This window comes from Streptomyces sp. NPDC048171 (assembly GCF_043202655.1).
Classification (GTDB): Bacteria; Actinomycetota; Actinomycetes; order Streptomycetales; family Streptomycetaceae; genus Streptomyces.
This window is the reverse complement of the sequence record NZ_JBIDAU010000006.1, coordinates 1-111,807: the sequence shown is the minus strand read 5'-3', so window position 1 is coordinate 111,807 and position 111,807 is coordinate 1. Positions and strand designations below refer to the sequence as shown.

Genomic DNA, 111,807 nt, shown 5'->3' with positions numbered 1-111,807 from the left:
CAGCCGGTCCCGCTGCTGCGCGTACCGGAACCCGAAGCGCCCCTTGTCGCAGATCCACTCCTCGTTGACCTCGGGCTCGTTGGCCGCGAGGCGCCGCATGACCTTGCCGCGCCGGTGGTCGGTGCGGGTCGCGCAGCCGCCGGAGCAGTGCTCGCAGACCGACGGCGAGGAGATCAGGTCGAAGGGGCGGGAGCGGAACCGGTAGGCCGCCGAGGTGAGCGCGCCGACCGGGCAGATCTGGATGGTGTTGCCGGAGAAGTACGACTCGAAGGGGTCGCCCTCGCCGGTGCCGACCTGCTGGAGCGCGCCCCGCTCGATCAGCTCGATCATCGGGTCGCCGGCGATCTGGTTGGAGAACCGGGTGCAGCGGGCGCAGAGCACGCAGCGCTCCCGGTCGAGCAGCACCTGTGTGGAGATGGGCACGGGCTTCTCGTACGTCCGCTTCTTGCCCTCGAAGCGGGACTCGGACTGGCCGTGCGACATCGCCTGGTTCTGCAGCGGGCACTCGCCGCCCTTGTCGCAGACCGGGCAGTCCAGCGGGTGGTTGATGAGCAGCAGCTCCATCACCCCGTGCTGGGCCTTCTCGGCGACGGGCGAGGTGAGCTGCGTCTTGACCACCATGCCGTCGGTGCAGGTGATGGTGCAGGACGCCATGGGCTTGCGCTGCCCCTCGACCTCGACGATGCACTGCCGGCAGGCGCCGGCCGGGTCGAGGAGGGGGTGGTCGCAGAAGCGCGGGATCTCGATGCCGAGCTGTTCGGCGGCCCGGATGACCAGGGTGCCCTTGGGCACGCTGATCTCGGCGCCGTCGATCGTGAGCGACACGAGGTCCTCGGGCGGGACGGCGGCCTCTCCTCCGCCGGAGGGAGCGCTGGTGGTCACAGTCATGCGTTCACCTCCGTACGGTGGTCGGCCCAGGCCGTCGACCTGGCCGGGTCGAAGGGGCAGCCGCGGCCCGTGATGTGCTGCTCGTACTCCTCGCGGAAGTACTTGAGCGAGGAGAAGATCGGCGAGGCGGCGCCGTCGCCGAGGGCGCAGAACGACTTGCCGTTGATGTTGTCGGCGATGTCGTTCAGCTTGTCGAGGTCGGACATCACGCCCTTGCCGGCCTCGATGTCGCGCAGCAACTGCACGAGCCAGTACGTGCCCTCACGGCAGGGGGTGCACTTGCCGCAGGACTCGTGGGCGTAGAACTCGGTCCAGCGGGTGACGGCGCGCACGACGCAGGTCGTCTCGTCGAAGCACTGGAGCGCCTTGGTGCCGAGCATGGAACCCGCGGCGCCCACTCCCTCGTAGTCGAGGGGGACGTCGAGGTGCTCGTCGGTGAACATCGGCGTCGAGGAGCCGCCCGGTGTCCAGAACTTCAGCCGGTGGCCGGGCCGCATGCCGCCGCTCATGTCGAGGAGCTGGCGCAGCGTGATGCCGAGCGGGGCCTCGTACTGGCCGGGACCCGCCACGTGGCCGCTGAGCGAGTACAGCGTGAAGCCTGGGGACTTCTCGCTGCCCATCGACCTGAACCATTCCTTGCCCTTGTTCAGGATCGCGGGAACGGAAGCGATGGATTCGACGTTGTTCACCACAGTCGGGCACGCATAGAGGCCCGCGACGGCAGGGAAGGGGGGACGGAGCCGCGGTTGACCCCGGCGGCCTTCGAGCGAGTCGAGCAGTGCGGTCTCCTCACCGCAGATGTACGCGCCCGCGCCCGCGTGCACGGTGATGTCGAGGTCGAGTCCGCTGCCCAGGATGTTCTCGCCGAGGAAGCCGGCCGCGTAGGCCTCGCGCACGGCCTCGTGCAACCGCCGCAGTACGGGGACGACTTCACCCCGCAGGTAGATGAAGGCGTGCGACGACCTGATGGCGTAGCACGCGATGATCATGCCCTCGATGAGGCTGTGCGGGTTCGCGAAGAGGAGCGGGATGTCCTTGCAGGTCCCGGGCTCCGATTCGTCGGCGTTGACAACAAGATAGTGAGGCTTGCCGTCACCCTGGGGAATGAACTGCCACTTCATCCCCGTCGGGAAACCGGCGCCGCCGCGTCCCCGCAGACCGGACTCCTTGACGTACGCGATCAGGTCGTCCGGCGCCATCGCCAGGGCCTTGCGGAGCCCCTCGTACCCTTCGTGCCTCCGGTAGACGTCCAGAGTCCAGGACTCGTCCTCGTCCCAGAAGGCCGACAGCACGGGTGCGAGCAGCTTCTCCGGGCTGCTGCCCTTGATCTCGGCGGCCACGGTCATCACTCACCCTCCTCGGCGGTGGGCCCTGCCGGGTTGGCGGGGTCGGACGCCGACGTGTCCTGCGGCGCGTCGTGCGAGCTGAGGTGTTCCGTCGGTGACGGCTCGTGCACGTCCCGGTCCGGCGCGGCGTCGTGCGGCCCGCCGTCCCGCGGGTGCACCACGCGCGCGGAGGACGTCTCGCCCTTGGCCAGCTTCAGGCCGGCCAGGGAGGCGGGGCCCGCGCTGCCGCCGGCCGCGACGGCGCCGTCCCGCTCGTCGGGGAAGCCCGCCAGGATCCGGGCGGTCTCCTTGAAGGTGCACAGCGGCGCCCCGCGCGTGGGCGTCACCTGCCGTCCCGCGCGCAGGTCGTCGACGAGGGCACGGGCGCTCGCCGGGGTCTGGTCGTCGAAGAACTCCCAGTTGACCATCACGACCGGTGCGAAGTCGCAGGCCGCGTTGCACTCGATGTGCTCCAGGGTGACCTTGCCGTCCTCGGTGGTCTCGCCGTTGCCGACGCCGAGGTGCTCCTGGAGGGACTCGAAGATGGCGTCGCCGCCCATGACCGCGCACAGCGTGTTGGTGCAGACGCCGACCTGGTAGTCGCCGCTCGGCCGGCGCCGGTACATGGAGTAGAAGGTGGCGACCGCGGTGACCTCGGCGGTGGTGAGGCCCAGCACGTCCGCGCAGAACCGCATCCCGGTGCGCGTGACGTACCCCTCCTCCGCCTGCACGAGGTGCAGCAGCGGCAGGAGGGCGGACCGGGAGTCCGGGTAGCGCGCGACGACCTCGCGCGCGTCGGTCTCCAGCCGGGCCCGGACGTCGTCCGGGTAGGCGGGCGCGGGCAGCTCCGGCATGCCCAGGCTCACGCCCCGCTCCGAAGAAGAGGTGGTCACCGGTCGACGCCTCCCATCACGGGGTCGATGGAGGCCACCGCGACGATGACGTCGGCGACCTGGCCGCCCTCGCACATCGCCGCCATGGCCTGAAGGTTGGTGAAGGACGGGTCGCGGAAGTGGACCCGGAAGGGGCGGGTGCCGCCGTCGGAGACGACGTGCACCCCCAGCTCGCCCTTGGGCGACTCGACCGCCGCGTACGCCTGTCCCGGCGGCACCCGGAAACCCTCGGTGACCAGCTTGAAGTGGTGGATCAGGGCCTCCATGGAGGTGCCCATGATCTTCTTGATGTGGTCGAGGGAGTTGCCGAGTCCGTCCGGTCCCAGGGCGAGCTGGGCGGGCCAGGCGATCTTCTTGTCCGCGACCATGACCGGTCCCGGCTCCAGCCGGTCCAGGCACTGCTCGACGATCCTGAGCGACTGGCGCATCTCCTCCAGCCGGATCAGGAAGCGGCCGTAGGAGTCGCAGGTGTCGGCGGTCGGGACGTCGAAGTCGTACGTCTCGTAACCGCAGTAGGGCTGGCTCTTGCGCAGGTCGTGCGGCAGCCCGGTGGACCTGAGCACCGGACCGGTGGCGCCGAGGGCCATGCAGCCGGCCAGGTCGAGGTAGCCGACGTCCTGCATGCGGCCCTTGAAGATGGGGTTCCCGGTGGCGAGCTTGTCGTACTCCGGGAGGTTCTTCTTCATCTTCTTCACGAGCTCGCGCATCTGGTCCACCGCGCCGGGCGGCAGGTCCTGGGCGAGCCCGCCGGGACGGATGTACGCGTGGTTCATCCGGAGGCCGGTGATCAGCTCGAAGACGTCGAGAACCAGTTCACGATCGCGGAAGCCGTAGATCATGATCGTGGTGGCACCCAGCTCCATGCCGCCGGTGGCGATGCACACCAGGTGCGAGGAGAGCCGGTTCAGCTCCATCAGCAGGACGCGGATGATCGTGGCCCGGTCCGGGATCTGGTCCTCGATGCCGAGGAGCTTCTCGACGCCCAGGCAGTACGCCGTCTCGTTGAAGAACGGCGTCAGGTAGTCCATGCGCGTCACGAAGGTGGTGCCCTGCGTCCAGGTCCGGTACTCGAGGTTCTTCTCGATACCGGTGTGCAGGTAGCCGATGCCGCAGCGGGCCTCGCTGACCGTCTCGCCGTCGATCTCCAGGATCAGGCGGAGCACACCGTGCGTGGACGGGTGCTGCGGACCCATGTTGACGACGATGCGCTCGTCGTCGGCGCGGGCGGCGGACTGGACGACCTCGTCCCAGTCACCGCCGGTGACCGTGTAGACGGTGCCCTCGGTGGTCTCCCTGGGGGAGGCGTGTGAAGTGCTCACGAGTACGACCTCCGCTGGTCCGGAGCCGGGATCTGGGCGCCCTTGTACTCGACGGGGATGCCGCCGAGGGGATAGTCCTTGCGCTGCGGAAAGCCCTGCCAGTCGTCCGGCATCATGATCCGCGTCAGGGCCGGGTGATCGTCGAAGACGATGCCGAAGAAGTCGTAGGCCTCCCGCTCGTGCCAGTCGTTCGTCGGATAGACGGCGACCAGCGACGGAACGTGCGGGTCGGCGTCCGGGGCGCTGACTTCGAGGCGGATCAGCCGGTTGTGGGTGATCGAGCGCAGGTGGTAGACGGCGTGCAGCTCGCGGCCCTTGTCGTGCGGGTAGTGCACGCCGCTGACGCCGGTGCACAGCTCGAAGCGCAGGGCCGGGTCGTCGCGCAGGGTGCGGGCGACGCGGACCAGGTGCTCGCGCTCGATGTGGAAGGTCAGCTCGTCGCGGTCGACGACCGTCTTCTCGATGGCGTTGTCGGGCAGGAGTCCCTGCTCCTCCAGGGCGCCCTCGAGTTCGTCGGCGACCTCGTCGAACCAGCCGCCGTAGGGCCTGCTCGCCGGTCCGGGGAGGCGGACGGAGCGGACCAGGCCGCCGTAGCCGGAGGTGTCGCCGCCGTTGTTGGCGCCGAACATGCCGCGCTGGACGCGGATCTCCTCGCCGCCCTGGCCGCGCTGGCCCGGCAGGTTCTCCGCGGAGAGGTCCTTCTCGGGGTTCACCCCGTTCGCGTCACCCGGGGTGTCGTTGGCGTCGCTCACCGCAGCAGCCCCTTCATCTCGATCGTGGGCAGGGCCTTGAGCGCCGCTTCCTCCGCCTCGCGGGCCGCTTCCTCCGCGTTGACCCCGAGCTTGGAGCTCTGGATCTTCTGGTGGAGCTTGAGGATGGCGTCCATCAGCATCTCGGGCCGCGGCGGGCAGCCGGGGAGATAGATGTCGACCGGGACGATGTGGTCGACGCCCTGGACGATGGCGTAGTTGTTGAACATGCCGCCCGAGGAGGCGCAGACCCCCATGGAGATCACCCATTTCGGGTTCGGCATCTGGTCGTAGACCTGCCGCAGCACCGGCGCCATCTTCTGGCTGACCCGGCCCGCGACGATCATCAGGTCCGCCTGCCGCGGCGATCCGCGGAAGACCTCCATGCCGAAGCGCGCCAGGTCGTAGCGGCCGGCGCCGGTGGTCATCATCTCGATGGCACAGCAGGCGAGGCCGAACGTGGCGGGGAAGACGGACGACTTGCGCACCCAGCCCGCGGCCTGCTCGACGGTGGTCAGCAGGAAGCCGCTCGGCAGTTTTTCTTCGAGTCCCATGTCAAAGGCCCCTCAGTCCCATTCCAGGCCGCCGCGCCGCCATACGTACGCGTACGCGACGAAGACGGTGAGCACGAAGAGCAGCATCTCCACGAGCCCGAAAATCCCCAGGGCGTCGAAGGTGACGGCCCAGGGGTAGAGGAAGACGATCTCGATATCGAAGATGATGAAGAGCATCGCCGTCAGGTAGTACTTGATGGGGAAGCGCCCGCCGCCGGCCGGCGTGGGGGTCGGCTCGATGCCGCACTCGTAGGCCTCGAGCTTCGCCCGGTTGTACCGCTTCGGACCGATCAGCGTGGCCATGACCACGGAGAAGATCGCAAAGCCTGCCCCGAGGGCTCCCAGTACGAGGATGGGCGCATACGCGTTCACCGCTCCTCGCTCCTCTCAGTCGGCACTGACTGCTGGCGGTTGCACTGGACTCACAGCCGCCCCAACAGCCCCACGAGCCCCGCTCGTCCCGGCGAAGATCGCGAACATGTGAAGCAGGTCACAAGCCCAACTGCCTCGCATCCTATGCCCGCCGCTCTGTGATCTGCGACACGGGGTATTGCACAAGCTTTGTGATCTCCACCACCTGACGAACGATCATGAAGTCGGATGAGCGGTGATCTTCACACAAGAAGCGTTCAGCTGATCACCAGAGGTGACATTTTCGATCGTCGCCGCTGGCCAGAGGGGGTCACCGAAGGGCGTCTCAATATCAAGATGCTTCCCTTGCATGCAAATTGGCGTTGGCCGGAGTGGCTTGATAGAGGACGCGTTCACACGTCGGAGGGAGGGGCGGGGTGCGATGTGGACACGTGCACGCGTTCACGAGCACCCGGGCGCGCCGAGACGCAGGCACCGGGGTAACCGTTCCGTGACCTGCGCCACATTCATGAGAGGCCCGTGAGAACCGGGCTTGGCCAACTGAACCAACCAGTGGTAGGTGCGGGGCAATTCGGGCGTAATGATCAAAGACCGTGATCACAGGCCTGATATGGGCCGTCCGCAATGTCCGTTACGGCGTCAATAAAGAGCGACACGCCCGACGTTCGGGGGCTCGATTGAACAACTGTGGCGCAGCCCACGTTTCTTGAAGGTATGGAGGAGCTACTGATACCGGTTGTCCCTATGTCCCACACCGCTCACATACGCAGCCACCGGAAGCCCCGCCGCAGCGCGTCGAAAATCGCGATGCGGGCCGGAGTTGCCGGTGGCGTCCTCAGCACCCTGGCAGTCGCCGGTGCGTCGGGGTCGGCCAACGCGGCCGAACCGGTGACGCAGACCCTCGAACTGCCCACCCTGACGGCCGACCTGGCCGCTCAGGTCGCCCAGTCCGCCGACGTCACCCAGCAGGCGGCGTCGAGCTACGAGCTGCGTGCCGAGCGTGACGCGGCTGCCGCCAAGGCCGCCAAGCAGGCCAAGGCCGACCTCGCCGACGCCAAGAAGAAGGCCGCGGAGGCCAAGAAGAAGGCCGAGGAGGCCGAGCGCAAGGAGGCCGCCGAGCGCGCCGCCCGCAGCGCCGAGCGCACCACCCTCAGCGCCTCCGCGGACACCGGCAGCTCCAGCAGCTCGGACAGCGGCACCAGCACGTCCACCGCCACCGGTTCGGCCGCCGCGGTCGTCGCCTTCGCGCAGGCGCAGGTGGGCAAGGCGTACGTCTCCGGCGCCACCGGCCCGTCCGCCTACGACTGCTCCGGTCTCGTGCAGGCCGCCTTCAAGCAGGTCGGCGTCAGCCTCCCCCGGGTCTCCCAGGACCAGTCGACCGCCGGCACCCAGGTCGGCCTCGGCAACCTCCAGCCGGGCGACATCCTGTACTGGGGTGGCGCGGGCAGCGCGTACCACGTGGGCATCTACGTCGGCGACGGCATGTTCGTCGGCGCGCAGAACTCCTCCACGGGCGTCGTCAAGCAGACGCTCGACTACGACCCGCCGAGCGGCGCGGTCCGCGTGCTGTAGCACTCGGGCAGATCCGTACGAAGGGCCGCAGCCGCTCGGGGGCTGCGGCCCTTCGCCACGTCCCGGCGTCCTCACGCCCTCCTCGGCCCGCCGCCAGGTGCCGGCTCGCCACCGCCCCCACGGCTCCGCTCGGCGCCCGTCGCCTGCCCGCGACCCGCCCCCGGCGCTCCGTCGCCCCGTGGCGCCGCCTAGGCACCCCGTCGCTCTCCCTCGCCCCCGACGCCCCCGAAGCCCCCGGCCTCGCGCGATTCCCGGCCACTCTCGCCGCCCCGTGGCGCCTCACCGCCCCCTGGGTGCCCCGCCGCCCTCCCGCGCCCCGACGCCCCCGGCCGGCCCGCTCGCCCCGGCCACTCACGGCCCCCCTCCGCCCGCGCACGCTCGGCACTCCGCCCCCGTCGGATCACGCGCGGCCCCGCCGCGCCGCCTGGCATGCTCGGGCGCGGGCCGGCGCTCCCGTCGGTCCGTTCACGAGCCGGAGGAGAGAACGTCATGCCGAGTGTGTTCGTACAGGGGCGGCCCGCCGCCGCGTATCCGCCGCTCGCGCCCGAGGCCCGGCGCGGGTCGGCGCGGCGGGTGACCGAGGTCGGCGAGGAGGTGCTGCACAAGCCCTGCCGGGACGTCACCGAGTTCGGCCCCGACCTGGCCGCGCTCATCGACGACATGTTCCGCACGATGTACGTCGCCGAAGGGGCGGGGCTGGCGGCCAATCAGGTCGGGGTCGCACTGCGGCTGTTCGTCTACGACTGCCCGGACGACGACGGTGTCCGACATGTCGGGCACATCGTGAACCCGGTCCTGGAGCCCCTGGCCCCGGCCGACCGGCGGCTGCTGGACGAGGGCGAGGGGTGCCTGTCGGTGCCGGGCGCCGTCAGGGCCGTACCGCGGCCCGACCGGGCCGTCGTGCGGGGCCTCGACAAGGACGGGCAGCCGCTGCTCGTCGAGGGCACCGGCTACTTCGCGCGCTGCCTCGCCCACGAGACCGACCACGTGAACGGGCAGGTGTACCTGGACCGGCTCTCCGCGCGGGAGCGGAAGGCCGCGCTGCGGCAGTCGGCGGACCGGCGCGCGGAGGTCTTCGCGCGCCGGGACGCCAACGCCCGCGCCCTCGACGAGGGGCCCGAGGGCTGATCGGCCCGAGGGCTGATCACGCCTTGGGCGCGACCTTGCTCAGTCCGTTGATGATGCGGTCCATCGCGTCGCCGCCCGTCGGGTCCGTCAGGTTGGCGAGCATCTTGAGGGTGAACTTCATCAGGACGGGGTGGGTGAGGCCGCGCTGGGCCGCGATCTGCATGACCTTCGGGTTGCCGATGAGCTTCACGAAGGCGCGGCCCAGCGTGTAGTAGCCGCCGTAGGTGTCCTTGAGGACGCGCGGGTAGCGCTGGAGGGCGATCTCCCGCTGGGCCGGCGTGGCCCGCGCGTGCGCCTGGACGATGACGTCGGCGGCGATCTGGGCGGACTCCATGGCGTAGGCGATGCCCTCGCCGTTGAAGGGGTTCACCAGGCCGCCGGCGTCGCCGACCAGGAGCAGGCCCTTGGTGTAGTGGGGCTGGCGGTTGAAGGCCATGGGCAGGGCGGCGCCGCGGATCGGGCCGGTCATGTTGTCCGGGGTGTAGCCCCAGTCCTCGGGCATGGACGCGCACCAGGCCTTGAGGATCTCGCGCCAGTCGAGGTCCTTGAAGGAGGCGGAGGTGTTCAGGACGCCCAGGCCGACGTTGGAGGTGCCGTCGCCCATGCCGAAGATCCAGCCGTAGCCGGGCAGCAGGCGGTCCTGGGGGCCGCGGCGGTCCCACAGTTCCAGCCAGGACTCCAGGTAGTCGTCGTCGTGGCGGGGCGAGGTGAAGTACGTGCGGACCGCGACGCCCATCGGGCGGTCCTCGCGGCGGTGCAGGCCCATCGCCAGGGACAGCCGCGTCGAGTTGCCGTCGGCGGCCACGACCAGCGGCGCGTGGAAGGTGACCTCGCGCTTGTCCTCGCCCAGCTTGGCGTGGACGCCGGTGATGCGGCCGGTGCGGTCGTCGACGACGGGGGCGCCGACGTTGCAGCGCTCGTACAGCCGGGCGCCGGCCTTCTGGGCCTGCCGGGCGAGCTGCTCGTCGAAGTCGTCGCGCTTGCGGACGAGTCCGTAGTCCGGGAAGGAGGCAAGATCCGGCCAGTCCAGCTGGAGGCGGGAGCCGCCGCCGATGATGCGCAGGCCCTTGTTGCGCAGCCAGCCGGCCTCCTCGGAGATGTCGATGCCCATGGCGACGAGCTGCTTGACCGCGCGCGGGGTCAGGCCGTCGCCGCAGACCTTCTCCCGGGGGAAGGCGGTCTTCTCCAGCAGGAGGACGTCGAGCCCAGCCTTGGCCAGGTGGTACGCGGCCGTGGAGCCGGCTGGCCCCGCGCCCACGACGATCACATCGGCGGTGTTTTCGGAGAGGGGCTCGGTCACGGCGGGATCTCCCCAGAGTTCGAAATCTGCGTGCCGACGGGCACTGGACATGGGCAGTCTATTCAGCGTCACCGATCACCCGGCTGAAGGGCTGCCCAGTGAACCGAGCTGTGCCCGTTGTACGGTTGCGCGTCCCCACCGACGAGGACGCCGTCGCCTGGCACCGGATCTTCGCCGATCCGGACGTCATGGAGTTCCACGGCGGCCGGGCTGCGGAACTGTCCGTCTACGAGGAGCTGACCGCGCGCCAGCGCCGGCACGACGCCGAGCACGGCTTCTGCCTGTGGACCATGGTGGACGAGTCCGGGCAGGTCATCGGCTTCACCGGCGCCCAGCCGTGGCCGGGCGACTGGGGCCCGAAGGGCGAGATCGAGATCGGCTGGCGGCTCGGGCGGGCGCACTGGGGCAAGGGGTACGTCACGGAGGCGGCCCGGCAGACGCTGGAGCGGGTGCGCGGGGCGGGCGTGGCGGAGGTGGTCGCGATGGTCAACGCGCGCAACGCCCGGTCCATCGCGGTCACGGAACGCCTGGGCATGCGGCTCGCCGAGGTCTTCACCATCCCCGGCTCCGACCGGCAGGGCCACTGCTACCGCCTTCCCCTCCTCGGGGCGTGACGGAGTGTAATCGACTGTCACAGAAAGCCACTTGGTGCTTCCGGGCGGTGCACGGCGGAGCTACCCTGCCGGGTACCGCTGGGGGTGACGTCCGTGCGCCTGGTACCCGAGAAATCCGATGTCCACGTACCGCGCCTGGTCGGCCTGATGGCCGTGGACGCGCGGGAGACGGCACGCGCGCGGGGCCTGTCCCTGTACGCGTCGGACCGGCCCGATGTGCGACTCGCCGTCGTCGACCACGTCGTACGCCAGTTTCCGCAGCCCGGGGCGCGGGTGCCGCGGGAGTCGACGGTGTACGTGTGGTTCGACTTCGGGGAGGGCGAGGGCGGCGGGGGCATCCGCGAGCCGCGGGTGCCGCGACCGCCGCTGGGCGGGCTCCGGAGGGAGCTGGCCGAGCCGGACGGTGAGCCGGGCGAACCGGGCGGGGAACCGCCCGGCCCCGCGCCCTGCTGCGCGGCCCTCAGCTCGCCTTGAAGCCCCGGTGCAGCGCCACCACGCCGCCCGTCAGGTTCCGCCACGCCACCTTCGACCAGCCCGCCTCGCCCAGCCGCCGGGCGAGCGCCGGCTGGTCGGGCCAGGCGCGGATCGACTCGGCGAGATAGACGTACGCGTCCGGGTTGGACGACACCGCGCGGGCCACCGGCGGCAGGGCGCGCATCAGGTACTCGGTGTAGACGGTCCGGAACGGCGTCCACGTCGGGTGCGAGAACTCGCAGATGACGACCCGGCCGCCGGGCCGCGTCACCCGGTACATCTCGCGCAGCGCCGCGTCCGTGTCCTGTACGTTGCGCAGCCCGAAGGAGATGGTGACGGCGTCGAAGGCGTCGTCGGCGAACGGCAGCCGCGTCGCGTCGCCCGCGGTGAACGGCAGCCACGAGTGCCGCTCCTTGCCCACCTGGAGCATGCCGAGGGAGAAGTCGCAGGGGACGACGTACGCGCCGCTGCGGGCGAAGGGCAGCGACGAGGTCGCCGTACCGGCCGCGAGGTCCAGGACCTTCTGCGCGGGGCGGGCGTCGACGGCGTCGGCGACCTCCTTGCGCCACGCCCGGTCCTGGCCGAGCGACAGTACGGCGTTCGTCAGGTCGTACCGTCGCGCGACGTGGTCGAACATCGAGGCGACTTCGTGCGGCTGCTTGTTCAGGCTGGCTCGGGTCACCGGGCCATTGTCGCAGGCGGCTCCGGCAGGCTACGCGCGCCGGTACACCAGACGACCGCCCACGACGGTCGCCACGCACGTCGAGGCGCCCTCCCGCACGAGCGCGGCCCGGTCGGGCACGTCGAACACGGCGAACCGCGCGGGCTTCCCGGCGCCGAGGCCCGGCAGCAGCACGAGGGGCACCGGGGAGAAGGCGGCGGGCCCGGGCAGCGTGGCCGGCCGCCCCGCCAAGGCGAGTCCCGGCCTGCGCACCGCGTCCAGGGCCGCGCGGTCGCGCAGTTCACCGGCGACCGCGACCGTGCCGTGCGCCAGCATGCGCTGCACACCGCGGCGTGCGCTGGCGCCCCGCGCGGAGGGGGAGCTGTCGAGCAGGGCCCGCGCGCGCTCCCCGAACAGCGGCTCGGTGCCGAGCCGGTCCGCCTCGCGCGGGTCGGGGTGGTAGGCCTGCTCCAGCAGCTCCGGACCGTACGGGTTGAGCAGGCCGGGCGTCAGGATGCCGGGCCACCGCCGCAGCCGCGCGCCCGGGTGGGCGGCGGCCAGTTCCTCGTAGGGGCCGACGGCGGCGAGCTGCGCGCCGTCGACCAGGACGGCCGCCTCGGGCGAGGCCTCGGCGACGTGGATCGTCGTGGGCACGGTGACCTCAGTTGGGCGCGAGCAGCTTCAGTTCGGGGTGGGCGGTGCCGCCCTCGATGGCCGTGGACGAGATGTGGGAGACCACGCGCTCGTCGACGGGGTCGTCGGCCGGGTCGTCGTGCACGACGAGGTGCTCGTAGGTCGTGGCGCGCTGCGCGGGGACACGTCCGGCCTTGCGGATCAGGTCGATGATCTCCAACCGGTTGGAGCGGTGCTTGGCGCCGGCCGACGACACCACGTTCTCCTCCAGCATGATCGACCCGAGGTCGTCGGCGCCGTAGTGCAGGGAGAGCTGGCCGACCTCCTTGCCGGTGGTCAGCCACGAGCCCTGGATGTGGGCGACGTTGTCCATGAAGAGGCGGGCGATGGCGATCATCCGCAGGTACTCGAAGAGCGTGGCCTGGGTGCGGCCCTTCAGGTGGTTGTTCTCCGGCTGGTAGGTGTACGGGATGAAGGCGCGGAAGCCGCCGGTGCGGTCCTGGACGTCCCGGATCATGCGCAGGTGCTCGATGCGCTCGGCGTTGGTCTCGCCGGTGCCCATCAGCATCGTGGACGTCGACTCCACGCCGAGGCCGTGCGCGATCTCCATGATCTCCAGCCAGCGCTCGCCGGACTCCTTGAGCGGCGCGATCGCCTTGCGGGGGCGCTCGGGGAGCAGTTCGGCACCGGCGCCGGCGAACGAGTCGAGCCCGGCGGTGTGGATGCGCTGGATCGCCTCCTCCACGGAGACCTTCGAGATCCGCGCCATGTGCTCGACCTCGCTCGCCCCCAGGCTGTGGATGACGAGCTGCGGGAACTCCGCCTTGATGGCCGCGAAGTGCTTCTCGTAGTACTCCACGCCGTAATCGGGGTGGTGGCCGCCCTGGAACATGATCTGCGTGCCGCCCAGCTCGACGGTCTCCGCGCAGCGGCGCAGGATGTCGTCGAGGTCGCGGCTCCAGCCCTTCTTGGTGTCCTTGGGGGCCGCGTAGAAGGCGCAGAACTTGCACGCCGTGACGCACACGTTCGTGTAGTTGATGTTGCGCTCGATGATGTACGTGGCGATGTGCTCGGTACCGGCGTACCTGCGCCTGCGTACGGCGTCGGCGGCGGCGCCCAGCGCGTGCAGCGGGGCGTCGCGGTAGAGGTCGAGCGCCTCTTCGGGGGTGATCCGCCCACCGGCGGCGGCGCGGTCGAGGATGGGCTGAAGGTCGGCCTTCTCGGTCACCGGCGTCCCTTTCGCAAGGTTCGTAAGGGTTGTGGACAGACCTGACCAGCGTACGCCAGGGCCTTCGGGGGTCCGCGCTCAGGCCGCGTACGCCCCGGCCAGTACGCCGAGGAAGGCGCCCGCGATCAGGAACGGCCCGAACGGGATCGCCGTCTTGCGGCCCGCGCGGCGTGCGACGAGGAGGGCGCCGCCGTAGAACGCGCCGAGCAGGAACCCGGCGAAGGTGCCCAGCATCAGCGTGGGCCAGCCGTACCAGCCGAGGACGGCACCCGCGGTGAGGGCCAGCTTCACGTCGCCGAAGCCCATGCCGGCCGGGTTGATGAGGAACAGGACGAGGTAGCCGGCGCCGAGGGCGAGGGCGCCGAGCAGGGCGGTCGTCCACTCCCCCGCGTGCTCGGGCACGAGCGCGGTGAGGCCCAGGAGGGCGAGCGCGGCGACGGCCAGCGGCAGGGTGAGGGGGTCGGGCAGCCGCCGTACCTTCAGGTCGACGGCGGCGAGCAGGACGCCCACGGGCGCGAGCAGCAGCCAGACGGCCAGCTCGGGCCGGGTGCCGGTGGCGGCGGCGAGGGCGGCGCAGACGAGCGCGGTGACGAGGGCGAGGGGGGCGGCGCGGGGGCCGTAGACCGCCTGGCCGACCGCACGGGGGCCGGAGGACGGCTCGCCGGCCGCGCGGGAGCCGAGGGACGGCTCGCCGGCCGCACGGGAGCCGAGGGACGGCTCGTCGGCCGCACGGGAGCCGAGGGACGTCTCGTCGGCCGCGCACTGCGCGCACCGGGCCCGCCCCAGCCAGCCGCGCACCGGATGCTCCCGCGGGCACCGCTCGCGCCACGCCTCCCCCGACGGAGCGGAGAAGCGGTAGGCGGCCCGGGGCAGCAGCGCGCCCGTCGCCGCGCCCCAGAGCGCGGCGACGAGGACGACCAGGAGGTCGAGGTCCATACCGACGTCCATGCGGACCACGCCGGTCGCCCGGTTCAGCCCGCTGCCGCGACGCCGTCGCGCCAGGTCGGCAGCAGTTCGTCGAGCAGCGCCTCGGTGCGCGGCGGCAGACCGCGCGCCCCGCTGCGGCCGATGAGGTCGGCGGCGAGGGCACGCAGGCGGTCGGCGTCCTCGGTGGCGTGCGTGGCGCGGAGCAGCTCGTGCCACAGGCGCTCGTCGGCCGGGGCGGTGCGCAGCGCGGCGTTCAGCGCCTCGATGGCCTTCTCCGCGCGGCCGCGCTCCAGGTGGAACTCGGAGAGCGCGAGCCCGGTGTCCGCGACGAGCAGCGGCAGCTGGGCGTCGATGATCTCGTGGGTCAGCCAGCGGTAACGGCCCTCGGGACGGTCCGCGAGCAGCGGCCCGCGCACCAGCACCAGCGCGTCCGTGAGCAGCCGGCCGCGCACCTGGCGGCTGTCGACACCGCGGCCCTGCGTGGCCTCGTAGTAGAGGGAGCGCAGGACGTCGAGGTCGGAGACGACGGACTTGGCGAGGGTGAGCCGCCCGGTGGCGTCGGTGCCGAGCCTCGGCGTGCCGTCGGGGTCGGTGCCAAGCCAGGCCCGCAGCCGCTCGAGGAGCGCGTCGCGCACGTCCTCCGTCACACCGCGCGGCCAGAGCGCGGAGGCCAGCACGCGCGGGTGAACGCCCTCGCGGTGCAGCAGGAGGAGCGCGAGCGCCTCGTGGAGCTGTGCGCTGCGGTCGCCGTCGGGGGCGTCCAGGCCGATGATCTCGTACGACCCGACGAGGCGCGCGTACACCGCGGGCCGCCCCTGCTCGCTGATGTCGACGAGGAACGGCGGGGTGTTGGCCGGTCCGCCGGGCCCGCGCTCGGGGTCGGCGTCGGTGAACAGCTCGACCACGGCCCGCTGCTGCGCGACCGGCAGCAACTGCGCCTCCAGCTCGAGCCCGAGGAGCGGGGCGAGCAGCTTCCCGTCCCCGGTGATCTCCATCTCCCAGGCGGCGCCCGGCAGGTCGGTCCCGCCGGTGCCGACGAGGTAGCCGATGCCGAGGCGGCCCGCGTCGGCGGCGAGTTCGGCGAGGCGCAGGGCGTCCTCGTCGGACGGCTGCGCGGCGAGCAGGACGAGGTGCGGTGCCCAACGCGTGTGCTGGGCAGGCCCGGTACGGCCGGTGAGTACGGAGTCGTGCCCGGCGGCACCGAGCGCGCCGCGCCGCTGCCGGGTCTCGGCGGACATGGTCTCGAAGAGGTCCTCGAAGCCGTCGAGGTGCCGTATCCGGTTGGGCGCGAGCGGGGTGAGGTCGTCCCCGAACCCGACCAGGGTGATGGTCATACGGTCCGACCATCCGTTGGTGGCCAGTTCGGCGGCGACCGACGCGAACACGGCGGCCCGGTCTGCCTCGGCGCCGCTCAGCGAGACGAGGCCGGGCACGGCCTCCAGGTTGAGCAGCAGCCGGGAGTCGTCCATGGTGCCGAGGCTGACCAGCCCCGGGTACGGGGCCGCCGTCTCGGCGTCCTCGTACCGCTCGGCGTCGGCGCGGGCCAGCATCCAGAAGGTCTGGTCCTGCCCGACCTGCCAGGGCGTAGGCGGCTTCCCGGCCGGCTGGGCCAGTTGCAGGTGGAGGTCGCCGTTGCCACCCATCCAGGCCGCGTAGACGACGGGCAGGCCGCGCGACTCGGCGGCGAGCGAGGCGGCGAGCCCGCGCAGCGAACGGTCAAGCAGGCGTACGCCGTCGGGGTCGGCGCCGATCAGCAGCGCGTCCTGGGCGTCCTGGGCGTCGCCGGTCGGGGTGGGCGGCTCCATGCCGCGCCGTCCGCCGACGGCTCCGAGCGCCGAGTGCCACAGCGCCTGCCGGCGCCGGCGGCCGAGGGCGCCGAGCAGACCGGCGGCGAGCAGCGGGGCGGCGAGCAGGGCCTCGGGGAGCCCGAAGGAGCGCCCGGACTCCTCGGCGGCGGGGGTGGCGTGCTGCCCGCCGGTGGCGGGGCCGGGTGCCGGGGTCGCCGGAGTGACGGGCGTCGCGGGGGCGGGCGCGGGCCGCTGCTCGGGGAGCGAGACGTGGGCGTCCCCGCCTCCCTGGGCTCCGCCGCCTCCCTGGGCGTGGTCGCCGCCCGTTCGCGCGTAGTCGCTGATTTGCTGCTGCACCTGTTCCGAGACGTTCGGCGCCTCGTCGGGCATCTCGACCAGTTCGCCGCCGCGGGCGTCGCCGGGCATCTCCATGATCCAGCCGGGCCGGATGAGGGACGCCTCGGACAGCTTGGACCCGTCGGGCTGCACGCGGTCCTTGTTGAGCTCGAAGATCTCCTTGTACCGGCGTCCGTCGCCGAGGTGCCGGTCGGCGACCTCCCAGAGGGAGTCGTGGTGACGCCCCTCGGGCGGCTGGATCCGGTAGTACTTCGTGTCGCCGTGCGCGGCGGAGCCACCACCGTCGGCACGGGCCGCGTCCTGCCCCGCCTGTCCGGCCTGCTCGGCGAGGGCGTTGGCGGTGGAGGCGGCCTGCTCCTGCTGCTGGGCGAAGAGACCCGGCGTCTGCTGGGCGGCGGCGACGGACGGCTTCTGGTTGCCCTCCAGGCTCTGGCCGAGCTGCGACAGCCCCGGTGTGAGGCTCGCCGCGGTGGCGCCGACGAGGAGCAGGGCGGCGACGAGCTGCCGGGCCAGCAACTGGCTGGGCCCGGATCCCGGCACCCGCCCCGGCACCCCTACGCCGGACAGCGCGGCCTTGACCTCGACGAGCACGCAGGCGGTGAACTGGGCCCAGGCGAGCCAGACGATGACGGTGAGGATGTGCAGGAAGGTCTGCACGGTGATCTCGCGCTGGAGCCAGTCGAGGCCGGGCGCCCCGTTGGGCAGCGGCCAGCCGACCGTCACGGCCAGCGCGAGCGGCACGCCGGCGACCAGCGCGAGCAGCACCACGAACGCGAGGAACGCCTTGACGAAGTCCCCGAACGACCGCCGCCGCACGCGCACGGGCTGGGGCGTGCGGTTCCTCGGCGTCGCCGGCGCCGGGGCAGCCGAGGGAGCCGTCGAGCTGCTGGAGGAGCTTGAGGTGCGGCGTCGCGGCATGGGCGGAGTCCTGGGTCGTGGTCGTGGGCGGCGAGGCCCGCCGGGGCGTTGGTATGAGGGGTGTGCTGAGCCTACAGAGATCTTATGGACTGCCGCTGACAGCGTCGAAGCCCCTATGGAAGAGGGGGAACAACTTCCGCCCGCTCCGCTCCCTTTACCCCCTTTCGCCGCCCACCTCTTCACATCCCCCACACAACCCCCCGAAACCGGTCAGGCTCCCTGCACGGCCCACTGATAGCTTCGTTCCCTGTCGCAACGCCTTACCCAGGGGGAACACCGTGGCCCGCAGAGCCGTCACCATGACCACCGCCGCCGCCTTCACCGCGACGGCAGCCCTGCTCCTGACCGCCTGCGGCGGAGGCGACGAGTCCTCGCCGGAGGACATCAAGGGGGCGGGGGGCGGGAGTCCTTCGGCGTCGGCGTCCGCCTCGGGCGGCGCGGCAGACGTGAAGCGTCCGGACGTGAGCGTGCCCGGGGACCTGAAGCTGGTCTTCGACTTCGAGGAGCCGTCGGACAAGGACCAGGCCGGGGCACTTGAGGACGCCGCCAACTACATCCGCGCGTTGGACCACGGCATCGCGCAGCAGGACGCGAACGACCCGGCATACAAGTTCTATTCCACCGGCGGCGCAGAGAAGTACGCGAAGTCGCAGATCGAGGCATGGGTGAAGGACGGCTGGACGGTCACTGGCGAGGACCGTTACTTCAATGCCGATATCGAGTCCGTGGGCCAGGGCAAATCGACACTCGTCACCTTCTGCCGCAATCAGGCGAAGTTCTATAGCAAGAAGGTCAAGACCGGAAAGATCAACTACACCGAGGAGAACCTGGACAGCTATCAGAAGTTCAGCCTGTTGATGAGTCCGTCCGAGACCTCGGCAGCCGTGTGGCAGGCACGCCAGATCGAGGTACAGGGGCGAGTTGAGGAGTGCAAGGGATGACCGCGCCTCGCCGCGCCCTGCACTGGTCGTCCGCAGCGCTGACGATTGCCCTGGTCGGCGGCGTGGCCCCCGCGGCTCATGCCAATGGAACGCCTGGCAACACCACCAGCCCTCCGGCCGAAGAGAGCCCCGGCGGCGACCGGCAAGGCAGCACCTTGCTGGCCTCGGTCTCCCAGTCCCGGATTCAGGTCACCTACCCGGACGGCCGCACCGGCAGCGGCTCCATGGAGGACCTGACCTCCGTCGACCCCAACTGGGAGCCGCCGGTCTGCTGGTACGAACCGGTGTTCAGCCCGGAACAGCTGAAGTCGGCCGTCACGAACCTGAAGAAGAACGGCGGCCTGGGAGCCGTGAACGCCCACGAGTTCTGGACCTCGGGCATCTTCGTGGACCACTACGAAGAGGGCGAGGAGCAGGACAACTTCGACGTCAACTCGTCCAAGAACACCATGGCCAAGGGCTACAAGGACTACAACACCGGCAAGGACGGGATGTTCTGGCGCAGCGTGGTCCGCAAGGGCCACGAGCAGGACACCAAGGCATGGGACTGCGGCCGCGTCATGTTCTGGCAGGACGCCGGCACCATCCCGGACGACGAACACGCCCCCGACCCGGAGACGCTCGCCGCCTACGCGTACGACCAGATCGACGTGCCCAAGACCGAGGTCGAGCTGAAGCCCCAGACGAAGTCCACGGTGAACCTGCCCACGTGGGTGTGGCTGGACAAAGGCACCTTCAAGGACGTCAAGGTCCGCGCCGAACTGCCCAACACGGGCCTGTGGGCGGAGACGACCGCCAAGCCGGTCGCCCTCCACCTGGAGCCCGGCACGGCGGACGCCGAGACCTTCCCCGCCTCCGGCGACTGCGAGATCAACGCCGACGGCTCCATCGGTATGCCGTACGCCAAGGGCAAGGCCGACGAGACCCCGCCCTGCGGCATCCGCTACCTCCGCGCCTCGAACGGCGAGCCGTACCAGCTGAAGGCGTCAATCACCTGGGAAATCTCCTGGGAAGGCACCGGCGGCGCCACGGGCGACCTCCCCGACGGCACCTTCGAGACCACGCAGGACATGAACGTCCAGGAGATCCAGTCGATCAACCGCTGAACACGTCCTCGGCCCGCTCCACCGTCAGCGCACGCCGCGCCCAGACTTCGAGCTGGTCGAGGTCATAGCAGTCGAGTACACGCTCCCGCAGAGCGAAGCACACCGGAATCTCCCGCCATTCCAGAATCCGGAGCACCATCAGGGCACGCCCCTCGATCCGGCCCTCCACCCGGCCTTCCTCGCGTACTTGCAGAGCCACGGGGTTGTCGAAGAAGTAGCGAATCTCCCTGGGCATCAGGCCCGTCCTTCGCTGAACAGATCCTCCGCACGCGTGACGTGCACGGCCCGCTGCGACCAGACCTTGAGCTGCCTCAGGTCCGTGCAGGCGAGCACACGCTCCCGCACCGCGCCGGTCACCGGGATGCCCCGCCACTCCAGAATCTCCAGCGTGATCTCGGAACGGTCCTCGGCCCGCCCTTCCTCACGACCCTCCACCCGGCCTTCCTCACGGACCTTCTCGGCCACCGGGTTGTTGAAGAAGTAGCGGATCTCCGACATCAAGTCCCTCCAGAGGTCCTTGGCCCGGGGGTCGCCCAGGCACGATTCGATGAGCTGTCCGAACACCGCCGCGCTCTCGCCGTCGACGGTCCGCAGGGCGAAAGCCAACGGTTCCAGTATGGCGGCGGCCCGTGGCCCCCGCCCGTGCGTCATGGCCGACAGCACGGCAAGCGGGACGTCCCTTTCAGCCTCCCGCTCGCTCGCGATCACCGGGACGTTGTCCGGACCGATCACCAACGGCCGCACCGTCAGCGAGTCCCACCCCGGCAGCCCCCGCCGGATGGGCTGCGCCGCCCAGCGAGCGGTCGCGCTGCTCTGCGTGATCACGAGGAGGACGGGTTCGACGCGGTACTTCGCGTACAGGTACGAGAGGTAGTACGGCCAACTGCTCCGCTTCTCCTCGTCCTTCTTCCCCTGCGCCTCGACGACGAGGAGGTACGCCCCCTCGTCCGTTTCCACCCGCATCAGCGTGTCCACCCGCCGCTCGACGGGCTCGATCTCCGTGACGTCGGTGTTCAGCACCGCGAAGTCCCGCGGCTCGGGGAACGGAACACGCAGCACGTTCTGGAACGCTCGCGTCAGCAGCGCCGGGTCCTTCTGGAAGACCCAGTGCAACGCCTCGTGCGACGAGCTGACCATCAGCTCTCCTTCCTGTACACAGCGATCAACGCGCTACGCCGCGACAAGGTCACACCACACGTACTTGCCCCGGTTGCCGCCCCTGGCCAGCGGCTGCCACCCCCACAGGTCGGCGCACGCCCGCACGAGCGCGAGCCCGCGCCCCTCCTCCGCGTCCGCGAGCGCCTCGAAGGCTGTCGGCGGCTCGGGCGGTCCCGGGTCGGCGTCCCACGCCCCGATCCGCAGCACGCCGGCCACCCACCGCACGCGCAGCGCCGCGGGGCCCGTGGTGTGCCGTACGGCGTTGGAGACCAGCTCGGTGGCGAGCAGTTCGGCGGTGTCCACGAGGCGGATGAGGCCGTGCATGGTGAGGATCAGGCGGAGGGTGCGGCGGCAGACGGTGACGGCGCGTGGGTCGTTCGGGATGTACAGGGTGTACTCCCAGGGGGTGGCCGGGTCGATGGGATCCGTTTCGGGCATGCGTGAACTCCTACAGAGTTGGGGGTCGTCGGCCGGTGGCATCGCCGCTCGTCAGCGCAGGACGAAGCGGTGCACTTCCGGCGCTCGTCAACGTCACACGGTGTGCGCGACGTCACCGACGGTATTTCCTAGTTTTAGGAAGGTACAAGCCGCTGCCGTATTCTGCCCCTCGAACGAGCTACGCGGCTGGGACAGTTGAAGCCAGGAGGCGTCGGGTTGCCGCCGAAGAGACATCTCACGGCCCGCAGGGTGCGACTGGGCACTGAACTGCGCAAACTCCGCGAGGCCATGGGCATGAAGTCCCGAGAGGCCGCCGAGCTGCTCGGCGCCGACTCGGTCCAGATGAGTCAGATCGAGTCCGGGGTGGCCGGAGTGAGCGCGAAACGCGTACGTCGGCTCGCGGCCCATTACGCCTGCACGGACGAAGGCCTGATCGAGGCCCTTGAGGCCATGGCGACCGACCGCACCCGTGGTTGGTGGGAGGACTACCGGGGCGTGCTTCCCCCGGTGTTCCTGGACACGGCCGAGGTCGAACACCATGCGACGGCGCTGCGCGAGATTGTGATCACGCACGTACCCGGCCTGCTCCAGACCCCCGACTACGCCCGCGCGGTCTACACATACATGATGCCTGGCCTGCCCGACAGCGAGCTGCTCCCTCGCGTGGAGCACCGGATGCGGCGGCGCTCGGTGATCGAGGGCGACAAGCCGACTCCGTACGACACGATCGTTCACGAATTCGCACTCAGGGTCCGCGTGGCCGACCGTCAGGTGGCGCACGCTCAGCTTCGTCAAATCCTCGCGCAAATCGAAGACGGTCACGCGAACGTACGGGTCATTCCAGCCGATCAAGACGGCTTCGCCGGCGCCGAGGCGTCGATGATGCAGGCCTGCGGCCCCGTGCCCCAGCTGGATACCGCACTCCGCGACTCCCCCACCGGCACTGCCTTCATCGATGCGGAACCACAACTGAACCAGCTTCGAACGCTGTTCCGTAAGGTGGAGCAGGCGTCGCTGAGCCCCACGGCGTCGCGAGACTTCATCCACCGGCTGACGAAGGAACTATGAGGCGATCCACGACCGAGACTCCGCGTTGGCGAAAGTCGTCGTTCTCCGGTGGCGGCGACGGCAACACCTGCGTGGAGGTCGCCCCACTGCGCAGCCTCCACGTGGCGATACGCGACTCGAAGAACCCCGCCCACGGCACCCTGACCGTCCCGCTCGCATCCTTCACCGCACTCGTGCGGAGCCTCAAGACGCCCGTCAACTGACCCCCGACAGCACGTGCACCAGGTTCATACGCGCGTTCGGAACGCACCGCATCGCACGTGTACGGGGGAGAACACGGTGTCGCACAGACCCACTGACTGGCACGTACTCGACCTGGAAGAGCAAAGTAAGACAATGATCAGGACGGTCGGCTTCTTCCGCGAGCAGGCCTCCAGTTGGGGAATCGAGAGGGAGCACTCGATTCATGACCTGGTTCGTGCGACCGGCGAGGCGGATGAAGAAGCTGTCGTCCAATACCTGGTCAGCGGTGCGGACATCTTCAGCGAGATGGGCGCAGAACTGGACATCCTGTCCACTGACTCATTCCCCATCGCAGGCGGTGCATCCCTGAAGACCGACGGCACCTGGGTATGGCGCCTCGAGCTTCCTCACTACGTGGCCTCGTACCACGTGGCCCTGCCGGAGGATTTTCTCCAGACGATCAGGTCACGCGCGTACGTCGTACCGCAACTCGATGACGAAGCCCTGTTCGCCGTCCTGGAAGAGGTGACAGGAATGGACTACCGCCAGATCCATTCTCCAAATCGGCGGGCATGCGAGTGCGCGTCGAGATCATGACCGACGGCCGCTGGGTCTGGTCCCTCGCCTGGTCGGACCACGTCCGGCACGCAGTTTCGCTCCGTTTCTCGGCCCCGGAGGTCAGTGTCGAACAGGCGCTGGAGGTCGCGCGGGCCGAGGGGATCCCGATGCCCGTGCGCGTGGTTCCGTTCGACACCTACCGCTTCGCGGGTGTCAGCGCGGCCATGACGCAGTGGGCGGTCCACCCCCTCCTGCACGCCCAATCCCAACTGGAGCGCTTCCGAAGCCGCTTTCGTAAGGTTGGCCCAGCGCACTCGACCCCACCCGAACACGGAACTTCATCCACAAGGCGTCGAAGGAACTGTGAGGCACGGCACATGACCGGACCCATACGCTGGCGGAAGGCCTCCTACTCCGAGGGCGGCGACGGCAACACCTGCGTGGAGGTCGCCCCACTGCGCAGCCGCGTGTTGATACGGGATTCGAAGAACCGCGCCCACGGCACCTTGACCGTCCCGCTCGCATCCTTCACCGCGCTCGTGCGGAGCCTCAAGACACCGGCCACCTGACCCCCACAAACACGTGCGCTAAGTTCATACGCGCGTTCTGAACGCAACGCATCGCACGTGTACGGGGGAGAACACGGTGTCGCACAGGCCCACGGACTGGCACGTACTCGATCTGGAGAGCGACCCGACGCCGGGCGACCCGCAACGCATACGCAAACTCGCCGGCACCCTGCACGACTTCGCCGACGACGTGGGCGACGTACTGCGTGATCTCAAGGGCATCGCCAAGGAGGAGGAGATCCTCTCCTGGGCGGGCAAGACCGCGGCCGTCTTCGCGGAGGAGTTCGGGGACGCCCCGAAGAAGCTGCGCAAGCTGAAGAAGTCGTACAACCTGGCGGGCGACGCGCTGACGACGTTCTGGCCCGACCTCCAGGACGCCCAGGACAAGGCCGACAAGGCGCTGCGCGACGGCCGCAAGGCACGTGAGGAACTGACCACCGCCCAGACCACGCTGACCGGCGCCGACGACTGGGTCCGCAGGGCGACGGAGAAGACCGACTCGTACGACCCCGCCAAGAACGGCGGCAAGGACGTCCCCAAGCCCGACGAGGCCGACGTCCGCCGCGCCACCCGCGACGCCCAACACGCGAAGGCCCGCCAGGCGGCGGCCGAGCGGAACGTCGAGAGTGCCCAGAGCGCCCTCGACGCGGCCAAGAAGCTCGCCGGTCAGGCCAAGGGCCTGCGCGAGGAGGCCGCCCGGCGGACCGTGACCAAACTCCGGGAAGCCTCCGACGCCGGAATTCCGAACCGGCACTGGTGGGAGGAGATCGGCGACTGGGTCACCGACAACTGGGACGAGATCGTCACCATCTGCAAGTGGGTCGTGACGATCGTCGGCATCATCGTCATGATCGTCGGTGGACCGCTGGGGTGGCTGGTCTTCGCTGCGGCGCTTGTCGTGATGGCGGACACGATAAGAAAAGTCATCAAGGGCGAGGCCGGGTGGGGGGATCTCCTATGGGCAGCCCTGGACTGTATACCCGCCACAAAGGGCTTCACCAGCCTCGCCAAGCTCGGCAAGCTTTGGAAGGCGGGCGGGCTCAAGTCACTCGGCGCCGGATTCATGGGCGGGATCGGCGGCGGCCTCAAGAATTTGGCGGCCTCATTCCGGGGAATGCGCGATGGAGTCACGCGGCTGGTACAGGTCGAGCGTCTCCTGCAAACGGGAGGAGCCCTGCGTCGCGTACGTGGCGACGTGGACTTCGTCACCGACTGGGCGGACGAAGCATACGATGTAATCCGCGGTTCCGACGACATCGACAACGTGGCCAGGACTGCTGCCGATCACGGGTTCTCCCGATCCGAGGTCGAACAGATCAAGAATCATCTCTTTCACGAGGAGCATCTCCTCGACAGTTACGGCGACGCCTACACGGCGAGATTCGACGCCAATCCACGTATCGCAGAGGCTTGGCAGCGACTCGACAGCGGCAATCCGCACCCTGCCGACATCGATCTCCTACGGCACGAGCTACACGAGTCCAACCACATGCGGGACACCGGAAACCAGAGTTACAGCACCGCCCACAAAGCCACGATCGACGCTGGCTACACTTGGGATCAAGCAGCCGCAGCCCGTGACGGTCACGGGCGACCGGTCGGAGTAGGAGAATGACGATGGCTCACTCTTTCCAACTGAAGCTGACGTCAGATGGAACGTCTCCGCATCTCTACCGGGCGCTTGTCGACGGCACCACGGAAACCTTCATCATCCTGAACGAGGAATCTGCAACCGTGAACCTCGCAGATCCTGATGGAAATATCTCGGGTGGCATGCAGTTGTCGATTCCGGGCGGTCAATTCAAGCTCGCGGGCGAGAACCCGGCCGGATCCACTTCGCTCGCAGTGGAGGACTTCAAGTTGCTGGCGGCACACCTCGTCTCCCAGTGGAGGAAGCAAGGTAAGGCACCGGCTGAAATCCGGAAGTTCTTTTCCTGATCTATCACCGTTCCAGCAGAAGAGCAGCAATGACCTCAAAGCCAAGTCCGCCAGACGGATTCTCTCTTTCCGTTCCGGATACGTGGTGGGAGTTCGATATCCGCCCAGAGGGCCGCGAAGCGACCATTCGCAGACTCGTGGACGAGCGCTCACGGATGTTTCCCGAGCTAGCACCGTATCGGGCCGATCTGACCACGATGCTCCGCAAGATGGCCAACGACGCACACGAGTCAGGCGCTCAGTACATGGGGTGCATGGCGGAGAACTTCGAAGCCGTACCCCTGTCCGCGACCGTCACGGTGTCCATCGTCGGGGCCAAGAGCGACCATGGCGCCGCCCTCTCCACCGACCCCCGCGCCATCGCCGAAAGCCTGCGGACCATCACCCCCCGCCGCGAGGGCGATGCCTGGCGGAAGGTGACGACCGTCGACATTCCGGATGTCGGGCCGGTCGCCCGGACCTACGGTGTGGAGGACGTGCCCGTCGCGCAGGGCGACAGCCGTACCCTTCGTATGGTGCTGACGCAGACGTACATCCCGGTGCCGGGAACCACCGACCAGGTCGTCCTCGTCTCCGGGGCCAGCCCGGTGCTGGATCTCGCCGAGGCGTTCCACGACGTCTTCGATGCTGTGACCGGCACGTTCCGGTTCGTCTGACCCGACCGCAGAGAGGACTTCGCGCATGGCCAAGAGCGACCTCGCGATCCCGCTGACCGAGCTGGAGGACTACGGGCGCCAGTTGCGGTCTCTCAAGACCCGCCTCAACCACACCAAGAAGCTCTTCGAGTCCTACAAGGACGACATCGGCGACGGCAGCGTCAACGACGCCCTCGGCGACTTCGAGTCCAACTGGGAGGACGGGCGCGAGGACATCACCCAGCAGCTCGACGCGCTCGGCGACATGTCCGACGCCGTGGTCCGCGAGTTCAAGAAGCTCGACGACGAGCTGACCAAGCAGGTCAACAAAGCCGTGAAGACGGAGGACAAGCGGGGCGGGAAGGGCGGCGGCAGGTAAGCCGGACCGGGGGTCACAGGTGGAGCGTGCGGGCGATGGCGTCCACGACGGCCTCCAGCGGTTCGTCCAGCACCGGTTCCGTCCAGGACGCCAGCAGAGTGACGGCGGCGTCCGTCGTCGGCGGACGGACGCCGTAGAACAGGGTGCGGACCACGGGGCGCGGGCCGAGGAGGCGCTTCCTCTCCTCGATCAGGTTCTGCCGGATGCGGACCGCGTCGCCCAGCGGCAGCCGGAGTTCGCGGACGTCCGGCTCGCCGAAGTCGCGCGCCGACATGTGCTCCGTGAGCAACCCGAGGGTGACCTCGGGGAAGGTGCCGTCCGGATGGATCGCGTCGAGTTCGAGAACGGCGGCGACGGTGTGGTGCCCGCTGATGTACCAGCCGAACGCTCCCAGCGGCTCACGCGTACGGCTGTCCGCCGCGGCACGCCTCAGGTCGCGGGCCAGGAGCCGGGCGCTGCCCTTCTCCCCGTCGCGCTCGTACCGTTCGGCGAGGTCGGCCGCCTGGTGCTTCGCCCAGTAGTCCAGGTCCAGCGTCCCTGCGACGGGGAACGCCACCCAGTCCTCCGAGCACTCCAGGCCCAGGTTCGAGAGATCGTCAGTGGTCACGGCGGCGGTCACTCCGTCCAGGTCAGCGAGCCCGCGATCGCGTCGAAGAGGCCGGCCATGGCGTCGGCGATCGGTTCCAGGGGCGTGGAGAAGGTGAGCAGGAGGAACGCGGCCGTGCCGGGCACGGGCACGTGGTATTCCACGGAGACGGAGACGGATGCGTGCTCGGCGCTCGCGCCGCTGTCCGGCGAGGGCTGCTTCGTGCGTCTGCGCACGCGTACGGCGGCTCCGGCGGCCACTTCCTCGACGCTCACCTCCGGGGTCTCTCCCGGCTCGGCCTCCGCTGCCAGGGCTCGGGCCAGGTCCTCCGGCGGCAGCGGCTCGGCATGGCGCAGCGGCGCCAGAGTGACCAGCAGCGAGGCGGGCACGGTGAAGGGGCCCGCCTCCTGGAGACTGAGGTAGAGCTCGATGCCCCCGCTGCGGTAAGCCTTGGCGGCGCGGCGGCGCAGGTCCGTGCGCAACTCCTCCTTGAGATGCGGGGCGTTGTCGATTCCGTTGAACTGGCGCTCCACCAGCGCGTCGACCGACCTGTTCCGCACGTCGGGGTCGAGCAGGATCCGGAACCAGCCGTCGGGCAGCAGCAGACGGTAGTCGGCGGGGGCCGTGTCGTTCTCGATGGGTGTCATCCGGAAACCTCGCTGGACGTCCGCTGCGACCCGAGTGACCGGAGCGGCCTGTCGAGCCGGAAACGGCTGGTCAGTTGATGAACGGCGTACGGCGTCGCCTGCAGGACCAGGCCGAATGCCCCCATGAGCACCGCGGCCAGCGACGCCTCGGGGTGCTCATCGGAGATGCCCAGTCCCTGCACCACGGAGAAAACCGACGCGAAGGCCATGACGGCCGTCGACGACACTCCGGCGATGGTGCCGGGGAAGCGCGACACGCGACGGGCCGCACCGGCCGACTCCGGCAGCATCCGCAGGCCCAGGACAGGCCCCTTCGGCCAGAGCGTCTTCGGGCCCAGGCGGCGTTCGGACACCGTCAGCCCGGCGGCGCGGCGCAGCCGTGACCAGCCCTCGGCGCCCGACTCGCCGGCGAACCAGAGGTCCCACGGGAGCACGGCCCGCACCTGTTCCCCCGGGCCCCGCACCTCCACCCCGAGCGGAGCGCCGGTGTGGGCGTTCACCCGGGCAAGGCTCCGCACGGCGTGCGGCCCCTTCAGCGGGAACCAGTACTCCTGCCCGCCCAGGTCCCGCAGGACGAGATCCGCGTCCTGTACGCGCAGTTCCGTGTCCCGGCGGAACCTGACGGTCGCACCGCGCCCCGGTGCGGGCGCCGGGGCGACGCGCTCGCGGACGGCTGGAGCGTGCCGGTCACGGCGCAGCGCCGTCCAGACCCGAAGCGCGATCCGGGCGAGCGGGGCCGCGAACGCGGTGGACGCCAGGAGGAGTACGGCCCACGCCGGGGCGGTGTCGGAGAAGACGAGGAACGTGAACACGGCGAACCAGGTGATCCCGGCGGCGGCGCGGAGCGCCCAGTACCAGAACGGGAAATCGCCACCCGGCCCGAGCCGGACGCCTCCGCCGCCCGGCGCCACCAGCGGATCGTTTCTGTCCCGGACCACGTGCAGGGGAATGCTGGCGGCCTTGAGCAGCGGGGCCACCCCCGAGCGGCCGAGGAGGTGCTCGCCCTGAACGAATCGTTTGGGCAGCACCGGAGACTCGGGCAGCCACTGCTCCACGTCGAGCCGGGCGATCAGACCACCATCCCGGTCCTGCAGCTGGAGCTCGCCCCAGGAGCCGGGGATCGGGGGCCCCATACGCTCCATGTCCGCACCGGGAACGTCCACGAAGACCGCCCGCGCGATGCCCGCACCACCCACCGGAAGGCGGCGGGTACGGCGACGGGTGCGCAGCACCAGCGCGCCGTCCTCGGCGAAGAGCCGGGACACCCGGCAGCGCTCCAGTCCCGGACCGCGTGAGGCGGCCGGACGGAGCGCGGGCTCGGGGGGCAGCGCGGGATCGGGGGGCGGCGTCATCCCGTAGCCCCCTCGTACAGGGACGTGACCGCGCCGTAGGCGCCCTCGGAACCGGCGGCCACACCCGTGGCCGTGGCACCGGCCCACACATTGGTCTGGCCGGAGAAGTTGTTCAGGGCGCTGCTGACCGCCGGCATCTGCGTCGCGGCGGGTGCGATGCCGTCGAGGTCGGCGGCCGCCCTGGCCAGGTCGGGATCGAGGGTGCCCGCCGAACGGGGCGCGGCCATGCCCTGGACACCCTCGCGCCACCCCTGCCTGGAGAACGCGTTGCCGATGGACTTCACGCCGTCGACGCTATCGCGGTAGAGGGAGACGGGGCTGAACCCCTCCTTCAGGTTGCTCCAGGTGGGCAGCTTCCCCTTGGGCATGGCGGCCATCGCCCGTGCGGCGTCCTTGCCGCGGATGGCGCCCTGCGCGCCCCGGTTGGCGAGGTTCCACGCCTTGTTGGTCTTCATTCCGGAGGCCACGGCGTTCTTGTAGAGGTTGCTCCGCGCGAGCGCCTTGCTGCCGGCCGCGACGCCCTTGGCTCCCGCCATCGCCGCGCGTCCGAGGCCGAAGGTGGCGACGCCGACGGCGTCCAGGATCACCGACTTCCAGCTGCCCTCACCGCCGAGCGCCAGTACCAGGTCGGTCGCGAGGGCGACGACGCTGGCCAGCAGGGCGACGGCGTTGGCGACGACGGCGATGGCCTGGCCGATGACCGGGATCCAGCCCAGGGCGAGCGCCGCCACGCCTGCCCACAGCGCGATACGGCCCGCCCATTTGGAGATCTGGGTGAGCCAGCCGGCGTTCTCGTGGACCCAGTTCTTGAACTTGTCCGTCCAGCCGTCCTTGAGACCGTCGTTCTCGATGACGTCGTGGATGGCGTCCGCCGCCCGGCTCGCGGCGGCGTCGCGGACCTCCTTGGCGGCGCGCAGCGCCTCCTTGGCCGCGGACAGCGCCGACGAGGCGGTCTCCTGCTGCTCCTTGTACTTCTTGGTGTCGGGATCGTCCTTGGGTACGTCGTCGGGCTGCCCGTCCAGTGACCGCTGCGCGGCGCGGTCGTCCTCGTCGGCGGCCTCGGCGTCGTGCAACGCCTTGTCGGCCATCTGCTGTGCCCGGTGCAGCTCCGAGGCGTACTCCGTGCTGCACACCCCGTCCACGACGCGCGTACCGAGTGCGTCGGCGGCCTCGTCGTACCGCTTGAACGCCTTGCGGAGCTTGTCACCGGCGCCCTCGGCCGCTCCGCGGAACTCGGTGGCCGCCTTGCCCTTCCAGTTCTCGACGGAGGCCAGTTCCTTGATCTCCCGGGCCTCTTTCTCGATGGCCTCGGCGGTCTTGCGCAGCTGCCGGCCGAGCCGGGCCACCTCCTCGGGATCGCCGGGTATCGGGTCGGATGCCTCGTCGAGCACCGCCCAGCGGTGGGCTGCGGGGCGCGTCACCTGCCCGCCTCCTTCCTGCCGCCCTTCGCCTCCCGGTCCGCGCGGCGCAGCGCCTCCGCCAGCTCGTGGTCGATCTTGTCGTACGCGTCCGCCGCGCCCTTGGTGATCCCGTGCAGCTTCTCCAGCTCGTCCGTCAGCTGTCTGCGATGGATCTTCCAGTTGCTGCCGAACTTCTCGAAGGCGTCGAGGATCTTCTCCGACCCGATCTCGCCGACGCCGTACCCCTCCGCCGGATTGGCCCGTTCGGCGAACGTTCCCCGGATGCGGCTCAGAGCCCGGGCGCACTCCCGGATCCGGTCGATGTCGGCTTCCTGATCACCCATGCTCTCCTCCTCCGCGCAACGTCAGCGCCCGCCGGCCCCGGTTCCGGGGTCAGCCCACCTGGTTCTCCGCCACCGCCTGCCCATGCACGACCACGTCGCCGCCGTAGAACATGCCGGTGAAGACCGGGGAGTACGTGAGCTGGACCTCGACCTCGACCTGGGCCGCGTCGGCCGTGACGCAGTACGTCGCGGCGATGTCCGCGCCGGTCATGTCCATCTCCGCGGCGAAGGCCTTCACGCGGGCGTCGCAGTTCTCGTAGTTGATGGGGGCGGGGCCGCCCACGTCGTCGTAGAGGGCCTCGCGGTCGATGTCCTGGGCTGCGTAGCGGGCGGCCTGTTCGGCGATGTCCGCGGCGCGTTCGCGCTTCGAGATGGACATGCCGCCGTCGATGACGAAGGCGGAGAGGGAGAGGAAGACCAGGGCGAAGATGATGACCGCGCCGGCGCCCGAGCCGCGGTCGTCCAGGTGGGCGCGCCGGGCGGCGAGCCATTGCCGTACGGGAGATCTCACGCGGTCCTCCGGTACGGGTCCAGCGGGGAGCTGAAGGTCGCCGACAGGGTGGTCGGGACGTTCAGGCCGATCGAGGCCAGGCCGCGTACCTCGCAGCTCACCTCGACCGTGAAGAGGGTGTCCGGCTCGAAGCCCGCGCTCTTCTGGACGACCGAGACGGGGCCGGAGCAGACGTCCGTGAGGTTGGACTCCGCCGCCTTCCTCGCCTCCGCGATGGCCGTGCCGTGGTCCTTCTGGATCGAGCCCGCGCGGGCGGCGTCCCGCGCCGCGCCGTCGAGTGCGCCCCGGCCGTCGACCAACTGGCCGAAGGCCACCAGGACCAGGATGAAGAGGATCATCACCGGGGCGAGGATGACCACCTCGATGGTGGACAGGCCCTCGTCCGTCGCGGGCCGACGGCGGCTCTTCGTGATGCGGGAGAGGTTCATCTAGTTCTCCCCCTCCTGCACGAAGCGTTCCACCGGGCCCACCGACTGCGCGTGCACCGTCAGGTCCAGGCCCGGGAACACCGTCGGGATGCGCGCCGTGATCTCCACGCCGACCGTGTCCTGCTCCGGCTGGAGCAGCTTCACGTCCGGGGACAGGACCAGCTGCGGGCCGAGTTGACGGATGTAGCTGTCGACGACGTCCTGGGCCTCGCCGCGCCAGCCGCCGGGCTGGGCGTCAGCCGTGGCGCGGGCCTTGCGCGCGCCCGCCTGGGCCGCCGCCTGCGCCACGTGGTCGGCGAAGAAGTACAGCCCGAACTGCACCGTCGCGAAGATCATGAAGAACAGCACCGGCGTGAGCAGCACGAACTCGATCGCGGTCATGCCCGAGTCGTCGCCACGGGTGGCCGCGGCGTCCCGCGCGGTCTCCACTCTGCGGCGTACCCGTCTGCGTACGCCCCCCAAGGCGCCGCCGAGTACACCGCGTACGCCGAGCACGCCGCGCGCGGCACCCGGCATCCCCGTCCCCGTCCGTCCCGTCACATCGTCCCCGTCAGCGCCGTACGTCGGCCGGTCAGCAGGTCTTGCCCGCGTCCGCGCCCTTGATGCAGTCGCCGACCTTGTTGGCGCCGTCGCTGAGCGCGGCGTTGATGATGGCGGCCACCACGCCGACGATCGCGACGACGACCGCGGAGATGATGACCCACTCGACGGCGGACGCGCCGCGGTCCAGTTCGCCGGAGCGGGCGCGGTCCACGCGGGCCCGCAGGAAGGTGATCAGGAAGTCCACGGGCACGATGCCGGTGGTGCCGGTGCGGAGGTTGCGTCCGTTCATGGTGAGTCTGTCCTCTCGTGTCGGTTCTGGGAGCGATGCGGCCCGGAGTGGCCTGCGGCTGGCGTCACTGGCTTCGGCGGCGTCACACCTGGAACACCCGCATCGCCGCGGGATAGATCAGGAACACCAGGAACCCGGCGCACAGCAGGAGCTGCGCCACGAGCATCGACTGGGACTTCTCGCCTGCGCTGCCCTCGATCTCGGACAGTTCGCGGTGGCGCATGGTCTCGGCGCGGGAGGCCAGGGACTCCCGGACCTTCGCGCCGTCGTCCGCCACCAGGGCGAGCGAGGCGGAGAGGTCCTTGAGTTCCTCGACGCCCAGGTCCTCGCCGAGCTGGCCCAGCGCCTGCCACTGGCTGATGCCGGTGATGCGCGCGTCGGCCAGGGCGTTGCGGATGCGGTGGGTCGCCCAGCCGTCCGACACCTCCGCCGCCGCCATCAGGGCCTCGGGCAGACCGCGTCCGCCGGCCAGGCTCATGGAGACCAGGTCCAGGTACGCGCCGATGACGCGCCGCAGGTCACGGCGCTTCTCGGCGGCGTCCCTGCGGACCTCCAGGTCGGGCAGGAAGAAGAAGAGCGCCGCGCAGAGCAGGGCCAGCCAGACCGGGATGATCGGACTGTCGCCGAAGCCCAGCGTCCATACGATCGCGAAGAGGAACGGGCCGAAGAACAGACCGCCCGCCGCCAGCAGCGCCTTCGTCGCCAGGAACTTCTCCCAGCTGCGGTCCAGCACCGCCAGGTCCGCGCGCAGCGAGCGCTGCTCCCAGCCCTGCTGGAGGTACAACTCGGCGACGCGCGCGCCGACCTGGGCCCGCAGCGAGCCGAGGCGGCTGGTGTCCTGCGCCGCCCGCGACGACCCGTACGCCGCCCCGCGCGCTCGCATGGCGTCGATCCGGGCGACCTGCTGGATCGGGCTGCGTCTGCTCGGCATCAGTGCGCGGACCAGGGCGTAGATGCCCAGGCCGATGACGGCGCCGACCAGGACCGGCATGGTCAGGTTCATCGTCGTACCCCCTCGTCACCAGACGCCTGCGACGGCTGTGCCGGTTGCGGCAGTCGCTGCGCGGGCTGACCCGGCTGGCCCGGCAGGCCGGAGTTGCCCTGCTGACCCGGGGTGCGCGGGCGCACGAACTGCACATCCGAGCCGTCCCGGACCAGGAAGCGCTCCGGCGTCTCGATGGTCGACAGCTTGCGCAGCCACCAGAAGCCCAGCGCGAACAGCCCGCACACGCAGGCCAGCACGAGCTGGCCGACGGGCGAACCGTACGGCTCGACGAAGTCACGGTTGAAGACGGACAGGCCGAGGACGAACAGCACCGACACCGCGACGACGATCTGCACCGAACGGCGGGTCGACGCGCGCTGCGCCATCACGCGCTGGCGCATGTCGACCTCCTCGCGGGCCGACTTGGCGAGCGCGCCGAGGACCTGCCGCAGACCGGGGCCGCGCAGCCGGGCGTTGAGGATCAGCGCCGCGACGATGATGTCGGCGGACGCGTCGTTGATCTCGTCGGCCAGGTGCTGGAGCGCGTCCGGCAGCGGGGTGCGCGAGCGCAGCCGGTCGACCAGGGAGTCCAGGTGGGGGCGGAGTACGGGCGCGGCGGCGCGGGCCGAGGCAGGGATGGCCTGCTCCAGGCCGACCGCGCCGGCGATGGTGTCGCGCAGCGACTCGGTCCAGGAGGCGAGGGCCTCCACCCGCTTCATGGCGGCGCGTTCTTCGGCGGCGCCGCCGAAGAGGCGGTCCCAGAAGAAGACGAGGACGCCGGCCGCGATGCCCAGCACCGCCCAGCGGGTGAGCAGCAGGACGACCAGGCCGACGATGGCCGCGAGGGAGCCGCGCCGGCCCGCCCAGCGGATGAGTTCGTTGGCGCGCTCGCTCGCCTGCCGCTTCTCGTGCTCGGGCTTGACGGGCAGTCCGCGTACGGCGACGAGGAACAGGGCGAGGCCGCCGCCGACGGCGACTCCGCAGCCGATCGAGTAGAGGACGGTCGTGGAGAACAGGCCGCCCATGGAGCCGAGCGAGTCGAGGGCCGCGAGGGTGTTCATCTGCATCTCCGCGTCACCCCCACGTTCCGTTGGGCCGGTAGCCGTAGGCGATGAGTTCCTCCAGGCAGGCTATGGGGGCGTGCGGTACGACCTGGCCGTCGGGCGCCTCCGCGAACACCTCGCTGGACAGCACGCGGCCGTCGACGCCGTTCACCTCGCGGACCGAGGTGACCACGCGCTGGAGGCGGCCGCCGCTCTGGAAGTTGTTGCGCCGCTGGATGAAGACGACGAAGTTCACCGCGCCGGCCACCAGCATCTGGCTGGCCTCGATCGGCAGCCGCTCCGACGCCTGGAGGGCGTACGTGGAGATGCGGTTGAAGACCTCGTGCGAGCTGTTGGCGTGGATCGTGGAGAGCGAGCCGTCGTTGCCCTGCGACATCGCGTTCAGCATGGTCACGATCTCGTCGCCGAGCACCTCGCCGACGATGACGCGGGAGGGGTTCATACGGAGGCTGCGGCGGACCAGTTCCGCCATGCTGATGGTGCCCTGGCCCTCGGAGTTGGGCAGCCGTTCCTCGAACGCGACCACGTTGGGGTGCAGGTCGGGGAAGGTGTCGAGGCCGAGTTCCAGCGCGCGCTCGACCGTGATCAGCCGCTCGTGCGGCGGGATCTCGTTGGCGAGGGCGCGCAGCAGCGTCGTCTTTCCGGCGTTGGTCGCACCGGCGATCATGATGTTCTTGCGGGCGCGCACCGCGCAGGCCAGGAAGTGACCCAGCTCTGGGGCGAGGGTGCCGTTGCCGACCAGGTCGGAGATGAAGACCTTGCCCATGCGGGCGCGGCGGATGGAGAGCGCGGGGCGCCGGGCCACGTCCATGACCGCCGACAGTCGTGAACCGTCCGGCAGTCGCAGGTCGAGCTGCGGGTTGGCGGAGTCGAAGGGGCGGGACGACAGGCCCGAGTAGGCGCCGAGGATCTGGATCAGCTCGATGAGTTCCTCGTCGGTCTCGGCGACCGGCTCGCCGCGCGCCTCGCGTCCGTCGGAGTAGCCGACGAAGACGTGGTCGCAGCCGTTGATGTCGATGTTCTCGACCTCGGGGTCGTCGAGCAGCGGCTGGAGCCGCCCCACGCCGAACAGCGCGGCGTGCACCGCGGCGGCGTACGCCTCCTCCGTCTCCGCGTCCAGCGGCGTGCGCCCGGCGTTGATCTCGGCGCGGGCGTACTCCTCCAGGATCTGGGCTATGACCGCGCGGGCGTAGTGCCGCTCGTCCTCGGTGGACATCGGCGTGACGCCTGCGGCCTGGTCCTGGCGGCGCTGCTCGGCGATGCGGTCGCCGGCATCCTGCCGGAACCGCTTGACCAACGAGTGGTCGACAGCGGTCATCGGCCGGCCCCCGCGTGGCCGGGCATGCCGGTGCCGGCGGGTCCGTTGTGGCCGGCGGGGTTGTGGCCCGTGGGCCCGGTGGGTCCGGTGGGTCCGGTGGGCATCGACCAGGCGGCGCCGAACTGCTGGTACAGGTCCGACGTGACCTTGCGGGCCGAGCGGATGAGCAGCGACTTCTCCAGCCGCCCGCGCCTGCGCCCGGCCAGTTGGTCGGCTCCCGCCGGGTCGTCGGCGATCGTGCCGACCACGCGGGCGCCGGTCTGGGCGTGCACGAGCATGTCGTTGACCTGGCCGGACAGCTTGGCGGCGTTGTTCGTGTCGGCGACGAGGACGACACCGATCAGCGGCATACCGGCGTTGGCCGCACCGCGCGGGCCGCCGTGCAGCTTGTTGGACAGGGCGGCGGCGCGGTCGCGCACGCGGGCGATGGCCTCCGGCTCGGTACGGGAGACGAGGAGGACGAGCGCGGCGTGCTGGAACAGCTCCGTCGCCGGGCTGTCCCCGCTGATGCGGCCGCAGTCGGCGATGACGTCGGCGGGCGCGTTCGGTGAGTCGGCGAGGGAGGCGAAGGCCCGGCCGAGGGTGGGCCACAGGCCCGCGAGCCCGGCGGCCTGCTCCGAGATGCCGAGCCCGACGAGGACTTCGAGGCCGCCGCTGAGGGGCTGTACGTGGTCCCAGAGCTGGTCGGGTACGAGGCCGCGGCGCGCGGTGGCGGCGATCGACAGCATGCCGGTGTTCGGGTTCAGCGGGCCGCCGTGCGCGGCGGCGGACCGGTACACCAGGTCGCCGCCGGCCGGATCGGTCTCGGCGAGCAGGACACGACGCGGCCAGACCGCCGCGAGGGCGACGGCCGCGGTGGTGACGCCGGGGGAACCCTTGTCGGCGGCCAGTGCGATGAGGGCCATGGGATGGGGCCCCTTCTACTTGCCGGGGACGCGCACGACGGCGACCTCGCCGGCGGCGGCGGCCGAGGCGAGGGCCGCGGCGTCGGCCTCGTCGACCAGGAGGGTGAGGGACTTGCTTCCGGTACTCACGGTGGAGTCGCTGTCGTCGGACACGCCGTTCACACGGGCGTCCGGCACGATCGCTCCGCCGGAGGCGGATGACGACGCGTCACCGCCGGAGGCGTCGGAGTCGTTGCTGGAGCCGTTGCCGGAGCCGTTGGCGCCGACGCGGTAGGCGGCGACGATGTCACCCGACTTGATGCCGGCCGGGTACTGCCCCTCCTTCAGGGCGACACCGACGGAGGCCTTGCCCGCGGGAATCTGCTCCTGCTTTGCGAACATCTGGCCCATCACGACCGTGTCCTTGTAGATCGTGGACTTGGCCTTGAGGTCCTTGAGCGCTTCCAGCTGCGTCCACTGGATGTAGTTGATGCTGTCGTCGGCGGCCACCATCACGGACTCGACGTTGTTGCCGACGGATTCGCCGGCCTGGATGTCGGAGGTCACCCGGACGACCTCCACCCGGTCCCCGGCCCGCAGTACGAGCATCGTGGCTCCCAGCGCACCCACCAGAATCAGCAGCACAGCCAACGCCGCGAGCGCCGGTTTGCGCTCGCGAGGAGGGCTGGGAAGCCGGTCACCGACCGACGGCTGAGCCGGAGCCGCGGAACGCCCCGCGCCCGCCCCCGTACGCTCCTGGATCTTCACGCAACCGCTCCCCGTACGACCAAGAAATTGTCTGCCACGTTCACACCCGAGCCAGGACGACCCAAGTACGCAGAATCATCTGCAAATTCGGACAGTCCACCCGCGCCCACCCGACCGGTGACGCCCCCGGACATCCCCTCACACACCCGTCCTACCTGGGCGAATGACCAGCAGTGAGGCGGGTGTCAAGCCATCGCACCGTATCAGCCACACATAAGCCCCTCAAGGCGTCCCCGCCCCCCGTACCTCCGCCCTGCCCACCGTTACTCATCTGCAACTTCGCGCCCACGGAACCCCCTTGAGTACCGCGCGACAAACGCCCCTTCGACTGTGCGCGCGCGAATCCACACACGGCACCGCCGGGCACCGTCCGCGTGCTCTTCGTCACGGTGCGCCCATCAGGCCTGCACGATTCACTCACGAGGGAGCGGACCGGGCGTGCCATGATCTTCGCTCGGATCAGTGACGGGGCGAGCACGGAGAGATCACCGGGGGCTTTGATGGACCTTCTGCCAGTCAACGGCGCGGCGTTGGCCGCGGACCCGCGGGCCGCGGAGGCGATACGCGCCGTGAGCGCCCGGCACGAGGTCGACTACATGGACGACGGCGCGGTGAGCGCGTTGCTCGCGCAGCGGCGGCGGGCGATGGAAGGGGAGCGCCGGCACCCGTCCGCCTGGCTCGGGATCCTCGCCCTGACGGTGGGCCTGCTCCTGCCGGTCGTCGTCCCGACGATCCGCACGCTGAGCGAACACCGCCTGGTCGCGGTACTGGCCGCCTCGGGATGCCTCGTCGTGGTCGGCACCGCCCTGGTCGCCTACGCGTACACCCGCTGGAGGCGCGCGCTGAACCACCCCGCGCTGGCCGGCTACCGCGAGACCCTGGGCATCGCCCGCGCACACGGCATCCCACTGACGCACATCCCGCCGTGGCTGGAGGGCAAGACGTCGCCCGAGGGCGGGAAGGGGGCGGCGCCGGTGCCGTCGTATCCGGCCGTAGCACCGTTGGACGTCCGGCCCCCGGCGACGGATGTCCCCCCTCCCGAGGCGCCTTCCGCTCCCGTCGCCGTACCGCCGAAGCCCGCCGCCGTATCGGAGTACGAGTGGAGGGTCAACGAGGGCGGCTGGCACACCGAGGCGGGCTGTCTGCTGCTCCTGCTCGGCGGTGGCGGCGCGGCCTATGCCGCGACGTCGAGCGAGCCGGTCGGCTACGGCGCTCTCTCCCTCGTGCCCGTCGCCCTGTACGTCTGGCTGGTCGGCAGCCGCCAGGGCAGCGAGAAGGAGCGCCTACGACAGGAGGCGCTGGCCTACGTACGCGCCATCGCGGAAGCGCAGGCGGCCGGCGCCCGGGTGCCGGAACTCTCCTCCGAACTGCGGAAGCTGGTGGACGAGGCCTGACCGCCGACCGCCCGCCACCCACCCTCGCCTCTCCCTCTCTCTCCCCCCCACCAAGGAGCCCCTGATGCACCGCGCCGCGAAGGCCGCCCTCTCCACCCTGACCCTGCTGTCTCTCGCGACGCTGACGGCGTGCGGCGGGGACTCCGGTACGGACGCGGACTCGGCCGCCGGAAAGCCGGACACGACCGAGACCGCGGCCAAGCAGCCCTCACCGGCGGAGTATCTGGCGAAGACAATGGTCACGACATCCGAGGTCAAGGGACTCAAAGTGGACGAGATGGACGAGGAGTTCCTCTTCGCCAAGTCCCCGGACGAGCTGACGACGGACAAGCCCCTCTGCGCGCCGCTGGCGCTCGCCATGAACCAACTGCCCCTGGGCGACCCTCGGGCCGACCTGACCCGCTCGGTCTCGGGGCAGATCGAGTCGGAGCGCAAGACCGGCATCGGTTACACGTACATCACCCTGACCAGCTACGCGTCCGGGGGCGCGGCGTCGGCCCTGGCCGACGTGAAGAAGGCTGTGGAGGGGTGCGGCGGCGGCTTCACGGCCAAGTCGAAGGAGAGCGAGAGCCCCTACGACTCCGTCACGGCGGAGAAGGTCACACCCGCCGGGGACGAGGCGCTCGGCTTCAAGTCCACGCTGACCGTCCGCGACGTTCAGCACACCGTACACACGGAGGTCGTCCGCAGCGGCGACACCCTCGCCGTCTACTTCTCGGTCGACGGAATGGCGATCGCCAACGCCAGGCCGAGCGACGCGAAGCTCTCGCCGACCGTGGTGAAGGCGCAGAACGCGAAGCTGGCGTGACGGTGTGAGGCCAATTGGCCCTCACTACTGGTTGTTAGCCCCAGCCTCAGCTCTACCTACTGCTACCGGGCGCCGCGGCTCTTCCCCTTGCCCTTTTTCCGCAGTTTCCGCAAACGCCCCCGCTCCCGCGCACGGCGCTCCTCAACACGGGCGCGGCGCCATCGGTAGGAGAGCCAGCCCACTCCGCCCGCGACAACGACGTACGCGAGCACCGCCGGACCGGTCCCGGAGATGTACGCGCAACCGGGCTCGTACGACCGGCAGTTCCTGCCTCGGAGGCCGCTGATCAGAAAGATGACCGGCGCCAGCGCGGCGGCCCAGCACACACCACGGGCCACGACGCGCGCCGCGCGTGGCAACCTGCCGCCCGTACGGGCCGCGCCAGGGCTCTCGAACCGACTCGACATCGCGCCGACCCACCCGACCAGGCTGAACACCCCCAGAACGCCCCCGACCGCCCAGGAGCCACCGGGCAGGTCGTACAACACCGGCGCGATGTGACGCGAGAACCACCGCGTGCCCCCGATGCCCAGGACCAGCAGCGCCCCGCCCACCACGAGGTACAGCAACAGCCCGACCACGCCCCGCACCCGGATGCGACCGTCGCCCCTCTCGCCGACCGCCCCCCGGTCAGACCCCGTCATACTCCCGATCCCACCTGCTCTGCCGCACGCCACCCCAGGTACCCATCACGACCGCAGCCCCGAAGAGCACGGCGAGCAGCCCTCCGTTGTAGCTGATGTCCCTGTCCGTAGTCGGGCCGGCGATGCCTTCGGGGTCGTACCGCACCCGCATCTCGTCGCCCTTCTCCACCCAGTCCTCACAGCCGTCACCCTCCGAGAGCGAGGGGGATATCGCCTGTCCGTCGACGGAGCGCAGGTCGCAGTGGTTGGTGCTGCTGTCGTCCACGGCGACGACCACCGCGTCGGTCCACGCACCCCGGTCCGCCAGGGCGGCCTGACCGCCGGCTTCGGTCCCCAGGAAGCCCATGGCCATTCCGGCGGTCAGCGGCACGATGAGCTGCCACGCGAGCTTCCTCTTCTTGCGAGGCACCCGCCGCAATGTGAGCAACGGAATGAGCAGCGACGCGAGCGGAAGCACCAGGATGGCAAGCAGCGCCCCTGCGCCCCGCACCACAGACGGGAACGCCACAACAGGCCCCAGCCAGGAGAGCCCCAGCGAACCGCCCGCGCACACCACACTGAACAGCAGCCACCGGACCCAGTCCACGCGCCACCACACGGGCTCGCCGCCGGTGCGGGGTATGTCGTCTGTCAAGTTGTCCCAGACCCCTTCAGTCACACCCAAGTGTCCGGGGCCACCTTAGCGAGAGCGGCACCTCAGCAATCGTCACTGCCGACCACCACGAGGCCGCCCCCTGCACCTTCCGTTGATTCTGGCCAGGAATCGCGGCTCCCCCGGGAGAAACCGGATTCGTGCGCCGCCGCCCGCGACGTGACAATCAGGCCACACAAGCGCACCGCGTAGGCTTATAAATCCGGCATATCACTTGTTCTGGGTGAAGTTCGCTCTGGCGAAACCAGGAACCTCGCAGCTAGCGTCTGAGGTCCTGACAGCACATCTGTCTCACGGGGAGATCACTGTGAAGCGCCGTACTTTGCCCGTTGCTGCTGCGTTCGCCGCTGCCGCAGCTCTGCTTCTGACCGCCTGCGGTGGCGGGGACGACAAATCCCCGGACAACGAACAGATCGCCGGGGCCGACACCGGCCAGCCCGCAGAGGCGACTCCGTCCGCCAAGAGCCCGTCAGCGCCGTCCGATCGCCCCAGGATCACCCTTCCCAAGGATGTCGACAACAAGTTCGAGAACTGGGAGACCGGAGAGGTCGCCGAGGACGCAGTGCTGTCCGACGTGGCCCAGACAGTGAACGCGGTCGATGACGCCATCATCCGGGGCAATGCCGACTCTGCGACCGTTGCGTACTACCGCCAGGGCAATGCCCTCATGAGCGCCCAGAAATGGATCCAGGCCTGGCTGGACGAGGACCTCACCTGGACGGGCGTCACCCGCTACTTCAAACCCGACATCAAAGTCGCGGACGAAGACACGGCCGCAGTCGTGTACTGCGCTGACGAGAGCAAGGCATACAACAAGAACCGCAAGACCGGCAAAGTGGACAAGACTCCCTCCGACGAGAGTACGTACGTCACCTACAGCACTCAGCTGAAGAAGAATGACAAGGGCGTCTGGCAGACCACGGAAGTCCAGTCGAAGAGGGGAGACCAGACGTGCGCGCCCTGACTCGCGGTGCATCCGCAACGAGCGCCCTCGTCATCACTCTCGCCCTGGCCGCTGGAACAGCGCACGCGAAAGGGCCGGGCGCGTCCGAGTCCGAGATCGATGCCGAGGGCACCCAGTCCGGTGGCGATCTGGTTTCCAGAATTACGTACACCACCACTGGCCAGGGCAGGGGTGCGTCCGGCGGCAATGTCACCCCTGTCGGCGACTGGACCCCACCCGCCTGCTGGTACGAGCCCCGTTCCGCCAAGGAGTTCTCCAAGTACGTGGAGGACATGTACAGCGAGACCGTCAACACTCCGGGGCAGCACAGCTATGCCAAGACCTCGGTCGGCATGTTCCGGGACAAGTACAAGGACGGGAAGTACGAGAACTACAACCTGGACGAGGCCGACGCAGGTAACTGGTGGGTCGCCGTACAGGACGAGGACCGCTGGATGGAGCCCGAGGCGCAGCTCTGCGACGAGGAGCCCTTCTGGGTGGAGAACGGGGACGCCCCAGACGTCGAGAATGCGGTGACCCCGGAGATCCTCGCCGAACTCGCCTACAATCACGTCCGGTTGCCCACCACTAACGTGACCTTGGCTCCAGCCGGCGCTACCAAGGTCAATCTGCCGACCTGGGCCTGGCTGGACAAAGCAACGTTCAAAGAGGTCTCGGTTACCGCAGAACTCGATGTCGGCGGCCTGAACATACAAGCCACCACGACTGCCACTCCCGTCTCTCTCAAGCTGGAGCCGGGCACGCCCGACGCGGAAACCTACCCCGCCTCCGGCGAGTGCGTGATCAACGACGACGGTTCGATCGGCGAGCCCTACACCAAGGGCAAGGCCGACCAGACCCCGCCCTGCGGCATCAAGTACTTCCGCAGCTCCGGAGACGGCTCGTTCGACCTCCAGGCGACGGTCACGTGGGAGGTCGCCTGGACGGGCTCGGGAGGAGCGGGCGGCGACCTGCCCGACGGGACGTTCGGGAACGGCCAGGAGGTCGTCGTACAGGAGATCCAGGCGGTCAACCGTTGAAAACAGAACAGCGCGAACACACGCGAGGGGAGGGCCCACAGTGGGAGAACCGGATCTGACCGTCGACTACGACTTCCTCGCGGACTGTGAGCGCAAGCTCGGCCAGCTCAAGAAGACCTTCGAGGACATCGAGAACCGCCGCGACGACATGAAGGAGCACTGGGGCTCCGGTGACATCGCCGGGGCCATGGAGGACTTCGTCGACAACTGGGACGACTACCGCACCAAACTCGTCGAGTCCATCGAGTCGGTCGGCAAGCTCGTGGCCGGCAGTAAGAAGGCCTTCGAGGATCTCGACGAGCAATTGGCCAAGAAGGACAAGAAGAAGCAAAAGAAGTGACGCCGTGACACCGACATCCAAGCGCCGTCCGGTGGACTGGCAGCCGCTCTGCGAATCCGATCCCGTTCCCGGCGACCCCGAGGAGATCCGTGCCGAGGTCAAGCACATGGTCTCGGTGGCCAAGAAGCTCCGGGACCAGGCCAAGAACCTCAAGGCGATCAGCGACGACGAGACCCTCAAGGGCAAGTACGTCAAGGCTTTGCGCGACCAGTCCTCCACGCTGGAGAAACACATGCGGGAGGTGGCCGGCCGATATGAGCGTGTGCACGGTCACCTCACCAAATGGTCGAACGAACTGGAGGACTTCCAGTCCGACGCCGACAAAGTGCTGCACCAGGCCAAGCAGAAGCAGGACGAGATCGAGGCGGACAAGGCCAAGAAGTCCGGCTCCGGCGACAAGGACACTCCGCAGGCCTCACCCAGCGGCACCGGCCATTCCGACGACGACCCTCTCCATGCGTACCGCACCCGGCTGAGCACCATCACCGGAAATCGGGACACCCGCGCGAGCCATCATGCGGGCAAGATCCGCGACGAGATCGACGACGTCATCGAGGACTCGTGGTGGGACGATGTCAAGGGATGGGTGCACGACAACGCGGACTGGATCAAGAAAGTCCTGGACGGTCTCGGGTGGATCGCGACCATCGCCGGCATCGTCGCGATCTGGATTCCTGGGCTGAACCTCCTGGTCCTGGGAATCGCCGTACTGACCATTCTGACCAGATCCCTGCTGGTCGCCTCCGGTGACGCGTCCTGGACCGACCTCGCCTTCGACATCGGCGGCCTGCTTCTGATGGGCATCGGGCGAGGGGGCATCAACGCGCTCAAGGGTGCGAACAAGGCCGCCTCCACCGCCGCCCAGACCAGCAGGACTGCGGGTCTCAAGGCAGGTCTCCGCTCCCACAAGAGCATGCTGAACGACCTGAGCAGGGCCATGGCTGGCGCACAGGACGATGTGTCCCGGAAATTCTTCTCCGATCTTCGGCACTTCACACTGAAGAAGATCTCCCGAGAAGCCGGTCTGGTCACCAAGGGACCTGCCGAGGTCTCGGCGGCCTCCAAATGGATGCATCTGGGGGACGACGAGGCCGCCGGACTTTTCGGACAGCTGCGCGCGAACAAGGGCACCTTTCCCGGCGCGGTGTCGAGCGGCACCACGGCACTCGGAAACGTGGGCTACGGAGCAGCCCTGACCGCCGGGTACGGTGGCATGGCCGTCGACGTCATGGACAAGTCCTTGAGCAAGAGCGACTCGATGGGCTGGCTGGCCAAGCATGACCTGCTACCGGGCGACAAGCCCTACAACGAGGACTACAACACCTGGAAGGAAAGCGGCTGGATGCCGGCACCGGACACGCACTGGTGATCACTCGGACAAGAGCGCCGGTCAACCGTCCGGTGTGTTGAGCAGGGAGAGCGGGAGACATGGCTGGGTCGGTCAGAGAACAGTTGGGCACAGGAGCGAACTTCCGGGTCCGCGTGACCATCATCGGGGCTCTGGTATCGATCATCCCGTTGATCGGCATCGCACTCGTTTTGCCTGATTCCACACGTGACGCCGCCTTCTGGATCTACTGGATCATGCTGTCGGGCTGCCTGCTGCATCTCCTCTGGATCCTGGTCAGGAACCTCGTGCCCAGCGCCCGGCCGCCGTTGCTGACCCGCGACCTCGCGATGGGCTGGGCCCTGCTGCTGCCCAGCCTCTTCACCTCCTTCTGGCCGGGCATCGTCGGAGCCCCACTGTTCACCGTGCTGGTTGGTGCGACGTCAATCGCGGAAAGGATCCGGAACCGCAGTGCCGCCTCGTGAGAACGCCATGGACCACCTGGAGGACACTCCTTCCGGGCGCGTCCCCAGCGGCTTCAATCTCGTACCGCCGCCCGGCTGGGACACGATCCCGCTCCAGTCCGGCACGAAGGACGCGATTCAGCGGATCGTGAGGACCTCCGTGTCGCAGCTCCCAGCGGGTTTCCCGAAGGACGACATCCCCAAGGCCAGGATGCAGCTCGTCAAGGAGCTCAAGCAGGCCGCCCGGAAGGCGCGCGACTCCAACGGGCTGACGCTGTACCTCCCTGTCGAGCGCATGCACGGAATGCTCATTCCGGCTTCCTTCATCGCCTCCGAGCCGCTGGCCTCGCCAACGGGGGGAACGAAGCCCGAGTCGGTGCTCGTCGACCTCGCGCGGGGCGCCGAGGAGGCCTCGGCACGGGAGCTCGACGGTACGGCCGCCGTACGCACCCTGCGCAAGCTGCCTGCCGCACCGGATCGGGGGGTCGAGGCCCCGTCATGGCGGGTGCAGTACACCGTGCCGATCCCGCACAGCTCACCGGCCAAGTGGCTGACGTTCTCGTTCAGCACGCTGGTCGCACCGGACATGGACACCGAGTTCACCGAGACCCTGGTCGAACTGTTCGACGCCGTGATGACCACGTTCCGCTGGAGCCACACATGATGATTGTCGACACCGACGCCGACCCCGGACTCTGGTTTCACATGCCGCTGCGGCTCGGCAAGTCGGAGTTCGCCGAGTGGCTGGACCTGCAACTGCAGGCGACCGGGCTGCTCCATCAGCGCAAGCTCACCTGGCGCGAGAAGCGGCAGATGAAGAAGTTCCTTGAAGGGTCGGCGGCCATGCTGGGCCACCGCGTCGAGGCCGATCAGGCCTACCTATTCGGACCCATGCCGCCCCAGGCGGCGCCGCTGGTGTTCTTCGCCAAGCAGTTCGCCTGCGACGAGGAGCACAGCGAGCTGCACCTGAGCATGATGGCAGAGCCCGATCCGGGGACCGCCGAGGCCAGCGAGCGCGTGGAGACGACACCCTTCGACTCACCGCACTTCGGCACGGGCCTGCGCTGCCTGCGCAGTTGGACCGCCCCCGACGGCCACCTGATGCTCTCCGTCAGCTACGCGTGGAACGACCCGTCCCACAACATCGATCTGCTCCTCAAGGGCCACTACGACGACCCGGCCCTCCTGGAGGCGTCCTTCGACGCGATCGACGACTTCGCGAGGAGCGTGCGGCTGCGCGTGCCGGACTGAGGACTGCTCGGCAGTGCGGATCCGGCGGCGGACAGCCGTCCGGCTCGTACCCAGTGGCGGCACCGGCCCGTGATCGATACGGACAGTGAGCTTGCCCCCAACGCCAGACAGGGGCCGGGCTGCCGTATGAGTGACCTGCCTCTCGGCGGCACCATCTTCCAGTATCTGAGGGAGACGTTCGGCTCCATCAGCGAGCTGGACAAGGTCGGTGATATCGCACCTAACGAGCGCGTTGCTGGGCTAAATTCGGCAAGGGACGGCCGACGCGGCGACCGACTGAAGCGCACGCGGATCTGATCAAGGCGATCGGCGACATGCATAGCGACATCTGCCCTGAGATAGCCCCATCTCGTGACTGCCGTATCCAAGCACCCGTCGTGAGAATGTTCGTTTCCCCTGCCTCGGTGAGGGGTTTACCACGTCACTCCGGTGCCGGGGTGCAGGTACTGAAGTCTTAGGCGAGAGGGGCCGACGTGGCATCCAGGAGCGAGCAGCGCGCGGCAGCGGAGCGTCTCGGAGTGCACGCCGAGGCGAGTGAGTGGTGCACGATCGACAAGATCCCCCAACCCCCCGCGCACGTACTCCAGGCCGCCGGAAATCCCCCGCTCCGGCCGGGCAGGCTGCGCCCCCTGGGCATGGTCGGTGCGGCGCTCGCCGTGCTGTTCGCGCCGCTCGTCATGCTGTTGTCCCTTCTGTCGTATGCGGAGGAGGCGCTGAAGCGGGCCCTCGCCACGAAGGCCGAGAAGGAGCGACTGCGCGCCAAGGACGCGGACGACAAGCGCAGGGACGCCCTCATCGCCGAGCGCGGACTCGACGGGGTCTTCGACGGGAACTGGGGCGGCGACGCCGGCCGCTCCCTGCTGAGCTGGTACGGGCACTCCACACATCATGAGCGGCTCGTCCTCGCGATGGAGGACGGGATCGTCCTGGCGGCTCCGCCGACACGCGTGACCACGGGGAGCGAGAAGCACATGAAGATCGTCGCCCGCCTCTCCGCCTCCCAGGCGGTCCTCGTCGACCCCTTCAACGGCGAGTTCGACACCCGAATCGTGTTGCTCCGCTTCCGGGACCGCTCCTGGCTGCGCCTGGGGACGGTGGAGCCGCGCAATGCGCTGCGCAGGTACCTTCTCCGCCAGCCCCTCGCCGACGGCTGACCCGCCCGGCGTACCGGACGGGTCAGCCGTAAAGGGCGGGTCAGCCGTGTCGGGGCTACTTGCTCCGCGCCTGCTTCGCCAGTTCCTCGTCGATCTGCTCGAACTTGTCCGCGGCCGTGGTCAGGTAGTCGCCCATGCCGTCGAGGCCGTCGAGCGTGTCCTTCGCGCCCTTGGTGAACTCGTCGAAGTTGTCGTCGAAGGCCTTGGAGGAGGACTTCGTGACGTAGCCCCCCTCGACCAGGTTCGCGATGTACTTGCGGAGGCCGTCGAGCTTCTCCTGGAGCTTTTCCTTCTCCTTCACGACATGCTTGGCCGCATCCCGCATGTCCTGGTATGTGATGTCAAGGTCTTTGGCCATGAAGCCGCTTCCTCTCACAACGCCGCAGGGCCAACCCCCGTGGCTCCTTCTTTGCGGATCGAACCGGCGCACCGGTCAGACCGGTCGTATGTCACGACCGGTGTGATCGTCCGCTCTTGAGGCAGCAGCTTACGGGTGAGGCCGTTGGTGTCACATCCCTGCGTTGCCTTCGGGAACGTGCGGTCACCTCCCTGTTGCCGGACCGCGACACCCAGCGGATATCGTCGCCTGGACTGTGAGCCGTGGTGTGGAAGCGGCTCCAGGGGCTCGCCTGGGGAGGACAAGCGTGCGACTGACCCTGACCGTCGTCGACCCGTTCGGCGGTGGCACCGCCGACGTCGTGCTCGACGCCGATCCAGAGTCCACCGTGGGTGACATCGCCGAGGAGCTGGCCAAGCAGGTCGGCGTCGCGGGCGCGCAGGTCATCCCCATCGGGCAGCAGCGTCAGGCGCCGGCGGGCGGCGCGCCGCTCGTCTACGTCGACGGGTACGCCGTCGATCCGTCCGCCACCGTGGTCGGCTCGCCGCTGCGCGAGGGCGCCGTCGTCTCCCTCCAGGATCCGTCCGGGTGTCTGCCCGGGGAGCCCACCGGGCTGGTGGAGTTGCGGATCGTCGGCGGGCCGGGTGCCGGGTTCGTGCACCGGCTCGGCGTCGGGAAGTACGACATCGGCAGCGGAGCGGCGTCGTACGTCCGGATCGACGATCCCGAGGTCGACGCGCGCGCCCTCACCCTCTCCGTGTCCACCGACGGCACCTGCAAGGTCGCCGTGCACGGTGAGAAGGAAGGGGTCACCCTCGACGGGGAGTCCATGAAGGACCGGGACGGTGACGAGTGGCCGCTCGGCGCGCAGATAGCCGTCGGGAACTCGCTCGTCGAGCTGGCCCGGTACTCGCCGCCCAACGCCGCTCTGAAGTGGTCCGAGGACGGGGTCGGGCTGGACTACAACCGGCCGCCGCGGCTGCGTCCGCCGGATCGGCAGACGAACTTCCGGCTGCCCTCGCCGCCCCGCGAGTACGAGGCACGGCCGCTGCCCTGGCTGATGGCGCTGACCCCGCTCGTGGGTGCGGTGGTGGCCGTGGCGGTCTTCGGGCGCTGGTACTACCTGATCATGGCGGGGCTCAGCCCCATCCTGCTCTTCGCCAACTACTTCAACGACAAGAAGCACGGGCGCAAGTCCCACGCCAAGCAGGTCAAGGAGTACGAGGAGCAGAAGGCCCGGATCGAGAAGGACGCGCAGGACGCGCTGGTCACCGAGCGGACCGACCGGCGGCACGCCATTCCCGACCCGGCGGTCGTACTGTCCGTCGGGACGGGGCCGCGGACGCGGTTGTGGGAGCGACGGCGGACCGATCGGGATCACCTGCTGCTGCGGGTCGGCACGGGGCAACTGCCCTCCGAGGTCGTCCTCGACGACCCCGAGCAGGACGACCACCGCCGGCAGGTCACCTGGAAGATCGAGGACGCGCCCGTCGCACTCTCCCTGCGTTCCCTCGGCGTCATCGGCATCGCGGGCCCCGGGGACTCCGCCCGGTCGCTCGGACGCTGGGCGGTCGCGCAGACGGCCGCGCTGCACAGCCCCATGGACGTGCAGTTCTACGTGCTGAGTGAGAACTCGGCGCAGCCCGGGTGGGACTGGGTGCGCTGGCTGCCGCACTCCCGGCCCACCGGCGGTCAGGACGTCAACGTCCTCATCGGTACCGACGCCGAGACCGTCGGCGCCCGCATCGGCGAGCTGACGCAGATCCTCGACGCCCGCAAGAAGGCCGCCGAGCAGAAGGGCGGCGGGGGGCCCGGAGCGAGTTTCAGCGACCCGGACATCGTCGTCGTATGGGACGGGTCGCGTCGGCTGCGGTCCCTGCCGGGTGTCGTACGGCTGCTGCGTGAGGGGCCGGCGGTGTCCATGTTCGCCGTGTGCCTCGACTCCGAGGAGCGGTTCCTGCCGGGCGAGTGCCAGGCGTTCGTCGTCGCCGAGCCCAAGGCGGAGGACCCGGGGCGGCAGGAGAGCGGACAGCAGGCCGCCGCCCAGCAGACGCCCGGCGGATTCCCGTCGTTCCAGGCCTGGCACGGCCACGCGGCCGCCGAGCCCGAACAGCGGGCCCGCACCGAGAAGTTGCGGCTGCGTGTCGAGGAGGCCGGGGTCGAGCGGATCACGGACGTGCGGCCCGACTTCGTCACGCCCGCGTGGTGTCTGCGGCTGACGCGCTCGCTGTCCGCGCTCCGCGACATCAGCGGCGAGACCGAGGACTCCGCGCTGCCCGGCGCCAGCCGGCTGCTCGACGTGCTCCAGCTGGAGCCGCCGACGCCCGACGCGATCAGCGCGCGGTGGCGGATGGGCGGGCAGTCGACGATGGCCGTCATCGGTGAGTCGTACGACGGTCCCTTCGGCATCGACATGCGCAAGGACGGGCCGCACGGCCTGATCGCCGGTACGACCGGTTCCGGCAAGTCCGAGCTGCTGCAGACGATCGTGGCCGCGCTGGCCGTCGCGAACACGCCCGAGAACATGACCTTCGTCCTCGTCGACTACAAGGGCGGGTCCGCGTTCAAGGACTGCGTGAAGCTGCCGCACACCGTCGGCATGGTCACCGACCTCGACGCCCACCTCGTGGAGCGGGCCCTGGAGTCGCTGGGCGCCGAGCTGAAGCGGCGGGAGCACATCCTCGCCGCCGCCGACGCCAAGGACATCGAGGACTACCAGGATCTGGTGAGACGAGATCCCTCGCATGCGCCCGTGCCGCGGCTGCTCATCGTCATCGACGAGTTCGCGTCCATGGTGCGGGACCTGCCGGACTTCGTCACGGGACTGGTCAACATCGCCCAGCGAGGGCGTTCCCTCGGCATCCACCTGCTGCTCGCCACCCAGCGGCCCAGCGGTGTCGTCTCCCCCGAGATCCGCGCCAACACCAACCTCCGCATCGCGCTGCGCGTGACCGACGGCGGCGAGTCGAGCGACGTCATCGACTCCCCGGAGGCCGGGCACATCTCCAAGAACACCCCGGGCCGCGCCTACGTGCGCCTCGGTCACTCCTCCCTGGTCCCCTTCCAGTCGGGCCGCGTGGGTGGCCGCCGGCCGGGTGCCGCCGACCCCGCCGCGCTCGCTCCCTGGGTCGGGCCGCTCGGCTGGGAGGACCTGGGCCGGGCCGCGCTGACCAAGCCGAAGGCCGAGTCGCGCGAGGACGACGAGATCACCGACCTCAAGGTGCTGGTCGACGCGGTGCGCGACGCCAACCGGTCGATGGGCATCCCCGCCCAGCACAGCCCCTGGCTGCCGGCGCTGGACGAGACGCTGCTGCTGGACGCCATCGAGGTCCCGGCCCTCGCGGGCGCCGCCCCGGGCAAGCTGCCGCCCGCCCCGTACGGCATCGAGGACCTGCCCTCCGACCAGGCCCGCCGCCCGGTCGTCGTCGACTTCGCGACCTTCGGGCACCTGATGATCGGCGGCGCCCCGCGCAGCGGCCGCTCCCAGGTGCTGCGGACCATCGCGGGCTCGCTGGCCCGCACCCACTCCACCGCCGACGTCCACCTCTACGGCATCGACTGCGGCAACGGCGCCCTGAACGCGCTGACCCGGCTGCCGCACTGCGGCGCGGTCGTCAGCCGCAACCAGACCGAGCGGGTGGTCCGGCTCGTCAACCGGCTCAAGGGCGAGATGGACCGCCGCCAGAACCTGCTGGCCGACAAGGGCTTCGCCGACATCGGCGAGCAGCGGGCCGCGGTGACCGAGGACGAGCGGCTGCCGCACATCGTGGTGCTCCTCGACCGCTGGGAGGGCTGGGTGCCGACCCTCGGAGAGGTGGACCACGGTGCGCTGACCGACGAGTTGCAGACGATGATGCGCGAGGGCGCGAGCATCGGCATCCACCTGGTCCTGACCGGTGACCGCACCCTCCTCGTGGGCCGCATCGCGACGCTCACCGAGGACAAGTACGGCCTGCGCCTCGCCGACCGCAGCGACTTCGCCTCGCTCGGCATCCCGGCCCGCAAGGTCCCCGAGGAGATCCCGCCGGGCCGCGCGTTCCGCAACGAGGCCGGTACGGAGACGCAGTTCGCGCTGCTCTCCGAGGACACCACCGGGCAGGGCCAGGCGGCGGCGATCACCGCGATCGGCGAGGCCGCGGCGGCCCGCGACGCCGAAGTGCCGCGCGCCCGGCGCCCGTTCCGCGTCGACAGCCTGCCCAGCCGGATCACCTTCCCCGAGGCCTGGGAGCTGCGCGACCCGGAGGCGTCCCGCTCCAGGCTGTGGGCGCTGATCGGCATCGGCGGCGACGAGATCGTCGGCTTCGGCCCCGATCTCGCCGACGGCGTACCGTCGTTCGTCATCGCGGGGCCCGCCAAGTCCGGCCGCTCCACCGTCCTGATGAACGTCGCCCAGTCGCTCCTCGCCCAGGGCACCCGCCTGGTCGTCGCCGCGCCCCGCCAGTCGCCGATGCGGCAACTGGACGGCGCGGACGGCGTACTGAAGGTCTTCACCGGCGACGACATCGACGAGGACGAGTTCGAGGAGCTGATCGACCAGGCCAGCCCGGAGGAGCCGATCGCCGTCCTGATCGACGACGGCGAGATCCTGGAGGACTGCGACGCCGAGAGCCAGATGAAGAAGATCGTCTCCCGGGGTGCCGAACGCGGCCTCGCCCTCGTCATCGCCGGTGACGAGGAGGACGTGTGCAGCGGCTTCTCCGGCTGGCAGGTCGACGCCAAGAAGGCCCGCCGCGGCATCCTGCTCTCCCCGCAGGAGTCCTCCAGCGGCGACCTCATCGGCCTGCGCGTCTCCCGCGCCATGGTCGGCGGCCCGGTGGCGCCGGGCAAGGGCATGCTGCACCTCGGCGACGGGGAGCTGCGCACGGTGGTCGTGCCGGGGTGAGCACCGGCCGGCCGGGGAGCCGGGACGCGAGGGCGGGCGTGGTCACCGGACCTTCGACAACCGCGCCTTCGGCCGCCCGGAGTCCTCGCTGTCGGACGCGTACTGGAGGTCGTCGCCGACCGGGGTGAGGACGACGGTGTGGCGGGCCTGGTTGCAGACGTCGCGGTTGCCCTCGGCACCGACGGCGCTCGCGACGACCTGCTTCTGGGTCACCTTCTTCAGGGTCAGTACGTCGTCGCAGGTGCCGCCGAAGAGGTCGGTGTGGCGCAGGGTGCCCAGCTGGGCGCCGACCGCGGCCTCGCGGACGGTCAGGCGGAAGGTGCCGAGGGGCAGGTTGCCCTCGACCGCGACGGCCTGGCCCTCCCAGGTGCCCAGGTAGCGGCCGGGGACGGGGGCGGGCTCGGCGTCCCCGCCGGAACCGGGCTCCGACGGCGCGGTCGCCGACGGGCCGCGGCCGCCGTCGTCGGCGTTGTCGTCGCTGCCGCCGCCCGGCAGCAGGTCGAGGACGAGGACCGACCCGACCGTCACCGCGGCCATCGCCCCGGCCACCGCGAGGGCCACCGTGCAGCTGATCCGGCGGCCGCGCCGTCCCTCGCCCTCCCGGGTGGAGGTGGCCGCGACGGAGACGGACAGTTTGCCGGGAGCGGGAGACGGAGGGCGGTCAGCGTCGCGCGGACCCGGCACGTTCGCTGCCGGGCCCGAGGGCGCCACCGTCGGCGTGGGCATCACCGGCGCCGGCCCGAAGACGCCGGGGTCCGCCGCACCGCCGTTCGCGTCCGGCGCTCCGACCGACGGGCTGCTGAAGCCGACGGGCCCCGACACCGGCCCCGGCGACGACGCGTCCGCCGCCTCCAGGTTCAGCAGCTGTACGGCGCTCCGGCTGACCCGCTCCACCAGCGCCCCCGGCAGCCAGCCGCCGGTCACCAGGCGGGCCGCGCCCTCGGGGGCCAGGCGCCGGGCGACCTCGCCGGGGGCCGGGCGGGCGGCCGGGTCCTTGGCCAGGCAGGCCGCGACCAGGTCACGCAGGTCCCCGTCCAGGGCGTCGAGCCGGGGCTCCTCGTGGACGACCTTGTAGAGCAGCGCGGCCGAGGAGTCCCCCGGGAAGGGCGGCGTGCCCGTCGCCGCGAACGCGAGGACGGCACCCAGCGAGAACACGTCCGCCGCGCCCGTCACGCCCTTGCCGAGGATCTGCTCGGGCGACATGTAGCCGGGCGAGCCGACCGAGACGCCGGTGGACGTCAGGGAGGCGGTGCTGTCCGTGGCGCGGGCGATGCCGAAGTCGATCAGGAGGGGGCCGTCGAGGGTGAGCAGGACGTTGGAGGGCTTCACGTCCCGGTGGACGAGACCCAGCTCGTGCACCGCGGCCAGCGCCTCGCCCAGGCCCGCGCCGAGCGCCCGTACCGAGTGGACGGGCAGCGGGCCGCCGTCCGCGACGGCCGCCGTGAGGGACGGGCCGGCCGCGTAGGCCGTGGCGACCCACGGCACCCGGGCCTCGGGGTCCGCGTCCAGTACGGGCGCGGTCCAGGCGCCGCCCACCCTGCGCGCGGCGTCCACCTCGCGCCGGAACCGGGCCCGGAACTCCTCGTCCAGCGCGAAGTGCGGGTGCACGATCTTCACGGCGACCGTGCGGCCACCGGCGCTGCGGCCCAGGTAGACCCGGCCCATGCCGCCGGATCCCAGCCGGCCGAGCAGCCGGTAGGGACCCACGACGGTGGGCTCGTCGACTTCGAGCGGCCGCATGGCGTCCACCCCTCCCCCGTAGCAGGTACGCCAGTCCCTGGGAGCAGGGTAGTGGGCGGCCCCGCGCGGGGTCCGGCGCGGATCAGGGGCGCAGCAGCTCCACGTTCACGTCCGCCGGGAAGCCCGTGGTGGGGCCGACCCGGCGGGCGAACTCGGTGACCGCCTCCAGCTGCGGGGCGCCGAAGCGGAAGTCGAGGGTGGTGAAGTACTTCGCGAGGGTCTGCTCGTCGAAGGCCTCCCAGCGGGCCGCCTGCTCGGCGACCTTGTCGACCTCCTCCAGGGAGAGGTTGCGGGAGGCGAGGAACGCCTCGTGCACCTTGCGCGTGAGCACCGGCTCCCGCTCCGCGTACTCCCGGCGCGCCGCCCAGACCGCGAAGACGAACGGCAGGCCGGTCCACTCCTTCCACAGCGCGCCGAGGTCGTGCACGTCGAGGCCGTAGCGCGGGCCGTCGATCATGTTGGCGCGCAGGGCCGCGTCACCGATCAGGACGGCCGCGTCCGCCTCCTGCATCATCAGGCTCAGGTCCGGCGGGCACGTGTAGTAGTCGGGCTGGACGCCGAAGCGCTCGGCGAGCAGGAGCTGGGCGAGGCGTACGGAGGTGCGCGAGGTCGAGCCGAGGGCGACCCGGGCACCGTCCAGGCGGTCCAGCGGGACCTGCGAGACGATCACGCAGGACATCACCGGCCCGTCGCACCCGACGGCGATGTCGGGGAAGGCGACGAGGTCGTCGGCGTTCTTGAGGAATTCGACCAGGGTGACGGGACCGATGTCGAGATCACCGCGCACCAGCTGCTCGCTGAGCTTCTCCGGGGTGTCCTTCGTCAGCTCGAAGTCGAGGAGCGTGCCTGTTCTCGCGAGCCCCCAGTACAGGGGCAGGCAGTTCAGGAACTGGATGTGGCCGACGCGCGGCCGGGTGCGAGAATTGTCCACATCGCGAGGCTAGACCTCCCCCCGGATCCGTCCGCCGCCGCCCCCCGGCGTCAGCCGAACGGCGCAAGTGTTCAAACGTCCGGGTGAAGTGATCTTGACCTCTGTTGCGCCGGGGTGGCCGCGTGCTAGGCTCACAGCAAGTTGCAGTTTGGTTTCCCTTGCAGTACAGAGCCTGCGGAGCATGTGACCGCGGGCTCTCGTCGTTCTCAGACGTATGCAGTTGTGCGGAATTCCCGTCTTCACATTTGCTGGTTCTGGAGCAGGGCAACCCTTTGGGCCCAAGGAGGGCTTATGGCTACCGGAACCGTGAAGTGGTTCAACGCCGAAAAGGGCTTTGGTTTCATCGCCCAGGAAGGCGGCGGCCCGGACGTCTTCGTCCACTACTCCGCGATCAACGCTCAGGGATTCCGTTCCCTCGAGGAGAACCAGCAGGTGTCCTTCGACGTCACGCAGGGTCCGAAGGGCCCGCAGGCGGAGAACGTCACTCCTGTCTGATTGACAGCAGTACCCAAGGAGCCCCGCGCCGTTACGGCGACGGGGCTCCTGCCCTTTCCGGGCCGTCCGGGCCGGCTGTCGGTGCCCGCCGCTAGGGTCCCGCCATGACCGACGCCGCCTTCGTGACCACCACCCGGACGTTCTACGACGCCATCGCCGAGGACTACGCCGACCACCACCGCTCCACAGGGGCCGGCACCGCGCTCGACCGCGCCCTCATGGCCGCCTTCGCCGAGCTGGTGGGGCCGGACGGGGAGGTGGCCGACCTCGGCTGCGGGCCCGGTCGGGGCACCGCGCACCTCGCCTCGCTGGGCCTGCGGGTCTTCGGCCTGGACCTGTCCGCGTCCATGCTCGCGATCGCGCGCCGCGAGAACCCGGGGCTGCGGTTCGAGCAGGGTTCGATGCTGGAGCTGGACCTGCCCGACGGTGCCCTCGCGGGGGCCGTCTCCTGGTACTCGTCGATCCACACCCCGGCCGAGCGGCTGCCGGACCTCTTCGGGGAGATCCGGCGCGTGCTGGCCCCGGGCGGGCATCTGCTGCTCGGCTTCCAGGTCGGCGACGAGCCGAGCCTGCTCGACCGCCCGTTCGGCCACCCGGTCGCCCTGGAGTTCGAGCGGCGGAGGCCGGAGGCGATGGCCGGGCTGCTGGAGCGGGCCGGGTTCACCGTGCTGTCGCGGACGGTGCGCGTACAGGAGGCGGACACCTCCGCGAAGGTCCCGCAGGCCTGCCTGATCGCCCGCCGCCAGGGCCTGTCCGGCGGATCAGGTCGCAGGAACGGGGCGGCACCTGATCAGCGCAGGTGAGCGGGGCTGGTGCGTCCGGCTGCAAGGCGGAGGAGGGCGACAACGCGCTGGGGTCCCCCGCGCGAGCAAAGCCGGGCGTGGGGGAGTCGGCAACCGGCGACTACGCCGCGAATGGGCGTGCCAGACCCCGCCTCTGCGGCATGATCCGCCGGACAGGCCCTGGGGCGGATGCGCGGTCTACGTGTCGTACAGCCCCTCCACCGCGCCCGCGAAGTCCCGCATGATCACCTCTCGGCGCAGCTTCATCGAGGGGGTCAGGTGGCCCTCCCACTCCGTGAAGTCCCTCGGCAGGACGGCGAAGCGGCGGATGGACTCCGGGCGGGAGACCAGCTTGTTGGCCTCGTCGACCGCGCGCTGGAGGATCGCCAGCACCTCCTCGTCGTCGGTGAGCAGCTCCGGCGGCACCGGGTGCTTGCCGTTCATGCGGCGCCAGTGGGTGACGCCGTCGGGGTCGAGGGTGAACAGGGCGGAGACGTAGGGGCGGCGGTCGCCCAGGACGATGCACTGGGAGATGAGGGGGTGGGAGCGCAGCCAGTTCTCCAGCGGGGCCGGGGCCACGCTCTTGCCGCCCGCGGTGATCAGCAGTTCCTTCTTGCGGCCGGTGATCGTCAGGTAGCCCTCGTCGTCCAGGCTGCCGATGTCGCCGGTGGCGAACCAGCCGTCGGGGGCGGCCGGGACGACGCCGCCCGCCTGCGGCTCCCAGTAGCCGTGCAGGACCTGCTCGCCGGCGACGAGGATCTCGCCGTCGGCGGCGATGCGGATACGGGTGCCGGGCAGCGGCCAGCCGACCGTGCCGAGGCGCGGCTTGAGCGGGGGCGTGACCGTGGCCGCGGCCGTGGTCTCGGTGAGGCCGTACCCCTCGAAGATCTCGATGCCGGCGCCGGCGTAGAAGGCGGCGAGGCGGCGGCCGAGCGGGGAGCCGCCGCAGATGGCGTACTTGACCTGGCCGCCCATGGCGTTGCGGATCTTGCGGTAGACGAGGGGGTCGTAGAAGGCGCGGGCGGTCTTCAGGCCGCGGCCGGGACCGCCGCCCGTGCCGGTCTGGTGGGCCTCCCGGGCCTCGCCGTAGCGCACGGCCACCGAGGCGGCGCGGTCGAAGGCGGAGGCGCGGCCGCCGGACTCGGCCTTGGCGCGGGCGCTGTTGTAGATCTTCTCCAGCATGTACGGGATGGTCAGCAGGCAGGTCGGGCGGAAGGCGGCGAGGTCGGGGAGCAGGTCCTCCGGCTTCAGGCTCGGGGCGTGGCCGAGGCGGACCCGGGCGCGGACGCAGGCGACGGCGACCATGCGGCCGAAGACGTGGGACATCGGCAGGAAGAGCAGGATCGAGGGCTCCTCGCCGGTCTCCGCCTTGAAGACGGGGTAGAGCAGCTCGATCGCGTTGTCCACCTCGGCGAAGAAGTTGCCGTGGGTGAGCACACAGCCCTTGGGGCGGCCGGTGGTGCCGGAGGTGTAGATGAGGGTGGCGAGAGTGCTGGGACCCAGCATGCCGCGCCGCACCTCGACCTCCGCGTCCGGCACCTGCGCGCCCAGCTCCGCCAGCCGCTCCACGTGCCCCTTCTCCATGACCCACAGGTGCTGGAGATCGGGGAAGCGGTCCAGCTCGGGGCCGAGGGCGGCGGCCTGCGCGGTGGTCTCGGTGACGAGGGTGACCGCGCCGGAGTCCTGGAGGATCCAGCGGGTCTGGAAGAGGGAGGAGGTCGGGTAGACCGGGACGGTGACCAGGCCGGCAGCCCACGCGGCGAAGTCCAGCAGTGTCCACTCGTACGTCGTCCGCGCCATGATCGCGATGCGGTCGCCCGGCATCAGGCCCTCCGCGATCAGGCCCTTGGCCACGGCGTGTACCTGGTCGGCGAAGTCCGCCGCCGTCACGTCGGACCAGTCGCCGTCCGCCGAGCGGCGGCTGAGGACCACCTGGCCGGGGACGGCCGCCGCGTTGTCGAAGGGCAGGTCGGCGAGGGACCCGCGGCGCACCGGCGGGGCGAACGGCGGTACGTAGGCCTCCCGTACGGCGCCGTCCAGCCGCCGCGTCTCGGGCGCCACCAGGGTGGGGCCGGGCGAGTCGGCGTAGGCGGCGGATGCGGCGAAGGAGGGAAGCGGGGTGGACACGGGCGGCTCCTGGGACGTGCAGCGGCGACACCGCTCTGCGGTCGGTGCTCTGCTGCATGACGTACGTGCCTCGCGCGCCGAGGCGTTCATCGCCGGTACCGGGCAGGCGGGGTTACCGGCGGTCAGTCTCGGGATCGTACGGGGCTCGCGTGGGGAGTTGGTGCGCGTTCGGGGATGGTCCGGCGCCGGGGGTGTGCAGTCTCGGGGGTTACCTGAGGGTAGGTCACGTTCGTTCCAGAATGGCCGTCACACCCTGGCCGCCCGCCGCGCAGACCGAGATCAGTCCGCGCCCCGGGCCCTCCCGTTCGGCGAGCAGGGTGGCCAGGGTCGCCACGACTCGGGCGCCGGTCGCGGCGAAGGGGTGGCCGGTGGCGAGGGAGGAGCCGGCCGCGTTCAGCCGGGCCCGGTCGACCGGGGCGAGACCGCGCTTCTCCCAGGCCGCCAGCGTGGCCAGCACCTGGGACGCGAACGCCTCGTGGATCTCGACGAGGTCGAAGTCCTCGATGCCCAGCCCCGCGCGCTCCAGCATGCGCGGGACCGCGTACGCCGGGGCCATCAGCAGCCCGTCCTCGCCGCCGGCCGCGTCGCCGCCGACGAAGTCCACGGCCGCCGTCTCGTACGCCGTCAGATACGCCAGCGGTTCGAGGCCCCTGGCCTCGGCCCACTCCTCGCTCGCCAGCAGCACGGTGGCCGCGCCGTCGGTCAGGGGCGTGGAGTTGCCCGCCGTCATGGTCGGTTCGGCGCCGGAGAGCCCGAACACCGGCTTCAGCGCGGCCAGTTTCTCCACCGTCGAGCCCGGGCGCAGGTTCTGGTCGCGGGCCAGGCCGCGGAAGGGGACCACGAGGTCCTGGAACAGGCCGCGTTCGTAGGCCGCCGCAAGCCGCTGGTGGCTGGTCGCGGCCAGCTCGTCCTGGGCCTCGCGGGCGATGCCCCAGACCCGGGCGGTGACCGCGGCGTGCTCGCCCATCGAGAGGCCGGTGCGCGGCTCGGCGTTGCGCGGGATGTCGGGGACCAGGTGGCCGGGGCGGATCCTCGCCAGCGCCTTCGCCCGGCCGCCGAGGGACTTCGCGCGGCGGGCCTCCAACAGGATGCGGCGCAGTCGGTCGTTGACGCCGAGCGGGGCGTCGCTCGCCGTGTCCGCGCCGCCCGCGATCGCCGACTCGGTCTGCCCGAGGGCGATCTTGTTGGCGGCGGCGATCACGGCCTGGAGCCCGGTGCCGCAGGCCTGCTGGATGTCGTACGCCGGGGTGCGCGGGTCGAGCGCCGAGCCGAGGACCGTCTCGCGGGCGAGGTTGAAGTCGCGGCTGTGCTTGAGGACCGCGCCGGCCACGAACTCGCCGACGGCGCCGGGATCCTGGAGGCCGTAGCGGCCGGCCAGGCCGTCGAGGGCCGCGGTGAGCATCTCCTGGTTGGACGCGGTGGCGTAGGGCCCGTCGGAGCGGGCGAAGGGGACGCGGGCGCCGCCGATGACCGCGACGCGGCGCGCGGGCTGCGCTGCCAGAGGGCTCATCTCGACCTGCTCCTCACCCGTGACGTAGGCTTACCTCCGGTAACCTTACTCCAGAGTAAGCACATGTGGATATGTCCACGTGGGTATGACCAAGGGCTTGGGGAGACAGGACATGGCCGACCGCTATCTCAGCTTCACCGGCACCGCGCCCGGCCGCTTCCTCACCCGGCGACTGGGGCTGCCGCAACCCGCCCCGCTGGAACGCGGCGCCTTCTCCGGCGGCCTGCTGCACCTCACCGCCGGCAAGACCGTCCACGACCTCGCGCCCGTCCTCGCCCGCACCGGCCTCGGCCCGGACGACACCGGCCGCCCCGCCGCCGTCGTCCTCGACGCCACCGGAGTGCGGGACGTCGACGCGCTCGCCGAGGTGCACGCCGCGCTGCACCCCGTCGTACGGTCCGTCGCGACGAGCGGACGAGTGGTGGTGCTCGGCACCCCGCCCGACCCGGCCGACCACCACCAGGCCGCCGTCCAGCAGGCGTTGGAGGGCTTCACCCGCTCACTCGGCAAGGAGATCGGGCGCGGCAGGACGGTCAACCTCGTCCGGCTCGCCGACGCCGCCCACGCCGACGCCGCCGAGTCCACCCTCCGCTTCCTCCTCTCCCCCGCCTCCGCCTACGTCAGCGGGCAGGTCGTCGAGGTCGGCGAGCCGGGCGTCACCAGCACCCCGGACGACTGGGAACTCCCGCTGGCCGGACGCACCGCACTCGTCACCGGCGCCGCCCGCGGCATCGGCGCCGCCGTCGCCCGGACACTGGCCGGACAGGGCGCCCAGGTCGTCGTCCTCGACGTACCGCAGGCCGAGGACGAGGCACGCCGGGCCGCGGAACGCCTCGGCGGCACCGCCCTCCCGCTCGACATCACGGCCGGCGACGCGGGCGAGCGCATCGCCGCCGCCGTGCCCGGCGGCATCGACGTCCTCGTCCACAACGCCGGCATCACCCGCGACCGGCGCCTGGCCAACATGCCCGCCGAGCGCTGGAGTTCCGTCCTCGACGTCAACCTCGCGAGCGTGCTGCGCACCACGGACGCGCTGCTCGCCGCGGGCGCCGTCAACCGGGGCGGGCGGATCGTGGCGACGGCCTCCATCGCCGGGCTCGCGGGCAACGCGGGCCAGACCAACTACGGCGCGAGCAAGGCGGGGATCGCCGGCCTGGTCCGCTCGCTCGCGCCGCGCGCGCTGGCCGGGCACGGGGTGACGGTGAACGCGGTGGCGCCCGGGTTCATCGAGACGAGGATGACCGCGGCCGTCCCGCTCTTCATCCGCGAGGCGGGCCGGCGCATGAACTCCCTCGCCCAGGGCGGCCTGCCGGTCGACGTCGCCGAGACCACCGCCTGGCTCGCCCACCCGGCCTCCGGCGCGGTCAACGGCCAGGTCGTCCGGGTCTGCGGCCAGAGCCTGCTGGGGGCGTGATGACCACCGCGCAGCCCACGACCACGACCCTGACCGGGCCACCCGCCCTCGCGCCGCTGCTCGCCCGCGGTGCCCTGCTGTCACCCCTCAAGCGGCCCCGCCCGGACGCGGACCTCCCCCGCACCCGGCTGGTCCTGCCCGGCCAGCGCGTGGACCTGGCGCGGCTGGCGGCGTACGAGCGGGTGTGCGGCTTCCCCACCGGGGAGGACGCGCTTCCGGTGACGTACCCGCACGTCCTGGGCTTCCCGCTCGCCATGCGCCTGATGAGCGGCCGGGACTTCCCGCTCCCGCTGCTCGGGCTCGTCCACACGTCGATCGCCATCACCCGGTACGCCGTCATGCCCACGACCGCCGCGTACGAACTCACCACGTACGTCGAGGGCCTGGCCCCGCACCACCGCGGCACCGAGGCCACGGTGGCGACGGAGGTCCGGGCCGGCGGGGAGCCGGTGTGGGAGTCACGCAGCACCTACCTGGCCCGGCACGGGGATGCGAGGTCCTCCGGCCGGGAAAACGGGCCGCCCACCCCGGCCTCCGCCGGTCCCAGCAGCGCTCCCCACCGCGAGTGGCGCCTCGCCGGTGACGTCGGACGGCGCTACGGTGCCGCCTCCGGGGACCGCAACCCCATCCACCTGCACCCCCTCACCGCCCGCCTCTTCGGCTTCCCTCGGGCCATCGCGCACGGCATGTGGACCGTGGCCCGCTGTCTCGCCGAGCACGGGACACCGGACGCGACGACGGTGCGGGCGGAGTTCCGGGCGCCGGTACTGCTGCCGGGGACGGTGACGTACGGGGCCGAGGCCGGCCGCTTCGAGCTGCGCGGCGACTCCGGGCGACGGCTGCACCTGTCCGGCGAGGTGCGGCCCTACCCGGCGGCCTGAGCCAGCGGCTCCGGTCCGGCGTCCTCGGGCTCGGACCAGGGGCGGCCCGCCATCAGGTCGCCCAGGCCCGCCCAGGCGAAGTTCATCAGGGTCGCCGCCGCCTGCCTCGCGGTGACGCCCTCGGTGGCGCCCGCCCAGTCGGCGAGCGACTCGGCGGCACCGACCAGCGCCTCGGCGAGCCCGGCGACCTCGCCCTCGGGCAGATGCGGATCGCGGTGCGCGTCCCGCGCCGCCGCCGCGATGAGCTGCGTCACGAACGCGACGATCTCCTCGCGCATCGCCGCCACCTCGGCAGCGAACCGCTCACCATGGGTACGGGCGTGCAGGTGCAGCACCCGCCACGCGTCCGGAAACCGCGCGGTGTGCGTGAAGAACGCCCGCAGCCCCGACCACAGTTGCCCGTCGGCGGACAGCCCCGGCCGCACACCGGCCCGGACCGCCTCGGTGAGCGCGCGGGCCTCGCGCCTGATGCACGCGGTGAACAGGTCGTCCTTCGAGTTCAGGTACAGGTACACCAGCGGCTTGGAGACACCCGCCAGTTCGGCGATCTCGTCCATCGACGCCGCCATGTACCCGCGCTGTCCGAAGACGCGCACGGCGGCGTCCAGCATCTGCTGCTCACGCACCGCACGCGGCATCCGCTTGGTCTTCCCGGCACCCATGCGCATCAGCGTACGGTCCGCGCGGCGGTGATCAGGACGCCACCGCCGCGCACTCCGCGCCGTCGAGCCCGCGCGGCACGACGGAGGACGCCCCGCGCCGAGTGCCGGCGCGGGGCGTCCTGTGTCGGGTGGGCCAGTGCTCAGGCGGCGGCCGGGACCGGCTCCGGTGCCTGCTTCTCGCGCTCCGGTTCGTCGATCGGCGAGGTGTGCGCGTGGTCGTAGGCCTTGCGGTCGAGGATGCCCTCGCGGGCCGAGACGATGACCGGGACCAGCGCCTGTCCGGCGACGTTCGTCGCGGTGCGCATCATGTCCAGGATCGGGTCGATGGCCAGGAGCAGGCCGACGCCCTCCATGGGCAGGCCCAGGGTGGAGAGGGTCAGGGTCAGCATGACCGTGGCGCCGGTGAGGCCGGCCGTGGCAGCGGAGCCGACCACCGAGACGAAGGCGATCAGCAGGTAGTCGCCGATGCCGAGCTGGATGTCGAAGATCTGCGCGACGAAGATCGCGGCGATCGCCGGGTAGATCGCGGCGCAGCCGTCCATCTTGGTGGTCGCGCCGAACGGCACGGCGAAGGACGCGTACTCCTTCGGGACCCCGAGGCGCTCGGTGACCTTCTGGGTCAGCGGCATGGTGCCGACCGAGGAGCGGGAGACGAAGGCCAACTGGATCGCGGGCCAGGCGCCCTTGAAGAACTGGATCGGGCTGGCCTTGGCGACGGTGGCGAGCAGCACCGGGTAGACCACGAACATCACGATGGCGCAGCCGACGTAGATGTCGGCGGTGAAGGTGGCGTACTTGCCGATCAGGTCCCAGCCGTAGGTGGCGATGGCGTTGCCGATGAGGCCGACGGTGCCGAGCGGGGCGAGGCGGATGACCCACCACAGGGCCTTCTGGAGGAGTTCGAGGATCGACTCGCTCAGGTTGAGGATCGGCTGGGCCTTCTCGCCGAGCTGGAGGGCGGCGATGCCGGCGACGGCGGCCATGAAGACGATCTGGAGGACGTTCAGCTCGGTGAACGGGGTGATGACGTCCGTCGGCACGATGCCGGTCAGGAAGTCGATCCAGGACCCGGTGTTCTCGGGCTTGGCGCCGTCGGCCGGGGTGAGGCCGGTGCCGGCGCCGGGGTTGGTGACCAGGCCGATGACGAGGCCGATGGCCACCGCGATCAGTGAGGTGATCATGAACCAGAGGAGGGTGCGGGACGCGAGGCGGGCCGCGTTGTTGACCTTCCGCAGGTTGGTGATCGACACCAGGATCGCGAAGAAGACGAGCGGTGCGACGGCCAGCTTCAGCAGGCCGATGAAGGTGTCACCGACCTTCTCCAGGGTGGTGACCAGCCAGGATATGTCCTGGCTGCGGGCCAGCCAGCCCAGCAGGACGCCGAGCACGAGGCCGGCGAGTATCTGGGCCCAGAAGGGCACCTTGAAGTACTTCGTGACTGACGACACTGAAGACTCTGAAGTCTCTGAAGACACGGACATGCTCCGTAGGGGGACGGGACGCGGGGACGGACGCGCTGGACTGACGTGGAGAACGACGGATGGGGGAGAACGTCAGGGGCGACAGTTCGCGGACGCGCACCGACAGAGGTCCACGTGCAGGCGCGCCACGAGCCCGAGGCTCGGCGGTGTGGCGGGCGCGGCTGCTTGCTTCATGCACACGACTTTAACACCCATACTTTGGGACACTCAAAGCCTATCTTTGAGAGGCTGAAGTCCACTATCGCCCGCAAAACGCAAAGCGCCCCGGTTTCCTGTGAATCAGGAGACCGGGGCGTGCGCGTGGTGTTGCGCGTGGTGTGACGGACGTTACGAGGTCTGCTCCCGCGTCCGCGCCTGCGCCCGCGCGGAGTCGTCGGCGAGGTCCTCCTGGCCGCGGTTGGCCTCCAGGTTGGCCTTCATGCGGTCCACCCGGCCGACGACCTGGACGGAGGCCCGGTCCCGCTCCTTGCGCAGCGCGACGTAGCTGATGGGGGCCGAGATCAGCAGGGCGAGCAGGATGACCCACATGCCGTTGGAGTCACCGAGGCCGCGCGGGAGCGCGCCGGCGTAGACGAGGCCCCAGACGACCATGAGGCAGGCCACGAAGATCCCGAGCCGCATCAGCGTGTACCGGAGCATCTCAATCCACTCTTCCGTTTCTGGCACAAAGAGGCACTGCCCAGTGAAGCATGCCGGGGTACGCGTCCCGCAGGGGGGTGGAGTCAGGCCAGTGGCAGGAGGAGGAAGATGTCGTCGCGGTCGTCGCCCGGGGCCACCCGGATCGCGCCGGGCACCCGGCCGACCTCCTTGTAGCCGCAGGACTCGTAGAACCGCTCCAGGCCGAGGCCGCCGCGGCAGGTGAGGCGTATCGCCTCGATGCCGTCGACGGTGCGGGCCGCGTCCGCGGCGGCGGTCATCAGGTCCCGGCCGTAGCCCCGGCCCTGGTGGCGCGGGTGGACCATCACCGTGTAGAGCCACAGCCAGTGACCCATCAGCCGGTGCGTGTTCAGGGCGAGGAACGCGGTGGCGGCCACCTGCCCCTCGGCGTCGTGTCCGACGAGGAGGCGGGTGCGGCCCTCGGCCATGCCGGTCAGGTGCTTGAGCAGTTCGGGACGGATGTCCTCCCGCGTCACGGGCGGCACGAAGCCCACGGAACCGCCGGCGTTGGTGACGTCGGTCCACAGGTCGAGTACGCCGTCGCGGAGGTCGGGGGTGACGGGCGGATCGAAGGCGAAGGTAAGGGACACGGAGCCATGGTAACCATTACCTGAAAGTGCGGGCCGGATGTGGCTGGTAGCGCAGTTCCCCGCACCCCTGGCAGGGGCGCGGGGAACTGCGCGAGCAACCACCCACTCACCCGCACCCGAGAGACAACCGGAGACGTCACACCCGCATCGGCTGCGGCGACTCCCGACGTGCCGCGTCGGGCCCCTCGTACTCACGGAGGACTTCGTACCGCGTGTTCCGCTCCACCGGACGGAACCCCGCGTCGCGGATCAGGTCGAGCAGATCCTCCCGCGTCAGCTTGTTCGGCGTGCCGAAGTCGTCCGCGTCGTGGGTGATCTTGTACTCGACCACCGAGCCGTCCATGTCGTCCGCGCCGTGCTGGAGGGCCAGCTGAGCCGTCTGGACGCCGTGCATGACCCAGAAGACCTTGACGTGCGGGACGTTGTCGAAGAGGAGACGCGAGACGGCGAAGGTCTTGAGGGCCTCCGCGCCGGTCGCCATCTGCGTGCGCGCCTGGAGCCGGTTGCGGACCTTGCCGTCCTTCATGTCGACGAAGTCGTGCTGGTAGCGCAGCGGGATGAAGACCTGGAAGCCGCCGGTCTCGTCCTGGAGTTCGCGCAGGCGCAGCACGTGGTCCACGCGGTGGCGCGGTTCCTCGATGTGGCCGTAGAGCATGGTGCACGGGGTCTTCAGACCCTTCTCGTGCGCCAGACGGTGGATGCGCGACCAGTCCTCCCAGTGGGTGCGGTGGTCGACGATGTGCTGCCGCACCTCCCAGTCGAAGATCTCCGCGCCACCGCCGGTCAGGGACTCCAGACCGGCGTCGATCAGCTCGTCGAGGATGTCGGAGGCGGACATCCCGGAGATGGTCTCGAAGTGGTGGATCTCGGTGGCGGTGAACGCCTTGAGCGAGACGTCCGGCAGCGCGGCCTTCAACTCCCGCAGGGAGCGCGGGTAGTAGCGCCACGGCAGGTTCGGGTGCAGGCCGTTGACGATGTGCAGCTCGGTGAGGTTCTCGCCCTCCATCGCCTTGGCGAGCTTCACCGCCTCCTCGATGCGCATCGTGTACGCGTCCTTCTCCCCCGGCTTGCGCTGGAAGGAGCAGTACGCGCAGGAGGCGGTGCACACGTTGGTCATGTTGAGGTGGCGGTTGACGTTGAAGTGGACGACGTCGCCGTTCTTCCGCGTCCGCACCTCGTGCGCGAGGCCGCCGAGCCAGGCGAGATCGTCCGACGCGTACAGCGCGATGCCGTCCTCGCGGGTCAGCCGCTCCCCGGAGCGGACCTTCTGCTCCAGCTCCCGCTTGAGCCCGGCGTCCATGCGATACCTCTTTCTGAGACAGACTCGTAAACCGTACGCCCCCGGTGTCCGACCTGGTTGTCAGACCTCTTCGGGCAGCTCGCCCACCCGGTTCTCCCACTTCGTGGAGAGCACGATGGTGGTGCGGGTGCGGGAGACGCCCTTGGTGCCCGAGAGGCGGCGGATGATGCTCTCCAGGCCGTCCACGTCGGTGGCCCGCACCTTGAGCATGTATGAGTCGTCGCCGGCGATGAACCAGCAGTCCTCGATCTCGCTCAGGTCCTTCAGCCGCTGCGCCACGTCCTCGTGGTCGGCGGCGTCGGAGAGCGAGATGCCGATCAGGGCGATGACGCCGAGACCGAGCGAGGCGGAGTCCACGGTCGCCCGGTAGCCGGTGATGACGCCGGCCGCCTCCAGCCGGTTGATGCGGTCGGTGACGCTGGGTCCCGACAGTCCGACGAGGCGCCCCAGCTCCGCGTAGGAGGCCCGGCCGTTCTCCCTCAGGGCCTGGATGAGCTGCCTGTCCACCGCGTCCATGCGATCGAAGCCTTCCACTGAAGAGTTCTGAAGATGTGGGTAACCAACGTGTGGGGGGAGATGGTGCTCAGGTGGTGGGGCGCGCCCCGCCGAGGTCGCCGCGCCAGCGGCGGTAGAGATCGTGTCCGACCCCGGCCGCGTCGAGGACGCGTCCGGCGACGAAGTCCACCAGGTCCTGGATGTGCGTCGCGCCCGCGTAGAAGGCGGGCGAGGCCGGCACCACGCTCGCGCCCGCGTCGTCCAGGGCCACCAGGTGCCGCAGCGTCCGGCCGTCCAGCGGGGTCTCCCGCACGGCCACCACCAGCGGGCGGCGCTCCTTCAGGGTCACGCTCGCCGACCGTTGCAGCAGGTCCTTCGAGAGCCCGAGGGCGACGCCCGCGACGCAGGCCGTCGAGGCGGGCACGATCAGCATGCCCTTGACCGGGTACGACCCGGAGGACGGCCCGGCCGCGAGGTCGCCCGCGCTCCAGTGCCGTACGCCGGAGACGTCCACGTCGAAGGTGCCGGGCTTGCCGTCGGCTCCGCGGGCCAGCCATTCGCGCAGGTCGTGCCGCCAGTGGGCGTCGCGGAAGGAGATGCCGGTCTCGTCGAGCAGGGTGAGCCGCGAGGCCCGGCTGACCACCAGGTCGACGCTTTCGCCGGCGGCGAGCAGCGCGCGCAGCACGGCGGCGGCGTATGGGGTGCCGGAAGCTCCGGAGACCCCCACGATCCAAGGCGTACGCTGCACTTCTCCTGGGTTCACATCTTGAGCCTACCGGCGCGCGGAGCAGACCTCAGACGCGTCCGCCGCCGCGAGGGGCATCAGCCGCCATGTGACGTGTGCCACTCCGAGGTCTACTCCAGACCATATCGATTAGCCACCTGTCTTTCGGGTAGATGCTATGCGACGGCGTCTCTCCGCATACGGCCGAATGGCCCCCTCCAAGTGAAGGCGGCAGAAAGTACCCTCTAGGATGGGCAGGTTTCGGCACGCCAAGTGTCGGGGTGCCGCTGTCACCTAGTCGAAGGAGCGCCATGCCCACGGCCGTCGACCCCAGCCTCAACCGCCGCAAGTTGCGCCTCGCCCTCAAATCGGCCCGTGACAAGAGAGGGCTGACCCAGCGGGAGGCGGCGGACGCGCTCGAGTGGTCACTGTCGAAGGTGATCCGCATCGAGGCCGGTACTGTCAGCCTCTCCGTCACCGACTTGCGGGCCATGCTCCACGAGTACGGCGTCGAGGACCCCGAGGTCGTCGCCGATCTGGAAGAGGCGGCCCGAGGCAGCAAGGGCCAGTCGTGGTGGACGCCGTACAACGACGTCATCACCCCGCCGTTCAGCCAGTACCTGGGCTACGAGAGCGCGACGACCGATATCCGCGGCTACCACCCGAGCCTGATCCCCGGGCAGTTGCAGACCGCGGACTACATCAGCGCGCTCTTCGCGGTGGGCCGGACCCTCACCAAGGTCCAGCAGCGCGTCGACCTCCGCCTCGCCCGTCAGGAGCGGATCCTCCAGGACGACGGTCCGGCGGTGGAGATCATCCTCGACGAGGCGGCCCTGCGCCGCCAGGTGGGCGGACCGGCGGTCATGCGGCGCCAGTTGTCCTTCCTCAAGGACCTGATCACCCGGCGGAAGGCCGTGCTGCGGGCCCTGCCCCTCACCGCCGGCGCCCACGACAGCCTGGACAGCAGCTTCTTCCTGCTGGGCTTCAAGGACGACGAGGACGTGTTGTACGTGGCCGGGCCGGGCGGCGTGGCCACGATCCGTGACGACCGCGAAGCGGTCGCCCGTTACCAGGAGTGCTTCGAGGACCTGCGGACCAAGGCCCTCTCCGAGGAGGACACCGTGGCGCTGATCGACGATCTCATCGTCGGATACCACTCCACCTGACACCCGAATTCGTGCCGCCGGGGCCTGGGGGGACACTCAATGACAACGGACAAGGGGCGGAACAAGCGCCGCAAGCAGGAGGCGGGCCGCGCGGCGGCGAGCGTGGACCCCGCACGTCCTGTCACCGCCCCCGGGCCCCGTCGGCCACCGACGAGTCCATCCCTCGTCAGGCTGGTGCTCAGCAGCCGTGAGGCGTGCGGGCGCCTGCTCCGGTGGAAGAAGACCGAGGCCGACACCCGCATCCGGCGCCGCCGGGCCCATGTGAACGACGTGCTGCGCGTCGCCCGCAACGTGGCGGCGCTGGTGCTCTTCTTCTCGGGGGTGTCGGTCCTGGTGGCCTACGCCGGGATACGGATGGGGGTGCCGCCGGAGATCTGCTGGATCGGTTCCGTCACCGGCGGCCCGATGCTCGTCCGCACGTTTATCAAGCTCTTCGAGACCCTGCGTCCCGCGTTGCCGGACGCACCAGAAGATCCACCGTCCAGTGACGCGCTGTAGCCGGGGACCGCACCCACCACCAGCCCGCCGCGCCGGCCATCGCCACGAGGACGGTCAGCCAGAGGACCCCCCGTACCCACGCGTCCGCGCCCAGCAGGGAGACTCCGGCGCCGGTACCGGACGCGACCGCCCCGGTCACCAGGCAATAGCCGACGACGCCGGTGCCCCTGCCCGCCCCGTGGTCCCGCTGTTCGCTGCTCATAGCCCGTCCCGAGATGTGGTCCGAGTCCATCATGGCCGCGCCTCGTGCCGTCCCGTGCCGAGAGCCAGGAACAGGGCCAGCGCGGCCCGCCAGGCGTCGGGCGCGAACCTCAGCACCGAGGAGTGTGGCAACTTGGAATCCCGTACGCGTATCTCGTCCGGGAGAAGGGCGACCTCGCAGCAGTTCGGATCGTCGTCGTTGCTGTAGGTGCTCTTCCGCCAGTGAACCGCACCCCGGTCCTCGGTCAATGCCGCCCCCTCCCCGCACCGCACCGCACGAACCGGGCTGACGCTCCGCCGGCGCCCTGCCCGTCGGGACTCGACGCAGAACGCCACACGTCTGAAGAGTCTTACCCCCCGCCGTACCTCTTCAACAGTCGCCCTCCGGCCAGGAACGGGGCGCACCGCGGCGCACGGGAGCACTCAGACCGTGAGGCCCCGCACCAGCAGATCAAGCAGGGCGCACACGAACAGGGCGATGCCGATGAATCCGTTGACGCTGAAGAACGCCCTGTTGAGGCGGCTCAGGTCGGTGGGCCGGACGATGGTGTGCTCGTAGACGAAGGCGCCCGCGACGATCAGCAGGCCGAGCCAGAAGAGGACGCCGGCGTCGGTGGCGAGGGCGTACCAGACGAACAGCGCGGTGGTCACCGTGTGGCAGGCGCGGGCGCCCCAGATCGCCGCCGGGACGCCGAAGCGGGCCGGGACCGACTTCACGCCGACCTCGCGGTCCGTCTCGACGTCCTGGCAGGCGTAGATCAGGTCGAAGCCGCCGATCCAGATGCCGACCGCGAGGCCGAGGATCACCGCGTCCCAGGACCAGCTGCCGGTGACGGCGAGCCAGCCGCCGATCGGGCCCATCGCCTGGGCGAGGCCGAGGATCGCCTGCGGGAAGTTCGTGAACCGCTTGCCGTACGGGTAGACCACCATCGGCACGACCGCGATGGGGGCGAGGGCCAGACAGAGCGGGTTGAGCAGGGCCGCCGCGCCCAGGAAGACGGCCAGGGCGATCAGCGCGCCGGTCCAGGCGTGCCGGACCGACATCGCGCCGGTGACCAGCTCGCGGTGGGCGGTGCGCGGGTTGCGGGCGTCGATCTCGCGGTCGATGATCCGGTTGACCGCCATCGCGAAGGTGCGCAGGCCGACCATGGCGACGGTGACCAGGAGCAGCCGGCCCCAGTGGATGTTCTCGTCCCACTCGTACATCGCGGTCAGGGCGGCGATGTAGGCGAAGGGCAGGGCGAAGACCGAGTGCTCGATCATCACCAGGCGCAGGAACGCCTTGGTACGCCCCGGCTGATGCGGCAGCGCGGCGGATGCCGACGTCACAGTCCGTACTCCTTCCAGCGGCGGTCGACCTTCGCCGCCGTCTCCGGGTCGGACAGCACCATGTCCGGCCAGCCCCCGTCGCGCGTGTAGCCCTCCTCGGGCAGCTTCCGCGTCGCGTCGATGCCCGCCTTGCCGCCCCAGAACTGCTGGTAGGAGGCGTGGTCGAGGTGGTCGACCGGGCCCTCCACGACGGTCAGGTCGCGCCCGTAGTCGGTGTTGCCGAGCGCGCGCCAGGCGACCTCGTGCAGGTCGTGGACGTCGCAGTCGGAGTCCACGACCACGATCAGCTTGGTCAGGGACATCATGTGGGCGCCCCAGATGGCGTGCATGACCTTCTGGGCGTGCTTGGGATACTTCTTGTCGATCGAGACGATCGCGCAGTTGTGGAAGCCGCCGGCCTCGGGGAGGTGGTAGTCCACGATGTCCGGGACGATGATCTTGAGGAGCGGGAGGAAGAAGCGTTCCGTCGCCCGTCCCAGCGGGCCGTCCTCCGTCGGCGGGCGGCCGACCACGATCGACTGGAGGAGCGGGCGCTTCCGCATCGTCACGCAGTCGATCTTGAGGGCGGGGAACGGCTCCTGCGGGGTGTAGAAGCCGGTGTGGTCGCCGAAGGGCCCTTCGGGGAGCATCTCGCCGGGCTCCAGCCAGCCCTCGATGACGACCTCGGCCTGCGCGGGGACCTGGAGCGGGACCGTCTTGCAGTCGACCATCTCGACCCGCTTGCCCTGCAGGAAGCCGGCGAACAGGTACTCGTCGATGTCGCCGGGGAGCGGGGCGGTGGAGGCGTAGGTCACGGCGGGCGGGCAGCCGAAGGCGATGGCGACCGGCAGGCGCTCGCCGCGCCGGGCGGCGACCTGGTAGTGGTTCCGGCTGTCCTTGTGGATCTGCCAGTGCATGCCGATGGTGCGCTTGTCGTGGCGCTGGAGCCGGTACAGGCCCAGGTTCCGGATGCCCGTCTCCGGGTCCTTGGTGTGGGTGAGACCCAGGTTGAAGAAGGAGCCGCCGTCGTCCGGCCAGGTGAAGAGGGCGGGGAGCCGGTCGAGGTCGACGTCGTCGCCGGTGAGGACGGTCTCCTGGACGGGGGCGCTGCCCGGCTTCACCTTCTTCGGCGGCACGTGCGTCATCGTGCCGAGCTTCCCGAACGCCTCGCGCATCCCGACGAAGCCCTGCGGCAGCTCGGGACGGAGCAGGCCGCCGATCTTGTCGGAGATGTCGGAGTACGACTTGAGCCCGAGGGCCTTGAGCAGGCGGCGGTCGGTGCCGAAGACGTTCATCGCGAGGGGCATGTCGGAGCCCTTCACGTTCTCGAAGAGGAGGGCGGGGCCGCCGGCCTTGTTCACCCGGTCGACGATCTCCCCGACTTCCAGGTACGGGTCCACCTCGGCCTTGATGCGCTTGAGGTCGCCCTCGCGCTCCAGCGCCCTGAGCAGGGAGCGAAGATCGTCGTAAGCCATGCCGTCCAGTATCCCCGAGCCGCTACCCTGACCCTGTACCTGGGGGCCGTCACGCGTCCCCACCCCCGCTTCCGCTGGAGAGGCCCCATGCTCCGGGTGCTGATGTTCCTGATCCCCCTGGCGTTGAGCGTCTACGCGTTCATCGACTGCATCAGCACGAAGGACGAGGACGTGCGGTACATCCCCAAGCCCTTCTGGGCCATCCTCGTGCTGCTGTTCCCGCTGGTCGGGTCGGTCTCGTGGATCATCGCCGGCAAGAAGCGGCAGCCGGCGGGAGCGTCGCCCTGGGCGGGCGGCGGCCGGCGGCAGTGGGTCGCGCCGGACGACAACCCCGACTTCCTGAAGTCGCTGGGCAAGGAGCCGGACCACGGCCCGGCCGAGGACGACGCCCGCGACACGGACGGTGACGCGGACGGGGACGGCGGCAAGGACCGCGACGCCGACAAGGACGACCGCCCGGACGGCGGGCGCGGCGGGAAGTGACCCGTCACGCGCCGCGCCTCACCCCCGGGTCCAGCGCTGGAGCGCGGAGCCGTCGCAGGTCTGCATCATGAGCATGCCGCTCACCGTCGACTCCTCCATGCACCTGCCGGTGTTGGTGGCGACGACGGAGTCGCCCGGGCCCAGGCGCCACTCCTGACCGCTCTGTGAGCTGCAGACCCCGCTGTGGAGGGCGCCGTAGAAGCGGCGGGCGTTCCGTCGTAGGAGGCCCGGCCGGTCATGAAGGCGCCGGTGGCGGGGGCGGCGCCGGTGGCGTCGGTCTCCTGGACGCCGTTGACGTAGCGGCGGAGCTTGCGGGTCCGGCCGTCGCGGACTCCGGTCAGGTGGGTCCAGACGCCGTCGCCGGTCCAGCACAGGGGGCCGTCAGCGGGCGGAGTCGGCGAACTTCTCGACGGCCGCCGGGGTCACCGGGGTGAAGAGGTTGACCAGGTTGCCGTCGGGGTCACGGAACAGGAGAGCGCGGTTGCCCCAGGGCATCGTCGTGGGTTCCTTGACGAACTCCGTGACGAAGCCGCTCAGATCCCGGTGCATGGCGTCCACGTCGTCGACGAGGAACTCGATGATGACGCTCCGGTTGTCCGCCGGGTGGGCGGAGCCGGGGGCGAAGAGCGGGACGGTACGGGTGCTGCCGATCGCGAGCGTGCCGGAGGGGGTGCGCAGTTCGGCGAAGTCCTCGGTGGCCCGGTCCGCGCGCACGCCGGTGACGCGCTCGTAGAAGTCGACGAGGCGGGCGACGTCGTGCGTGATGACGCGGAGAGAGACGAGGTTCATGGGGGCCTCCTGGCCGATCGTTGCTTGCGGCCCGCTGCTTGCGGCCCGTTGCTCACGAATCGCTGCTCGCTGCTCGCTGCTTGCGTCCTCACGCTAGGAGCAATACCGGTCACAATCCGGCCGGTATCGGCGGCAGACTTGCGGGCATGTCCCGTCCCGTGTCGCGCGTACTCACCCTGCTCGAACTGCTCCAGGCCGGGGGCGTCCGGACCGTCGCCGACCTCGCCGGACGGCTGGGCGTCGCCGAGCGCACGGTGCGCCGGTACGTCGACCACCTCATCGACCTCGACGTCCCCGTGGAGTCGGTACGCGGCCGCTACGGCGGGTACCGGCTCGCCCCCGGCCACCGCATGCCGCCGCTCATGCTGACCGACGACGAGGCACTGGCCGTACTGCTGGGTCTGGTCTCCGGGCGGCGGACCGGGCTCACCGCGGCGGCGGACGCGGCGGGCGAGACGGCGGCGGCGAAGATCCGGCGGGTGCTGCCGGAGCGCCTGCGCCGCCGCCTGGACGCCGTACTGGACTCCGTCGCCTTCACGGCCCCGCCGGCCGAGTCGGCCGCCCCGGAGACCGCGGTCCTGCTCCCGGTCGCCGACGCGGTACGCCATCACCGGCCGGTGGCGATGCGGTACACCGGCGGTCGGGGCGGGGACGGCGAACGCACGCTGTACCCGTACGGGCTCGTCGCGCACGCCGGCCGCTGGTACGTGACCGGACGGGACCTCTCGGTCGGTGCCGACCGGACGTTCCGGCTGGACCGCGTCGCCGGGGTGCGGATCCTGCCCGGCTCCTTCGAACCGCCGGCCGGTCCCGACCCGGCGGAGCGGGTCCTGACGGCGCTGGCCACCGCCCCCTACCGGCACGCGGTGACGGTGTGGGTCCAGGGGACGGCCGAGGAGATCCGCACCCGGTTGCCGGGCAGCGTGGCGATCATGGGGGCGGAGGCGCCGGGACCCGGCGGGGTGAGCGGCGGGGCCGGTGCCGGGGCGGCCCGTTCGGCGCCGGAGCCGGAGACCTGGTCGCGGGTCGAGATGCGGGTCGAGCGACTGGACTGGCTGCCCGGTGTCCTCGCCTCGCTGGACCGCCCGTTCGCCGTCGAGCGGCCGGAGGAACTGCGGGATCTCGTCGCGGACTTCGCGGGCCGGCTGATGGACTCGGCCCGGCGCACCCCGCCTCACGGCTGAGGCGCCCCGCCCGCCGCGTCACAGCCAGGTCGTGGCGAGCCGGACGGTGACGGTCGCGGTGGCGAGCAGCGTGCGGTCGAGGGCGGCCTCGCGGTCCCCGAGCCGCAGGTGCGCCCCGGTCGCGCCGAGCTGGAGGACCACGAGGCCGACCGCCGCGGCCGGGCGAGCCAGGGCGCGACGCCGGTCAGTGGAGGGAGCACCGGTCCGGTCTCGCCGCCCTGGCACCGGGCTCTGCAGCCATCACAACGTGGTCGAACGCCGCTTCAACCGCGTCTACTTGGGGTCGCGGCTGAACTGTGCCGTCGACCAGCGGTAGCCGAGGAGCGTGAGGCCGAGGCACCAGGCCATGGCGATCCACCAGTTGTTGCCGATCTCGGTGCCCAGAAGGAGCCCGCGCAGCGTCTCGATGGCGGGCGTGAACGGCTGGTACTCGGCGATCGGCCGGAACCAGCCGGGCATGGTGTCGGCCGGGATGAAGGCGCTGGAGATGAGCGGCAGGAGGATCAGCGGCATGGCCATGTTGCCGGCCGCCTCGGGGTTCGGACTGGCCGCGCCCATCCCGACCGCGATCCAGGTGAGTGCCAGGGCGAACAGCGTGATCAGCCCGAACGCCGCGATCCACTCGAGTGCCGAGGCGTCCGTGGACCGGAAGCCCATCGCCACGCCGACGGCGCCGACGAGGACCACGCTCATCAAGCACTGCAGTACGCCGCCGACGACATGCCCGACGAGCAGAGAGCCCCGGTAGATCGCCATGGTGCGGAAGCGGGCGGTGAGGCCCTGGGTCATGTCCACGCAGACGGACACCGCGGCCCCGATCACGGTGCTGCCTACGGTCATCAGCAGCAGGCCGGGGACGATATAGGCGATGTAGTCGGAGCGGTCCGCGCCGCCACCACCGATTCCTACGCTCATCACGTCGCCGAAGATGTAGACGAAGAGCAGCAGCATCATGATCGGCGTGAGCAGCAGGTTCAGGGTCCCGGACGGGTAGCGCCACGCGTGCAGCAGGTTGCGCCGCAGCATGGTGTTCGAGTCGCGGACAACGTCGGAGAGGGAGCTCATCGGGCGGTCTCCATGAACTGGTCGGGGACGTTGGCGGGGCCGGTGAGGGCGAAGAACACGTCGTCCAGGTCGGGGGTGTGCACGGTCAGCTCGTCGGCCTCGATCCCGGCCGAGTCGAGCCGGTCGAGGACGGAGCGCAGCGCGCGCTGGCTGCCGTCGCTGGGCATCTGCAGCGACAGCGCCTCGTCGTTGCGGGTGACGTCGCGCAGTGCGACGACGGCGCTCCGGTACGCGGAGGGGTCGGCGAAGCGGAGTGTGACGTGGCCGCCGGGAATGAGCCGCTTGAGCTGCTCGGCGGTGCCCTCGGCGACGATCCTGCCGTCGTTCAGCACAGCGATGCGGTCCGCGAGTTCGTCTGCCTCCTCCAGGTACTGGGTGGTCAGGAAGACGGTGACGCCACCCGTGACCAGCTCGCGGATGATCTGCCACATGTTGTGGCGGCTGCGCGGGTCGAGGCCGGTGGTCGGCTCGTCGAGGAAGATGATCCGGGGGTCGCCGACCAGCGTCATGGCGATGTCGAGGCGCCGCCTCATGCCGCCGGAGTAGCTCTGGGCGGGCTTCTTGGCGGCCTCCACCAGGTCGAACCGCTCCAGCAGTTCGGCGGCGACCCGCCGTCCGTCGCGCTTGGACAGGTGGTGCAGGTCCGCCATGAGGAGCATGTTCTCCTCGCCGGTGATCAGCCCGTCCACGGCCGAGAACTGGCCGGTGACCCCGATTGCCGCCCGCACCCCGGCGGGTGCCTCGGCGAGGTCGTGGCCCGCGACCTGGGCCTGCCCGCCGTCGGCGGTGACGAGCGTGGACAGGATCTTCACGACGGTGGTCTTGCCGGCACCGTTCGGGCCGAGCAGCGCGAATACGGACCCGGCCGGGATGCGCAGATCGATCCCGTCGAGCACGACCTTGTCGCCGTACGACTTGCGCAGGCCGACGGCGGAGACAGCGGCGGGCGCGTGCAGTTCGCCGCCCGGAATGGATGTGGACATGACAGAAGAAGGCACGGGCCCTCCCGTTCGAAGGATGACTCGAGGAATGACTCGAAGAATGAAGGGGGGTGAAAACGACGGAGAGCTGGGTTGAGTGGAGCGAGAGCCCGTCAGGCGCCGACGGGCGGCACCCACTCCACGATCTGGATCACCACACCGTTGGGGTCGAGGAGTTGCAGCACCCATTCACCCCACGGCTCCTGGCGCAAGGGCATCAGGATCCGGGCGCCCTCCCGCCGCAGCCGCTCGTGTTCGGCTGCCAGGTCGGTGACCGCGAAGGACACCATCACTTCGGCGTGCGCTGCGGGCTCCCGCTCCGGATGCGGCTGCGTGTCGCATCGGTCGCGTCGCCGAACGACGAGGTCGGTGGCCGCGTCGTCGCGTGAGAGGTGGATGACGTCGTCGGCCACCAGCACCTCCCGGAACCCCAGATGGCTGGTGAAGAACCGGCTCGACGCCTCCGGGTGGCCGACGGTCAGCAGCACCGCCGACGCGATGATGTTCATCCGCTGGGTTCCTTCCGCGTTGCCCGCCGCCGTCACGGTCAAGCATCGACGCTGTCGACGGGCGCATCAACGACGTATCGTGCAACGTCGGTTAACACAGCGGTTCACGATCGGGGGCGGCGGGCGTGGAGCTGCGGGAGATACAGATCTTCCTGGCCTTGGCGGAGGAGCTGCATTTCGGCCGGACGGCGGACCGGTTGCACGTCACTCCCGCCCGCGTCAGCCAGGTCATCAAGAAGCAGGAACGTGCCATTGGCGCCGAACTGTTCAAGCGGACCAGCCGCAACGTCCAGCTGACACCCGTCGGGGAACAGCTGAGAGACGGCCTGGGCGCCGGCTATCGGCAGATCCAGGAAGCGCTGGCCGCCGCCGCCACCGCCGGCCGGGAGATCACCGGTGAAATCCGCGTCGGCTACTCCGCCGCGTGGTGCGGCAACCTCGTCGTGGCGGCGGCCGACATCTTCCGGGCCCGTCACCCCGAATGCGTGGTCCACATTCAGGACTCCCAGCTGCACGACCCGCTCGGGCCGTTGCGCGACGGCAGCCGCGACCTCCAGCTGATCGAGCTGCCCATCGACGAGCCGGACATCGTCAACGGCCCGGTGCTCTTCTCCGAGCGCCGCGCCCTCGTCGTCCCCGCCGGACACCCGTTCGCCGAGCGGGAGACCGTCTCCCTGGAGGACCTCGCCGAGGCCCCGCTGATCACCGTCACCGGACAGCCCGAGTACCTCCTCGACCTCCACTACCCCCACCGCACACCGAAGGGCCGGCCCATCCCGCGCGGTCCGTCGACCACCGCGTGGCAGGAAGTGCTCGCCCTGGTCGGCGCGGGCAAGGGAGTCTCCCCCACCTCCGCACGGGCGGCGCACTACTACTCCCGCCCGGACATCGCCTACGTCCCCTTCTCCGACGCCCCGCCGGTGGAGTACGGCCTCCTGTGGCCGGCCAGGGGGAACACCCCCAAGGTGCGCGCGTTCGTCAGCACCGTCGTCGAAACGGCCGCCCTGCAACGGGCGCGGACGGTTCCGGGCGAAGGGCCCTAGCTCCGCGTCCACTTCTGGGATGCCGCGCCGGACCCGCAGGTCTGGGTGTCGACGCCAGGGCCGAAGGCCAGGTCGAGGCAGCCCCCGCTGAAGACGCTCCGGAGCGTGGAGCCGGACCCGGCCCGCCACAGCAGCGCGGTGCTGTTGGTGGCGCAGTCACCGGTGAGGACGGCCTGGCCCTTCATGTTGGCGCTCAGGCAGGAGCCCGACTTGTTGACCACCTTGACCGCGCCGTTCCCGGCGCTCCGGAAGGTCCAGTGGGCGGCCATGTCCGTACAGAACCCGGTGTCGGCCCTGTTGAGGACCTGGATGAGGCACTTGCCCTCCTCACCGTTCTGGAGGCCGAAGTAGCCGGAGGCGGGCGGGTCCTGGTCCGTGTCACCGGACCCGGATCCGGCCGACCCGTTCGAGCCCGCCGAGCCACCGGAACCGCCGGAGCCGCCGGAACCACCCGCACTGCCGGAGCCACCCGAGCCGCTTGAGCCGTCCGTGTCGTCCGTGTCGTCCGTGTCGTCCGTGTCGTCCGCTTCGTCGGCGCCCTCCGCACCGCCGCCGCTGCCGGTACCGGCGGTCGCGCCGGAGCGGCCCTCTCCCGCCCCCGCTCCCCCTCCGTCGCGCCCCTGGCCCCCTGACGAGTCGGACGCCGACGGCGACGCCGACGTGCTGGGCGTCGGGCTCTCCTTCCCCGGCTTCGAAGAGGAGGCCGCGGGGTCGGCCGGCGCCGAGGCGGAGGCCGGGACGGAAGAGGCCGGGCCGGGGCCCGCCTCCGCGCCCGAGTCGGTGGCATGGGGCAGGAGTTGGATGGCGAGGGTGCTCGCGGCGCCGACCACGACCGGGATCACTGCGAACACGACGCGCGTACGGCGTCGGCGCTCGCGCCGCTCCGGCGCGGCGGCGACGGCGGGCGGCACGACGGGCACCGCGTCAGGCACCTCGGCGGGCACCTCGGCGGGAAGGTCCGCCGCGTCCGGGACCGTCTCGGCGAAGGCGGCGCGCCCGGCCAGGCGCCCGGTGACGGACTCCGGCCACAGCGGCGGTGTGAACGGGCCGTGCCGGTCGGCGATCCCCACCAGTTCGGCGGCGGTCGGCCGCCCCTCGTGGTCCTTGTCCAGGCAGGCGGCGACCACGTCGGCGAGGTCCGGATCCAGTTCGCGCACGGCGCCGAGGTCGGGTTCCTCGTGCACGATCCGGTACAGCACGGCGTGCCCGGACTCCTCGCCGAAGGGCGGCCGGCCGCTCGCGGCGTAGGCGAGGACGGAGCCGAGCGCGAACACGTCGACGGCACCGGACGAACTCCTGGCCCCCGACGCCTGTTCGGGCGACATGTAGGCGGGCGTGCCGACCACCATGCCGGTGCGGGTGAGCCGGCTCTGCTCGGCGGCGCGGGCCACCCCGAAGTCGATGAGGGTGAGGCCGTCGAGGGTGAGCATCACGTTGGACGGCTTGAGGTCCCGGTGCACCATGTCCATCGCGTGCACCGCGGCCAGCCCCGAGGCGGCCTCGCGGAGCAGCAGCCACAGCGCGTCGGCGGGCAGCGGGCCCCCGTGGACGTCGATCGCCTCGTTCAGGGTGAGCCCCGGGACGTAGGCGGTGGCGAACCACGGCGGACTGGCGGCGCGGTCACCCGCGAGGAGCGGCGCGGTCGCCTGTGCGGGTAAGCGCGCGAGGTTGTCCAGCTCGTGTCCGAAGCGGCGCAGGAAGTCCTTGTCCTCGGCGACGATCGAGGGCAGCAGTTGCTTGACGGCGGCGTACCGCCCCTCGTGGACGCCGAGGTAGACGCGGCCCATGCCGCCGGCGCCGAGGCGTCCGATCAGCGGGATCGGCCCGATCCGCCGCGGGTCCTCGTCCTCCAGTGGTTCGGCACCGCTGCCGTCCAGCTCCAACACGCCTGCCCCGTCTCCCCGTTGCCGTGACGACCGCGGACCCGCGGCCCGCCCGCTCCCCTCCTGGATCCGGGCGGACGCGCGCGTCCGACGTGGGACAGTCTGAGCCAGGAGGACGTAGAATTGGAAGTGCTTTCTAGAAAATGATTCTAGAAAGCATCGAGAACGAGCCCCGCCACGGACGACGAGAACGGCCTGACCATGAGCCCCAAGCAGCACCGCGGTGAGGTCACCTCCGACCGCCTCCTGGATGCCGCGCTGCGCCTCTACACGGAGTCGGGTGAACAGGGCGTCACCGTCACCGCCGTCACCCGGACCAGCGGCGTCAGCCTCGGCAGCCTGTACCACCACTTCGGCAGCCTGGACGGCCTGCTCACGGCCCTCACGGAACGCTGGACGGGCAGGCTGATGGGGCAGTTGGTCACCGCGCTGATCGCCGCGGAGGACGCACGGGCCGGGATCCGGGCGGTGGTGGAGGCGTACTTCGCCTTCGTCCGCGACCACCCCGGCGCGGCCCTGCTCCTCCACTCCCCCTACGCCGACGAGCGCATGATGCCGAGGGCCCGGGAGACGATGGAGGCGCAGGCGCCTGCGGTGTCGGCGTTCGCCGCGTGGGCCCAGCCGCACATCGCCTCCGGTGAACTGGCCCCGCTGCCCCAGCCCGTGCTGGAGTCCCTGGTCCTGGGCCCGGTCGTGGCCGTCGCCCGCCGCCACGTCGCCGGCATCAGGGACCTGGACCTGGAGGAGGCGGCGCGGGTGCTGCCGGACCGGATCTGGCGCTCGATCAGCGCGGGCGGGGAGTAGGGCGGGCGGGGAGCAGACGGGGCGGCCTGTCCCCCGGGGGAGCTACACGCAGGTGTCCACCGCAGGGTGACGATCGCGGACGGCCGCGTCCATAGAGTCTTCACCAGTCGCCGAGCACGACAGGCCGAACCGAGGCCGGCGGAGACCGCCGGAGGCCGACTGAAGCCGCCGGAGACCGCCGGAGACCGACAGGGGCCTTCGGAGAAAGCCCCCACTCACACGCCGCCCCACCTCACCCCACCATGCCTGCTGGAGGCCCCCATGTTTCGCACCCTCGCCAAGGCCACCGCCGCCATCGCCGTGGTCTGCACCGTCGCCGGTGCGGGACTCGTCCTCAACGAGGAGTACGCCAAGGCCACCACCGGCACCGCGTCCGAGGCCGCCTCGAAGGGAGCCACCTTCACCGGCACGAAGAAGCTCCGCGTCGACGGCCACACGGTCAACGTCTCCTGCTCCGGCAAGGCCGACGACCCGGACCAGCCCTTGGTGGTGCTGATGGCCGGCGGCGGCGAGGGCCTGGACAACATGGCCCCCCTCCAGAAGTCGATCAGCAAGACCTCCCGCGTCTGCTCCTACGACCGCCTCGGCGAGGGCGCCAGCGACAAGCCCGCCCCGGGCACCCTGCAGACCATGGACGACACCGGCAGGCTCCTCACCAAGGTCCTCGACCGCCTCGCCGGCGACCGCCCCGTCGTCCTGGCCGGCCACTCCCTCGGCGGCTACATCGCCGCCCGCTACACCCCTCACCACACCGACCGCGTCAAGGGCCTCGTCCTCCTCGACGCCACGATCCCCCACCTCACTCGCGACATGAACCGCACCATCCCCGCCGACGCCACCGGCATCCCCGCCCAGGTCCGCACCGGCGCCCTCGCCGTCAACGAGGGCCAGAACCCGGAGCAGTTCGTCATCGCCGACGGCCGGGTCCACTCCGCGGGGCGCATCCCCGTCGAGATCCTCAAGCACGAGTCCCAGTACGCCGAGGTCCCCCAGTACGGCCCCGCCCTGGAGCGCATGTGGACCAAGGGCCAGCGCGAATGGCGCGCCCTCTCCACCCACAGCCGCCTCACCACCGCCATGGGCGCCGGCCACTACATCCACACGGACCGCCCCGACCTCGCTCTCAAGGCCATCAACAAGGTCACCCGCCAGGCGACCCACCAGCGCTGACCCCTCCGGACCGACCCCGGACCGCGGCCTCCCCTGCCACGGCCCGGGGTCTTCGGCGTGGCGTGGTTCTGGCAGTTGAAGCGGCCCTCCGTTGCCTGCATCCGGCCTTGGCGTCGCGCCCCGGCCCCGACAAGCTGTCAGCGAGAACCGCCGAGCGGGGATCAGGTGAATCAGGGGGATCAGGGGGATCGAGATGAAGCACGTGCCCTTCTTCCGGTGGGTCGTCACACTGGGTCTGGTGCTGATCGGCTGCTCGGTGGGCGTCTATCTGACGACACCGGACTATCCCGAACGGGAACAGGTCGACCTGACCGTCCTGAAGGAGGCACCCGACGGGACGTGCACGGTCCGGTGGACCGATCCCTTCGAACGCGTCGAGCACACGGGGCCGTACCGGTGCGACCCGTACCGGCCCGCCACGTTCAAGGCCCCGGACTACGAACCGGGCACCGGTCTGGGCTGGGACGTCGGCTACGTCTTTGCCGAGGGCGCCCAGAGGGGCGAGCTCTACTCACTCGACGACGATGAGGACATCGAGGCGTCCATCGCCCTGTCCGACCAGTTGCTGGGGATCGGACTGCTGCCGACGATCATCGGTCTCGTCGGCGGCAACATCCGCTCGCTGGCCCGTCTGATCGGCGTACGCCCGGCGGTCGTCCGCAAGGGGGCACGGCTGCGCGAGAAGGCGGTTCAGACGGCACAGGACCACGCGCGGGCCGAGGAGGCGGTACGCACGGCGTGGGCGCCATTGCACGAGGACCTGGTGGAGAAGCGCCTGGACAGAACCCCGGTCGCGAGGCTCCGAGGGGCGACGCGCACGCGCCTGCCTGTCAGACGCTTGGAGAGGAACGGCATCCACAGCGTTCGGGACGTGCTCGATGCGGGAGCCTGGGAAGTGGCCCATGTCGGCGGACTGGGCCGGCAGGATGCCGAGAGGGTGTGGGCAGCCGCCCGGGTCATGGCCGACCGGGTGAGCCGGGACACGACGGTACGCCTCGACACGGACCGGCCCGACGCCCGAACCGCAGCCCTGCTCAACGCTCTTCAGGTACTGGTGGCGGCGGGGCCGCAGGCTCGGAACGCGGCGGAGTCCGCCGACCTACTGGCCGGGGAGCTGCACACGGCACTGGCCGGGGCGGCACCCGCTGCCGGTTGGCGGAAGATGCTCGGCGCGGGACGTGCGGAACGCCGGTACGCGCCGATGGCCGTGACCGAGCTGCGCAGGCTGCTGGCCGAGGCCGATCGGGACGGTGTGGCCGAGCAGTTCGCGCAGGCGTCGGTCGACCTCCTGAGAGGCGCCGACGGTGACCCGTCCGGCCTCTCCGCCAGGATCGACTTCGACTCCCGGCCCGCGGACTACTACGAGGCCCTGGCTCGGGTGGCGGACACACCCGAAGGGACGGCACCCATCCCGCCCGACTCCCGGCGCCGGGTCACTCGTCCTCGAAAACCGCCTCTGCGCTGGGTGCGGTGACGGCGCGGGCGAGCCAGTGGCGGAGGGTTTCGGGATCAGCGCACTCGGTGAGGCGGAGCCGGACCGGGTCTGGGACGTGTGTTTCGGTGAACGCGGCCCAGACGGAACGGCTGACGACCATGACGGGGCCGTCAGGGTTCTTGCTGTCGCGGACGGAGACGACCTCCATACAACCGGGGTCCACCTCGCCGCAGTTGCCGTCGTTCTCGCCGCTGTAGCTGCTCTTGATCCAGCCCATGCTGTTGTGGCGGTTCTGACGACCCGGCAGCCGCGTGCCGACGATCACCGCCAGGTCCGGGGCGAGGCGGAGTTCGGTTGCGTGCAGGGCGGGGTGACCGAGCCAGTGCAGGCGAGGGTGGTCGGGGGCGCCGTCGAAGAGGGGTGGCCAGGTGGTGGCCGGGGTGAAGTCGTCGACCACCAGCGTGCCGCCTGGGGTGAGGAGGCGGGTGGGGTCGGCCGTGCCGTCGCCCTTGGCCTGGCCGCCCCCGTCGAGCACGAGCAGGTCGTACGGGCCCTGTTCCTCGACGCGCCGCCAGTCGCCGTGCAGGATCTCGACCTGGGGGTGGTCCCGGAAGACGGACGCGGCAACAGCCGCCCGCTCCGGGTCGCGTTCGACGCTGAGCAGACGGACACCCGGACGGGCGCCCGAGGCGAGCCAGGCCAGCCCCACCCCGCAGCCCGTGCCCGTCTCCGCGATGCCCTGCGGAGCGCCCGCCGCCAGCAGGTGGAGGAGACGACCCTGTTCGGGCCGGCACGAGAAGGTGAAGCCGTGTGTCCGGGCCGCCGTCACGGCGCGGGCGACCAGTGCCGGCAGGGTGGGATCGTCATCCCGGTAGGCATTCGTCCCCTGAAGCGACATGTCCCGCATTATGGCCTCACCGGGGCGACCGTACCGCCGTTCGACAGGCCACCCGTTCCGTTGAACCGTGGCGACACGGCGCGTACACGGTCAGGTAGACGGCATTCCCTTGGTCGGGTCTGTTACATCTGCGAACGGAGACCCCTCGTGCGAATGACCGACATCCACCGCTGCGAGATCCGGCCCGGGCGCCTCGTCGAGTGGACGCTCAGTCCCAGGACGCTCGACATCGCGGCGTCGCTGCCCGAGGACGCGCGACCACCCGCCTATATCCAGGAGTCGCACATCCGCACGGCCCGATCGGTGCGCGAGGACGGGCTGTTCGTGCCGACCTGGCTCGGCGCGGCCTTCGACATCCCCGGCCCGGTCGACCTCGACGTGCTCCAGGAGGCGCTGCGCGCCTGGACCCTGCGGCACGAGACCCTGCGCAGCGGTTTCCGGTGGGGCGGCGAGGGCGGGGACACCATGCGCCGGTTCACGCTCGACGCGGACGCCGTGGACCTGCACCGCGAGGACGTCGGCGACTTCCCCGACGCGACCGTCCTCGCCCGCCACCTCCAGGACCGCTTCGACCGGGTCGCGGACGCGCTGCGCTGGCCCAACCTCATCTACACGGCGGTGGTCCGCGAGGACGGTGTCAGCGTCTACATGGCCTTCGACCACAGCAACGTCGACGCCTACTCGATCTACCGGATCCCCGCCGAGGTGGGCGAGTTGTACGCGGCCGGCGTCGCGGGCCGGACCGTGCCGCGGCCCCGCGTCGGCTCCTACGTCGACTTCTGCGAGGCCGAGCGGGCCGACGCGGACCGGATCGACGGCAGCCACGACATCGTCGCCCGCTGGCGGGAGTTCATCCGGCGCTGCGACGGACGGCTGCCGTCCTTCCCCGTCGACCTCGGGGTCGAGCCGGGCGGCACGCTGCCCGAACAGCACATGCTGCGCGAGCCGTTGGTGGACGCGGACGACGCCGCCGCCTTCGAGGCGTACTGCCGCCCGTACGGCGGCAGCCTGGTCGGTGTCCTCGCCGCGACCGCGCTGATCGTCCACGAGATCGGCGGCGAGCCCGTCTACCGCACCGTCGTCCCCTTCCACACCCGCTCCCGCTCCCAGTGGTCGGAGTCCGTGGGCTGGTACGTGGGCGGCGCCCCGATCGAGGTCCCGGTGGCGCGGGCGCACGACTTCCCGAGCGCCCTGCGCACCGTGCGCGCCGAACTCCAGGCCAACCGGCGGCTGTCCCGCATGCCGATCGACCGGGTGCTGCGCCTGCTCGGCACGGACTTCCGGCCGACCTCGCCCGACCTGTACTCGATCGTCTCGTACGTCGACGCCCGCGACGTCCCCGGCGCCGGCCACTGGCCGGACCAGTCGGCGTACGCCCTGCTCCGGGTCTCGTACGGCGACCAGGTGTGCGCGTGGGTCACCCGGCTCCCCGAGGGCCTCTGGTTCGCCAGCCGCTACCCGGACACCGACGTGGCGCACAAGAACCTGCGGCTGTACGTCGAGCGCCTGCGGGACGTCGTCAGGGGCGTGGCCCACTCCGGCCCGGTGCCGAGGGCCCCTAGCCGCTACTGAGGGCAACCCTCCCCGCGTGCAGGCGTCCGTCGCCGCCGTCGAAGTACACCCGGTCTCCGGCCACGGCCGCGTCGGGGTCGCCGGACGACAGACGCGTCTCGGCCCGGGACTCGCCGGTGCGTACGTCGGCGGCGTGCAGTGTGCCCGTGTCCTCGCTGAAGAGCACCGAGCCCTCCAGCGTGCCCTGCAGCTCCGGTTCGCCCTCGGTGTGCGCGGTCCAGAGCCGTCGGCCGGAGTCGGCGGCGACCGCGTGCACGTCCCCGGGGCCGCTGGATCCGGTGCCGTCGCCGGTGCCGCCGAGGACCACACCGTCGGCGACGACGATCGGTTCCAGCCACTCGACGGCCTGCAGGTCCGGTGCGTAGGTCCACCGCCGGGTGCCGCGCCGGGCATCGACGGCGTGCAGGTCGCCGCGGCTGTCGCCGGCGTAGACCGTGTCCCCCGACACCTTGATGGCCGTCACGTTGTTGCCGTACTCCTCCTGCACGCGGTAGCGCCAGCGCGGTTCCCCGGTGCCCGCGTCCAGGGCGTAGAGGTAGCTGCCCTCCCGGTCCCACATCCCGCCGTACAGCGTCCCGTCCGCCACCGCGAGCGCGTAGGAGAGGCCGTACTCGACCGGCCTGGTCCACTTCAGCCGCCCGGTGGCCGCGTCCAGCGCGGACACGGCGTACGCGGCGTAGTCGTCGGAACCCTCGGGCGGGTCGTACATGGTGTTCACGTAGACGGTCCCGTCGGCCACGACGACCCGCAGATACAGGTTCCACGTCGTGCCGGGCGGCGTGTGCGCGTCCGCGTCCACGCTCCAGACGCGCTTGCCGCTGTGCAGAGCGATGCCCTGGACCGTGCCGTTCTGTCTGCCGGAGGCCACCACAAGGCCGTCGTGCACGCCCTCGAAGTTCAACGCGTCCGGATCGTCGTACGTCCACACGGCGTCCCCGCTGTCGGCGTCCAGCGCGTGCAGCCGACCGTCCTGGCTGCCGCCGACCACCTTGTCGTCGGCGGCCACCGACTGCTCGAGGTCCTCGTCGGACGGCCACAGTTCACGCACCGACAGCTGCTTCGCAGCGACAGTCGGCCCGGCCTGACTCCCGGCGCCGTCGCCCCCGCCCGACGGACCGGAGAGGACACGGGGCATGAGCAGGCCGGCGGCGAGGGCCAGCACGACGAGCGTGCCCGCGCCGGCCAGCACGGCCGTACGCCGCCGCCGGACCACCCCGCGCAGCCTGGCGACGTACGAGGGCCGGGCGGGCGGCACGCCGAGCCGTGCCGTGGCGACGGCGGTCGGCGCCGCGCCCACCGTGACCGTCGGCAGCTCCGGGTCCGCCGTGCCCGTGGCGGGCTCCTCGACCGGCAGTGGACCCGTCCGCACCTCAGTGACCTCGGCGGCGACCGCGGGTGGCAGCCATGCGGCATCGGAGAACGTGCCCCGGGTTCCGTCGAGCGCCTCCCACCGGCCCAGTTCCGCGACGAGGTCCGGCACCTCGGGCCGCCGGCGCGGGTCCTTGTCCAGGCACCGGGCCACCACATCGGCGAGTCGGTCCGGCACGCCTACCAGTTCCGGGTCCTCGTGGACGACGCGGTAGTTGACGCTGAACGGGAGCCCCCCGCCGAACGGCCCGCTCCCCGTCGCCGCGTACACCAGCAGCGCGCCCAGCGCGAACACGTCACCCGCGGACCCCACCTCGCCGCCGACCAGTTGCTCGGGCGGGAGGTAGCCGGGGCTGCCGACCACGGCTCCGGTGGTGGTCAGCTTGGTGTCGTCGGCGGCCACCGAGATACCGAAGTCGATCACCCTGGGGCCGTCCGGCGCCAGCAGGACGTTCGACGGCTTCAGGTCGCGGTGCACCACGTCGGCGCGGTGGATCGCCGCCAGCGCCTCCGCGAGCCCGGCCCCCAGGGCCCGTACGGACGGCTCGGGCCAGGCGCCGTGCGCGGTGACCGCCACGCCCAGCGGGACGCCGGGCACGTAGGCGGTGGCGAGCCACGGCGGATCCCCGTCCGGGTCCGCGTCGACCACGGGCGCGGTGAAGGGGCCTCTCACCCGCCGTGCCGCCGCGACCTCCCGCCCGAAGCGCCGTCGGAAGGCGGGGTCGTCGGCCAGTTCCTCGTGCACCACCTTCACTGCGGTCGCCCGGCCGCCCGGGGACCTGGCCAGGTACACCCGGCCCATGCCGCCCGAGCCGAGCCGTGCCGCGATCCGGTACGGCCCGACCCCTTCGGGGTCCCCCGCCTCCAGCGGCGTGAACACGTGCACTCCGCCCCCTCCTCACTCGTCGCCGTCCAGGACCCGTGCGGTGCCGGTCAGGTCGTGGCCCGGTAGGCCGTCAACCGGCTGTCACGCTCGGCGTACACGGTGCTCCCGACGAGCCAGAGGTCTTCGCCCTCACCCACGATCAGCCGTTCCCGCCACCGGAGGTCTCCGCCGCGGGTGTCCAGCGCGCTCAGGTACCCGTCGGAGTCGTGGGTGAGGACGGTTCCGTCCACCACCGTCAGTGCCGTCACCTCGTCGGCGGTTCTCTTCTTCCGCCACAGTGGCCGGCCGGTGTCCGCGTCGAAGGCGGACACGTAGGCGTCGTTCTCGAAGTACACGGTCCCGTCGACCACTTCGGGCCGGCTCGCTCCCTCTCCGAGCCTGCCGTCCCACAGCTCCCCTTCGAAGGGGCGGCGCCACACCTCGTCGCCCGATGCCAGGTCGACGGCGTACAGGGCGCCGTCCACGGCACCGAAGTAGGCCTTGCCGTCCGCCACGGCGGGCAGCGTCTGCGTGTCGCTGTCGGCCTCGTGGGTCCACTTCCGCTTGCGCGTGCTGGTGTCGACGGCGATCAGCTTCCTCCCGTCGTGTACGAGGACCGTGCCACCGGACACGGTCAGACCCCGGGTCGTCCCACTGCCGAACGTGTGGTGCCACAGTGGCTTCCCCGTCCTGGTGTCGAGGACGTAGAAGACCCCGGGCAGGTGCGCGTAGGCCGCCCCGTCCTCCGCGACCGGGGCGGGGTGGAAGGAGTGGTCGTCGTACTTCCAGAGCGGATCGCCGTTGTCCGCGTCCAGGGCGTACAGGTAATTTCCGCTCCCGTAGTACAGCTGGCCCCCGGAGACCGCGGTGACCTCGACTCCGTCGCCCACGATGTCCTTGAGGTAGTCCTCGTCATCGGGGCGGATCTCCGTGAACGCCACCGGACCTCCCCAGCGCTCCGAGCCGTCGGCTCCGGACAGCGCCGTGATCTCGTGGCGGTCCTCGTTCTGGAGATAGACCGTCGCCTCCGTCGTCACGGCCGTCCGCTGGCCCTTCTCCAACGGGTGCGCCCAGAGTTCCCTGATCTTCGGAGGTTCGGCGGGCGGGGAGTCGTCCTCACCGGCGGCCACCTGCCACACCACGGTGCCCGTCACCGCGACGGCCACCGCGGTCGCCGCGGCGAGGAGCGTCCGCAGGCGGCGGCGCCGGGTGGGCGGCGGGGCGGGTGACCGCGGCACGGTGTCCCCGGCCACGGGCAGCGGCTCGGTGGGCACCTCGGCCCGCATCCGCGCGGCCGAGTCGGCGACCGGAACCGGCAGCCACCCGGCGCGCTCCGCGTGCCCCAGTTCGCCCAGCAGCCACGACAGTGCGGGCCGCTCCCGCGGTTCCTTCGCCAGGCACCTGCCCACCACGTCCGCGAGCGCCGGCGTCAGGCCCCTCAGGTCGGGGTCCTGGTGGACCACCCGGTAGTTGACCGCATGGGCCGCGCCGCCGCCGAACGGACCGACGCCCGCGGCCGCGTACGCCAGCACCGCCCCGAGGGCGAACACGTCTCCCGCCGGTCCGGTGCTCTCGTGGCGCAGTTGCTCGGGCGGGATGAAACCGGGGGTGCCGATCACCATGCCGGTCTCGGTGAGCGTGCTGTCACCGGCCGCCGCCGAGATACCGAAGTCGATCACCCTGGGGCCGTCCGGTGCCAGCAGGACGTTGGACGGCTTCAGGTCCCGGTGCACCAGGTCCGCGGCGTGCACGGCGGCCAGTGCCTCCGCCAAAGCGGCGCCGAGGCCGCGTACCGCCTTCTCCGGCCAGACCCCGTGCCGGGACACCGCGTCCTGGAGCGAGAGTCCGGGTACGTACTCCGTGGCCAGCCAGGCGGGATCGCCCTCCGGATCGGCGTCCACCACCGCGGCGGTGAAGAACCCCGTCACCCGCCGTGCCGCCGCCACCTCCCGCACGAAGCGGCGCCGGGACCCCTCGTCCCGCAGCAGTGCCTCGCGCACCACCTTCACCGCCACCGCCCGCCCGCCGGGCGACCGGGCGAGGTACACCCGGCCCATGCCCCCCTGGCCCAGTCTGGCCAGCAGCCGGTACCGCCCCACTCGTTCCGGATCCCCCGCCGTCAGTGGTAACGACGCCACCGCCCCGCCCTCCCCGCCCTCGCGACTCCGCGGCCCGCAATCCGGGCTGGCCGCCCTCTCTGCACCGGACTCCGGGTAACACCCCCACGGTTCCCGCTCGGCACACCGGCCACCCCCCCGTACGGCGGACTCTCCCCGGAAACCTCACGTCTCCGGACCGCCCGCGAAAGGCCGGTCCCGGTGACCTGGGTCACGGGAACCGGCCCTTCGCGGCGCCTTGGTCAGAAGCCGACGGACTGGAGGGCGCCCAGGCCCACGTCCGCGTACGAGTGCTTGCCGGAGACGAAGATGTTGACGCCGTAGTAGTTGAACAGCCAGCAGCCGAAGGCGATCAGGGCCAGGTAGGCGGCCTTGCGGCCCTTCCAGCCGGCGGTGGCGCGGGCGTGCAGGTAGCAGGCGTAGGCGACCCAGGTGATGAAGGACCAGGTCTCCTTGGGGTCCCAGCCCCAGTAGCGGCCCCAGGCGTCGCCCGCCCAGATCGCGCCCGCGATGATCGTGAACGTCCACAGCGGGAAGACGGCGGCGTTGACGCGGTAGGCGAACTTGTCGAGGGAGGCGGCGGAGGGCAGCCGGTCCAGGACCGAGTTGGCGAAGCGACCGGGCGTACCGCCGGAGGCGAGCTTGTTCTCGAACGAGTCCTTGAAGAGGTACAGGATCGTGGAGACCGCGCCCACGTAGAAGACCGCGCCGCAGAAGATCGCCGTGGAGACGTGGATGTACAGCCAGTACGAGTGCAGGGCCGGGACGAGCTGGTCGCTGGCGGTGTAGAGGACCGTGACGGCGAGGCCGAGGTCGAGCAGGACCGTGGTGATCAGGGGCAGGCCCAGCCAGCGGACGTTCTTCTTCAGGGCGAGCAGCGCCAGGTACACGCCGGTGGCGACCGTCGTGAACGTGATGTTGAACTCGTACATGTTGCCCCACGGCGCCCGCTGCACCGACAGCGCGCGGGTGAGGACGCCGCCCGCCTCGATCGCGAAGGCGAGGAGGGTGAGCGAGATGGCGATCCGCCCGTACAGGTCGCCCTGTTCGGTGCCGCCGTGCGCGCCGGGACCGTCGGGCACGTCACGGGAGCCGGAGGCGGCGCGGACGACGACCTCGGGGCGCTCGAGGACGGCGGTGCCGCCGGCCTTGTTCACCGTGACGGCCGGGCCGGACTTCGCCTTGGCCGCCTTGGTCCCGTCCGTGGCGGTGAGCGCGGCGGCGGTGCGGCCGACCTTGCTGCGGCTGCCGAAGAGCCACTCGGCGATGTACGCGAAGAAGGCCAGGGTGTAGACGGCCATCGACGAGTAGATCAGCGTGTTGCTGACGTTCGCGAGATTCTCGTTGGTCGCGGCGGCGAGATTCACTTCTCAGCCCCTTCGGCAGGTACGGCGCGGGTGTCGGTGGAGTCCGGGCTATCGGGGGTGTCGTCGTCGTTCTGCGGTGCGTCCGGCGCGTCCGGGGCCTGGTCGTACAGGGTTCCGGCCAGGTCGCCCAGTTCCTCGGGCACCTTCGCGGACTCGCTGCGGCCGAGGCCCGCCATCTCGACGACCGTGACGCCGTCGGCGCCGCGCACGGCCCGTACCCAGACGCGGCGGCGCTGGATGAACAGGGAGCCGGCCAGGCCGAGGATGGCGACGACGGCGCCGCCGAGCGCCCAGCCGCTGCCGGGCTGCTGCGTGACCTGGAAGCCGGCCCACTCGTGGATGCCGTTGAAGGTGACCGAGCCGGCGCCGTTCGGGAGGGTCATGGTCTCGCCGACCTTCAGCTGCTTCTTGAACAGCTTGCCGTCGGAGCCCTTGAACTCCTTCAGGTTGGTCTTGTCGAGCTGGTAGATGCTCTGCGGGAAGCCCGCGTCGACACCGAGGTCGCCGTGGTAGGCGGAGAGCGCGAGCATCGGGTTGATCAGCGCCGGGAAGGTGGAGAGCATCGTGCTGCCCTTGCCGCCGTACGTCGGCAGGAAGAACGCGTTGAAGCCGAGCTGCTCCTTGACGCCCTTCGCGTTGCGGTAGCCGTCCATGACCTTGATGGCGCCGGAGGACGTGACGTTGGAGTCCAGCGGCAGCAGGGCCACGGCCTGCTTGTCGGTGACGACGTTGCCCTTGGCGTCCTTGACGGTGACGACGGGGGCGTAGCCGTGGCTGACGAGGTAGACCTTGGAGCCCTCGATCTCCAGCGGCTTGTTGACCTTGATGGTCTTGGTCTTCTCGGCGCCGTCCGCGCCCTCGCTGTAGGTGACGTGGGCCTCGTAGATCCGCGGGGTGCCGCGGTTGGGGCCGGTCGGCTCGTAGGTGCCGCGGAAGTCCTTCAGGGAGAAGCTGAACGGGTCGAGCTGGTCCTGGTCGAAGAGGTTCCCGGACTTGAAGTCGTCGTACTGGGTGAGGGTGTTGGCGAAGCCGTCGCCCTCCAGGATCAGCTTGTTGCCCTCGTACTTGAACAGCTGGCCCCACGCGAAGGCGATCAGCATCACGATCAGCGCGATGTGGAAGGCGAGGTTGCCGACCTCCCGCAGGTAGCCCTTCTCGGCCGCGACGGCGTCGCCGACGGCGTGCGCGCGGAAGCGGCGCTTCTTCAGCAGCGTCAGCGCGGCCTCGCGGACCTCCTCGGGCTCGGCCCCGGTGCGCCAGCTGGTGTAGGCGGGCAGCCGGTCCAGGCGGCGCGGGGCGCCGGGCGGGCGGCCGCGGAGCTGGCCGACGAACTGCCAGGTGCGCGGGACGATGCAGCCGATGAGGGAGACGAACAGCAGGATGTAGATCGCGGAGAACCACACCGAGCTGTAGACGTGGAAGAGGCCGAGCTTGTCGTAGGCCGGCGCCAGGATGTCGTGGTTCTGGCGGAACTCCTCGACCTTCATCGCGTCGACGCCCTCCTGCGGGATCAGCGACCCCGGGATCGCGCCCAGGGACAGCAGCAGGAGCAGGAGCAGCGCGACGCGCATCGAGGTGAGCTGGCGCCAGAACCAGCGGGCCCAGCCGATCACGCCGAGCGAGGGGAGGTTCGGGGCCTCCTCCTTGGGGGCGGTGGAGAGCTGGGAGCCGGCGGCGCCGAGCTCCCCTTCCTCGGTGGCTGTCGGGGTCTCGCCCGTTGTCGTCTTGCTCATCGGTCAGATCCCCACAGTGAAGCCGTTGGACCAGGTCTGCATGTCCTGCACGATGGCGTCCCACGCGCCGGTGACCAGCAGCAGCCCGGTCGCGATCATCATGACGCCGCCCACGCGCATCACCCAGACATAGTGCCGCTTGATCCAGCCGAAGGCGCCGAGCGCCTTGCGGAAGGCGACCGCGGCGAGGACGAAGGGGACGCCGAGGCCGAGGCAGTAGGCGACGGTCAGTATCGCGCCGCGGCCGGCGGTGCCCTGGTCGGCGGAGAGCGCGAGTACGGAGGCGAGGGTCGGGCCGATGCAGGGGGTCCAGCCGATGCCGAACAGGGCGCCGAGTATCGGTGCGCCGACCAGGCCGTTCACGGGCTTCTTGTGGAAGCGGAACTCGCGCTGGGTGAGCCAGGGCATCAGCCCCATGAAGAAGACGCCCATGAGGATCATGAAGACGCCCAGCACCTTGCTCAGTACGCCCCGGTTCTCCTGGAGCGTGTCGCCGAAGTAGCCGAACAGCGCACCGCTGGAGACGAAGACGGCGGTGAAGCCGAGGACGAAGAGGGAGGCGCCGGCCACCATCCGGCCGCGCCGGGCCTCGCCGAGGTCGGTGCCGGTGACTCCGGTCACGTAGGAGAGGTAGCCGGGGACCAGGGGCAGGACGCAGGGCGAGAAGAAGGAGACGAGGCCGCCGAGCAGGGCGATGGGGAGGGCCACGAGGAGGGCGCCGTTGAGCACCGTGCCGTTGTAGCCCTCGGCGGCCAGCGTGGTCACTGCGGACACGTCACTTCTCCGACTTGCCGGAGCCGGCGGATCCGTCGGTGAGGAACGGGTCGAGCATCTTGCGCAGCTTCTCCTCGCTGAGCGCCTGGAGTGTGCGCGCGGCGACCTTGCCGTCCCGGTCGATGACGAGCGTCGAGGGGATGGCCTGCGGGTTGAGGGTGCCCTTCTCGAAGCGGAGCATCAGCTTGCCGGTCGGGTCGTACAGGCTCGGGTAGGTGATCCCGTAGTCCTTCTCGAAGGCGCGGGCCGGACCGGTGGAGGTGTCGCGGGTGTTGATGCCGACGAACTCGACGCCCTGGTCCTTGGTGTCCTTGTAGACCGTCTCCAGGTTCTTGGCCTCGGCGCGGCAGGGCCCGCACCAGGAGCCCCAGACATTGAGGACGACGATCTTGCCCTTGAAGTCGGCGACGTCGACCTGTCCGCCGTCGACGGTCTTCCCGGACAGCTCGGGGGCGTCGGCGCGCTCACCCTGCTTGGCGGTGGCGATGCCGTCCGAGCCGGTGATGAAGCCCGTCTGGCCGCCGCCGCCCGAGGTGCCGCCGGAGCTGCACGCGGACACGAGCAGCGCCGCGGCGGCGGCACCGACGGCGAGGACGGTGCGACCGCGGAGGCGGGCGGCGGTGCGGTTCGAGCGCAGGGGGGCGCGGCTGGCGGCACTCATGTGAAAAGTTTCGCATGTCCGTTCCGAGGATCTTGCGCACCCCCCTCACGGCCCGAAACCCGCATTTCAGGCGGCGTTCGAGGGCGCTCCCGAACCGGCCGGCGCGTCCCGCAGGAAGGCGTTCCAGCCGCCGGCGGGCCGCTGCCCCACCTCGACGGTGCGCAGCTTGGCCAGCACCTCCGGCTTCTGCACGTCCATCCAGTCGGTGAACTGGCGGAAGGAGACGAGCCGGATGTCCTCGCCCTTCTCCTTCTCCCGTGCGACGTGCTTGAGGACGTTCTCGACGGCGTCCATGTAGATGCCGCCGTTCCACTCCTCGAAGTGGTTGCCTATGAAGAAGGGTGCCCGGTTCGTCTCGTACGCCCGCTTGAAGCCGGATATGTACGCGTTCGTGGCCTGTTCGCGCCAGCCCGGGTAGTTGTGGGCGGGAGCCTTGGTCGAGTTCACGGACTGGTTGGCGAGGATGTTGTAGTCCATCGAGAGGACCTCGAAGGAGTGCCCGGGGAACGGTATCTGCTGCAGCGGGAAGTCCCAGACGCCGTCCTTCTTGGCCGGCCACACCTGCCGGCCGCCGGGTGAGGAGGCGTCGTAGCGCCAGCCCAGCTCGCGGGCGGTGGACAGCAGGTTGTCCTGGCCGAGCAGACAGGGCGTGCGGCCGCCGACGAGTTCCTTGTCGTAGTCGAAGGGCAGGGACGGCAGGTCGGTCCAGCCGCTGTTGGTCCGCCACTCCTTGACGAAGGACTTGGCCTGGTCGATCTCGCTGCGCCACTGCGCGGACGTCCAGTTGCCGACCGAGCCGCCGCCACCGCAGAAGTGGCCGTTGAAGTGGGTGCCTATCTCGTGGCCGTCCAGCCAGGCCCGGCGGACGTTCTTCAGCGTGTCCTTGATGTGGGCGTCGGTGAGGTAGCCGATGTCGGAGGCGCCGCGCGGGTTGTTCGGCGGGTCGTAGAGGCGCTTCTTGGACTCGGGCAGCAGGTACAGGCCCGAGAGGAAGAACGTCATGTGCGCGTCGTGCTCGCGCGCGAGGTCGAGGAAGCGCGGGAAGAGGCCGTTGCCGACCTCGCCGGCGCCGTCCCAGGAGAACACGACGAACTGCGGGGGCGTCTGGCCGGGCTCCAACGGCACCGGCGCGTCCGGCTGGTGGGGCTGCTTGCCGGTGTACGACGTGGAGCCGTCGCCGATCGGCTTCGCCGGGGCCTCGCTGCTGCCGGAGGGCGAGGGCTTCCCGGAGTCACCGGCCTGGTGCGAGCCGTCCGACGACTGGTGGGAACCGGTGCCGCAGCCCGCGAGCCCGACGGCCGCCGCGGCGCCGGCGCCGAGTCCGAGCATCCCCCTGCGGGTGAGAGTGCGGTTGGAAGTGCGCATCGCAACCTCGTTCGTCGCGTCCTTGGGTGGTCACCCTGTGAGAGGACGCGACGAACGGGTGGGTTCGCGAAAACGTGTGCGGATTCGGTAACGGGCGTCACACCGTCCCGGGGCGTACCGACGGGTCAGGCGCCGTACGCCTTGCCCTGCCCCTTCACCGGCTTGGCGCCCGCGAGGAGGTGGGCGGGGACGAGGTCGCGGGCGGGCTCGGTGTAGCCGACGGAGACGATCCGGTCGCCGCGGTACGTGAACGTCGTCAGGGACGCCAGCGTGCACTGCCGCTTGCGCGGGTCGTGCCACAGGCGACGCCGCTCGACGTACGAGCGCAGGATCCAGATCGGCAGCTGGTGGCTGACGATCACGGCCTCGTGGCCGCGGGCCTTGTCGCGGGCCGCGTCCAGCGCGCCCTTCATCCGGACGACCTGGTCGACGTACGGCTCGCCCCAGGACGGCCGGAACGGGTTGACGACGTGCTTCCAGTTGCCGGGCCGGCGCAGCGCGCCGTCGCCGATGCCGAAGGTCTTGCCCTGGAAGACGTTGCCGGCCTCGATGAGCCGCGTGTCGGTGTCGAGGTCGACCCCGTGCGACTTGGCGATCGGCGTCGCCGTCTCCTGCGCCCGCTCCAGCGGGGAGGCCACGACGTAGGTCACGTCGCGGGGGGCGAGGTGCTCGGCGACCCGGTCGGCCATGCGGCGGCCCAGCTCGGAGAGGTGGTAGCCGGGCAGGCGGCCGTAGAGGACGCCGGTGGGGTTCTCGACCTCGCCGTGCCGCATCACGTGGACGACGGTGAGGTCGTCGTCGCGCGTCTCGCTCGTCTCGCTCATGCCGTGGCCTCCGCGGCGGCTCGGGCCGCCGCCGGGAGGGCGTCGGCGATGCGCTGGACGGCGCGCTCGTCGTGGGCGGTGGAGACGAACCAGGACTCGAAGGAGGACGGCGGCAGGTAGACGCCGTTCGCGAGGAGCGAGTGGAAGAACGCGGTGAACCGGAAGGACTCCTGCGCCTTGGCGTCCTCGTAGTTGATGACCGGCCGGTCGGTGAAGAACACGGAGAACATGTTGGAGGCGTTCTGCAGCGTGTGCGTGACGCCCTCCTTGCTCAGCGCCTCGGTGACGAGCCCCTGGATCTGCCGCGACACGGCGTCGACCGTCTCGTACGCCGCCTCGTCGAGGAGCCGCAGCTGGGCGAGGCCGGCGGCGGTGGCGACGGGGTTTCCGGAGAGGGTGCCGGCCTGGTAGACGGGGCCGGCCGGGGCAAGGTGCGCCATGACGTCGGCGCGCCCGCCGAAGGCCGCGGCGGGGAACCCGCCGCCCATGACCTTCCCGAAGGTCATGAGGTCGGGGACGACCCCTTCCACGCCGTACCAGCCCGCGCGGCTGGTGCGGAACCCGGTCATGACCTCGTCGGAGACGAACAGCGCGCCGTTCGCGGCGCAGGCGTCCTTCAGCCCCTGGTTGAACCCGGGCAGCGGCGGCACGACGCCCATGTTGCCGGGGGACGCCTCGGTGATCACGCAGGCGATCTCGCCGGGGTGCGCGGCGAAGGCCGCGTGCACGGCCTCCAGGTCGTTGTACGGCAGCACGATCGTGTCGCTCGCCTGGGCACCGGTGACGCCGGGGGTGTCGGGGAGCGCGAAGGTGGCGACGCCGGAGCCGGCGGCGGCCAGCAGCGAGTCGACGTGACCGTGGTAGCACCCGGCGAACTTGATCACCTTGGTGCGGCGCGTGAACCCGCGGGCGAGCCGGATGGCCGACATGGTCGCCTCGGTCCCGCTGGAGACCAGCCGCACCTCCTCCAGCGGCGCGACCCGCTCGACCATCGCCTCGGCGAGGGCGACCTCACCCTCGGCGGGCGTGCCGAACGACGTCCCGCGCGCGACCGCCTCCTGCACGGCGGCGATCACCTCGGGGTGGGCGTGCCCGAGGATCATCGGGCCCCAGGAGCAGACGAGGTCGACGTACTCGCGCCCGTCCGCGTCGGTCAGGTACGGCCCGGTGCCTGACACCATGAACCGCGGCGTGCCGCCGACCGCGCGGAAGGCGCGCACCGGGGAGTTCACGCCGCCGGGTGTGACGGCCGCCGCGCGGTCGAACAGAGCCTGCGAGGCCGGTGCTTCGTATGGATATGCCAGTTCGCTCATGACCTGCGACTTCTCCGACCTTCTCGACCTTCTCCGACGTATCGGACTCTGCGTGGCCCCCGCCCGGGCCATGCGCGGACCCTGATCGGCCCCGGCCCGGCCTCTGGTTGCCCAGGGTGACCTTGACAAGGGTAGACAACCGCCCCGATCGCCGTGCCGTCTGCCAGACTGGAGCCCGTCCACGCAGCTCAATGAGGCGGCGCGGGCGTGGCTGCCGACCGTCCCGCGGACTCGTGACGGACAGATGTTTCACCGCACGTTTCGGCGAGCGGCCGTGGGGGAGGTCACTGACACGATGATCGGGTTGCGCGGCGGGGGCCACGCGTCCTAGAAAAGCAGTCGGGTGGAGATATGCATCGCGGTGGCGGACTGGGCGAGGGGACCGACGACCTGGGTCCTCGACGTGCCCGGCGGGGAAGGCACCGACGCGAGGCGGAGGAAGCGTCCGAAGCACGTCAGACACACGGCACACCGAGCGAGCCCGACCGGGACGCACGGCACGCCGGCCGGCCGGGGGCGGAGAGCAGGAATGGTGGTCGGGTGGGGGTGACCTACAAGTACTTCGGCGCGCCCGACGGCGCGACCGCGGCCCGCGTCCCGATCTCGATGCGCCCCGAGGAACTCGGCGGCGACGAGCTCGGGATGAACGGCATGTTCACCAAGATCAAGCCGGAGACCATGGCCGCCATGGTCCTCACCGGCATCGAGGGCGTGCCCCTGCACAAGGTCCCCCCGCTGGAACTGGTCGTCCTCCACCCCGACTACGCCGTGGTGAAACTCCCGATGACCGTCGTCGACCCCCTGCGCGGCATCGGCGAGGAAGCGGTCGGCGCGGCGGCCTTCATCTGGTCGACGGTCCCGGACCGGGGCGGGCCGCGGGACGCGTTCAACGTGTACCAGTTGCTGCACGAGTGGCAGGACTTCTCGCATCGGTTGCATGAGGCGGGGCACCAGCCGTACTGCCTGGTCTGGCCCTGAGCCGGGTTTTCGTGAGGGGCGGGCGAGGTCTTCGGGCCTCGCCCTTTTGGGTGCCGGGAAGGGGCCGTCAGGCGGCCAGGGCACATTTGGGGCACCTGGGTTGGGTGAGAGGCCCGGTCATGCACTGGTCGTCCTCGGGGGACACGCCTGGGCAGCGATCAGGCCACTGGGCCAGATCGCTGCCATACGGCTCACATGCGATCAGGGTGCCACCGCGTTGACAGCTGGGGTACGCAGCATCTTGCGCGCCGTTCCCAGTGCGGCACCCAGGGTCGCTGTCGCCGCGACCGCGACGAGGGCGATCAGGAGCCAGAGCGGAACGTCGGGCAGCCAGCGGTCGGCGCGGGCGACGCTGTAGGGGATCACGGTGACCGATCCGGCCAAGGCGCCCAGGACCGTACCCGCCGCCACGGTCAGCACGGATTCGATGCGGATCGCCTGCAGCACTTGGCGTGGTGTCGCGCCGGCGAGCCGCAACTGGCCGAACTCCTTGCGACGGGAGACGGTCGAGGCCACCAGGGTGTTGATCAGCATGATGCACGCGAACACGACGATCATGCCGATGACGACCAGGTTGAGCGTCTGGATGTTCTGCTGCTCGTTGGTGCGCAGGTAGCCGGACGAAGCGACGGCTCGGTTCTCGATGAGCTGCAAGTAAAGGATGCCGGTGCCGATGCCGGTGAACAGGATGATCGGCGACAGCGCGGCGGCGGCCTGGCCAGTGCGCCGACGCAGATACTGCACCGTCAGGTACCCGGCCACGCCGCGACCGCGCAGGAGACGCGCTGCCGCAGCGGTGGCGACGCGCACCAGGCCGGGGGCGAGGACGGCCAGCCCGATGGAGGTGAGGATGGACGCCTGTCCTGCGACGGGCATTGCGTCCGGGCCCTTGTCGGCGAACGCGGTCACGGTCAGCACGCCGAGGTAGACGCCGCCGGCCAGCAGCACGGTCGCCGGGACGATGCGCTTCCAGCTCATGCGACCGGAGTCAGCCTCCGCGAGGGACGCGGACACGCTCATTCTGGTGGCCTGCCGGGACGTCCACAGCGCAGCGAGCACTGCCGACAGTACGGTGACTGCGAACCCGATCAACAGCGCGATCGCTCCGAACGCGAAGGCGACACCGTCGGCGACTTGTCCGGTGTCCACCAGCAGGCCGAGCAGCGCGCGGCCCAGCAAGTAGGACGGAGCCACCGCGACAACAACGGCGGCGACCGAGACCAGCGCCGCTTCACTCACGATCATTCGCACGATCTGCGCCGGGGTGGCACCGGCGCTCTTGAGCAGGGCCGTCTCGGCCGCACGATGCCGAACCGACAGGCCCAGTGTGGAAAACACCGCGAACACGACGAGGCACATGCCCCAGCCGCCGACCACGCTTCCCATGGTCGTCAGCGTTTCTGAACTGGTCGCGTCGACGCCGACCCCGCGACCGGTGTCCAGCATCGAAGCGAACGACATCACCATCGTCGCGCCGAACATCAGTACCAGGAAACTGCCTGCGAAGGCCCCGCCGCGGCGCCGCAGCGAGGCGCGAGCCAACCAGAACAACGCCCTCACACCCTTTCGCTGACGCGGCGCACGGCCACCTGTTCGGTGAGCCGGGTCATCGTGTCGGCCACCACCGCGGCGGTCGGCTCGGCCAGTCGGCCGACAAGGCTGCCGTCGGCCAGGAACAGCACTTGGTCGGCGTGTGCCGCGGCCACCGGGTCGTGCGTCACCATCACCAGCGTCCGCCCGTCGATGCGCACGGCCTCCTGCAGAAGCGCCAGGACCTCCCGCGCACTGCGGGTGTCCAACGCTCCGGTGGGCTCGTCGGCGAACACCACGCGCGGGCGGGTGACCAGCGCACGGGCGATCGCCACCCGCTGCTGCTGGCCTCCCGACAACTGCGAGGGCAGATGGTCGAGCCGCTCCCCGAGCCCGACGCGATCCAACGTCGCGACGGCCTGAGCGTGATCGATACGTCTGCCTGCCAACCGCAGCGGCAGCGTGGTGTTCTGCAGCACCGTGAGCGTGGGCATCAGGTTGAAGTGCTGGAAGACGAACCCGATGCGCCCCCGGCGGAACTTGGTGAGCTGGGCCTCGGTACCGCCGCTCATCTCCACGCCGTCCACGAACACCCGGCCGGAGGTGGGACTGTCCAGCCCGGCGGCGCATTGCAACAGCGTGCTCTTGCCCGAGCCCGAAGGACCCATGACGGCGGTGAACGACCCTCTGTCCAGCGCGAGGGAGACACCGTCGAGGGCGTTCACCGACCCACCTGGTGACACGTAGTGCTTCGTGACCGTTTCGAGGCGCAGTACGGGATCGGAGCCGGACGTGCCGGCGGCCGGTTCTTCCAAGAGCATGCGAGGTCCTTCGCGTCGTAGAAGGGCCCGCCCGGCAGCCGTACCGGGCGCGCCGAGGACTGCCTTGCCAGGGGCGCGAGCCGGCGCCTCCTCGGCCTACTGTCGACCACAACGGCACGGCACGGGCCGTGCCGTTGCGGTCGCGGCCATCATGGAGGCCGGTCGACCGAAGTGTCAATACGGCACGTGCCGTGCTGCTACGGTGGCCGACATGACAGACCGCCGTGCCTCCCGCGCCGCCGACAGGACCGAAGCGATCATGCGCAGCACGCTGGAACTGGCCCAGGAGAGTGGCTTCGCCAAGCTCAGCATCGAAGCGGTCGCGGCCCGCGCCGGCGTCGGCAAGCACACCGTCTACCGCCGCTGGCCGTCCCGGGGACTGCTTTTCCTCGACTCGGTCCTCAGCTTGAACCCGGGCGGCTTGGACCACCCCGACACCGGCGATGTCGTCGCCGACCTGCGCGAGGTGATGACCAGGGCTGCCGACCTGCTCGGCCACCCACCCTGGGGCCCCTTGTACCAGGACCTCATCGGCGAGGCGCAACATGATCCAGCAATCGCCACCGCGCTCAAGCAGCGCTTCATCGAGCCCCAGACGACCAACACCTTGGCCCGCCTCCAAGCCGCCAAGGACCAGGGGCAGATCGCTCCGGACTTCGATCTGGATCTGGCGATGGAGATCCTTTCAGGCCCCCTGTACTTCAGACTCCTGATCACCCATGAGCCCATCACCCACGCCTACATCGATCGCATTCTCCGAGCAGTCTTCGCGGGCATGGGCCCCGTGGGGTAAGAGCCGGAAGGTGAGAGCACCTTCATGCCCCCGCCCGCGTCCAGGAGCACGGAGGCGTACGCGTGCCGGAGGGCGTGCATGCCGTCCTCCGGGGCCGCCTGAAGGTACCTCGCCCCGCGCTCGCGGGGAGGGACCACGCCCGCGGCCGGTTGCCCTTGGGCAGAGCGAGAACCGGCTTCGTGCCGACGAGCCGCACCTGGCGGTTGACGTGGGTCCGGCCGCCGTTGAAGTCGATGTCCTCCACGGCGAAGCCGAAGACCTCCCCCTGGCGCAGACCGCACCCGACGGCGAGCTTGCCGCCTGCCTGGAAGTTTTCGGTGGGCCGGCGTGGACGGCTCCGCGTGAGACGGAGTCGGTGTCACTGCCAGCCGAGGGGGGACGGCTCGGTGTGGTCGGCGGGGACGGGGGGCTCGTCGCCCGCCTCGTTGAAGGCGGCCAGGGCGTCGATCAGCGCCCGGCGCTGTTCCGCGCTCAGCCGCTCTACGACGGTGGCGATCCCCGCACGCCGCCGGGCCGTGACCTCCTCCACCGTGCGACGCCCCTCTTCCGTGAGCCGATGCACGTTCTCCCTGCGGTTGTGCGGATTGGCCTGACGGTCCGCGAGACCGGCGGCGATGAGCCGGTCCACCATGCGCATGGCCGTCGAAGGGGCGACCTGGAGCAACTCCGCCAGGACGACCAGCTTGGTGGGGCCCTGGGTGGACAGGACGACGAGCATCCGGAACTGCGGCAGCGTGACCCGCTCCTCGACGGCGGCCAGGGAACGCGCGGCGACCGCCACCAGCAGCCGGGACGCGGTCAGCACTTCCCGGGTCACCGCGTCGACATCGTCCATGGTCCCCTCGCGGGACTCGCGCTCCACCATGCGCCCCTTTCTACCGGGTCCGCACACGGCGCAGCACGGGCCTGCCCGACGGGCCCTGGGCGAGGCAGGACGCGTCGGACCGGCCCGCCGATGAAGGCTGAGCGCCCTCCGGCACGCTCTCGTCGACGCGGCAGGGCCACCCCTCGGGCACCAGTCGGCGGCCCCACATATGTGTAGACAACACACGTCCGGCGGCCGAATAACGGTCCGGTCTCACCTGCTGGGACTTTGGCCGGTCACGAACCGTTACGTGAGATACATCACTAAAGGTTCGGTAAAGACGTGGTAGAACAGCGCAACTCCGCAGGTGACTCGGTCGGCCACCGGGATCTGCGGGGTTTGGCCTGTCCCCACTACAGCCCGGGCTGATCACGTTCCGAAACCGCACCGTGTAGCCCGGGTTCGCTCATCGGACGACGACGTTCGCCCAGAGACCGCTCACCCGGGCGGGCTCCCCGCCCGCCGCACCAGCGTCACCGAGGTAGCCACGTGTCACTCGACTCCGTCACCCAGTCCGTCGACGATGCAGTCAGCGGATTCTTCGAGCCCATAGCCAAGTGGCTGGGGGAGGTGGTCTTCTACGCCGTCCCCGTGGGCGGAACCGACCTGCCCCTCATCGTCGCCTGGCTCGTCGTCGCCGGTCTGGTCTTCACCGGCTGGTTCGGCTTCGTCCAGCTCCGCAAGTTCAGACTCGCCGTCGACGTGGTGCGGGGGAAGTACGACGAGAAGGGGTCGGCCGGTGAGGTCAACCACTTCCAGGCACTGACCGCGGCGGTCTCCGGCACCGTCGGTCTCGGCAACATCGCCGGTGTCGCCGTCGCCGTGTCGATCGGCGGCCCCGGTGCCACGTTCTGGATGATCCTCTGCGGCCTGCTCGGCATGGCCACCAAGTTCGTCGAGGTCACCCTCGGCGTGAAGTACCGCGAGGTGCACGCCGACGGCACCGTGTCCGGTGGCCCCATGCACTACCTCCCCAAGGGCCTCACCGAGCGCTTCGGGAAGAACGGCAGGACGCTCGGCAAGGTCCTCGCGGTCCTCGCCTCCTTCATGATCCTGTTCTTCGGCCTCTTCGGCGGCAACCTCTTCCAGGTCAACCAGTCCTACGCGCAGCTGGTCTCGGTCACCGGCGGCGAGGACGGCGCGCTCGGCTCCTCGGCCGGTGCCCTGTTCTTCGGCATCCTGGTCGCCGCCGTCGTCGGCATCGTGCTCCTCGGCGGCATCCGCTCCATCGCCAACGTCACCAGCAGGCTCGTACCGGCCATGGCGGGCATCTACATCGTCGCGTGCCTCGTCGTGATCCTGGTCAACGTCACCGCCGTCCCGGACGCCGTGGTGTCGATCGTCGAGGGCGCCTTCAATCCCGAAGGTGTCGCCGGCGGTGTCCTCGGCGCGCTGATCATCGGCTTCAAGCGGGCCGCGTTCTCCAACGAGGCCGGTCTCGGCTCCGCCCCGATCGCCCACTCCGCGGTCAAGACCAAGCACCCCGCCAGTGAGGGCCTGGTCGCGCTCCTCGAGCCGTTCATCGACACGGTCGTCATCTGCACGATGACCGCGCTGACCATCGTCATCGCCAACCCGGCCAGCTGGGGCGAGGCCCGCGCGGGCGAGGACATCGGCGGTGTCACGATCACCTCGGACGCCTTCGAGACGGTCCTGCCCTGGTTCCCGTACATCCTCACCGTCGCGGTGCTGCTCTTCGCCATCTCCACGGTGCTGACCTGGGGCTACTACGGCCTCAAGGCGTGGACGTACCTCTTCGGCCGCAGCCGGATCAGCGAGATCACGTACAAGGTCGTCTACACCGTCTTCGCCATCGCCGGTTCGCTGCTGACGCTGCAGACCCTGATCGACCTGGCCGACGCGGTCCTCTTCTCGCTGGCCGTCATCAACATCATCGGCCTCTACCTCCTCGCCCCGGTCGTCAAGCGCGAACTCAACACGTTCCTGGAGTTCGTCCGCACCCGGAAGGCGGGCGGGAGCGCCGACGGCGACGACGATGACCAGGAGTCGGTGAGGACCACCGTCTGACCGCTCACACGGTCCGGCTCCTGAACGGGCCCGTGTTCACCTCGCGCCTTGGTGAACACGGGCCCGTTCGCCGTGCGTTGCCGCGTTCCGGCACTCCGCCGTCGCGGTGGGCGGCCCTCCCTCATTACTCCGCGGGCCCACGCCCCGGGCGAGCGGCGTGCCGGGGGGACGGATGGGCGAGCAGATGACGCGGGTCGGCGGCGCGGTCGATGGCCGACTCGACGGCCGCCACCCGGTCGGCGAGGAGGCCGAGGGCGGCGACGGCCCGGGTGAGCGGGTCGCTCTCGGGTCCGCCGAGGGCCCGGGAGCGTGCGTACGCCGCCTTCAGCTCCGCCCAGCGGCCTGCCTGGCCGTCGGTCAGCGTGCCCCGTAGCTCGGCCAGCTTCAGCAGGTTGGCCTCGGCGCCCGTGGTCAGGGTCTGGGCCTCGGCCGTGTAGTGGTCGTCGACCAGGGCGGACAGCTCGGTGTCGTTCATGACCGGCTGGATGCGCTGGGCGATCTTGTTCATGTTGCGGTAGGAGCCCTGGAGCCGGAAGGGCGGCTCGGTACGGGTCGCGTCCGACTGGGCGGCGGAGGCGATGTAGGCGGCGTTGACCGCGAGGACGGTGTCCCGCGCCGCGAGCAGATGGCGCAGGACCGCGGTGATCCGGTCCAGCTCGGCGGGTGCGTACGGGTGGGTCAGCCGCTCGGCGCGCACGGCGGGGTCTCCCGCGGCCAGCCGGAGCAGCAGTTCCAGGTCCGCGCGGTCACGGCCGGCGAGCGGGGCGAGGACCGGGTTGGCGGTCAGCGCGTTCTCGACGAAGCTGAGGGCGAAGGCGTCCCGTTTGCCGGTCAGGACGTCGCCCAGGTTCCACACGTCGGCGCGGTTGGCGAGCATGTCGGGCACCTGGAACCGGCTGCCGGACTCCGTGTACGGGTTGCCCGCCATGCACACCGCGAACCGCTTGCCGCGCAGGTCGTACGTGCGCGGTTCGCCGTCGCGCACGCCCTCGACGCGCCGGGTGGCGTCGCACAGCGGGATGAACTTCTGCAGCAGCTCGGGCGAGGTGTGCTGGATGTCGTCCAGGTGGAGGAGGGTGTTGTTGCCCGCCTCCAGCGCGAAGTTGATCTTCTCGACCTCCCGTCGGGCGGTGGCGTTCGGGGCCTCGGCCGGGTCGAGGGAGGTCACCGTGTGCCCCAGGGCAGGGCCGTTGACCTTCACCAGCAGCAGACCGAGCCGGTCGGCGACGTACTCCATGAGGGTCGTCTTGCCGTAGCCCGGCGGGGAGATGAGCAGCAGCAGGCCCCCGGTGTCGGTGCGCTTGGTGTCGCCCGTGGTGCCGAGCTGCTTGGCGAGGCTGTCGCCGATCAGCGGGAGGTAGACCTCGTCGATGAGCCTGCCGCGCACGAACGCGGACATCACGCTTGGCCGGTGCTCGTCCAGGCGCAGGCGCCCGCGCTCGGTGGCCACCAGTGCGGCGCGGCGGCGCTGGTACGCCCGGTGGGCGGGCACCTCACGGGCACGGAACTCCGCGGCACGGGCGAGGAGTTCGTCGACGCGTACGGTCAGGGTCCGGTCGTGGACGCGGGGGTGGGTGCCGAGCAGGTCCCCGACGGTCTCGGCCAGGGGTGCGTCCGACTCGTAGCGGGGCAGCCCGGGGCACAGCTCCGCGGTCACGGCCTCCGCCAGGTCGCCCGGGGCCAGGTCGGTGCCGGTCGCGGTCGTGTACGACGTCAGCCACGCCTCGACGAGTTGCCTGCGGGCGGCCTCGTCGGTGAGGGCGGTGAGGTCGTCGTCGTAGGCGGAGTCGCCCACCGTGCGGCGGAACTTGTCGAGCAGCGTCCGCGTGCCGGCGCTGATGACGAAGCCGTCGGGACCGGAGGTCAGCTCCTCGAAGAGGTACGCGGCCGCCGCTCGCGTGCCGGTCGGCCCGGCGAGTTCCGCCTCCAGGTCGGCGATCGCGGGGGCGAGCCCGAAGGTGTCGCGGGCCCGGGCGAGGGAGACGGCGCGGCGGGTCCAGGAGTCCCGTTCCCCGGCCGTGGTGCCGTGCGCCCAGAAGAACTGTGCGGCGGCGCGGGCGGCCGGCTCGTGGCGCAGGAGGCCGGCGCCCTCGTGCAGCCGCAGGAGGGCGGCGAGGATCAGGGCCGCGTCGTGGTCGTGCACCCCGCGCTCGTAGCCCTCGTCGTAGGCCGCCTCCGCCGCGTGGCGGACCAGGGCGGGCAGGTCCTCGGCCGCGGCGAGCGCGGCCGGGCCGTGCTCGTCGAGCAGGGCGGCGGCCAGGTGCTCGGCGCGGTAGATCCCCGGCGACTCCGAGGGCAGCGGGCGGTCCCAGTACGGTCGGGTCGCGGTGAACTCGGGGTCCGTGACCGGGGCGCGGTAGTCCGTGCCCGTCAGGGCGAAGGCCAGGCCGTCGCCCTGGGGGACGAGGGTGAGGTCGAGGGGCTGGGTGTTGACCGCGAAGCGGTGACCGCCCAGGCGCACGGTACGGCCGTCGTCGGCGTACAGGTCGGTGCGGTCGCGCAGCGCGCGCAGGGCCTGCTGCCGGGCGGACCTCAGGCGGCCGTCCAGTTCCTCCGCCCTGACCGGGTCGGCGAGTCCGCGCAGTTCGTCGGCGGTGCGGCGGACCTTGGCGGGCATCGGGTCGGAGGTGAAGTAGGTGGTGACGGCGTCCGCGTCGGCGAGCGCGGACGCCCGGCGCACGACCGTGGCGAGGACTCGGCCGGCCGACTCGGCCAGGCGCTCGGCGCGGCGGGCACGGGCGTCGGCGAGGGTCTGCTTGCGGGCGGAGAGCGCCTCGTGGACCTCGTCGCGCTTGTCCGCCAGCTCGGCGAGGAAGTCGTCGGACTCGGCGAACCGGGACTCCAGGTTCTCCACCCGCACGAGCAGGCGGGCCAGCTGTTCGTCGCAGTCCTCGGGGGTGGAGGCCGCCGCGAGCGCACCGGTCACGGCCTGGCCGAGCAGGGCGAACTCGGCGGCGAACTCGGCCCGGCCCTCGCTCTCCCGGAGCGCGCGGCGGCGGCCGTCCAGCGTGGCACGGGCGCGGTTGACGCCCCCGAGGACCTCGGCGATCCGCTCCAGGACGGACGTGCGGACGGTGGCGTCGCCGATGTCCAGGCCGGAGACGACGTCGGTGACCGTGCGCAGGTCGGCGGCGTGCTCGTCGAGGCGGGCCGCGACGGGCTCCGCCTCGGCCACCGTGGTGATCTCCCCGGCCTCGGCGACGAGCTGCTCGATGTCGGCCCGGTGGTCGGCGAACGCGTCCTGGTGCGCCAGGTGGGTCACGGCGCGCTGTCCGAAGGAGGCGAGGTCGCGCTCGGCGTCGGCGGCCAGCTCGTCGACGCGGCCGGTGTCCGCGTACCGCATGTCCTTGAGGGTGAGCAGATGGCCCTGGGCCTGCCGCAGTTCCGTGAGTCCGGACACCCACGCGGCGGCGCCGCGAGGTGCCTCGCCGCGCAGACGCCGTACGACGGTGGCGATGCGGGCCTCCGCCGCGGTGAGCGCGTCGGCCGCCTGCCGGGTGAGCGCCTGCACCGTCTCGAACTCGGCCAGCACCTGTGCGGCGGTGACCCGCACCTGCGTGAGCGGCTCGTGCAGGGCGCCGAGCTCGGCTTCGGCCAGCCAGTGGTGGGTGTCGGCGGTCCGTACGCAGGCCGCCACGAGCGCCTCGTAGACCTCGCCGGTCGGGGTGGTTCCGGTGGCGCCGCGGGTGACGGACAGGCAGTCGGAGATGCCGCGCACGAGGTCGGCGTTGCCGACCCGGGCGAGCGGACCGGTGCCGGCCGGGCGGGCGGCGGCGTACGTGTCGGAGACGTACGGGGAGGTCCACCGCTGCACGGGGTGGACGCGCTGCGGCTCGGCGTCGGCCGCCCGCAGGGCGAGGAGGGCTCCGTCGTCGAACAGCGCCCAGCCGTGGCAGGACAGCGGGGCGGCGACCTCCTTGCGGATCACGTTGTAGGGCAGCAGCAGACTGCGGCCCGTGACCCTGGCGTGGAAGGCGAAAAGGACGTCCTCGCCGTTCGGGGAGCGGACCGCCCGCTCGAACTCCAGGCCCTCGGTGTCGACGCCGTCGAAGGTCCGGTGGGTGCCGGTGCTCAGGCAGTAGCCGCCGGGGAAGACGATGCCCTGGTCCTCGGGCAGCCGGCGGCACGCCTGCCCGATGCCGTCGAGGCGGACGACGGTCCTGGTGAGGGTGTTGAAGACCAGGTAGCGGTGGACGTCCTCCTTGTAGGGGAGGACGTCCACCAGGATCAGGGCGCCCACACGCGCGTACGCGATGTGCGCGTCGGCGAGGGACTGCAGCGGCTCGTCGACCGGCTCGGCGTACACGCCCTCGCCCGTCCCGGTGTCGTCCTCGACCTTGACGGTCAGGGTCCCGCCCACCGTCCCGACGAACACCTCGCCCTCGACGGAGACGTGCGGATGGCGGCCCAGGACGTGGTCCTCGCGGGTCGTCGGCGTCCAGGCGAAGTCGTGGGCGGGCGGCGGGACGTGGTCGCGGTCGCCGCGTGCGTCGAGGAAGGACGCCCGGCCGTCGTCGGACAGTGCCCAGCGCAGGACCCGGATGTCGTCCGCCTTCTCGCCGGTCCGGAAGACGGCGAGCACCCTGTCCTCGACGCGCCGGAGCCGGAGGAGCCGGGTCTGGTGGAAGTAGCGGTGCAGGGCGGCGAACTCGCGGACGAAGTCCGGGTCGTCGAGCAGTCCGGGCACGGCGTCCTCGGGCAGCGGGTTCAGGGCCCGGTCGTGCAGCGCGAGGACGTCGCCGACGGCGGTCTCGGGCCCCCGGCCGGGGACGGTGCCGTACCCGAAGAGGAGGACGTCGCCGACGGACACGAGGTCGCGCGGCACACACGCCGGCCCGGTGCGCAGGTGCTCCGTGCCGTCCAGCTCCAGGCGCAGGGAGCCGAACTCCTCGATGCGGCGGGTGTTCAGCGCCTCGGCGCGGCGGGCCAGCTCGGCCGCCTGAGCGGTGAGGCGGTCGCGCAGCACCTCGTACGTACCCGTGTCCAGGGCGGTGGTCATGAGGTCCCTCTCAGGAAGTCGGAAGGAGCGGTGGGGGGGGGGGGGGGGGGGGGGGGGGGGGGGGGGGGGGGGGGGGGGGGGGGGGGGGGGGGGGGGGGGGGCGGGGGGGGGGGGGGGGGGGGGGGGG

General features: G+C 70.9%; 109 protein-coding genes and 1 pseudogene (1 of these 110 only partly in view). 41 read left to right on the top strand and 69 right to left on the bottom strand.

Going from position 1 to position 111,807, the window contains the following annotated elements:
* The 7 genes in view from ACGF3J_RS18045 to ACGF3J_RS18015 are tightly spaced (at most 12 nt apart) and all read right to left on the bottom strand, a layout consistent with a single transcriptional unit that may run on beyond the window.
* Positions 1-888 carry the start of an NADH-quinone oxidoreductase subunit G gene (locus ACGF3J_RS18045; RefSeq protein WP_161329696.1) on the bottom strand. Its footprint begins 1,617 nt before the window's first position, so 888 of the gene's 2,505 nt are visible here — the first part of the coding sequence; its start codon is at positions 886-888; its stop codon lies beyond the left edge, outside the window.
* Complete coding sequence (nuoF, locus tag ACGF3J_RS18040; protein WP_185832416.1) at positions 885-2,237, bottom strand: NADH-quinone oxidoreductase subunit NuoF; 1,353 nt, start codon at positions 2,235-2,237, stop codon at positions 885-887. Before nuoF ends, ACGF3J_RS18045 begins: the two co-directional genes overlap by 4 nt.
* The gene (nuoE, locus tag ACGF3J_RS18035) at positions 2,234-3,106 is read right to left on the bottom strand and encodes an NADH-quinone oxidoreductase subunit NuoE (RefSeq protein WP_161329697.1); all 873 of its coding nucleotides are present in this window, start codon (positions 3,104-3,106) and stop codon (positions 2,234-2,236) included. Before nuoE ends, nuoF begins: the two co-directional genes overlap by 4 nt.
* Positions 3,103-4,425: an NADH-quinone oxidoreductase subunit D gene (locus ACGF3J_RS18030; RefSeq protein ID WP_122615670.1), complete on the bottom strand. Its 1,323-nt coding sequence runs from the start codon at positions 4,423-4,425 to the stop codon at positions 3,103-3,105. Before ACGF3J_RS18030 ends, nuoE begins: the two co-directional genes overlap by 4 nt.
* Positions 4,422-5,177, bottom strand: coding sequence for an NADH-quinone oxidoreductase subunit C (locus ACGF3J_RS18025; RefSeq protein WP_161329698.1), 756 nt, complete (start codon positions 5,175-5,177; stop codon positions 4,422-4,424). The genes ACGF3J_RS18030 and ACGF3J_RS18025 overlap by 4 nt, the downstream gene beginning before the upstream one ends.
* Positions 5,174-5,728, bottom strand: coding sequence for an NADH-quinone oxidoreductase subunit B family protein (locus ACGF3J_RS18020; RefSeq protein WP_018528252.1), 555 nt, complete (start codon positions 5,726-5,728; stop codon positions 5,174-5,176). The genes ACGF3J_RS18025 and ACGF3J_RS18020 overlap by 4 nt, the downstream gene beginning before the upstream one ends.
* Positions 5,729-5,740: 12 nt before the next feature.
* Entirely contained in the window at positions 5,741-6,100 is a 360-nt protein-coding gene (locus ACGF3J_RS18015) for an NADH-quinone oxidoreductase subunit A (RefSeq protein ID WP_003974383.1), read from the bottom strand.
* Between the two features lie 744 nt (positions 6,101-6,844).
* Between ACGF3J_RS18015 and ACGF3J_RS18010 the strand changes: the two genes are divergently transcribed.
* Positions 6,845-7,672, top strand: coding sequence for a C40 family peptidase (locus ACGF3J_RS18010; RefSeq protein ID WP_161329699.1), 828 nt, complete (start codon positions 6,845-6,847; stop codon positions 7,670-7,672).
* A 489-nt stretch (positions 7,673-8,161) separates the two neighbouring features.
* Positions 8,162-8,800, top strand: coding sequence for a peptide deformylase (gene def, locus ACGF3J_RS18005; RefSeq protein ID WP_161329700.1), 639 nt, complete (start codon positions 8,162-8,164; stop codon positions 8,798-8,800).
* 16 nt (positions 8,801-8,816) lie between these two features.
* Here the strand turns inward: def and ACGF3J_RS18000 are convergent, their stop codons facing one another.
* Positions 8,817-10,151, bottom strand: a complete 1,335-nt coding sequence (locus ACGF3J_RS18000) for a geranylgeranyl reductase family protein (protein ID WP_125492822.1) — start codon at positions 10,149-10,151, stop codon at positions 8,817-8,819.
* A gap of 47 nt (positions 10,152-10,198) precedes the next feature.
* On the opposite strand from ACGF3J_RS18000, the gene ACGF3J_RS17995 reads away from it, so the two are divergent.
* Both ACGF3J_RS17995 and ACGF3J_RS17990 read left to right on the top strand, forming a co-directional pair.
* Positions 10,199-10,714: a GNAT family N-acetyltransferase gene (locus ACGF3J_RS17995; RefSeq protein ID WP_161329701.1), complete on the top strand. Its 516-nt coding sequence runs from the start codon at positions 10,199-10,201 to the stop codon at positions 10,712-10,714.
* Between the two features lie 93 nt (positions 10,715-10,807).
* On the top strand, positions 10,808-11,188 hold the full coding sequence (locus ACGF3J_RS17990; protein WP_161329702.1) for a PASTA domain-containing protein: 381 nt from the start codon (positions 10,808-10,810) through the stop codon (positions 11,186-11,188).
* On the opposite strand, the gene ACGF3J_RS17985 is transcribed toward ACGF3J_RS17990, so the two are convergent.
* From ACGF3J_RS17985 to ACGF3J_RS17965, 5 genes are all read right to left on the bottom strand, one after another.
* Positions 11,175-11,870, bottom strand: coding sequence for a demethylmenaquinone methyltransferase (locus tag ACGF3J_RS17985; RefSeq protein WP_161329703.1), 696 nt, complete (start codon positions 11,868-11,870; stop codon positions 11,175-11,177). The genes ACGF3J_RS17990 and ACGF3J_RS17985 overlap by 14 nt on opposite strands.
* A gap of 30 nt (positions 11,871-11,900) precedes the next feature.
* Positions 11,901-12,503, bottom strand: coding sequence for a hypothetical protein (locus ACGF3J_RS17980; RefSeq protein WP_393854267.1), 603 nt, complete (start codon positions 12,501-12,503; stop codon positions 11,901-11,903).
* A gap of 7 nt (positions 12,504-12,510) precedes the next feature.
* Positions 12,511-13,710: a cyclic dehypoxanthinyl futalosine synthase gene (gene mqnC, locus ACGF3J_RS17975; RefSeq protein WP_161329215.1), complete on the bottom strand. Its 1,200-nt coding sequence runs from the start codon at positions 13,708-13,710 to the stop codon at positions 12,511-12,513.
* Positions 13,711-13,788: 78 nt separating this feature from the next.
* Complete coding sequence (locus ACGF3J_RS17970) at positions 13,789-14,646, bottom strand: prepilin peptidase (protein WP_161329216.1); 858 nt, start codon at positions 14,644-14,646, stop codon at positions 13,789-13,791.
* Positions 14,647-14,681: 35 nt separating this feature from the next.
* A complete protein-coding gene (locus ACGF3J_RS17965) occupies positions 14,682-17,699 on the bottom strand; it encodes a BTAD domain-containing putative transcriptional regulator (protein ID WP_393854266.1) in 3,018 nt (1,005 codons plus the stop codon).
* Positions 17,700-17,977: 278 nt separating this feature from the next.
* Between ACGF3J_RS17965 and ACGF3J_RS17960 the strand changes: the two genes are divergently transcribed.
* Positions 17,978-18,640 (top strand): hypothetical protein, encoded by a 663-nt coding sequence (locus ACGF3J_RS17960; protein WP_161326748.1) that lies wholly within the window; start codon positions 17,978-17,980, stop codon positions 18,638-18,640.
* Complete coding sequence (locus ACGF3J_RS17955; protein ID WP_161326749.1) at positions 18,637-19,746, top strand: hypothetical protein; 1,110 nt, start codon at positions 18,637-18,639, stop codon at positions 19,744-19,746. The genes ACGF3J_RS17960 and ACGF3J_RS17955 overlap by 4 nt, the downstream gene beginning before the upstream one ends.
* On the opposite strand, the gene ACGF3J_RS17950 is transcribed toward ACGF3J_RS17955, so the two are convergent.
* From ACGF3J_RS17950 to ACGF3J_RS17940, 3 genes are read right to left on the bottom strand one after another with little or no spacing between them, the layout of a single operon-like run.
* On the bottom strand, positions 19,736-19,981 hold the full coding sequence (locus ACGF3J_RS17950) for a hypothetical protein (protein ID WP_161326750.1): 246 nt from the start codon (positions 19,979-19,981) through the stop codon (positions 19,736-19,738). The two genes, ACGF3J_RS17955 and ACGF3J_RS17950, sit on opposite strands and share 11 nt — an antisense overlap.
* Entirely contained in the window at positions 19,981-20,883 is a 903-nt protein-coding gene (locus ACGF3J_RS17945) for a hypothetical protein (RefSeq protein ID WP_161326751.1), read from the bottom strand. Before ACGF3J_RS17945 ends, ACGF3J_RS17950 begins: the two co-directional genes overlap by 1 nt.
* Before the next feature lie 33 nt (positions 20,884-20,916).
* A complete protein-coding gene (locus ACGF3J_RS17940) occupies positions 20,917-21,342 on the bottom strand; it encodes an ATP-binding protein (protein ID WP_161326752.1) in 426 nt (141 codons plus the stop codon).
* 216 nt (positions 21,343-21,558) lie between these two features.
* On the opposite strand from ACGF3J_RS17940, the gene ACGF3J_RS17935 reads away from it, so the two are divergent.
* The 8 genes from ACGF3J_RS17935 (at position 21,559) to ACGF3J_RS17900 (ending at position 26,672) form a co-directional block, all read left to right on the top strand.
* Complete coding sequence (locus ACGF3J_RS17935; protein WP_161326753.1) at positions 21,559-22,410, top strand: helix-turn-helix transcriptional regulator; 852 nt, start codon at positions 21,559-21,561, stop codon at positions 22,408-22,410.
* Complete coding sequence (locus tag ACGF3J_RS17930; protein WP_161326754.1) at positions 22,407-22,613, top strand: DUF397 domain-containing protein; 207 nt, start codon at positions 22,407-22,409, stop codon at positions 22,611-22,613. Before ACGF3J_RS17935 ends, ACGF3J_RS17930 begins: the two co-directional genes overlap by 4 nt.
* Before the next feature lie 133 nt (positions 22,614-22,746).
* Positions 22,747-23,190: a hypothetical protein gene (locus ACGF3J_RS17925; protein ID WP_161326755.1), complete on the top strand. Its 444-nt coding sequence runs from the start codon at positions 22,747-22,749 to the stop codon at positions 23,188-23,190.
* 338 nt (positions 23,191-23,528) lie between these two features.
* Positions 23,529-23,720 carry a DUF397 domain-containing protein gene (locus tag ACGF3J_RS17920; RefSeq protein WP_161326756.1) on the top strand — a complete coding sequence of 64 codons (192 nt, stop codon included), beginning with the start codon at positions 23,529-23,531 and terminating at the stop codon, positions 23,718-23,720.
* A gap of 76 nt (positions 23,721-23,796) precedes the next feature.
* The gene (locus tag ACGF3J_RS17915; protein WP_346345961.1) at positions 23,797-25,335 is read left to right on the top strand and encodes a putative T7SS-secreted protein; all 1,539 of its coding nucleotides are present in this window, start codon (positions 23,797-23,799) and stop codon (positions 25,333-25,335) included.
* A gap of 2 nt (positions 25,336-25,337) precedes the next feature.
* On the top strand, positions 25,338-25,658 hold the full coding sequence (locus ACGF3J_RS17910) for a hypothetical protein (protein WP_161326757.1): 321 nt from the start codon (positions 25,338-25,340) through the stop codon (positions 25,656-25,658).
* Positions 25,659-25,687: 29 nt separating this feature from the next.
* Complete coding sequence (locus ACGF3J_RS17905) at positions 25,688-26,314, top strand: hypothetical protein (RefSeq protein WP_161326758.1); 627 nt, start codon at positions 25,688-25,690, stop codon at positions 26,312-26,314.
* A gap of 25 nt (positions 26,315-26,339) precedes the next feature.
* Positions 26,340-26,672 carry a hypothetical protein gene (locus tag ACGF3J_RS17900; protein ID WP_161326759.1) on the top strand — a complete coding sequence of 111 codons (333 nt, stop codon included), beginning with the start codon at positions 26,340-26,342 and terminating at the stop codon, positions 26,670-26,672.
* 13 nt (positions 26,673-26,685) lie between these two features.
* Here ACGF3J_RS17900 and ACGF3J_RS17895 read toward each other — a convergent pair whose 3' ends face one another.
* From ACGF3J_RS17895 to ACGF3J_RS17830, 14 genes are all read right to left on the bottom strand, one after another.
* Positions 26,686-27,279 (bottom strand): hypothetical protein, encoded by a 594-nt coding sequence (locus ACGF3J_RS17895; protein WP_161326760.1) that lies wholly within the window; start codon positions 27,277-27,279, stop codon positions 26,686-26,688.
* Positions 27,280-27,287: 8 nt separating this feature from the next.
* Complete coding sequence (locus tag ACGF3J_RS17890) at positions 27,288-27,905, bottom strand: hypothetical protein (RefSeq protein ID WP_161326761.1); 618 nt, start codon at positions 27,903-27,905, stop codon at positions 27,288-27,290.
* Entirely contained in the window at positions 27,902-29,257 is a 1,356-nt protein-coding gene (locus ACGF3J_RS17885) for a hypothetical protein (protein ID WP_161326762.1), read from the bottom strand. Before ACGF3J_RS17885 ends, ACGF3J_RS17890 begins: the two co-directional genes overlap by 4 nt.
* Positions 29,254-30,678, bottom strand: coding sequence for a putative T7SS-secreted protein (locus ACGF3J_RS17880; protein WP_161326763.1), 1,425 nt, complete (start codon positions 30,676-30,678; stop codon positions 29,254-29,256). Before ACGF3J_RS17880 ends, ACGF3J_RS17885 begins: the two co-directional genes overlap by 4 nt.
* Complete coding sequence (locus tag ACGF3J_RS17875; protein ID WP_161326764.1) at positions 30,675-31,001, bottom strand: hypothetical protein; 327 nt, start codon at positions 30,999-31,001, stop codon at positions 30,675-30,677. Before ACGF3J_RS17875 ends, ACGF3J_RS17880 begins: the two co-directional genes overlap by 4 nt.
* A 49-nt stretch (positions 31,002-31,050) precedes the next feature.
* Entirely contained in the window at positions 31,051-31,512 is a 462-nt protein-coding gene (locus ACGF3J_RS17870) for a pilus assembly protein TadG-related protein (protein ID WP_161326765.1), read from the bottom strand.
* Positions 31,509-31,940 carry a TadE/TadG family type IV pilus assembly protein gene (locus ACGF3J_RS17865; RefSeq protein ID WP_161326766.1) on the bottom strand — a complete coding sequence of 144 codons (432 nt, stop codon included), beginning with the start codon at positions 31,938-31,940 and terminating at the stop codon, positions 31,509-31,511. Before ACGF3J_RS17865 ends, ACGF3J_RS17870 begins: the two co-directional genes overlap by 4 nt.
* Positions 31,941-32,456 carry a TadE family protein gene (locus ACGF3J_RS17860; protein ID WP_393854265.1) on the bottom strand — a complete coding sequence of 172 codons (516 nt, stop codon included), beginning with the start codon at positions 32,454-32,456 and terminating at the stop codon, positions 31,941-31,943. It abuts the gene before it with no gap.
* 55 nt (positions 32,457-32,511) lie between these two features.
* Positions 32,512-32,772, bottom strand: a complete 261-nt coding sequence (locus ACGF3J_RS17855; protein ID WP_030145342.1) for a hypothetical protein — start codon at positions 32,770-32,772, stop codon at positions 32,512-32,514.
* An 82-nt stretch (positions 32,773-32,854) separates the two neighbouring features.
* The gene (locus ACGF3J_RS17850; protein ID WP_161326767.1) at positions 32,855-33,775 is read right to left on the bottom strand and encodes a type II secretion system F family protein; all 921 of its coding nucleotides are present in this window, start codon (positions 33,773-33,775) and stop codon (positions 32,855-32,857) included.
* Positions 33,772-34,782 carry a type II secretion system F family protein gene (locus ACGF3J_RS17845; RefSeq protein WP_161326781.1) on the bottom strand — a complete coding sequence of 337 codons (1,011 nt, stop codon included), beginning with the start codon at positions 34,780-34,782 and terminating at the stop codon, positions 33,772-33,774. Before ACGF3J_RS17845 ends, ACGF3J_RS17850 begins: the two co-directional genes overlap by 4 nt.
* A gap of 49 nt (positions 34,783-34,831) precedes the next feature.
* On the bottom strand, positions 34,832-36,139 hold the full coding sequence (locus tag ACGF3J_RS17840; protein ID WP_161326768.1) for a CpaF family protein: 1,308 nt from the start codon (positions 36,137-36,139) through the stop codon (positions 34,832-34,834).
* The gene (locus ACGF3J_RS17835; protein ID WP_161326769.1) at positions 36,136-37,044 is read right to left on the bottom strand and encodes a hypothetical protein; all 909 of its coding nucleotides are present in this window, start codon (positions 37,042-37,044) and stop codon (positions 36,136-36,138) included. The genes ACGF3J_RS17840 and ACGF3J_RS17835 overlap by 4 nt, the downstream gene beginning before the upstream one ends.
* Positions 37,045-37,059: 15 nt before the next feature.
* Positions 37,060-37,791, bottom strand: coding sequence for a hypothetical protein (locus tag ACGF3J_RS17830; RefSeq protein ID WP_161326770.1), 732 nt, complete (start codon positions 37,789-37,791; stop codon positions 37,060-37,062).
* Between the two features lie 500 nt (positions 37,792-38,291).
* Between ACGF3J_RS17830 and ACGF3J_RS17825 the strand changes: the two genes are divergently transcribed.
* Both ACGF3J_RS17825 and ACGF3J_RS17820 read left to right on the top strand, forming a co-directional pair.
* The gene (locus ACGF3J_RS17825; RefSeq protein WP_393854264.1) at positions 38,292-39,185 is read left to right on the top strand and encodes a hypothetical protein; all 894 of its coding nucleotides are present in this window, start codon (positions 38,292-38,294) and stop codon (positions 39,183-39,185) included.
* A 64-nt stretch (positions 39,186-39,249) separates the two neighbouring features.
* A complete protein-coding gene (locus ACGF3J_RS17820; protein WP_161326772.1) occupies positions 39,250-39,993 on the top strand; it encodes a hypothetical protein in 744 nt (247 codons plus the stop codon).
* A 62-nt stretch (positions 39,994-40,055) separates the two neighbouring features.
* On the opposite strand, the gene ACGF3J_RS17815 is transcribed toward ACGF3J_RS17820, so the two are convergent.
* Together ACGF3J_RS17815 and ACGF3J_RS17810 are read right to left on the bottom strand one after the other, a co-directional pair.
* Positions 40,056-40,637 (bottom strand): hypothetical protein, encoded by a 582-nt coding sequence (locus ACGF3J_RS17815; RefSeq protein WP_161326773.1) that lies wholly within the window; start codon positions 40,635-40,637, stop codon positions 40,056-40,058.
* Positions 40,624-41,271 carry a hypothetical protein gene (locus ACGF3J_RS17810; protein WP_202557587.1) on the bottom strand — a complete coding sequence of 216 codons (648 nt, stop codon included), beginning with the start codon at positions 41,269-41,271 and terminating at the stop codon, positions 40,624-40,626. The genes ACGF3J_RS17815 and ACGF3J_RS17810 overlap by 14 nt, the downstream gene beginning before the upstream one ends.
* A 325-nt stretch (positions 41,272-41,596) precedes the next feature.
* Between ACGF3J_RS17810 and ACGF3J_RS17805 the strand changes: the two genes are divergently transcribed.
* The 8 genes from ACGF3J_RS17805 (at position 41,597) to ACGF3J_RS17770 (ending at position 47,808) form a co-directional block, all read left to right on the top strand.
* Complete coding sequence (locus ACGF3J_RS17805) at positions 41,597-42,253, top strand: hypothetical protein (protein WP_161326774.1); 657 nt, start codon at positions 41,597-41,599, stop codon at positions 42,251-42,253.
* Positions 42,241-43,272, top strand: a complete 1,032-nt coding sequence (locus tag ACGF3J_RS17800) for a hypothetical protein (RefSeq protein WP_393854263.1) — start codon at positions 42,241-42,243, stop codon at positions 43,270-43,272. The genes ACGF3J_RS17805 and ACGF3J_RS17800 overlap by 13 nt, the downstream gene beginning before the upstream one ends.
* 40 nt (positions 43,273-43,312) lie before the next feature.
* A complete protein-coding gene (locus tag ACGF3J_RS17795; RefSeq protein WP_161326775.1) occupies positions 43,313-43,612 on the top strand; it encodes a hypothetical protein in 300 nt (99 codons plus the stop codon).
* Positions 43,613-43,616: 4 nt separating this feature from the next.
* Positions 43,617-44,981, top strand: coding sequence for a hypothetical protein (locus tag ACGF3J_RS17790; protein WP_346345962.1), 1,365 nt, complete (start codon positions 43,617-43,619; stop codon positions 44,979-44,981).
* 59 nt (positions 44,982-45,040) lie between these two features.
* Positions 45,041-45,424 (top strand): hypothetical protein, encoded by a 384-nt coding sequence (locus ACGF3J_RS17785; RefSeq protein ID WP_393854262.1) that lies wholly within the window; start codon positions 45,041-45,043, stop codon positions 45,422-45,424.
* Positions 45,411-46,067: a hypothetical protein gene (locus ACGF3J_RS17780; RefSeq protein ID WP_346345963.1), complete on the top strand. Its 657-nt coding sequence runs from the start codon at positions 45,411-45,413 to the stop codon at positions 46,065-46,067. The genes ACGF3J_RS17785 and ACGF3J_RS17780 overlap by 14 nt, the downstream gene beginning before the upstream one ends.
* A complete protein-coding gene (locus ACGF3J_RS17775; protein ID WP_161326777.1) occupies positions 46,064-46,654 on the top strand; it encodes a hypothetical protein in 591 nt (196 codons plus the stop codon). Before ACGF3J_RS17780 ends, ACGF3J_RS17775 begins: the two co-directional genes overlap by 4 nt.
* 473 nt (positions 46,655-47,127) lie before the next feature.
* Entirely contained in the window at positions 47,128-47,808 is a 681-nt protein-coding gene (locus tag ACGF3J_RS17770) for a hypothetical protein (protein ID WP_161326778.1), read from the top strand.
* 55 nt (positions 47,809-47,863) lie between these two features.
* Here ACGF3J_RS17770 and ACGF3J_RS17765 read toward each other — a convergent pair whose 3' ends face one another.
* Positions 47,864-48,166: a WXG100 family type VII secretion target gene (locus tag ACGF3J_RS17765; RefSeq protein ID WP_202557588.1), complete on the bottom strand. Its 303-nt coding sequence runs from the start codon at positions 48,164-48,166 to the stop codon at positions 47,864-47,866.
* A gap of 286 nt (positions 48,167-48,452) precedes the next feature.
* Between ACGF3J_RS17765 and ACGF3J_RS17760 the strand changes: the two genes are divergently transcribed.
* Entirely contained in the window at positions 48,453-53,027 is a 4,575-nt protein-coding gene (locus ACGF3J_RS17760; RefSeq protein ID WP_161326779.1) for an FtsK/SpoIIIE domain-containing protein, read from the top strand.
* 42 nt (positions 53,028-53,069) lie between these two features.
* Here the strand turns inward: ACGF3J_RS17760 and ACGF3J_RS17755 are convergent, their stop codons facing one another.
* Both ACGF3J_RS17755 and ACGF3J_RS17750 read right to left on the bottom strand, forming a co-directional pair.
* Positions 53,070-54,767, bottom strand: coding sequence for a protein kinase (locus tag ACGF3J_RS17755; RefSeq protein ID WP_393854261.1), 1,698 nt, complete (start codon positions 54,765-54,767; stop codon positions 53,070-53,072).
* An 82-nt stretch (positions 54,768-54,849) separates the two neighbouring features.
* Complete coding sequence (locus tag ACGF3J_RS17750) at positions 54,850-55,698, bottom strand: menaquinone biosynthesis protein (protein WP_161329621.1); 849 nt, start codon at positions 55,696-55,698, stop codon at positions 54,850-54,852.
* A 291-nt stretch (positions 55,699-55,989) separates the two neighbouring features.
* On the opposite strand from ACGF3J_RS17750, the gene ACGF3J_RS17745 reads away from it, so the two are divergent.
* Positions 55,990-56,193, top strand: a complete 204-nt coding sequence (locus ACGF3J_RS17745; protein WP_003974443.1) for a cold-shock protein — start codon at positions 55,990-55,992, stop codon at positions 56,191-56,193.
* A gap of 104 nt (positions 56,194-56,297) precedes the next feature.
* Positions 56,298-56,996: a class I SAM-dependent methyltransferase gene (locus ACGF3J_RS17740; protein ID WP_161329620.1), complete on the top strand. Its 699-nt coding sequence runs from the start codon at positions 56,298-56,300 to the stop codon at positions 56,994-56,996.
* 177 nt (positions 56,997-57,173) lie between these two features.
* Here ACGF3J_RS17740 and ACGF3J_RS17735 read toward each other — a convergent pair whose 3' ends face one another.
* Positions 57,174-59,102: a long-chain fatty acid--CoA ligase gene (locus ACGF3J_RS17735; protein WP_161329619.1), complete on the bottom strand. Its 1,929-nt coding sequence runs from the start codon at positions 59,100-59,102 to the stop codon at positions 57,174-57,176.
* Between the two features lie 223 nt (positions 59,103-59,325).
* Positions 59,326-60,612: an acetyl-CoA C-acetyltransferase gene (locus ACGF3J_RS17730; RefSeq protein WP_161329618.1), complete on the bottom strand. Its 1,287-nt coding sequence runs from the start codon at positions 60,610-60,612 to the stop codon at positions 59,326-59,328.
* 112 nt (positions 60,613-60,724) lie between these two features.
* Here ACGF3J_RS17730 and ACGF3J_RS17725 point away from each other — a divergent pair, with 112 nt between their 5' ends.
* Both ACGF3J_RS17725 and ACGF3J_RS17720 read left to right on the top strand, forming a co-directional pair.
* Positions 60,725-62,026 carry a 3-oxoacyl-ACP reductase gene (locus ACGF3J_RS17725; protein WP_161329617.1) on the top strand — a complete coding sequence of 434 codons (1,302 nt, stop codon included), beginning with the start codon at positions 60,725-60,727 and terminating at the stop codon, positions 62,024-62,026.
* Positions 62,026-62,907, top strand: coding sequence for a MaoC family dehydratase (locus ACGF3J_RS17720; protein ID WP_161329616.1), 882 nt, complete (start codon positions 62,026-62,028; stop codon positions 62,905-62,907). The genes ACGF3J_RS17725 and ACGF3J_RS17720 overlap by 1 nt, the downstream gene beginning before the upstream one ends.
* Here ACGF3J_RS17720 and ACGF3J_RS17715 read toward each other — a convergent pair.
* The 8 genes from ACGF3J_RS17715 to ACGF3J_RS17680 form a co-directional block, all read right to left on the bottom strand.
* Complete coding sequence (locus tag ACGF3J_RS17715; protein WP_161329615.1) at positions 62,892-63,569, bottom strand: TetR/AcrR family transcriptional regulator; 678 nt, start codon at positions 63,567-63,569, stop codon at positions 62,892-62,894. The genes ACGF3J_RS17720 and ACGF3J_RS17715 overlap by 16 nt on opposite strands.
* 140 nt (positions 63,570-63,709) lie before the next feature.
* Positions 63,710-65,050 carry a dicarboxylate/amino acid:cation symporter gene (locus ACGF3J_RS17710; protein WP_161331360.1) on the bottom strand — a complete coding sequence of 447 codons (1,341 nt, stop codon included), beginning with the start codon at positions 65,048-65,050 and terminating at the stop codon, positions 63,710-63,712.
* Positions 65,051-65,122: 72 nt separating this feature from the next.
* Positions 65,123-65,224 (bottom strand): putative leader peptide, encoded by a 102-nt coding sequence (locus tag ACGF3J_RS17705; protein ID WP_312023977.1) that lies wholly within the window; start codon positions 65,222-65,224, stop codon positions 65,123-65,125.
* Positions 65,225-65,377: 153 nt separating this feature from the next.
* A complete protein-coding gene (locus ACGF3J_RS17700; RefSeq protein ID WP_161331361.1) occupies positions 65,378-65,689 on the bottom strand; it encodes a DUF4229 domain-containing protein in 312 nt (103 codons plus the stop codon).
* Positions 65,690-65,772: 83 nt separating this feature from the next.
* A complete protein-coding gene (locus tag ACGF3J_RS17695) occupies positions 65,773-66,297 on the bottom strand; it encodes a GNAT family N-acetyltransferase (protein ID WP_161331362.1) in 525 nt (174 codons plus the stop codon).
* Positions 66,298-66,433: 136 nt separating this feature from the next.
* A complete protein-coding gene (gene mqnE, locus ACGF3J_RS17690; RefSeq protein ID WP_386934644.1) occupies positions 66,434-67,597 on the bottom strand; it encodes an aminofutalosine synthase MqnE in 1,164 nt (387 codons plus the stop codon).
* 60 nt (positions 67,598-67,657) lie between these two features.
* Positions 67,658-68,113: an Lrp/AsnC family transcriptional regulator gene (locus ACGF3J_RS17685; RefSeq protein ID WP_064729209.1), complete on the bottom strand. Its 456-nt coding sequence runs from the start codon at positions 68,111-68,113 to the stop codon at positions 67,658-67,660.
* A gap of 67 nt (positions 68,114-68,180) precedes the next feature.
* Positions 68,181-68,855, bottom strand: coding sequence for a UbiX family flavin prenyltransferase (locus ACGF3J_RS17680; RefSeq protein ID WP_393854260.1), 675 nt, complete (start codon positions 68,853-68,855; stop codon positions 68,181-68,183).
* 272 nt (positions 68,856-69,127) lie between these two features.
* Here ACGF3J_RS17680 and ACGF3J_RS17675 point away from each other — a divergent pair, with 272 nt between their 5' ends.
* Positions 69,128-69,982 carry a helix-turn-helix transcriptional regulator gene (locus ACGF3J_RS17675; protein ID WP_161331365.1) on the top strand — a complete coding sequence of 285 codons (855 nt, stop codon included), beginning with the start codon at positions 69,128-69,130 and terminating at the stop codon, positions 69,980-69,982.
* 39 nt (positions 69,983-70,021) lie between these two features.
* Positions 70,022-70,480, top strand: coding sequence for a hypothetical protein (locus ACGF3J_RS17670; protein WP_161331366.1), 459 nt, complete (start codon positions 70,022-70,024; stop codon positions 70,478-70,480).
* A gap of 231 nt (positions 70,481-70,711) precedes the next feature.
* On the opposite strand, the gene ACGF3J_RS17665 is transcribed toward ACGF3J_RS17670, so the two are convergent.
* From ACGF3J_RS17665 to ACGF3J_RS17655, 3 genes are all read right to left on the bottom strand, one after another.
* Positions 70,712-70,930 carry a DUF397 domain-containing protein gene (locus ACGF3J_RS17665; RefSeq protein ID WP_161331367.1) on the bottom strand — a complete coding sequence of 73 codons (219 nt, stop codon included), beginning with the start codon at positions 70,928-70,930 and terminating at the stop codon, positions 70,712-70,714.
* A gap of 174 nt (positions 70,931-71,104) precedes the next feature.
* Entirely contained in the window at positions 71,105-72,010 is a 906-nt protein-coding gene (gene mqnP, locus ACGF3J_RS17660) for a menaquinone biosynthesis prenyltransferase MqnP (protein WP_161331368.1), read from the bottom strand.
* Positions 72,007-73,464 (bottom strand): menaquinone biosynthesis decarboxylase, encoded by a 1,458-nt coding sequence (locus tag ACGF3J_RS17655; RefSeq protein ID WP_161331369.1) that lies wholly within the window; start codon positions 73,462-73,464, stop codon positions 72,007-72,009. Before ACGF3J_RS17655 ends, mqnP begins: the two co-directional genes overlap by 4 nt.
* A gap of 87 nt (positions 73,465-73,551) precedes the next feature.
* Here ACGF3J_RS17655 and ACGF3J_RS17650 point away from each other — a divergent pair, with 87 nt between their 5' ends.
* Positions 73,552-73,947 (top strand): PLD nuclease N-terminal domain-containing protein, encoded by a 396-nt coding sequence (locus ACGF3J_RS17650; RefSeq protein WP_161331370.1) that lies wholly within the window; start codon positions 73,552-73,554, stop codon positions 73,945-73,947.
* Between the two features lie 381 nt (positions 73,948-74,328).
* Here the strand turns inward: ACGF3J_RS17650 and ACGF3J_RS17645 are convergent, their stop codons facing one another.
* Complete coding sequence (locus ACGF3J_RS17645; protein ID WP_161331371.1) at positions 74,329-74,736, bottom strand: VOC family protein; 408 nt, start codon at positions 74,734-74,736, stop codon at positions 74,329-74,331.
* Between the two features lie 146 nt (positions 74,737-74,882).
* Here ACGF3J_RS17645 and ACGF3J_RS17640 point away from each other — a divergent pair, with 146 nt between their 5' ends.
* Positions 74,883-75,920 carry a helix-turn-helix transcriptional regulator gene (locus tag ACGF3J_RS17640; RefSeq protein WP_393854259.1) on the top strand — a complete coding sequence of 346 codons (1,038 nt, stop codon included), beginning with the start codon at positions 74,883-74,885 and terminating at the stop codon, positions 75,918-75,920.
* Positions 75,921-75,938: 18 nt separating this feature from the next.
* On the opposite strand, the gene ACGF3J_RS17635 is transcribed toward ACGF3J_RS17640, so the two are convergent.
* The 4 genes from ACGF3J_RS17635 to ACGF3J_RS17620 all read right to left on the bottom strand — a co-directional run bounded on the left by ACGF3J_RS17635 (position 75,939) and on the right by ACGF3J_RS17620 (position 78,474).
* Positions 75,939-76,145: a hypothetical protein gene (locus ACGF3J_RS17635; RefSeq protein ID WP_393854258.1), complete on the bottom strand. Its 207-nt coding sequence runs from the start codon at positions 76,143-76,145 to the stop codon at positions 75,939-75,941.
* A gap of 48 nt (positions 76,146-76,193) precedes the next feature.
* Complete coding sequence (locus ACGF3J_RS17630) at positions 76,194-76,985, bottom strand: ABC transporter permease (protein ID WP_161331373.1); 792 nt, start codon at positions 76,983-76,985, stop codon at positions 76,194-76,196.
* Positions 76,982-77,968 (bottom strand): ATP-binding cassette domain-containing protein, encoded by a 987-nt coding sequence (locus tag ACGF3J_RS17625; RefSeq protein WP_161331374.1) that lies wholly within the window; start codon positions 77,966-77,968, stop codon positions 76,982-76,984. The genes ACGF3J_RS17630 and ACGF3J_RS17625 overlap by 4 nt, the downstream gene beginning before the upstream one ends.
* A gap of 110 nt (positions 77,969-78,078) precedes the next feature.
* Positions 78,079-78,474, bottom strand: coding sequence for a VOC family protein (locus ACGF3J_RS17620; protein ID WP_161331375.1), 396 nt, complete (start codon positions 78,472-78,474; stop codon positions 78,079-78,081).
* A gap of 125 nt (positions 78,475-78,599) precedes the next feature.
* On the opposite strand from ACGF3J_RS17620, the gene ACGF3J_RS17615 reads away from it, so the two are divergent.
* Positions 78,600-79,517: a LysR family transcriptional regulator gene (locus tag ACGF3J_RS17615; RefSeq protein ID WP_161331376.1), complete on the top strand. Its 918-nt coding sequence runs from the start codon at positions 78,600-78,602 to the stop codon at positions 79,515-79,517.
* On the opposite strand, the gene ACGF3J_RS17610 is transcribed toward ACGF3J_RS17615, so the two are convergent.
* A complete protein-coding gene (locus ACGF3J_RS17610) occupies positions 79,514-81,403 on the bottom strand; it encodes a serine/threonine-protein kinase (RefSeq protein ID WP_161331377.1) in 1,890 nt (629 codons plus the stop codon). The two genes, ACGF3J_RS17615 and ACGF3J_RS17610, sit on opposite strands and share 4 nt — an antisense overlap.
* A gap of 198 nt (positions 81,404-81,601) precedes the next feature.
* On the opposite strand from ACGF3J_RS17610, the gene ACGF3J_RS17605 reads away from it, so the two are divergent.
* The 3 genes from ACGF3J_RS17605 (at position 81,602) to ACGF3J_RS17595 (ending at position 84,848) form a co-directional block, all read left to right on the top strand.
* Positions 81,602-82,204, top strand: coding sequence for a TetR/AcrR family transcriptional regulator (locus ACGF3J_RS17605; protein ID WP_161331378.1), 603 nt, complete (start codon positions 81,602-81,604; stop codon positions 82,202-82,204).
* A gap of 261 nt (positions 82,205-82,465) precedes the next feature.
* Positions 82,466-83,374 carry an alpha/beta fold hydrolase gene (locus tag ACGF3J_RS17600; RefSeq protein WP_161331379.1) on the top strand — a complete coding sequence of 303 codons (909 nt, stop codon included), beginning with the start codon at positions 82,466-82,468 and terminating at the stop codon, positions 83,372-83,374.
* Between the two features lie 193 nt (positions 83,375-83,567).
* Positions 83,568-84,848, top strand: coding sequence for a hypothetical protein (locus ACGF3J_RS17595; protein WP_202558784.1), 1,281 nt, complete (start codon positions 83,568-83,570; stop codon positions 84,846-84,848).
* On the opposite strand, the gene ACGF3J_RS17590 is transcribed toward ACGF3J_RS17595, so the two are convergent.
* Positions 84,808-85,707: a DUF397 domain-containing protein gene (locus ACGF3J_RS17590; protein WP_161331380.1), complete on the bottom strand. Its 900-nt coding sequence runs from the start codon at positions 85,705-85,707 to the stop codon at positions 84,808-84,810. The two genes, ACGF3J_RS17595 and ACGF3J_RS17590, sit on opposite strands and share 41 nt — an antisense overlap.
* Positions 85,708-85,854: 147 nt before the next feature.
* Here ACGF3J_RS17590 and ACGF3J_RS17585 point away from each other — a divergent pair, with 147 nt between their 5' ends.
* Entirely contained in the window at positions 85,855-87,279 is a 1,425-nt protein-coding gene (locus tag ACGF3J_RS17585) for a condensation domain-containing protein (protein ID WP_161331381.1), read from the top strand.
* On the opposite strand, the gene ACGF3J_RS17580 is transcribed toward ACGF3J_RS17585, so the two are convergent.
* From ACGF3J_RS17580 to hemL, 9 genes are all read right to left on the bottom strand, one after another.
* A complete protein-coding gene (locus ACGF3J_RS17580; protein ID WP_161331382.1) occupies positions 87,266-89,533 on the bottom strand; it encodes a serine/threonine-protein kinase in 2,268 nt (755 codons plus the stop codon). The two genes, ACGF3J_RS17585 and ACGF3J_RS17580, sit on opposite strands and share 14 nt — an antisense overlap.
* A gap of 47 nt (positions 89,534-89,580) precedes the next feature.
* Positions 89,581-91,650: a serine/threonine-protein kinase gene (locus tag ACGF3J_RS17575; protein WP_161331383.1), complete on the bottom strand. Its 2,070-nt coding sequence runs from the start codon at positions 91,648-91,650 to the stop codon at positions 89,581-89,583.
* 221 nt (positions 91,651-91,871) lie between these two features.
* On the bottom strand, positions 91,872-92,996 hold the full coding sequence (gene ccsB / locus ACGF3J_RS17570; RefSeq protein ID WP_393854257.1) for a c-type cytochrome biogenesis protein CcsB: 1,125 nt from the start codon (positions 92,994-92,996) through the stop codon (positions 91,872-91,874).
* Positions 92,993-94,729 carry a cytochrome c biogenesis protein ResB gene (locus ACGF3J_RS17565; protein WP_161327170.1) on the bottom strand — a complete coding sequence of 579 codons (1,737 nt, stop codon included), beginning with the start codon at positions 94,727-94,729 and terminating at the stop codon, positions 92,993-92,995. The genes ccsB and ACGF3J_RS17565 overlap by 4 nt, the downstream gene beginning before the upstream one ends.
* Before the next feature lie 3 nt (positions 94,730-94,732).
* Entirely contained in the window at positions 94,733-95,503 is a 771-nt protein-coding gene (locus tag ACGF3J_RS17560) for a cytochrome c biogenesis CcdA family protein (protein WP_161327171.1), read from the bottom strand.
* 1 nt (position 95,504) lies between these two features.
* A complete protein-coding gene (locus ACGF3J_RS17555) occupies positions 95,505-96,164 on the bottom strand; it encodes a TlpA disulfide reductase family protein (protein WP_161327172.1) in 660 nt (219 codons plus the stop codon).
* 66 nt (positions 96,165-96,230) lie between these two features.
* A complete protein-coding gene (locus tag ACGF3J_RS17550) occupies positions 96,231-97,529 on the bottom strand; it encodes a hypothetical protein (RefSeq protein ID WP_202557676.1) in 1,299 nt (432 codons plus the stop codon).
* A 125-nt stretch (positions 97,530-97,654) separates the two neighbouring features.
* Positions 97,655-98,353 (bottom strand): histidine phosphatase family protein, encoded by a 699-nt coding sequence (locus tag ACGF3J_RS17545; protein ID WP_161327173.1) that lies wholly within the window; start codon positions 98,351-98,353, stop codon positions 97,655-97,657.
* Positions 98,350-99,666 carry a glutamate-1-semialdehyde 2,1-aminomutase gene (hemL, locus tag ACGF3J_RS17540; RefSeq protein WP_161327174.1) on the bottom strand — a complete coding sequence of 439 codons (1,317 nt, stop codon included), beginning with the start codon at positions 99,664-99,666 and terminating at the stop codon, positions 98,350-98,352. Before hemL ends, ACGF3J_RS17545 begins: the two co-directional genes overlap by 4 nt.
* A gap of 351 nt (positions 99,667-100,017) precedes the next feature.
* On the opposite strand from hemL, the gene ACGF3J_RS17535 reads away from it, so the two are divergent.
* A complete protein-coding gene (locus ACGF3J_RS17535) occupies positions 100,018-100,644 on the top strand; it encodes a hypothetical protein (RefSeq protein ID WP_185832335.1) in 627 nt (208 codons plus the stop codon).
* Positions 100,645-100,845: 201 nt separating this feature from the next.
* Here ACGF3J_RS17535 and ACGF3J_RS17530 read toward each other — a convergent pair whose 3' ends face one another.
* A complete protein-coding gene (locus ACGF3J_RS17530; protein WP_161327175.1) occupies positions 100,846-102,195 on the bottom strand; it encodes an FtsX-like permease family protein in 1,350 nt (449 codons plus the stop codon).
* 5 nt (positions 102,196-102,200) lie between these two features.
* Positions 102,201-102,995 carry an ABC transporter ATP-binding protein gene (locus ACGF3J_RS17525; RefSeq protein WP_161327176.1) on the bottom strand — a complete coding sequence of 265 codons (795 nt, stop codon included), beginning with the start codon at positions 102,993-102,995 and terminating at the stop codon, positions 102,201-102,203.
* A gap of 211 nt (positions 102,996-103,206) precedes the next feature.
* Here ACGF3J_RS17525 and ACGF3J_RS17520 point away from each other — a divergent pair, with 211 nt between their 5' ends.
* Positions 103,207-103,788 (top strand): TetR/AcrR family transcriptional regulator, encoded by a 582-nt coding sequence (locus ACGF3J_RS17520; protein ID WP_161327177.1) that lies wholly within the window; start codon positions 103,207-103,209, stop codon positions 103,786-103,788.
* An 11-nt stretch (positions 103,789-103,799) separates the two neighbouring features.
* On the opposite strand, the pseudogene ACGF3J_RS17515 reads toward ACGF3J_RS17520, so the two are convergent.
* Together ACGF3J_RS17515 and ACGF3J_RS17510 are read right to left on the bottom strand one after the other, a co-directional pair.
* Positions 103,800-104,104: pseudogene (locus ACGF3J_RS17515) on the bottom strand (site-specific integrase); the annotation flags it as partial.
* A 42-nt stretch (positions 104,105-104,146) separates the two neighbouring features.
* Entirely contained in the window at positions 104,147-104,653 is a 507-nt protein-coding gene (locus ACGF3J_RS17510; protein WP_161327178.1) for a MarR family winged helix-turn-helix transcriptional regulator, read from the bottom strand.
* Between the two features lie 489 nt (positions 104,654-105,142).
* On the opposite strand from ACGF3J_RS17510, the gene ACGF3J_RS17505 reads away from it, so the two are divergent.
* Positions 105,143-106,681 (top strand): alanine/glycine:cation symporter family protein, encoded by a 1,539-nt coding sequence (locus ACGF3J_RS17505; protein ID WP_161327179.1) that lies wholly within the window; start codon positions 105,143-105,145, stop codon positions 106,679-106,681.
* A 124-nt stretch (positions 106,682-106,805) separates the two neighbouring features.
* Here ACGF3J_RS17505 and ACGF3J_RS17500 read toward each other — a convergent pair whose 3' ends face one another.
* Complete coding sequence (locus ACGF3J_RS17500) at positions 106,806-111,680, bottom strand: DNA repair ATPase (protein WP_393854256.1); 4,875 nt, start codon at positions 111,678-111,680, stop codon at positions 106,806-106,808.
* Positions 111,681-111,807 lie beyond the last annotated feature (127 nt).

What these genes read in the sequence shown, in the direction of transcription:
- ACGF3J_RS18020 (WP_018528252.1), bottom strand. Translation starts at nt 5,728, where the DNA reads ATGGGACTCGAAGAAAAACTGCCGAGCGGCTTCCTGCTGACCACCGTC.
- ACGF3J_RS18010 (WP_161329699.1), top strand. Translation starts at nt 6,845, where the DNA reads ATGTCCCACACCGCTCACATACGCAGCCACCGGAAGCCCCGCCGCAGC.
- def (WP_161329700.1), top strand. Translation starts at nt 8,162, where the DNA reads ATGCCGAGTGTGTTCGTACAGGGGCGGCCCGCCGCCGCGTATCCGCCG.
- ACGF3J_RS18000 (WP_125492822.1), bottom strand. Translation starts at nt 10,151, where the DNA reads ATGTCCAGTGCCCGTCGGCACGCAGATTTCGAACTCTGGGGAGATCCC.
- ACGF3J_RS17970 (WP_161329216.1), bottom strand. Translation starts at nt 14,646, where the DNA reads ATGGACCTCGACCTCCTGGTCGTCCTCGTCGCCGCGCTCTGGGGCGCG.
- ACGF3J_RS17965 (WP_393854266.1), bottom strand. Translation starts at nt 17,699, where the DNA reads ATGCCGCGACGCCGCACCTCAAGCTCCTCCAGCAGCTCGACGGCTCCC.
- ACGF3J_RS17955 (WP_161326749.1), top strand. Translation starts at nt 18,637, where the DNA reads ATGACCGCGCCTCGCCGCGCCCTGCACTGGTCGTCCGCAGCGCTGACG.
- ACGF3J_RS17950 (WP_161326750.1), bottom strand. Translation starts at nt 19,981, where the DNA reads ATGCCCAGGGAGATTCGCTACTTCTTCGACAACCCCGTGGCTCTGCAA.
- ACGF3J_RS17945 (WP_161326751.1), bottom strand. Translation starts at nt 20,883, where the DNA reads ATGGTCAGCTCGTCGCACGAGGCGTTGCACTGGGTCTTCCAGAAGGAC.
- ACGF3J_RS17940 (WP_161326752.1), bottom strand. Translation starts at nt 21,342, where the DNA reads ATGCCCGAAACGGATCCCATCGACCCGGCCACCCCCTGGGAGTACACC.
- ACGF3J_RS17930 (WP_161326754.1), top strand. Translation starts at nt 22,407, where the DNA reads ATGAGGCGATCCACGACCGAGACTCCGCGTTGGCGAAAGTCGTCGTTC.
- ACGF3J_RS17925 (WP_161326755.1), top strand. Translation starts at nt 22,747, where the DNA reads ATGATCAGGACGGTCGGCTTCTTCCGCGAGCAGGCCTCCAGTTGGGGA.
- ACGF3J_RS17920 (WP_161326756.1), top strand. Translation starts at nt 23,529, where the DNA reads ATGACCGGACCCATACGCTGGCGGAAGGCCTCCTACTCCGAGGGCGGC.
- ACGF3J_RS17910 (WP_161326757.1), top strand. Translation starts at nt 25,338, where the DNA reads ATGGCTCACTCTTTCCAACTGAAGCTGACGTCAGATGGAACGTCTCCG.
- ACGF3J_RS17905 (WP_161326758.1), top strand. Translation starts at nt 25,688, where the DNA reads ATGACCTCAAAGCCAAGTCCGCCAGACGGATTCTCTCTTTCCGTTCCG.
- ACGF3J_RS17900 (WP_161326759.1), top strand. Translation starts at nt 26,340, where the DNA reads ATGGCCAAGAGCGACCTCGCGATCCCGCTGACCGAGCTGGAGGACTAC.
- ACGF3J_RS17890 (WP_161326761.1), bottom strand. Translation starts at nt 27,905, where the DNA reads ATGACACCCATCGAGAACGACACGGCCCCCGCCGACTACCGTCTGCTG.
- ACGF3J_RS17885 (WP_161326762.1), bottom strand. Translation starts at nt 29,257, where the DNA reads ATGACGCCGCCCCCCGATCCCGCGCTGCCCCCCGAGCCCGCGCTCCGT.
- ACGF3J_RS17875 (WP_161326764.1), bottom strand. Translation starts at nt 31,001, where the DNA reads ATGGGTGATCAGGAAGCCGACATCGACCGGATCCGGGAGTGCGCCCGG.
- ACGF3J_RS17865 (WP_161326766.1), bottom strand. Translation starts at nt 31,940, where the DNA reads ATGAACCTCTCCCGCATCACGAAGAGCCGCCGTCGGCCCGCGACGGAC.
- ACGF3J_RS17860 (WP_393854265.1), bottom strand. Translation starts at nt 32,456, where the DNA reads ATGCCGGGTGCCGCGCGCGGCGTGCTCGGCGTACGCGGTGTACTCGGC.
- ACGF3J_RS17855 (WP_030145342.1), bottom strand. Translation starts at nt 32,772, where the DNA reads ATGAACGGACGCAACCTCCGCACCGGCACCACCGGCATCGTGCCCGTG.
- ACGF3J_RS17850 (WP_161326767.1), bottom strand. Translation starts at nt 33,775, where the DNA reads ATGAACCTGACCATGCCGGTCCTGGTCGGCGCCGTCATCGGCCTGGGC.
- ACGF3J_RS17845 (WP_161326781.1), bottom strand. Translation starts at nt 34,782, where the DNA reads ATGGGCGGCCTGTTCTCCACGACCGTCCTCTACTCGATCGGCTGCGGA.
- ACGF3J_RS17840 (WP_161326768.1), bottom strand. Translation starts at nt 36,139, where the DNA reads ATGACCGCTGTCGACCACTCGTTGGTCAAGCGGTTCCGGCAGGATGCC.
- ACGF3J_RS17835 (WP_161326769.1), bottom strand. Translation starts at nt 37,044, where the DNA reads ATGGCCCTCATCGCACTGGCCGCCGACAAGGGTTCCCCCGGCGTCACC.
- ACGF3J_RS17825 (WP_393854264.1), top strand. Translation starts at nt 38,292, where the DNA reads ATGGACCTTCTGCCAGTCAACGGCGCGGCGTTGGCCGCGGACCCGCGG.
- ACGF3J_RS17820 (WP_161326772.1), top strand. Translation starts at nt 39,250, where the DNA reads ATGCACCGCGCCGCGAAGGCCGCCCTCTCCACCCTGACCCTGCTGTCT.
- ACGF3J_RS17815 (WP_161326773.1), bottom strand. Translation starts at nt 40,637, where the DNA reads ATGACGGGGTCTGACCGGGGGGCGGTCGGCGAGAGGGGCGACGGTCGC.
- ACGF3J_RS17785 (WP_393854262.1), top strand. Translation starts at nt 45,041, where the DNA reads ATGGCTGGGTCGGTCAGAGAACAGTTGGGCACAGGAGCGAACTTCCGG.
- ACGF3J_RS17775 (WP_161326777.1), top strand. Translation starts at nt 46,064, where the DNA reads ATGATGATTGTCGACACCGACGCCGACCCCGGACTCTGGTTTCACATG.
- ACGF3J_RS17765 (WP_202557588.1), bottom strand. Translation starts at nt 48,166, where the DNA reads ATGGCCAAAGACCTTGACATCACATACCAGGACATGCGGGATGCGGCC.
- ACGF3J_RS17755 (WP_393854261.1), bottom strand. Translation starts at nt 54,767, where the DNA reads ATGCGGCCGCTCGAAGTCGACGAGCCCACCGTCGTGGGTCCCTACCGG.
- ACGF3J_RS17745 (WP_003974443.1), top strand. Translation starts at nt 55,990, where the DNA reads ATGGCTACCGGAACCGTGAAGTGGTTCAACGCCGAAAAGGGCTTTGGT.
- ACGF3J_RS17740 (WP_161329620.1), top strand. Translation starts at nt 56,298, where the DNA reads ATGACCGACGCCGCCTTCGTGACCACCACCCGGACGTTCTACGACGCC.
- ACGF3J_RS17730 (WP_161329618.1), bottom strand. Translation starts at nt 60,612, where the DNA reads ATGAGCCCTCTGGCAGCGCAGCCCGCGCGCCGCGTCGCGGTCATCGGC.
- ACGF3J_RS17725 (WP_161329617.1), top strand. Translation starts at nt 60,725, where the DNA reads ATGGCCGACCGCTATCTCAGCTTCACCGGCACCGCGCCCGGCCGCTTC.
- ACGF3J_RS17720 (WP_161329616.1), top strand. Translation starts at nt 62,026, where the DNA reads ATGACCACCGCGCAGCCCACGACCACGACCCTGACCGGGCCACCCGCC.
- ACGF3J_RS17715 (WP_161329615.1), bottom strand. Translation starts at nt 63,569, where the DNA reads ATGGGTGCCGGGAAGACCAAGCGGATGCCGCGTGCGGTGCGTGAGCAG.
- ACGF3J_RS17710 (WP_161331360.1), bottom strand. Translation starts at nt 65,050, where the DNA reads ATGTCCGTGTCTTCAGAGACTTCAGAGTCTTCAGTGTCGTCAGTCACG.
- ACGF3J_RS17705 (WP_312023977.1), bottom strand. Translation starts at nt 65,224, where the DNA reads ATGAAGCAAGCAGCCGCGCCCGCCACACCGCCGAGCCTCGGGCTCGTG.
- ACGF3J_RS17700 (WP_161331361.1), bottom strand. Translation starts at nt 65,689, where the DNA reads ATGCTCCGGTACACGCTGATGCGGCTCGGGATCTTCGTGGCCTGCCTC.
- mqnE (WP_386934644.1), bottom strand. Translation starts at nt 67,597, where the DNA reads ATGGACGCCGGGCTCAAGCGGGAGCTGGAGCAGAAGGTCCGCTCCGGG.
- ACGF3J_RS17685 (WP_064729209.1), bottom strand. Translation starts at nt 68,113, where the DNA reads ATGGACGCGGTGGACAGGCAGCTCATCCAGGCCCTGAGGGAGAACGGC.
- ACGF3J_RS17675 (WP_161331365.1), top strand. Translation starts at nt 69,128, where the DNA reads ATGCCCACGGCCGTCGACCCCAGCCTCAACCGCCGCAAGTTGCGCCTC.
- ACGF3J_RS17670 (WP_161331366.1), top strand. Translation starts at nt 70,022, where the DNA reads ATGACAACGGACAAGGGGCGGAACAAGCGCCGCAAGCAGGAGGCGGGC.
- ACGF3J_RS17655 (WP_161331369.1), bottom strand. Translation starts at nt 73,464, where the DNA reads ATGGCTTACGACGATCTTCGCTCCCTGCTCAGGGCGCTGGAGCGCGAG.
- ACGF3J_RS17650 (WP_161331370.1), top strand. Translation starts at nt 73,552, where the DNA reads ATGCTCCGGGTGCTGATGTTCCTGATCCCCCTGGCGTTGAGCGTCTAC.
- ACGF3J_RS17645 (WP_161331371.1), bottom strand. Translation starts at nt 74,736, where the DNA reads ATGAACCTCGTCTCTCTCCGCGTCATCACGCACGACGTCGCCCGCCTC.
- ACGF3J_RS17640 (WP_393854259.1), top strand. Translation starts at nt 74,883, where the DNA reads ATGTCCCGTCCCGTGTCGCGCGTACTCACCCTGCTCGAACTGCTCCAG.
- ACGF3J_RS17630 (WP_161331373.1), bottom strand. Translation starts at nt 76,985, where the DNA reads ATGAGCTCCCTCTCCGACGTTGTCCGCGACTCGAACACCATGCTGCGG.
- ACGF3J_RS17625 (WP_161331374.1), bottom strand. Translation starts at nt 77,968, where the DNA reads ATGTCCACATCCATTCCGGGCGGCGAACTGCACGCGCCCGCCGCTGTC.
- ACGF3J_RS17620 (WP_161331375.1), bottom strand. Translation starts at nt 78,474, where the DNA reads ATGAACATCATCGCGTCGGCGGTGCTGCTGACCGTCGGCCACCCGGAG.
- ACGF3J_RS17605 (WP_161331378.1), top strand. Translation starts at nt 81,602, where the DNA reads ATGAGCCCCAAGCAGCACCGCGGTGAGGTCACCTCCGACCGCCTCCTG.
- ACGF3J_RS17600 (WP_161331379.1), top strand. Translation starts at nt 82,466, where the DNA reads ATGTTTCGCACCCTCGCCAAGGCCACCGCCGCCATCGCCGTGGTCTGC.
- ACGF3J_RS17595 (WP_202558784.1), top strand. Translation starts at nt 83,568, where the DNA reads ATGAAGCACGTGCCCTTCTTCCGGTGGGTCGTCACACTGGGTCTGGTG.
- ACGF3J_RS17590 (WP_161331380.1), bottom strand. Translation starts at nt 85,707, where the DNA reads ATGTCGCTTCAGGGGACGAATGCCTACCGGGATGACGATCCCACCCTG.
- ACGF3J_RS17565 (WP_161327170.1), bottom strand. Translation starts at nt 94,729, where the DNA reads ATGAGCAAGACGACAACGGGCGAGACCCCGACAGCCACCGAGGAAGGG.
- ACGF3J_RS17555 (WP_161327172.1), bottom strand. Translation starts at nt 96,164, where the DNA reads ATGAGTGCCGCCAGCCGCGCCCCCCTGCGCTCGAACCGCACCGCCGCC.
- ACGF3J_RS17550 (WP_202557676.1), bottom strand. Translation starts at nt 97,529, where the DNA reads ATGCGCACTTCCAACCGCACTCTCACCCGCAGGGGGATGCTCGGACTC.
- ACGF3J_RS17545 (WP_161327173.1), bottom strand. Translation starts at nt 98,353, where the DNA reads ATGAGCGAGACGAGCGAGACGCGCGACGACGACCTCACCGTCGTCCAC.
- hemL (WP_161327174.1), bottom strand. Translation starts at nt 99,666, where the DNA reads ATGAGCGAACTGGCATATCCATACGAAGCACCGGCCTCGCAGGCTCTG.
- ACGF3J_RS17535 (WP_185832335.1), top strand. Translation starts at nt 100,018, where the DNA reads ATGCATCGCGGTGGCGGACTGGGCGAGGGGACCGACGACCTGGGTCCT.
- ACGF3J_RS17525 (WP_161327176.1), bottom strand. Translation starts at nt 102,995, where the DNA reads ATGCTCTTGGAAGAACCGGCCGCCGGCACGTCCGGCTCCGATCCCGTA.
- ACGF3J_RS17520 (WP_161327177.1), top strand. Translation starts at nt 103,207, where the DNA reads ATGACAGACCGCCGTGCCTCCCGCGCCGCCGACAGGACCGAAGCGATC.
- ACGF3J_RS17510 (WP_161327178.1), bottom strand. Translation starts at nt 104,653, where the DNA reads ATGGTGGAGCGCGAGTCCCGCGAGGGGACCATGGACGATGTCGACGCG.
- ACGF3J_RS17500 (WP_393854256.1), bottom strand. Translation starts at nt 111,680, where the DNA reads ATGACCACCGCCCTGGACACGGGTACGTACGAGGTGCTGCGCGACCGC.